At 70.7% G+C, this 110,838-nt stretch carries 110 protein-coding genes and 3 tRNA genes (1 of these 113 only partly in view); 62 read left to right on the forward strand and 51 right to left on the reverse strand.

The window, feature by feature from the left end; translation table 11 throughout:
• Positions 1-178 precede the first annotated feature (178 nt).
• From lhgO to ACIA77_RS35000, 3 genes are all read right to left on the reverse strand, one after another.
• The gene (gene lhgO / locus ACIA77_RS34990; RefSeq protein WP_395890338.1) at positions 179-1,363 is read right to left on the reverse strand and encodes an L-2-hydroxyglutarate oxidase; all 1,185 of its coding nucleotides are present in this window, start codon (positions 1,361-1,363) and stop codon (positions 179-181) included.
• Between the two features lie 138 nt (positions 1,364-1,501).
• On the reverse strand, positions 1,502-3,025 hold the full coding sequence (locus ACIA77_RS34995; protein ID WP_395890339.1) for an MFS transporter: 1,524 nt from the start codon (positions 3,023-3,025) through the stop codon (positions 1,502-1,504).
• Between the two features lie 118 nt (positions 3,026-3,143).
• Positions 3,144-6,257, reverse strand: coding sequence for a BTAD domain-containing putative transcriptional regulator (locus ACIA77_RS35000; protein WP_395890340.1), 3,114 nt, complete (start codon positions 6,255-6,257; stop codon positions 3,144-3,146).
• Between the two features lie 134 nt (positions 6,258-6,391).
• Here ACIA77_RS35000 and ACIA77_RS35005 point away from each other — a divergent pair, with 134 nt between their 5' ends.
• The 7 genes from ACIA77_RS35005 (at position 6,392) to ACIA77_RS35035 (ending at position 12,001) form a co-directional block, all read left to right on the forward strand.
• Entirely contained in the window at positions 6,392-7,525 is a 1,134-nt protein-coding gene (locus tag ACIA77_RS35005; RefSeq protein ID WP_395890341.1) for a DegT/DnrJ/EryC1/StrS family aminotransferase, read from the forward strand.
• Positions 7,526-7,572: 47 nt separating this feature from the next.
• Entirely contained in the window at positions 7,573-8,502 is a 930-nt protein-coding gene (locus ACIA77_RS35010) for an NAD-dependent epimerase/dehydratase family protein (protein ID WP_395890342.1), read from the forward strand.
• A gap of 32 nt (positions 8,503-8,534) precedes the next feature.
• Complete coding sequence (locus tag ACIA77_RS35015) at positions 8,535-9,731, forward strand: glycosyltransferase family 4 protein (protein WP_395890343.1); 1,197 nt, start codon at positions 8,535-8,537, stop codon at positions 9,729-9,731.
• Positions 9,718-10,332: an acyltransferase gene (locus ACIA77_RS35020; RefSeq protein WP_395890344.1), complete on the forward strand. Its 615-nt coding sequence runs from the start codon at positions 9,718-9,720 to the stop codon at positions 10,330-10,332. The genes ACIA77_RS35015 and ACIA77_RS35020 overlap by 14 nt, the downstream gene beginning before the upstream one ends.
• An 84-nt stretch (positions 10,333-10,416) precedes the next feature.
• Positions 10,417-10,686, forward strand: coding sequence for a hypothetical protein (locus ACIA77_RS35025; RefSeq protein WP_395890345.1), 270 nt, complete (start codon positions 10,417-10,419; stop codon positions 10,684-10,686).
• A 59-nt stretch (positions 10,687-10,745) separates the two neighbouring features.
• Positions 10,746-11,255 carry a SigE family RNA polymerase sigma factor gene (locus ACIA77_RS35030; protein ID WP_395890346.1) on the forward strand — a complete coding sequence of 170 codons (510 nt, stop codon included), beginning with the start codon at positions 10,746-10,748 and terminating at the stop codon, positions 11,253-11,255.
• Positions 11,252-12,001 carry a hypothetical protein gene (locus ACIA77_RS35035; protein WP_395890347.1) on the forward strand — a complete coding sequence of 250 codons (750 nt, stop codon included), beginning with the start codon at positions 11,252-11,254 and terminating at the stop codon, positions 11,999-12,001. Before ACIA77_RS35030 ends, ACIA77_RS35035 begins: the two co-directional genes overlap by 4 nt.
• On the opposite strand, the gene ACIA77_RS35040 is transcribed toward ACIA77_RS35035, so the two are convergent.
• Positions 12,002-12,958, reverse strand: a complete 957-nt coding sequence (locus ACIA77_RS35040) for a Gfo/Idh/MocA family protein (protein WP_395890348.1) — start codon at positions 12,956-12,958, stop codon at positions 12,002-12,004.
• On the reverse strand, positions 12,955-14,061 hold the full coding sequence (locus ACIA77_RS35045) for a DegT/DnrJ/EryC1/StrS family aminotransferase (RefSeq protein WP_395890349.1): 1,107 nt from the start codon (positions 14,059-14,061) through the stop codon (positions 12,955-12,957). Before ACIA77_RS35045 ends, ACIA77_RS35040 begins: the two co-directional genes overlap by 4 nt.
• A gap of 172 nt (positions 14,062-14,233) precedes the next feature.
• Here ACIA77_RS35045 and ACIA77_RS35050 point away from each other — a divergent pair, with 172 nt between their 5' ends.
• The 7 genes from ACIA77_RS35050 to ACIA77_RS35080 are packed head-to-tail and all read left to right on the forward strand — an operon-like array spanning position 14,234 to position 20,673.
• Positions 14,234-14,965, forward strand: coding sequence for a UDP-N-acetylglucosamine acyltransferase (locus ACIA77_RS35050; protein WP_395890350.1), 732 nt, complete (start codon positions 14,234-14,236; stop codon positions 14,963-14,965).
• Between the two features lie 10 nt (positions 14,966-14,975).
• Positions 14,976-15,221 carry an acyl carrier protein gene (locus tag ACIA77_RS35055; RefSeq protein WP_395890351.1) on the forward strand — a complete coding sequence of 82 codons (246 nt, stop codon included), beginning with the start codon at positions 14,976-14,978 and terminating at the stop codon, positions 15,219-15,221.
• Entirely contained in the window at positions 15,214-15,945 is a 732-nt protein-coding gene (locus ACIA77_RS35060) for an SDR family NAD(P)-dependent oxidoreductase (protein ID WP_395890352.1), read from the forward strand. Before ACIA77_RS35055 ends, ACIA77_RS35060 begins: the two co-directional genes overlap by 8 nt.
• A complete protein-coding gene (locus ACIA77_RS35065; protein WP_395890353.1) occupies positions 15,942-17,351 on the forward strand; it encodes an AMP-binding protein in 1,410 nt (469 codons plus the stop codon). The genes ACIA77_RS35060 and ACIA77_RS35065 overlap by 4 nt, the downstream gene beginning before the upstream one ends.
• Complete coding sequence (locus ACIA77_RS35070) at positions 17,348-18,400, forward strand: acyl-protein synthetase (RefSeq protein ID WP_395890354.1); 1,053 nt, start codon at positions 17,348-17,350, stop codon at positions 18,398-18,400. The genes ACIA77_RS35065 and ACIA77_RS35070 overlap by 4 nt, the downstream gene beginning before the upstream one ends.
• Positions 18,397-19,638, forward strand: coding sequence for an acyl-CoA reductase (locus tag ACIA77_RS35075; RefSeq protein WP_395890355.1), 1,242 nt, complete (start codon positions 18,397-18,399; stop codon positions 19,636-19,638). The genes ACIA77_RS35070 and ACIA77_RS35075 overlap by 4 nt, the downstream gene beginning before the upstream one ends.
• 39 nt (positions 19,639-19,677) lie before the next feature.
• Complete coding sequence (locus ACIA77_RS35080; protein ID WP_395890356.1) at positions 19,678-20,673, forward strand: YbhN family protein; 996 nt, start codon at positions 19,678-19,680, stop codon at positions 20,671-20,673.
• Positions 20,674-20,691: 18 nt separating this feature from the next.
• On the opposite strand, the gene ACIA77_RS35085 is transcribed toward ACIA77_RS35080, so the two are convergent.
• Positions 20,692-21,126, reverse strand: a complete 435-nt coding sequence (locus ACIA77_RS35085) for a MarR family winged helix-turn-helix transcriptional regulator (RefSeq protein ID WP_395890357.1) — start codon at positions 21,124-21,126, stop codon at positions 20,692-20,694.
• A 63-nt stretch (positions 21,127-21,189) separates the two neighbouring features.
• Between ACIA77_RS35085 and ACIA77_RS35090 the strand changes: the two genes are divergently transcribed.
• On the forward strand, positions 21,190-21,714 hold the full coding sequence (locus ACIA77_RS35090; RefSeq protein WP_395890358.1) for a hypothetical protein: 525 nt from the start codon (positions 21,190-21,192) through the stop codon (positions 21,712-21,714).
• Here ACIA77_RS35090 and ACIA77_RS35095 read toward each other — a convergent pair whose 3' ends face one another.
• Positions 21,715-23,646, reverse strand: a complete 1,932-nt coding sequence (locus ACIA77_RS35095; protein ID WP_395890359.1) for a DUF6541 family protein — start codon at positions 23,644-23,646, stop codon at positions 21,715-21,717. It abuts the gene before it with no gap.
• A gap of 250 nt (positions 23,647-23,896) precedes the next feature.
• Between ACIA77_RS35095 and ACIA77_RS35100 the strand changes: the two genes are divergently transcribed.
• Positions 23,897-25,438 (forward strand): hypothetical protein, encoded by a 1,542-nt coding sequence (locus tag ACIA77_RS35100; RefSeq protein WP_395890360.1) that lies wholly within the window; start codon positions 23,897-23,899, stop codon positions 25,436-25,438.
• Positions 25,435-26,892, forward strand: a complete 1,458-nt coding sequence (locus tag ACIA77_RS35105; RefSeq protein WP_395890361.1) for a hypothetical protein — start codon at positions 25,435-25,437, stop codon at positions 26,890-26,892. Before ACIA77_RS35100 ends, ACIA77_RS35105 begins: the two co-directional genes overlap by 4 nt.
• Here the strand turns inward: ACIA77_RS35105 and ACIA77_RS35110 are convergent.
• Positions 26,786-27,079, reverse strand: coding sequence for a hypothetical protein (locus tag ACIA77_RS35110; protein WP_395890362.1), 294 nt, complete (start codon positions 27,077-27,079; stop codon positions 26,786-26,788). The two genes, ACIA77_RS35105 and ACIA77_RS35110, sit on opposite strands and share 107 nt — an antisense overlap.
• A gap of 280 nt (positions 27,080-27,359) precedes the next feature.
• Positions 27,360-28,160 (reverse strand): HAD family hydrolase, encoded by an 801-nt coding sequence (locus ACIA77_RS35115; protein WP_395890363.1) that lies wholly within the window; start codon positions 28,158-28,160, stop codon positions 27,360-27,362.
• 78 nt (positions 28,161-28,238) lie between these two features.
• Here ACIA77_RS35115 and ACIA77_RS35120 point away from each other — a divergent pair, with 78 nt between their 5' ends.
• Positions 28,239-29,126, forward strand: coding sequence for an LLM class flavin-dependent oxidoreductase (locus ACIA77_RS35120; protein ID WP_395890364.1), 888 nt, complete (start codon positions 28,239-28,241; stop codon positions 29,124-29,126).
• A gap of 218 nt (positions 29,127-29,344) precedes the next feature.
• Here the strand turns inward: ACIA77_RS35120 and ACIA77_RS35125 are convergent, their stop codons facing one another.
• Positions 29,345-31,357, reverse strand: a complete 2,013-nt coding sequence (locus tag ACIA77_RS35125) for a DUF6541 family protein (protein ID WP_395890365.1) — start codon at positions 31,355-31,357, stop codon at positions 29,345-29,347.
• A gap of 88 nt (positions 31,358-31,445) precedes the next feature.
• Here ACIA77_RS35125 and glf point away from each other — a divergent pair, with 88 nt between their 5' ends.
• The 6 genes from glf to ACIA77_RS35155 all read left to right on the forward strand — a co-directional run bounded on the left by glf (position 31,446) and on the right by ACIA77_RS35155 (position 36,620).
• Positions 31,446-32,669 carry a UDP-galactopyranose mutase gene (glf, locus tag ACIA77_RS35130; protein WP_395890366.1) on the forward strand — a complete coding sequence of 408 codons (1,224 nt, stop codon included), beginning with the start codon at positions 31,446-31,448 and terminating at the stop codon, positions 32,667-32,669.
• Positions 32,662-33,222: a phosphatase PAP2 family protein gene (locus ACIA77_RS35135; RefSeq protein ID WP_395890367.1), complete on the forward strand. Its 561-nt coding sequence runs from the start codon at positions 32,662-32,664 to the stop codon at positions 33,220-33,222. Before glf ends, ACIA77_RS35135 begins: the two co-directional genes overlap by 8 nt.
• Positions 33,219-34,301, forward strand: a complete 1,083-nt coding sequence (locus ACIA77_RS35140) for a decaprenyl-phosphate phosphoribosyltransferase (RefSeq protein ID WP_395890368.1) — start codon at positions 33,219-33,221, stop codon at positions 34,299-34,301. The genes ACIA77_RS35135 and ACIA77_RS35140 overlap by 4 nt, the downstream gene beginning before the upstream one ends.
• Positions 34,302-34,435: 134 nt before the next feature.
• Positions 34,436-35,122 (forward strand): hypothetical protein, encoded by a 687-nt coding sequence (locus ACIA77_RS35145; RefSeq protein WP_395890369.1) that lies wholly within the window; start codon positions 34,436-34,438, stop codon positions 35,120-35,122.
• 62 nt (positions 35,123-35,184) lie between these two features.
• Positions 35,185-35,787: a hypothetical protein gene (locus ACIA77_RS35150; protein ID WP_395890370.1), complete on the forward strand. Its 603-nt coding sequence runs from the start codon at positions 35,185-35,187 to the stop codon at positions 35,785-35,787.
• On the forward strand, positions 35,688-36,620 hold the full coding sequence (locus tag ACIA77_RS35155; RefSeq protein ID WP_395890371.1) for a hypothetical protein: 933 nt from the start codon (positions 35,688-35,690) through the stop codon (positions 36,618-36,620). The genes ACIA77_RS35150 and ACIA77_RS35155 overlap by 100 nt, the downstream gene beginning before the upstream one ends.
• Here the strand turns inward: ACIA77_RS35155 and ACIA77_RS35160 are convergent.
• From ACIA77_RS35160 to ACIA77_RS35190, 7 genes are all read right to left on the reverse strand, one after another.
• Positions 36,599-37,237 (reverse strand): VC0807 family protein, encoded by a 639-nt coding sequence (locus tag ACIA77_RS35160; RefSeq protein WP_395890372.1) that lies wholly within the window; start codon positions 37,235-37,237, stop codon positions 36,599-36,601. The two genes, ACIA77_RS35155 and ACIA77_RS35160, sit on opposite strands and share 22 nt — an antisense overlap.
• Positions 37,238-37,319: 82 nt before the next feature.
• Positions 37,320-37,916: a hypothetical protein gene (locus ACIA77_RS35165; RefSeq protein ID WP_395890373.1), complete on the reverse strand. Its 597-nt coding sequence runs from the start codon at positions 37,914-37,916 to the stop codon at positions 37,320-37,322.
• The gene (locus ACIA77_RS35170; RefSeq protein ID WP_395890374.1) at positions 37,916-38,626 is read right to left on the reverse strand and encodes a hypothetical protein; all 711 of its coding nucleotides are present in this window, start codon (positions 38,624-38,626) and stop codon (positions 37,916-37,918) included. The genes ACIA77_RS35165 and ACIA77_RS35170 overlap by 1 nt, the downstream gene beginning before the upstream one ends.
• A complete protein-coding gene (locus ACIA77_RS35175; RefSeq protein ID WP_395890375.1) occupies positions 38,623-40,113 on the reverse strand; it encodes a WXG100 family type VII secretion target in 1,491 nt (496 codons plus the stop codon). The genes ACIA77_RS35170 and ACIA77_RS35175 overlap by 4 nt, the downstream gene beginning before the upstream one ends.
• 2 nt (positions 40,114-40,115) lie before the next feature.
• Positions 40,116-40,619, reverse strand: coding sequence for a YbaB/EbfC family nucleoid-associated protein (locus ACIA77_RS35180; RefSeq protein WP_395890376.1), 504 nt, complete (start codon positions 40,617-40,619; stop codon positions 40,116-40,118).
• Positions 40,620-40,692: 73 nt separating this feature from the next.
• Positions 40,693-41,448, reverse strand: a complete 756-nt coding sequence (locus tag ACIA77_RS35185; protein WP_395890377.1) for a decaprenylphospho-beta-D-erythro-pentofuranosid-2-ulose 2-reductase — start codon at positions 41,446-41,448, stop codon at positions 40,693-40,695.
• Positions 41,445-42,818 (reverse strand): FAD-binding protein, encoded by a 1,374-nt coding sequence (locus ACIA77_RS35190; RefSeq protein ID WP_395890378.1) that lies wholly within the window; start codon positions 42,816-42,818, stop codon positions 41,445-41,447. The genes ACIA77_RS35185 and ACIA77_RS35190 overlap by 4 nt, the downstream gene beginning before the upstream one ends.
• 167 nt (positions 42,819-42,985) lie before the next feature.
• Between ACIA77_RS35190 and ACIA77_RS35195 the strand changes: the two genes are divergently transcribed.
• From ACIA77_RS35195 to ACIA77_RS35205, 3 genes are all read left to right on the forward strand, one after another.
• On the forward strand, positions 42,986-43,453 hold the full coding sequence (locus ACIA77_RS35195) for a GtrA family protein (protein ID WP_204092145.1): 468 nt from the start codon (positions 42,986-42,988) through the stop codon (positions 43,451-43,453).
• 5 nt (positions 43,454-43,458) lie between these two features.
• On the forward strand, positions 43,459-45,369 hold the full coding sequence (locus tag ACIA77_RS35200) for a glycosyltransferase (protein WP_395890379.1): 1,911 nt from the start codon (positions 43,459-43,461) through the stop codon (positions 45,367-45,369).
• Positions 45,370-45,458: 89 nt separating this feature from the next.
• Positions 45,459-46,472: an acyl-CoA dehydrogenase family protein gene (locus ACIA77_RS35205; RefSeq protein ID WP_395890380.1), complete on the forward strand. Its 1,014-nt coding sequence runs from the start codon at positions 45,459-45,461 to the stop codon at positions 46,470-46,472.
• On the opposite strand, the gene ACIA77_RS35210 is transcribed toward ACIA77_RS35205, so the two are convergent.
• Entirely contained in the window at positions 46,469-46,711 is a 243-nt protein-coding gene (locus ACIA77_RS35210; protein ID WP_395890381.1) for a hypothetical protein, read from the reverse strand. The genes ACIA77_RS35205 and ACIA77_RS35210 overlap by 4 nt on opposite strands.
• Positions 46,712-46,933: 222 nt before the next feature.
• Between ACIA77_RS35210 and ACIA77_RS35215 the strand changes: the two genes are divergently transcribed.
• From ACIA77_RS35215 to ACIA77_RS35225, 3 genes are read left to right on the forward strand one after another with little or no spacing between them, the layout of a single operon-like run.
• On the forward strand, positions 46,934-47,662 hold the full coding sequence (locus ACIA77_RS35215; RefSeq protein ID WP_395890382.1) for an ESX secretion-associated protein EspG: 729 nt from the start codon (positions 46,934-46,936) through the stop codon (positions 47,660-47,662).
• A gap of 32 nt (positions 47,663-47,694) precedes the next feature.
• Complete coding sequence (locus ACIA77_RS35220; RefSeq protein WP_395890383.1) at positions 47,695-48,123, forward strand: hypothetical protein; 429 nt, start codon at positions 47,695-47,697, stop codon at positions 48,121-48,123.
• Positions 48,120-49,232 (forward strand): hypothetical protein, encoded by a 1,113-nt coding sequence (locus ACIA77_RS35225; protein WP_395890384.1) that lies wholly within the window; start codon positions 48,120-48,122, stop codon positions 49,230-49,232. Before ACIA77_RS35220 ends, ACIA77_RS35225 begins: the two co-directional genes overlap by 4 nt.
• Positions 49,233-49,292: 60 nt before the next feature.
• Here the strand turns inward: ACIA77_RS35225 and ACIA77_RS35230 are convergent, their stop codons facing one another.
• Genes ACIA77_RS35230 through ACIA77_RS35240 form a run of 3 tightly spaced genes read right to left on the reverse strand, consistent with a single transcriptional unit; the run spans position 49,293 to position 51,973 of the window.
• Positions 49,293-50,201 (reverse strand): glycosyltransferase, encoded by a 909-nt coding sequence (locus ACIA77_RS35230; protein ID WP_204092139.1) that lies wholly within the window; start codon positions 50,199-50,201, stop codon positions 49,293-49,295.
• Positions 50,201-51,016: an ABC transporter ATP-binding protein gene (locus ACIA77_RS35235; protein WP_395890385.1), complete on the reverse strand. Its 816-nt coding sequence runs from the start codon at positions 51,014-51,016 to the stop codon at positions 50,201-50,203. The genes ACIA77_RS35230 and ACIA77_RS35235 overlap by 1 nt, the downstream gene beginning before the upstream one ends.
• A gap of 3 nt (positions 51,017-51,019) precedes the next feature.
• Positions 51,020-51,973 carry an ABC transporter permease gene (locus ACIA77_RS35240; RefSeq protein WP_395890386.1) on the reverse strand — a complete coding sequence of 318 codons (954 nt, stop codon included), beginning with the start codon at positions 51,971-51,973 and terminating at the stop codon, positions 51,020-51,022.
• Positions 51,974-52,117: 144 nt separating this feature from the next.
• On the opposite strand from ACIA77_RS35240, the gene ACIA77_RS35245 reads away from it, so the two are divergent.
• From ACIA77_RS35245 to ACIA77_RS35270, 6 genes are all read left to right on the forward strand, one after another.
• Positions 52,118-52,747 (forward strand): hypothetical protein, encoded by a 630-nt coding sequence (locus tag ACIA77_RS35245; RefSeq protein ID WP_395890477.1) that lies wholly within the window; start codon positions 52,118-52,120, stop codon positions 52,745-52,747.
• A gap of 37 nt (positions 52,748-52,784) precedes the next feature.
• Positions 52,785-53,231, forward strand: a complete 447-nt coding sequence (locus tag ACIA77_RS35250) for a hypothetical protein (protein WP_395890387.1) — start codon at positions 52,785-52,787, stop codon at positions 53,229-53,231.
• Complete coding sequence (locus ACIA77_RS35255) at positions 53,228-53,689, forward strand: GNAT family N-acetyltransferase (protein ID WP_395890388.1); 462 nt, start codon at positions 53,228-53,230, stop codon at positions 53,687-53,689. Before ACIA77_RS35250 ends, ACIA77_RS35255 begins: the two co-directional genes overlap by 4 nt.
• A gap of 32 nt (positions 53,690-53,721) precedes the next feature.
• Entirely contained in the window at positions 53,722-54,771 is a 1,050-nt protein-coding gene (gene pseI, locus ACIA77_RS35260) for a pseudaminic acid synthase (RefSeq protein WP_395890389.1), read from the forward strand.
• A gap of 10 nt (positions 54,772-54,781) precedes the next feature.
• The gene (locus ACIA77_RS35265; RefSeq protein WP_395890390.1) at positions 54,782-55,204 is read left to right on the forward strand and encodes a DUF4345 domain-containing protein; all 423 of its coding nucleotides are present in this window, start codon (positions 54,782-54,784) and stop codon (positions 55,202-55,204) included.
• Positions 55,205-55,343: 139 nt separating this feature from the next.
• On the forward strand, positions 55,344-55,514 hold the full coding sequence (locus ACIA77_RS35270; protein WP_395890391.1) for a hypothetical protein: 171 nt from the start codon (positions 55,344-55,346) through the stop codon (positions 55,512-55,514).
• 44 nt (positions 55,515-55,558) lie between these two features.
• On the opposite strand, the gene ACIA77_RS35275 is transcribed toward ACIA77_RS35270, so the two are convergent.
• Positions 55,559-56,725 carry a DegT/DnrJ/EryC1/StrS family aminotransferase gene (locus tag ACIA77_RS35275; protein WP_395890392.1) on the reverse strand — a complete coding sequence of 389 codons (1,167 nt, stop codon included), beginning with the start codon at positions 56,723-56,725 and terminating at the stop codon, positions 55,559-55,561.
• Entirely contained in the window at positions 56,718-57,701 is a 984-nt protein-coding gene (gene pseB, locus ACIA77_RS35280; protein WP_395890393.1) for a UDP-N-acetylglucosamine 4,6-dehydratase (inverting), read from the reverse strand. The genes ACIA77_RS35275 and pseB overlap by 8 nt, the downstream gene beginning before the upstream one ends.
• A 62-nt stretch (positions 57,702-57,763) precedes the next feature.
• Here pseB and ACIA77_RS35285 point away from each other — a divergent pair, with 62 nt between their 5' ends.
• The 3 genes from ACIA77_RS35285 to ACIA77_RS35295 are packed head-to-tail and all read left to right on the forward strand — an operon-like array spanning position 57,764 to position 60,667.
• Complete coding sequence (locus ACIA77_RS35285) at positions 57,764-58,501, forward strand: cytidylyltransferase domain-containing protein (RefSeq protein ID WP_395890394.1); 738 nt, start codon at positions 57,764-57,766, stop codon at positions 58,499-58,501.
• The gene (locus ACIA77_RS35290) at positions 58,498-59,469 is read left to right on the forward strand and encodes a spore coat protein (RefSeq protein WP_395890395.1); all 972 of its coding nucleotides are present in this window, start codon (positions 58,498-58,500) and stop codon (positions 59,467-59,469) included. The genes ACIA77_RS35285 and ACIA77_RS35290 overlap by 4 nt, the downstream gene beginning before the upstream one ends.
• A 55-nt stretch (positions 59,470-59,524) precedes the next feature.
• Positions 59,525-60,667, forward strand: coding sequence for an epoxide hydrolase family protein (locus tag ACIA77_RS35295; protein ID WP_395890396.1), 1,143 nt, complete (start codon positions 59,525-59,527; stop codon positions 60,665-60,667).
• Positions 60,668-62,054: 1,387 nt separating this feature from the next.
• Here ACIA77_RS35295 and ACIA77_RS35300 read toward each other — a convergent pair.
• The gene (locus ACIA77_RS35300) at positions 62,055-62,624 is read right to left on the reverse strand and encodes a bacterial proteasome activator family protein (protein ID WP_395890478.1); all 570 of its coding nucleotides are present in this window, start codon (positions 62,622-62,624) and stop codon (positions 62,055-62,057) included.
• A gap of 105 nt (positions 62,625-62,729) precedes the next feature.
• Between ACIA77_RS35300 and ACIA77_RS35305 the strand changes: the two genes are divergently transcribed.
• Positions 62,730-63,929, forward strand: coding sequence for a cysteine desulfurase-like protein (locus ACIA77_RS35305; RefSeq protein WP_395890397.1), 1,200 nt, complete (start codon positions 62,730-62,732; stop codon positions 63,927-63,929).
• Here ACIA77_RS35305 and ACIA77_RS35310 read toward each other — a convergent pair.
• Positions 63,926-64,903, reverse strand: coding sequence for an NAD(P)H-quinone oxidoreductase (locus ACIA77_RS35310; RefSeq protein ID WP_395890398.1), 978 nt, complete (start codon positions 64,901-64,903; stop codon positions 63,926-63,928). The two genes, ACIA77_RS35305 and ACIA77_RS35310, sit on opposite strands and share 4 nt — an antisense overlap.
• 82 nt (positions 64,904-64,985) lie before the next feature.
• On the opposite strand from ACIA77_RS35310, the gene ACIA77_RS35315 reads away from it, so the two are divergent.
• Positions 64,986-66,476, forward strand: a complete 1,491-nt coding sequence (locus ACIA77_RS35315) for a M28 family metallopeptidase (protein ID WP_395890400.1) — start codon at positions 64,986-64,988, stop codon at positions 66,474-66,476.
• 53 nt (positions 66,477-66,529) lie between these two features.
• Here the strand turns inward: ACIA77_RS35315 and ACIA77_RS35320 are convergent, their stop codons facing one another.
• Positions 66,530-67,462 carry a neutral zinc metallopeptidase gene (locus tag ACIA77_RS35320; protein ID WP_395890401.1) on the reverse strand — a complete coding sequence of 311 codons (933 nt, stop codon included), beginning with the start codon at positions 67,460-67,462 and terminating at the stop codon, positions 66,530-66,532.
• 571 nt (positions 67,463-68,033) lie between these two features.
• Here ACIA77_RS35320 and ACIA77_RS35325 point away from each other — a divergent pair.
• The gene (locus ACIA77_RS35325; protein WP_395890402.1) at positions 68,034-68,564 is read left to right on the forward strand and encodes a MarR family winged helix-turn-helix transcriptional regulator; all 531 of its coding nucleotides are present in this window, start codon (positions 68,034-68,036) and stop codon (positions 68,562-68,564) included.
• Positions 68,528-68,614, forward strand: a tRNA-Ser gene (locus tag ACIA77_RS35330). The genes ACIA77_RS35325 and ACIA77_RS35330 overlap by 37 nt, the downstream gene beginning before the upstream one ends.
• A 49-nt stretch (positions 68,615-68,663) precedes the next feature.
• Here ACIA77_RS35330 and ACIA77_RS35335 read toward each other — a convergent pair.
• Positions 68,664-68,936 carry a DUF2277 domain-containing protein gene (locus ACIA77_RS35335; protein ID WP_395890403.1) on the reverse strand — a complete coding sequence of 91 codons (273 nt, stop codon included), beginning with the start codon at positions 68,934-68,936 and terminating at the stop codon, positions 68,664-68,666.
• Positions 68,937-69,028: 92 nt separating this feature from the next.
• Between ACIA77_RS35335 and ACIA77_RS35340 the strand changes: the two genes are divergently transcribed.
• Positions 69,029-69,967 carry an Ldh family oxidoreductase gene (locus tag ACIA77_RS35340; RefSeq protein WP_395890404.1) on the forward strand — a complete coding sequence of 313 codons (939 nt, stop codon included), beginning with the start codon at positions 69,029-69,031 and terminating at the stop codon, positions 69,965-69,967.
• Here the strand turns inward: ACIA77_RS35340 and ACIA77_RS35345 are convergent.
• Both ACIA77_RS35345 and ACIA77_RS35350 read right to left on the reverse strand, forming a co-directional pair.
• Positions 69,964-70,191 (reverse strand): RNA-binding S4 domain-containing protein, encoded by a 228-nt coding sequence (locus ACIA77_RS35345; RefSeq protein ID WP_395890405.1) that lies wholly within the window; start codon positions 70,189-70,191, stop codon positions 69,964-69,966. The genes ACIA77_RS35340 and ACIA77_RS35345 overlap by 4 nt on opposite strands.
• A 25-nt stretch (positions 70,192-70,216) precedes the next feature.
• Positions 70,217-70,963: a trypsin-like serine peptidase gene (locus ACIA77_RS35350; protein WP_395890406.1), complete on the reverse strand. Its 747-nt coding sequence runs from the start codon at positions 70,961-70,963 to the stop codon at positions 70,217-70,219.
• Between the two features lie 68 nt (positions 70,964-71,031).
• Between ACIA77_RS35350 and ACIA77_RS35355 the strand changes: the two genes are divergently transcribed.
• Both ACIA77_RS35355 and ACIA77_RS35360 read left to right on the forward strand, forming a co-directional pair.
• Entirely contained in the window at positions 71,032-71,865 is an 834-nt protein-coding gene (locus ACIA77_RS35355) for an SDR family NAD(P)-dependent oxidoreductase (RefSeq protein ID WP_395890407.1), read from the forward strand.
• Between the two features lie 114 nt (positions 71,866-71,979).
• Positions 71,980-72,657: a hypothetical protein gene (locus tag ACIA77_RS35360; protein WP_395890408.1), complete on the forward strand. Its 678-nt coding sequence runs from the start codon at positions 71,980-71,982 to the stop codon at positions 72,655-72,657.
• 10 nt (positions 72,658-72,667) lie between these two features.
• Here the strand turns inward: ACIA77_RS35360 and ACIA77_RS35365 are convergent, their stop codons facing one another.
• Both ACIA77_RS35365 and ACIA77_RS35370 read right to left on the reverse strand, forming a co-directional pair.
• Entirely contained in the window at positions 72,668-73,324 is a 657-nt protein-coding gene (locus tag ACIA77_RS35365; protein WP_395890409.1) for a response regulator, read from the reverse strand.
• Complete coding sequence (locus ACIA77_RS35370) at positions 73,321-74,901, reverse strand: ATP-binding protein (protein ID WP_395890479.1); 1,581 nt, start codon at positions 74,899-74,901, stop codon at positions 73,321-73,323. Before ACIA77_RS35370 ends, ACIA77_RS35365 begins: the two co-directional genes overlap by 4 nt.
• Before the next feature lie 181 nt (positions 74,902-75,082).
• Here ACIA77_RS35370 and ACIA77_RS35375 point away from each other — a divergent pair, with 181 nt between their 5' ends.
• The 4 genes from ACIA77_RS35375 (at position 75,083) to ACIA77_RS35390 (ending at position 78,787) form a co-directional block, all read left to right on the forward strand.
• The gene (locus ACIA77_RS35375; RefSeq protein ID WP_395890410.1) at positions 75,083-75,889 is read left to right on the forward strand and encodes an ABC transporter ATP-binding protein; all 807 of its coding nucleotides are present in this window, start codon (positions 75,083-75,085) and stop codon (positions 75,887-75,889) included.
• A gap of 52 nt (positions 75,890-75,941) precedes the next feature.
• The gene (locus tag ACIA77_RS35380) at positions 75,942-76,763 is read left to right on the forward strand and encodes an ABC transporter permease (RefSeq protein WP_395890480.1); all 822 of its coding nucleotides are present in this window, start codon (positions 75,942-75,944) and stop codon (positions 76,761-76,763) included.
• The gene (locus tag ACIA77_RS35385) at positions 76,763-77,818 is read left to right on the forward strand and encodes an ABC transporter substrate-binding protein (protein ID WP_395890411.1); all 1,056 of its coding nucleotides are present in this window, start codon (positions 76,763-76,765) and stop codon (positions 77,816-77,818) included. The genes ACIA77_RS35380 and ACIA77_RS35385 overlap by 1 nt, the downstream gene beginning before the upstream one ends.
• Before the next feature lie 246 nt (positions 77,819-78,064).
• Positions 78,065-78,787: a G1 family glutamic endopeptidase gene (locus tag ACIA77_RS35390; protein ID WP_395890413.1), complete on the forward strand. Its 723-nt coding sequence runs from the start codon at positions 78,065-78,067 to the stop codon at positions 78,785-78,787.
• Here ACIA77_RS35390 and ACIA77_RS35395 read toward each other — a convergent pair.
• The 4 genes from ACIA77_RS35395 to ACIA77_RS35410 all read right to left on the reverse strand — a co-directional run bounded on the left by ACIA77_RS35395 (position 78,768) and on the right by ACIA77_RS35410 (position 84,692).
• Positions 78,768-79,142, reverse strand: a complete 375-nt coding sequence (locus tag ACIA77_RS35395; protein WP_395890414.1) for an antibiotic biosynthesis monooxygenase family protein — start codon at positions 79,140-79,142, stop codon at positions 78,768-78,770. The genes ACIA77_RS35390 and ACIA77_RS35395 overlap by 20 nt on opposite strands.
• 42 nt (positions 79,143-79,184) lie before the next feature.
• Positions 79,185-79,853, reverse strand: coding sequence for a hypothetical protein (locus tag ACIA77_RS35400; RefSeq protein WP_395890415.1), 669 nt, complete (start codon positions 79,851-79,853; stop codon positions 79,185-79,187).
• Positions 79,854-79,858: 5 nt separating this feature from the next.
• A complete protein-coding gene (locus tag ACIA77_RS35405; RefSeq protein WP_395890416.1) occupies positions 79,859-80,380 on the reverse strand; it encodes an O-acetyl-ADP-ribose deacetylase in 522 nt (173 codons plus the stop codon).
• A 1,423-nt stretch (positions 80,381-81,803) separates the two neighbouring features.
• Positions 81,804-84,692, reverse strand: coding sequence for an ATP-binding protein (locus ACIA77_RS35410; protein WP_395890417.1), 2,889 nt, complete (start codon positions 84,690-84,692; stop codon positions 81,804-81,806).
• Positions 84,693-85,139: 447 nt separating this feature from the next.
• Between ACIA77_RS35410 and ACIA77_RS35415 the strand changes: the two genes are divergently transcribed.
• A complete protein-coding gene (locus ACIA77_RS35415) occupies positions 85,140-86,243 on the forward strand; it encodes a S1 family peptidase (RefSeq protein WP_395890418.1) in 1,104 nt (367 codons plus the stop codon).
• Positions 86,244-86,341: 98 nt separating this feature from the next.
• Here the strand turns inward: ACIA77_RS35415 and ACIA77_RS35420 are convergent, their stop codons facing one another.
• Both ACIA77_RS35420 and ACIA77_RS35425 read right to left on the reverse strand, forming a co-directional pair.
• A complete protein-coding gene (locus ACIA77_RS35420) occupies positions 86,342-86,746 on the reverse strand; it encodes an SsgA family sporulation/cell division regulator (protein WP_395890419.1) in 405 nt (134 codons plus the stop codon).
• Positions 86,747-88,533: 1,787 nt separating this feature from the next.
• Complete coding sequence (locus tag ACIA77_RS35425; protein ID WP_395890420.1) at positions 88,534-89,004, reverse strand: Lrp/AsnC family transcriptional regulator; 471 nt, start codon at positions 89,002-89,004, stop codon at positions 88,534-88,536.
• Between the two features lie 216 nt (positions 89,005-89,220).
• Between ACIA77_RS35425 and ACIA77_RS35430 the strand changes: the two genes are divergently transcribed.
• Positions 89,221-90,198: a beta-ketoacyl-ACP synthase III gene (locus ACIA77_RS35430; protein WP_395890421.1), complete on the forward strand. Its 978-nt coding sequence runs from the start codon at positions 89,221-89,223 to the stop codon at positions 90,196-90,198.
• Here the strand turns inward: ACIA77_RS35430 and ACIA77_RS35435 are convergent.
• A complete protein-coding gene (locus ACIA77_RS35435; protein ID WP_395890422.1) occupies positions 90,195-91,673 on the reverse strand; it encodes an adenylate/guanylate cyclase domain-containing protein in 1,479 nt (492 codons plus the stop codon). The two genes, ACIA77_RS35430 and ACIA77_RS35435, sit on opposite strands and share 4 nt — an antisense overlap.
• A gap of 82 nt (positions 91,674-91,755) precedes the next feature.
• Between ACIA77_RS35435 and ACIA77_RS35440 the strand changes: the two genes are divergently transcribed.
• A complete protein-coding gene (locus ACIA77_RS35440; protein ID WP_395890423.1) occupies positions 91,756-92,244 on the forward strand; it encodes an FBP domain-containing protein in 489 nt (162 codons plus the stop codon).
• Here ACIA77_RS35440 and ACIA77_RS35445 read toward each other — a convergent pair.
• A complete protein-coding gene (locus ACIA77_RS35445) occupies positions 92,241-93,047 on the reverse strand; it encodes a class I SAM-dependent methyltransferase (RefSeq protein ID WP_395890424.1) in 807 nt (268 codons plus the stop codon). The two genes, ACIA77_RS35440 and ACIA77_RS35445, sit on opposite strands and share 4 nt — an antisense overlap.
• A 44-nt stretch (positions 93,048-93,091) precedes the next feature.
• The gene (locus tag ACIA77_RS35450) at positions 93,092-93,790 is read right to left on the reverse strand and encodes a FadR/GntR family transcriptional regulator (protein WP_395890425.1); all 699 of its coding nucleotides are present in this window, start codon (positions 93,788-93,790) and stop codon (positions 93,092-93,094) included.
• A gap of 65 nt (positions 93,791-93,855) precedes the next feature.
• On the opposite strand from ACIA77_RS35450, the gene ACIA77_RS35455 reads away from it, so the two are divergent.
• On the forward strand, positions 93,856-94,206 hold the full coding sequence (locus ACIA77_RS35455; RefSeq protein WP_395890426.1) for a VOC family protein: 351 nt from the start codon (positions 93,856-93,858) through the stop codon (positions 94,204-94,206).
• 222 nt (positions 94,207-94,428) lie between these two features.
• On the opposite strand, the gene ACIA77_RS35460 is transcribed toward ACIA77_RS35455, so the two are convergent.
• Positions 94,429-95,295, reverse strand: a complete 867-nt coding sequence (locus ACIA77_RS35460) for an SDR family NAD(P)-dependent oxidoreductase (protein ID WP_395890427.1) — start codon at positions 95,293-95,295, stop codon at positions 94,429-94,431.
• A gap of 108 nt (positions 95,296-95,403) precedes the next feature.
• Here ACIA77_RS35460 and ACIA77_RS35465 point away from each other — a divergent pair, with 108 nt between their 5' ends.
• Entirely contained in the window at positions 95,404-96,060 is a 657-nt protein-coding gene (locus ACIA77_RS35465; RefSeq protein WP_395890428.1) for a TetR family transcriptional regulator, read from the forward strand.
• Here the strand turns inward: ACIA77_RS35465 and ACIA77_RS35470 are convergent.
• From ACIA77_RS35470 to ACIA77_RS35490, 5 genes are read right to left on the reverse strand one after another with little or no spacing between them, the layout of a single operon-like run.
• Entirely contained in the window at positions 96,035-96,802 is a 768-nt protein-coding gene (locus ACIA77_RS35470) for an ESX secretion-associated protein EspG (RefSeq protein ID WP_395890429.1), read from the reverse strand. The genes ACIA77_RS35465 and ACIA77_RS35470 overlap by 26 nt on opposite strands.
• 7 nt (positions 96,803-96,809) lie before the next feature.
• On the reverse strand, positions 96,810-98,207 hold the full coding sequence (locus tag ACIA77_RS35475; protein ID WP_395890430.1) for a WXG100 family type VII secretion target: 1,398 nt from the start codon (positions 98,205-98,207) through the stop codon (positions 96,810-96,812).
• Positions 98,207-98,830 (reverse strand): DUF3558 domain-containing protein, encoded by a 624-nt coding sequence (locus ACIA77_RS35480; protein ID WP_395890431.1) that lies wholly within the window; start codon positions 98,828-98,830, stop codon positions 98,207-98,209. The genes ACIA77_RS35475 and ACIA77_RS35480 overlap by 1 nt, the downstream gene beginning before the upstream one ends.
• Positions 98,831-98,888: 58 nt before the next feature.
• Positions 98,889-99,488 (reverse strand): DUF3558 domain-containing protein, encoded by a 600-nt coding sequence (locus ACIA77_RS35485; RefSeq protein ID WP_395890432.1) that lies wholly within the window; start codon positions 99,486-99,488, stop codon positions 98,889-98,891.
• A gap of 14 nt (positions 99,489-99,502) precedes the next feature.
• On the reverse strand, positions 99,503-99,970 hold the full coding sequence (locus ACIA77_RS35490; RefSeq protein WP_395890433.1) for a hypothetical protein: 468 nt from the start codon (positions 99,968-99,970) through the stop codon (positions 99,503-99,505).
• Positions 99,971-100,212: 242 nt separating this feature from the next.
• Here ACIA77_RS35490 and ACIA77_RS35495 point away from each other — a divergent pair, with 242 nt between their 5' ends.
• Entirely contained in the window at positions 100,213-100,974 is a 762-nt protein-coding gene (locus ACIA77_RS35495; RefSeq protein WP_395890434.1) for a sulfite exporter TauE/SafE family protein, read from the forward strand.
• A 124-nt stretch (positions 100,975-101,098) separates the two neighbouring features.
• On the opposite strand, the gene hisC is transcribed toward ACIA77_RS35495, so the two are convergent.
• Positions 101,099-102,154: a histidinol-phosphate transaminase gene (hisC, locus tag ACIA77_RS35500; RefSeq protein ID WP_395890435.1), complete on the reverse strand. Its 1,056-nt coding sequence runs from the start codon at positions 102,152-102,154 to the stop codon at positions 101,099-101,101.
• A gap of 104 nt (positions 102,155-102,258) precedes the next feature.
• Here hisC and ACIA77_RS35505 point away from each other — a divergent pair, with 104 nt between their 5' ends.
• The 5 genes from ACIA77_RS35505 to ACIA77_RS35525 all read left to right on the forward strand — a co-directional run bounded on the left by ACIA77_RS35505 (position 102,259) and on the right by ACIA77_RS35525 (position 106,950).
• Positions 102,259-102,891: a dienelactone hydrolase family protein gene (locus ACIA77_RS35505; protein ID WP_395890436.1), complete on the forward strand. Its 633-nt coding sequence runs from the start codon at positions 102,259-102,261 to the stop codon at positions 102,889-102,891.
• 41 nt (positions 102,892-102,932) lie between these two features.
• Positions 102,933-104,915 carry an acetoacetate--CoA ligase gene (locus tag ACIA77_RS35510; RefSeq protein ID WP_395890437.1) on the forward strand — a complete coding sequence of 661 codons (1,983 nt, stop codon included), beginning with the start codon at positions 102,933-102,935 and terminating at the stop codon, positions 104,913-104,915.
• A 42-nt stretch (positions 104,916-104,957) separates the two neighbouring features.
• Positions 104,958-106,667, forward strand: a complete 1,710-nt coding sequence (locus ACIA77_RS35515) for a phosphatidylglycerol lysyltransferase domain-containing protein (RefSeq protein ID WP_395890438.1) — start codon at positions 104,958-104,960, stop codon at positions 106,665-106,667.
• A gap of 77 nt (positions 106,668-106,744) precedes the next feature.
• Positions 106,745-106,834, forward strand: a tRNA-Ser gene (locus ACIA77_RS35520).
• Between the two features lie 42 nt (positions 106,835-106,876).
• Positions 106,877-106,950: transfer RNA gene (locus ACIA77_RS35525), tRNA-Arg, on the forward strand.
• Positions 106,951-107,070: 120 nt separating this feature from the next.
• Here the strand turns inward: ACIA77_RS35525 and ACIA77_RS35530 are convergent.
• The 4 genes from ACIA77_RS35530 to hxlA all read right to left on the reverse strand — a co-directional run bounded on the left by ACIA77_RS35530 (position 107,071) and on the right by hxlA (position 109,665).
• Complete coding sequence (locus tag ACIA77_RS35530) at positions 107,071-107,337, reverse strand: hypothetical protein (protein WP_395890439.1); 267 nt, start codon at positions 107,335-107,337, stop codon at positions 107,071-107,073.
• A 332-nt stretch (positions 107,338-107,669) separates the two neighbouring features.
• Complete coding sequence (locus ACIA77_RS35535) at positions 107,670-108,290, reverse strand: GPR1/FUN34/YaaH family transporter (RefSeq protein ID WP_395890440.1); 621 nt, start codon at positions 108,288-108,290, stop codon at positions 107,670-107,672.
• A gap of 355 nt (positions 108,291-108,645) precedes the next feature.
• A complete protein-coding gene (locus ACIA77_RS35540; RefSeq protein ID WP_395890441.1) occupies positions 108,646-108,873 on the reverse strand; it encodes a hypothetical protein in 228 nt (75 codons plus the stop codon).
• Positions 108,874-109,014: 141 nt separating this feature from the next.
• A complete protein-coding gene (gene hxlA, locus ACIA77_RS35545) occupies positions 109,015-109,665 on the reverse strand; it encodes a 3-hexulose-6-phosphate synthase (protein ID WP_395890442.1) in 651 nt (216 codons plus the stop codon).
• A 615-nt stretch (positions 109,666-110,280) separates the two neighbouring features.
• On the opposite strand from hxlA, the gene pqqB reads away from it, so the two are divergent.
• A protein-coding gene (gene pqqB / locus ACIA77_RS35550) for a pyrroloquinoline quinone biosynthesis protein PqqB (protein WP_395890443.1) crosses the window boundary here: on the forward strand, positions 110,281-110,838 show its 5' portion. The gene runs 414 nt beyond the window's last position; only the first 558 of its 972 coding nucleotides appear in the window; it begins with the start codon at positions 110,281-110,283; its stop codon lies off the right edge, out of view.

Below are 110,838 nucleotides of genomic sequence, written 5' to 3' on the forward strand. Positions count from 1 at the left end.
CCCGCCGCGCGGCAGTCGCCCCCCCCCCCCCGCCCCCCCGGGGACCGCGCGCCGGGCGCGCCGGGGGGGGGGGGGGGGGCGGGCCCGCCCCCCCCGCGCGCGGGCCCCCCCCCCCCCCCCCCCCCCCCCCCCCCCCACGGCCGGACGGTTCACCGGATCCCGGAGAATTTTCCGGGGGTTACGCGGCCACCTGATCGGCGATGTGCTTCGCGATCTCCAGCGCGCTCGTCGCCGCCGGGCTGGGGGCGTTGAGCACGTGGACCTGGTTGCGGGCGGTCTCGATGAGGAAGTCGTCGACCAGCGAGCCGTCGGGACGCAGGGCCTGGGCGCGGACGCCCGAACCGTGGCGCACGATGTCGTTCTCGGTCACCGCGGGCACGAGGCGCGCGAGGCTCGTCGCGAAGCGCTTCTTCGAGAACGACCGCAGCACCTCCTCCAGCCCGGTCGGGTACGCGTACTTGCGCGCGAGCCGCCACGCGCCGGGGAACCGGGCGACGTCGGCGAGGTCCTTGGCGGACACGTCGGCCCAGCGGTAGCCCTCGCGCCGCAGCGCGAGCACCGCGTTGGGGCCGGCGTGGACGCTGCCGTCGAGCATGCGCGTGAGGTGAACGCCCAGGAACGGCAGCGTCGGGTCCGGCACCGGGTAGATCAGGCCGCGCACGAGGTGGCGCGCTTCGGGGGTGAGCTCGTAGTACTCGCCGCGAAAGGGGACGATGCGCGCGCTCGGCTTCAGCCCCGCCAGCTCGGCGACGCGGTCGGATTGCAGGCCCGCGCAGTTGACGAGCGCGTCGGCGTGCAGGACCTCCGTGCCGGTGGCCACCTCGACGCCGCCGCCCCGCGCGGCGCGGATGCCGAGCACGGGGGTGTTGAGCCGCAAGTCGGCGTCGGCTTCGTCCAGAAGGCGCACCAGCGCGGCGCAAACGGCGGGGAAGTCGATGATGCCCGTCGACTCCACGCGCAGCGCGGCGACGCACGACACCTCCGGCTCGTACTCGCGCGCTTCGGCCGGCGTCACCTTCTTGGCCGGCACGCCGTTGGCCTCCGCGCGCTCGGCGAGCGTGTTCAGCGCCGGCAGTTCCGACTCCCGCGTGGCCACGACGAGCTTCCCGCACACTTCCACGGGTACGCCGTACTGTCGTGCGAAATCCACAATGGACCGGTTGCCGGCCACCGACATCCGCGCTTTGAAGGAGCCCGGCTTGTAGTAAAGGCCGGCGTGGACCACGTTCGAGTTGTGCCCGGTCTGGTGTGCCGCCCAGCGGCTCTCCTTCTCGAGCACCGTGACGTCCTGCCCCCGCTGGGACAGCTCCCAGGCCACGGCCAGTCCGACGATTCCCCCACCGATCACCACGACGTTGCGCACGAGGGGAAAGGTTACGCGCCTCGGCGCAGCAGTGTGTAGTCCATGTGGCCTGAACTGCAGTTTCCCGAACCGGTGACCCGTTGGCGAAGCCCGGTCCGAAGTGGACGCCTGCCCACTCCCGACCGGGCTGCCGAGGCCCTACTCCGCGTCCTCCAGCACCTTCGGCACCCCGCGCAGGGCGAACCAGGCCACCGCCGCCACCAGCAGCATCAGGCCCGCCGCGCCGAGCATCGTCACCTGGAGGCCGTCGATGAAGGCTTGCTTGGCGGTGGTCAGCAGCTGCGCACCGCCCGGGACCTGCGCGGACACCTCCACCGCGCCGGCCAGCGTCTCGCGAGCGGGGTCGGGCACGGTCAGGCCGTCGAAGCCGTGGCGGTAGAGCGAACCGAGCACGCTGCCGAGCACCGCGATACCGAGCGCGCCGCCGAGCTCCGTGGCTGTCTCGGAGATGGCCGACGCGGCTCCGGCGCGCTGCTTCGGGACGACGCCGAGCACGGTGTCCGTCGCGACGGTGAGGATCAGCGCGAGCCCGATGCCGAAGACCACCATCGTCACCACGAGGTACGGGTAGGCGGTGCCGACGTCCGTCCGGCTGTAGAGCGCGAAGCCGGCGGCCGAGGACAGGCAGCCGAGCGTCACCGTGCCGGCGCGCCCGAGCGCCTTGATCAGCAGGGCGCCGAGCGTGCCGCCGATCAGCGCGCCGCCCATGCCCGGCAGGCCCGCCAGTCCCGACTTCAGGGGCGACCACCCGTGGACGAGCTGGAAGTACTGGGTGGAGATCACGCTCACCGCCAGCTGCGCGAACATGGCGAGCACGGTCGTGACGATCGTCGCGGAGAACGCGCGGTTGCGGAACAGGGCCAGGTCCATCAGCGGCTCACGCAACCGCGGCTGGCGCAGCACGAACACGAGCAGGCAGCCGACGCCGACAACCGCCGCCGCGTACACGTCCCAGTGGTCCAGGCCTTTGTACGCGATCTCCTTGATGGTATAGACCACGCCGAGAATGCCGACGAGTGAGAGCACGACGCTGACGCCGTCGAGCCGTCCGGGCTCGGGGTTGCGCGATTCCGGCAGCACGAACAGGCCGACGCCGATCAGCACCGCGACCACCGGCACGTTGACCAGGAACACCGAACCCCACCAGAAGTGGCTCAGCAGCGCGCCGCCGATGAGCGGCCCGAGGCCGAAACCGAGGATCGTCAACCCGCTGGACACGCCGATCGCGGCTGTGCGCTCCTTGCCGGTGAAGGTGTTGCGCAGGATCGACAGCGTCGACGGCATGAGCGTCGCCGCGCTCGCCCCGAGCACGATCCGCAGCACGATGAGCGTCCCGGCGTTCGGCGCGTACGCCGTCGCCACCGAGACGAGCCCGAACACCGCCGCCCCGGCCAGCAGCAGCTTCTTCCGCCCGATCCGGTCACCGACGTTGCCCGCCGTGATGAGCAGCCCGGCCAGCGCGAAGCCGTACCCGTCGGCGATCCACAGCGCCTGCGTGGTGCTCGGCTTGAGCGCCTCCGACAACGCCGGGATCGCCAGGTGCAGCACGGTCAGGTCGACCGCGGTGAGGATCTGCACCAGCACGCACACGCCGATGATGGCGGCTTTGCGCCCGGGGCTGAATCTCGCCGTGTTCGCGGCTGGGTTCGCGCTGATCGTCATGGTCGCCTCCGTGGGTCACGTTGGCGACGACCCTGGTCCGCCCCGCTGACGAACCACGCACGAACCACGCACGGTGGCTGACAGTGCAGGTCACGGTAGGTCAGGGCAGGGCAGCGGACTACGGCGCGATCCCCGCCGCGGTCAGGGCCTTCTGCACCGTCAGCTCCCGGCCCGTGGTGTAGCAGCGGTCGAAGCCCGCGCCGAGGGCCGTACGGGCGCGGGCGGCGACGTCGGCGACGTCCGGTTGGCCCGCGACCTCCGTGCCGCGCGCCGCGGCCGCCGCGCCCAGCAGGAGAGCGGCTTCCTCCGGGTGGGACTCCAGCAGCGCGGCCCCGGCGACACACTCCAGCGCAGACGCCAGCACGGTGCTGTCCTGCCACTGCGTCGCCGTTTCCACGGCCTGGCGCAGCAGCGCCCGCGCCTCCACGGGTGAGCCCGACGCAACGGCGACCCAGCCGAGCCCGATGGTCGCCGAGGCGCGGACGACGGCGGCCGAGAACGAGCCGCCGGTGCATTCCGTCAGTGCGCGGGCGGCGAGCGCGCGGGCGCCGGCGAGGTCGCCGTCGCGACGGGCCAGCGCGGCGAGGCCCACGTAGCCGGACGCGCGGGTTTCCGGCATGCCCGAGCGGCGCGCCAGTGCGATCACGCGCGAATAGTCCGAGCGCGCGCCCGCGAGGTCGCCGCGCAGGGCGCGGGAGTCGGCGCGGCGGCAGAGGAGGTCGGCGTAGTCGTCGGCGGCGCCGAGTTGCTGCATGAGGTCCATGGACTCCGTCATGGCCGCCAGTGCTTCGTCGTGCCGGCCGCGCCAGGTCAGGAGCTGCGACAGGTGGTCGAGCGACATGGACAGGCCCCAGCGTTCGCCCAGTGCGCGGTAGCGCGATTCCCCTTCGCGCAGGCCGGTTTCGGCCTCGTCGAGGTCCCCCGTCAGCATCGCGCGCAGGCCCGTGCCCATCGGCACCAGTGCGCTGGTCCACGGATCGCCGTGGGCCATCAGGCGGCTGCGCGTGAACAGCGTCTCCTCGTCGGCGGGCGGGCCGATCACCACGCCCAGCAACAGGTTCAGCGTCGGGTGCCGGGGCGCCCACGACACGTCGCGCGTGTACTGCTCCACAGTGGACTGGTACGGCAGCGTCGATTCGTGCCCGGGCGCGCCGGACATCGCGTTGAGCACGCACATCAGGAACTGCTCTTCGTACCCGGCGGGCGCGACCGGGCCGCAGTGCTTCACGACCTCCAGCGACAGCATCGCGCCCTCGTACCGCCGCCCGCGCATCCACCAGTACGTCGCCAGCGCGGCCGTCAGCCGCAACGCGGTGGGCAGGTCCGCGGTCGCCGACCACCGCAGCGCGGCGACGAGGTTGTCGTACTCCGCGTCGAGGCGGTCGAGCCAGCGCAGCTGGTCGGCGGTGCGCAGCTGGGGATCCGCTTCTTCGGCCAGGCGCAGGAATTCAACGGCGTGCGCCTGGTGCAGTGAGTGCGTTTCCCCGGCGCCCTCGAGCTTCTCCGCGCAGAACGCCCGGATCGTCTCGAGCATGCGGTACCGGTCGCCCGTGGTCTCGACCAACGATTTGTCCGCCAGGCCCGGCAGGAGGTCCACGGCGTCGGGCACGTCGCACACGCGCTCGGCGAGCGCCAGCGTCGCCCCGCCGGGGAACACCGTCAGCCGGCGCGCGAGGCGGCGTTCGTCGTCGTCCAGCAGTTCCCAGCTCCACTCGACGACGCCGCGCAGCGACCGGTGCCGCGTCTCCGCCGTGCGGCTGCCGCGCGCGAGCAGGTGGAACCGGTCCTCGAGGCGGGCGGCGATCTCGCCGACGGGCAACGTCCGCACGCGCGCGGCCGCCAGCTCCAGCGCGAGCGGCAAACCGTCGAGGGCGGCGCAGATGTGCTGGACGTCGCCGATGGTGGCGTCGTCCACGCGGAACGCCGGGTCGCTCGCGGCCGCGCGGTCGGCGAACAGCCGCACGGCGGGGAAACCCACCGCATCGGCCGCCGGCGTGCCCGGCGGCGGCACCGCGAGCCGCGGGACGGGCGCCAGCTGCTCGCCCGTGATCCCCAGCGGTTCGCGGCTCGTCGCCAGCACGCGCAGCCCGGGGCACGCGGGCAGCAGCCGCGCGAGCAGCCGGGCCGCCGCGTCGATCACGTGCTCGCAGTTGTCCAGCACCAGCAGCGTCGCCTGGTCGCGCAGCGCCGACACCAGCCGCTCGACGGGGTCCTGCCCGCCGGTGCCGCGCAGCGGCGAAGCACCCTCCCGCAGTCCCAGCGCGCTCAGCACGGCCTGCCCGACGTCGTCCGCGACGTGCGGCGCCAGCTCCACGAACGCCGCCGGCCCCGCCTTCGCCGACGCCACTTCCACGGCCAGCCGCGTCTTGCCCGTGCCGCCCGGCCCCAGCAGCGTCACGAGCCGCGCGTGCCGCAGGAGCTCCGTGACCTGGCGCAGCTCGCCGTCGCGGCCGACGAAACTCGTCAGCTGCGCGGGCAACGGCGAAGCCGCGGCCGCCGGCTCGCTGCGCAACGCGGCCAGGTGCGCTTCTGCGAGGTCCGGACCAGGGTCCGCGCCCAGTTCGTCGGCCAGCGTGCGCCGCGCGTCCTCGAACGCCGCCAGCGCCTCCGCCGACCGGCCCGCCGCGGTCAGGGCGCGCACGAGCTGCGCACGCGACCGTTCGCGCAGCGGCGAAGCGACGACGGCCGCCCGCAGCTCGTCGAGCACCTCGGCCGCCCGGCCCAGCGTGATCTCGGCATCGGCCCGGTCGCTCGCCGCGTCGGCGCGCAGCTCCTCGAGCCGGATCGCCTGCGTCGCGGCGAACGGCGCTTCGGTCACGTCGGCGAACGCCGGACCGCGCCACAGCGCCAGTGCTTCGGTGAGCAGGTCGCTCGCGCGCGTCGCGTCGCCCGCCGCGAGTTCGCGCCGCCCGTCGCCGGCGAGGCGTTCGAAGCGGTGCACGTCGACGTCGTCTGGTTCAACCACCAGCCGGTAACCCGCCGCCGTGAACTCGACCGGCGCCACGTTTTTCAACGCGCCGCGCAGCCGGGACACCTGCGATTGCAGTGCGTTGGCCGCGCCGTCCGGCGGCTGCTCGCCGTACAGGCCGTCGATCAGCCGCTCCGCCGGCACGAACCGGCCCGCCTCCAGCGCGAGCTGCGCCAACAGCGCCCGCACCCGGGGCCCGCCGACGGCCACGGCCCCGCCCGCCGCGTCCCACGCCGCGACCGCCCCCAGCACCCCGATCCGCATGCGGTCAGCCTAAGCGCTCGACCGGCGCGTCACCGGCACGTTTCGTCCCCGAACCCGGCTCGGCGGAACGCGTATATACACTTCGGCGCGACCCTGCGCAACGCGTCGTGGTCCGAGGAACAACAGGAGTGGGGATGACTGAACAACCGGTGCTGCTCGGCCGGCCGACGGTCGGCGAGGAGGAACTGGCAGCGGTCGCGGAGGTGTTCCGATCCGGCTGGCTGGCCGGGGCCGGCCCCGCGTGCCGCCGGTTCGAAGAGCGGTTCGCACAGGTCACGGGCACGGCGCACGCCCTGACGACGAGCAGTTGCGGCGCCGCGCTGTTCCTCGGGCTCAAGGTCCTCGGGGTCAAGCCGGGTGACGAGGTCATCGTCGGCGACTACACGTTCCCGGCCACCGGCCACGCCGTGCTGCAGGCCGGCGCGAAGCCCGTGTTCGCCGACATCCGCCCCGACGTCTTCAGCGCCGACCCGGCCGCGGTCGAAGCGCTCATCACGCCGCGCACGGTGGGCATCCTCGCCGTCGACGTGGCCGGCCTGCCCGGCGACTTCGACGAGTACCGCGCGATCGCCGACAAGCACGGCCTGTGGCTGTTCGAGGACGCCGCCTGCTCGGCCGGCGCCACGTACAAGACGCGCCCCGCCGGCAGCCTCGCGGACCTCGCCGCGTTCTCCTTCCACGGCCGCAAGGGCATCACCGCGGGCGAGGGCGGCGCGCTCGTGTCGAACCGCGAAGACCTCATCGCCCACGCGCGCAAGCTGCACACCTACGGCATCGAGCCCGCCATCAGCCGCGAGGGCTCGGGCACCTTGCCGATCCCCGAGTTCCACGAGCTGGGCTGGAACTTCCGCTTGTCGGACATCCAGGCCGCGATCATGGGCGTGCAGCTCGACCGGCTGCCCGACCTGCTCGCCGCCCGTCGCGCGGTCGCCAAGCGCTACCACGAGGCGTTCGTCGACGTCGACGAGCTGACCGCGCCCGTCGAGCTGCCCGACCGCGAGCACCCGTGGCAGGCCTACCTGCTCACGGTCGCGCCGGAGGTCAGCCGCGACGCGCTGGCGCTGCGCATCCGCGAGCAGGGTGTGCAGTGCAACTTCGGCACGTACGCCTCGCACCTGCAGCCGGTGTACGGCGAGCAGCCGCCGCTGCCCGTGTCCGCCGACGCGTTCCGCCGCCAGCTGGCGATCCCGATGCACGCCGAGCTCACCGACGCCGAGGTCGACCGGGTGGTCACGACGGTGACCGGCGCCGTGCGAACCTTGAGCTGACCGACCCGAGCAGACCGAAGACACCGCCGACCGAGGAGAGAGTGATCATGTCCGAGAAGAAGGTGTTCTTCACCGGTGGCGGTGGGTTCATCGCGGCCCACGTCATCCCGCTGCTGCTCGAGGGCGGCTACACCGTCCGCATCTTCGACAACATGACCCGCGGCGACCGCCAGCGCGTGAACGACTTCGTGGCCACCGGCAAGGTCGAGCTGGTCGAAAAGGACGTGCGCTACGGCGGCGCGGTCCGCGAGGCCATCCGCGGCTGCTCGCACGTGATCCACTTCGCCACGGTCTCGATCAACAAGTCGATCGCCGACCCGCACGAGTCGATCGACATCAACATGTCCGGCAACCACAACGTGTTCGCCGCGGCGGCCGACGAAGGCGTCGAGCGCCTGGTGTTCGCGTCCACCGCGTCGGTGTACGGCGAGCCGAAGCGCCTGCCGATGCACGAGGACGACGAGCTGCGCCCGCTCACGCCGTACTGCATCTCCAAGCGCGCGGGCGAGGACCTGCTGGGCTTCTACGAGCGCACCAAGGGTCTGTCCTGGAACGCGCTGCGCTTCTTCAACGTGTACGGCCCGGGCCAGAAGATCGAGGCCTACTACACCTCGGTGATCAACCACTTCATCCAGCGCCTGCGCGCCGGCCAGCCGCCGATCATCGACGGCCGCGGCGACCAGTCGATGGACTTCGTGCACGTGTCCGACCTCGCGCGGTCGGTCGTCGCCGCGCTGGAGTCGGAGCAGGCCAACCTGCCGATCAACATCGGCACCGGCATCGACACGTCCGTCGCGGCGCTCGCCAAGATCCTCATCGAAGCCGTGGGCGTCGACGTGCAGCCGCAGTTCAACAACCGCGACGTGCTCGTGTCGCGCCGGGCGGCGGACATCACGCGCGCTCGTGAGGTGCTCGGCTGGGAGCCGACGATCACCGTCGAAGAAGGCATGCGGGCTTTGGTGCGGGACAGCGAGTGAGTGCCACGGCGGGGCCGGCTCGAGGACGCGCCATGCGCATCGCTGTGGTGAACAACTTCTTCCCGCCCCGCGTGGGCGGGAGCGCCCACATGTCGGCCTCGCTCGCGGCCGAGTACGCCGCGGCGGGGCACGAGGTCCTCGCCATCACGGCGGCCTACGGCGACGCCCCCGCGGTGGAGGAGCGCGACGGCTACCGCGTCGTGCGCCTGCCCGCCGCGAAGATGCCGCAGCTGGGCCTGTCGATCGACTTCGACATGAGCTTCGCGTCGCTGAAGCCGGGCAACTGGCGGCGGCTGCGCAAGCTGCTCGACGAGTTCAAGCCCGACGCGGTGCACCTGCACGGCCAGTTCTTCGACCTGTCGTGGCTCGCGGGCTTCTACGCGCGGCGGCGCAAGCTGCCCGTGCTGCTGACCATCCACACACTCCTGATCAGCGAGAACGAGCTGTACTCGCGCGTGTTCCGGGTCCTCGACTCGCTACTGGTCAAGCCGGTGCTGAACTACATCCGGCCGCGCTACGTCATCCTCGACAAGCTCGGCGTGGACTACTGCGTGGAGCGCTACGGCACGAGCGACGCGAACTCCGAGTACTTCCCGATCGCCGTGGACACGGGCAACTTCGCGAAGCCCGTGACGAAGGACGTGCGCGCCGAGCTGGAGCTGGGCGACGGGCCGCTGATCGTGTCGCTCGGCCACGTGATCCCGTTGCGCAACCGGCTGCCGCTGGTCGAGGCGCTGCCGCCGATCCTGAAGCGGCACCCGGACGTGCGCGTGGTCGTGGTCGGCCGCGTGTACCACGACGCGTTCCTCAAGCGAGCCGAAGAACTCGGCGTCGCCCACGCGCTGACCGTGACGGGCGCGGTGCCGAAGCAGGACGTGCCGGCGTACTTCGCGGCGGCCGACATCGTGACCCACGACCTCAACGGCGGCTGCGGCACCGCGTCGCTCGAGGCGATGCTGTCGGGCACGGCCACGATCGCGTCGGTCACCGAGGACAACTACCCCGGCATCGAGCTGCGCAACGGCGAGAACATCCTGCTCGTGCGGCCCGACGACGCCGAGGCGGTGGCGGAGACCGTGCTGTCGCTGCTGGACGACCCGGAGCTGCGCGAGCGGATCGCGCAGCGGGAGAGCGCCATGGTCCGGGCCAACTTCGGCCTCGACGTCGTGGCCGAGGAGCACCTGCGCGTGTTCACGAAACTGGTGGCGGACAACGATGTTCTTCGATGACGACCGCAGCAACCGCCTGCGGCCGATGATCCTGAACGACCTCGTCTCGCAGTACCTCAACGACGCCGAGCGGGCCAAGTTCTACGGCCTGCCCGAGTCGTGCCGCGTGCGTGAGCGCGTGAAGATCATCAGCCCCGAGAACCTCACCATGGGCGAGCACTGCTGGATCGGCGAAGGCGCGGCGCTCGACGCGAGCGGCGGCCTGGAGATCGGCGAGCACACCAGCATCGGGCTCAACACGCTCGTGTTCACGCATTCGAGCTGGCTCGCGAACATGGCGCTGCAGAACCACTCGGGCAGCGACCTCATCGAACGCAAACCCGTGAAGATCGGCAAGGGCTGCTTCATCGGCGGCCTGGTGGTCGTCATGCCCGGCGTCACGATCGGCGATTTCGCGACCGTGCAGCCGAACTCGGTGGTCGCCAAGGACGTCCCACCGCGCACCCTCGTGGCCGGCAACCCCGCGCGCGTGTTCCAGCGCTACGACGAGGAGTACATCCAGTCCGAAGTGGAGCGCGTCCGGGCCGAGAACGCCCGCCGCCGCGCCCAGTCGGACGACGCCAGCGGCTGGGGCTCCCCGCCGGGAGACTTCAGCGGGTAACTGAGGTGGCCGGTGAACGCGGACGGTAGTACTGGAGACTGTTCCGGTCACTGAAAGTGAAGGGTTTTCGATGAGTGCCCGCGAGTGGCCTCACCACCTCCTGACCCTCGACGACTGGGCGGAACTTCCGGAGACCTCGGAGTTCCCAAGCACTTCGCATACGCCGACGCCGGCATCGAGCAGTACTGGATCGTCGATCTCGACGCGCCGGTCAGCATGATCACCTATCGTCTTGTCGACGGCGACTACGAGAACTTCGGCGAGCACTCCGGCAACGTCGAACTCGAAGTCGCGGGCACGTCGGTCGTGCTCGACCTGGACGCGCTCGCCGGGGACGGCGTGCAAAAGCTCTAGCGGCGGCAACCTCGCGTGCGCCCAGCCGTCCCGTAGACGTGGAGATCGGGGGTACGCGGGTGGCACGCAGCGACGATGAGTTCGTCGAGTTCGTCGAAGCCTCGTCCCACCGCCTCACGCACGCCGCGTACCTGCTCACAGGTGATCGTCACCAGGCTGAGGACGCCGCGCAGACCGCGTTCGCACGCACGTACGCCGCGTGGGGGCGGGTGCGGCGCAAGGACGCCTACGCATACGCGCGCACCGTCCTCGTGAACCACGTGATCGACGCCTGGCGCCGCCCCGTGCGGGAGTACGCGGCCGAGGAGCTGCCCGAGCGACCTTCGGGCCAGGACGTCGCCCACGCCGTGTCGCAGCGCGAGTGGCTGTCGGCGGCGCTGGCGCGCCTGACCGGGCGCGAGCGCACCGTCGTGGTGCTGCGGCACTTCTTCGACCTGCCGGAACAGGAAGTCGCCGACGAGCTCGGGGTGTCGGTGGGTACCGTCAAGAGCACGAACTCGCGGGCGCTCGCGAAGCTGCGCGTGGACGCCGGGCCGGAAGACGCGCTGATCGGAGGGGGTGGGCGGTGACCGACCTCGACAAGCTGCGGGCCGCGCTGCGCGAACCGCCCGCCCAGCCCTTCGCCGCGCCCGACCTGGGCCGCATCATCGCCGACGGCAAGCGCATCCGCCGCCGGCGCCGCCTCGCCACGGGTGCGGGCGCGACCGCCGCGGTCGCCGCCGTCGTGGGGATCGTGTTCGGAGCGGCCTTCCTGCGCACCACGGGCGAGCCGGCCCCGACGCGGCTGCCGGCCGCCGCGGCCCCCAGCGCGTCCGCGAGCGCCGCCCCCAGCTCCACTCCGACGTCGACCTACCTGCCGCCGCCGAAGGTCCTGACCCAGCCGGAAGGCGACGTCATCACCACCGGCACCAAGACGCGCGAGGGCGAGCTCGTGTTCTACGCCTACCACTTCGCCGAGCCGTCCCTGCCCGACGTCCACTTCGGCATCATGGCCGCGACCCGGAGCGGCAAGACCCTGCGGCCGCTGTACGCGAGCAACGAGGTCCGCGGCTCCGACCGCTCGTTCGGCTTCCACACCACCGCCGGCGGCCTGACGATCAACGACGCCTTCGTACCCGTGTTCGGCTACTTCTCCGGCCCGGCCGCCCGCATCACCAGCACCGTCCGCGGCAAGCCGGTCGACGCGCACGTCGCCAGGTGGAGCCAGGACCCGTCCGTGGTCGTCTTCTGGTTCGACCAATCGACAGTGCCGTCCGCGGCGCAGCTGACGCCCCTGGTCGCCTACGCCGCGAACGGCGGCCGACTCACGAAGTGATCAGGCCGCGGCCTGCGTGAGCACCTGCGCCACCACGTGGTGCGACGGCAGGATCAGGTCCCGTTCCACGGCCGCGTCGATCTTGCCCTCCAGGAGGTCCAGGAAGCGGTCCAGCTGGGTGGCCAGCGGTTCGCGCGCCGTGACCAGTTCGGGGATCTCGATCACGGTCTGCTGGCGGTAGCCGAGGCCGTCCGGGGTGACCGAGTCGTGGGAGACGTGGCGGTAGATGGTGACGTCGCGGCGCAGGAGGTCGATCTCGATGAGCCGGTCCAATTCGGACACGACGAGCGAGCGGACCTTGCGCTGGCCCAGCCGGGAAGCCGACACGGTGGCCAGGCCGCTCGGGAACGAGAGCACGGTCTCGATGGTGTCCTCCGCGCCCTCCACCGACTGCGGGTGGAAGTAGCCCGCCCCGGAGGTGACGCGTGCGGGCGTGGCGCCGCCGAAGAACTGGATGGCCAGGTCGACGTCGTGCACCAGCAGGTCCCACGCGACGCCCGTCTTGATGCGCGGCGCGTACGGGCCGTGGCGGCGCGCCATGAGGTGCACCGGTTCGTTGACCAGCGCCCGCGCCGTCATCACGGCGGGGTTGTAGCGCTCGAGCAGGCCGCACATCAGCGGCACGTCCTTCTGCTCCGAGAGCGCCACGATCTCCTGCGACAGCTCGAGGCTGTTGCACACCGGCTTCTCGACGAGCATCGCCTTGCCCTGGCCCAGGATCTCCTGCGCCAGGTCGTAGTGCGCCTCCGTGGCCGACGCCAGCACCACGGCGTCCACATCGGACAGTGAGCCGATCTCCGGCGTCCAAGCGGTTTCGTAGCGCTCGGCGACGGCGCGGCCGGCCTCCTCGCGCGGGTCGACGACGCGCACCAGGTCCACGCGTTCGTTGGCCGCCAGCACGCGCGCGTGCAGCGAGCCCATGTTGCCCGTGCCGATGAGTGCGATGCGGTGGCTCATGCGCCCAGCACCTCGCGCACCGTCGCGATGACCTGCTCGACCTGCGCGTCGGTGAGGTGCGGGTGCACCGGCAGCGACAGCGCCTGGTCCGCGACGGCCGAGGCCACGGGGAAGTCCGCCTTGTCGGCGCCCGGGATCAGCGGGTGGCCGCGGTAGCAGTCGTAGTCGAACACGACCTTGGGGTAGTAGATCCCGTTGCCGATGCCGCGTTCGGTGAGCTGGGCGGCCAGTTCGTCGCGCGAGAGCATCGCGTGCGGGCCGACCAGCACGGTGTACTGGTGCCACACGTGCTCGCGGCCGGGCAGCACCTGCGGCACGTCGAGGCCCGGCGTGCCGGCCAGCCCCTCCGAGAGCCGCTTCGCGTTGGCCTGGCGGGCCGCGGTGAGCTGGTCGAGCTTCTCCAGCTGCGGGATGCCGACGGCCGCGTGCAGGTCGGTCATGCGGTAGTTGTGGCCCGCCAGCTCGTACTGGTAGCGGGCGCGCATGCCCTGGTTGCGCAGCACGCGCAGCTTGTCGGCCAGCGCGTCGTCGTCGGTGGTGATCACGCCGCCCTCGGCGGTGGTCACGTTCTTCGTGGCGTACAGCGAGAAGCAGCCGATGCCGTACGAGCCGGCGGCGCGGCCCTCGAACGACGCGCCGACCGCCTGGGCCGAGTCCTCGATGATGCGCAGGCCGTGCTCGGCGGCGAACGGGGCGAGCTTGCCCATGTCCGCCGTCTGGCCGTAGAGGTGCACCGGCATGAGCACCTTGGTGCGGTCGGTGACCGCGGCGGCGACGGCGTCGGGGTCGATCGCGAAGTCGTCTCGCCGGATGTCGGCGAAGCGCACGGTGGCACCGGCCTCAAGGATGGCGTTCAGCGTCGCGACGAACGTGAACGGCGAGGTGATCACCTCGTCACCCGGCTCCAGGTCCAGCGCCTGCAGTGAGGCGACCAACGCGGTGGTGCCGTTGTTCACGGCGATGGCGTGCTTCGTGCCCGCGACGTGCGCGAAGGCGTCCTCGAAGCGCTTGACCATCGGCCCCTGTGCGATGGCGCCGGATCGCAGCACCTCGACTACGAGGTCCTCCGCGTCACGGACGTCGACCACGGTAATGGGGATCATCGGCAGTCTCTCTCGGCAGGCGATTTCGATGCGTCCGGTACAGTGAGCCGCCGGTTCTGCGCCCGGCCGCCCTGCGTGAACGCGGGCCACACGTTACCGGGCGCCGCCGCCTGCCCCTGACCCCAGGCCGCTCGTGACCGACAGCGGCTGTGAGCTGAACGGATCACGACCAGTGGCAAACCGGATCCACCCCACGGCAGTGCTCGGAGAAGGCGTCGAGCTCGGTGATGACAACGTGATCGGACCGTACACGGTGATCGTCGGCCCGACCAGGATCGGCTCCGGCAACTGGATCGGTCCCCACGTCACCATCGGCACACCGGGCGAGGACCGCGGCCGTGAACACCCGGCCGCGTGGGAGACCGCGCCGACCGGCGACCCGGACCACGACGGCCACGGCGTGGTGCTCGGCGACCGCAACCGCATCCGCGAGTACGCCACCGTCCACCAGGGCACCTGGCGCACCACCACGCTCGGCAGCGACGGCTACTACCTGCGCGGCTCCCACATCGCCCACGACTGCCTCGTCGGCTCGGGCGTCACCATCGCGTCCAACGTGCTCACCGGCGGCCACTGCCACATCTGGGACGGCGCGAACCTCGGCATGGGCGCGATCCTGCACCAGAAGGTCGTGGTCGGTCCCGGTGCGATGGTCGGCATGGCCTCGGCCGTGCGCCGCGAGGTGGGCGCGTTCACGATCGCCGTGGGCAACCCCGCGCGCGTGACCGGCGTCAACGTCGTGGGCCTGTCGCGCCGCGGCCTGGACGAGGCCACGATCGAAGCGCTGGGTCCGTGGCTCAAGGGCAAGGCGGGCCTCCCGGAGGATGGGCTGGCCGACCGGCTGCCCGGCGACCTCTCTACCTTGGTCAAGGCGTGGGACGCCCGCCCGCGCGACGAGCACTAGGAGCGGTGAAATGTCGGAAGTGGCCCCCAAGCTGCGCGAAGTCTTCGTCGAAGCGCTCGACCTCGACGGCGACGTGGACGTCGAGAACCTGAAGTACCGCGACATCGAGGCGTGGGACTCCGTCGGTCACATGGCGCTGGTCGCGGCCATCGAGGACGAGTTCGACGTCGAGTTCGACACCGACCAGGTCATCGACATGTCGAGCTTCAAGGTCGCCGTGGACATGGTCAGCGAGCTGAAGTCGAAGCATGACTGACCTGACCGGCCGCGTCGCGCTGGTGACCGGTGGCACGCGCGGGATCGGCCTGGCCACCGCGCGCGCACTGGCCGAGGCCGGCGCGACGGTGGTCTTGACCGGCCGCGACGAGTCCCGCGCGAAGGAAGCCGCGGCCGCCGCGGGCGCCGCGGCCGGGCTCGCGCTCGACGTCACCGACGCGAAGGCCGTGGCCACCCTGGTCCGCGGGGTCGCGAAGGAGCACGGTGCGCTCGACGTCGTGGTCGCCAACGCCGGGATCATGGAGGACGCGCTCCTCGGCATGATCCGCGAGGAACTGGTCGACACCACGCTGGCCACCAACGTCGCCGGCACGCTGCACACCGTGCAGGCGGCCGCCCGGGCGATGATGCGCAAGAAAACCGGCGCGATCGTGGTGCTCGCTTCCGTGGTGGGGCAGTACGGCAGCGCCGGGCAGACCGTGTACGCGGCGTCGAAGGCGGCGGTGGCCAACATCGCGCGCTCGGCCGCGAAGGAGCTCGGCCGCTCGGGCATCCGCGTGAACGCGGTGGCGCCGGGCGTGATCGAGACGGACTTGACCGCGAGCCTGTCCGAAGACGCGAAGGCGGACAACGTCGCGAAGACGCCCCTGGGGCGGCTCGGGACGGCCGAGGACGTGGCGAAGGCGATCCGCTTCCTGGTGAGCGACGACGCCGCGTTCATCACCGGGCAGGTGCTGGGAATCGACGGAGGCTTGGTGCTGTGACGCTGTGGGGTGCGGGAGCTCGGCTGATCGATGTGGCCGGGGGCCGCACGCTGGCGGGCGACGAGCTGGACGCGGAGGTCGCGCGAGCGACGACTGCGCTCGACGACCTGCCGCCGGGAGTGCTGTTCGCGCGGATGTCCGTGGACCTGGCGAGCGTGCTGCGCTACCTCGGCGCGTTCGAGGCGCACCGCCCGGTCGCGCTGATCGACCCGGCGCTCGACGCCGACGTGCTGGCGGGGCTCATCACGCGCTTCCGCCCGGCCGCGGTGCTGGCGTCGCCCGAAGCGCCGGCTCCTGCCGGGTATGCGGCCGCGAACGGCGACTGGGTGCGCACCTCCGCCGACGGCGTCGAACCGCACCCTGACCTCGCCGTGCTGCTGCCCACCAGCGGCTCGACCGGCAACCCCAAGCTCGTGCGGCTCTCCCGGACATCGCTGCTGGCCAACGCCGAAGCGATCGCCGAGGTGCTGCACATCGACGGCGACGAGGTCGCGCCGACGTGCCTGCCGCTGCACTACAGCTACGGCCTTTCGGTGCTGAATTCGCACCTGGTGCGCGGCGCGACCGTGGTGGTCGAACCGTCCGGCGTGCTCGGCCGCGGGTTCTGGGACGCGGTGAAGGAGCACGGGATCACGTCGCTCTCGGGCGTGCCGTACCACTACGAGATGTTGCGGCGCTTGAAGTTCGACCCCGCGAAGTACCCGACGCTGCGCACGCTCACGCAGGCGGGCGGCAAGCTGCGCGACGAGCTCGTGACCGAGTTCAACGACAAGATGCTCGCGGTCGGTGGCCGCATGTACGTGATGTACGGCCAGACGGAAGCGGCGCCGCGGATGACCACCGTGCCGGCCGAGCGACTGGCCGAGAAGATCGGTTCCGCCGGGCCCGCGCTGCCGGGCGGCGCGTTCGCCATCCGCCGCGACGACGGGGCCGAGACCACGCACCCCAAGATCGTCGGTGAGGTCGTCTACCGCGGTCCCAACGTGATGATGGGCTACGCCGAAGACGAGAAGGGCCTGGCCGCGGGCGACGAATGCGGTGGCCTGCTCGCCACCGGTGACCTCGGGTACCTCGACGAAGAGGGCTTCCTGTTCATCACGGGCCGGCTCAAGCGCATCGGCAAGGTGTTCGGCAACCGCGTGAGCCTCGACGACCTGGAGCAGGCCGTGCGCCAGGCGGCGGTGGGCATCGACGTGGTGGCCGCCGTGGCGGCGGGCGACAAGGTCGTGCTGTTCGCCGAGCTGCCCGAGGGCGACGGCGCCAAGGCGATCTGCAAGGACGCGGCCCGCGCGCTGTCCGACCGGCTGCACCTGCACACCAGCGGGTTCGACGTGCGGCCGATCGACACCGTGCCGCTGCTGGCCAGCGGCAAGATCGACTACCGGTCGTTGGAGGGACGGGTATGAGTGTGTTCACGCGCTCGCAGGCCGAGCGGGAAGCCCTGCTGCTCCCCGAGCTCGCGCAGCTGACCGCGCACCACCGCGAGAACTCCGAGGGCTACGCCCGGATCCTGGCTTCGCTCGGCATCGCGCCGGACGCGTCGTTCGGCGCGATCGCCGACCTGCCGTGGCTGCCGGTGCGCATGTTCAAGACCCACGACCTCAAGTCGATCCCGGACTCCGAGGTGTTCAAGACGCTCACGTCTTCGGGCACCACGGGCGCCGGCGCGTCGCGCATCTACCTGGACAAGGACGCGGCGGGCGCGCAGACCAAGCAGCTCGGCGCGACGCTGCAGGAGGTCCTCGGCGGCGAGCGGCTGCCGATGCTGATGGTCGACACCATCGGCATCATCAAGAACCGCCGCTCGTTCTCCGCGCGCGGCGCGGGTGTGCTGGGCATGGCGAACTTCGGCCGCAAGCACACCTACGTGCTGGACGAGAACGACAAGCCCGACGTCGAGGCCGTGAAGAAGTTCCTCGCCGAGTACGGCGACAAGCCGTTCCTCATCTTCGGGTTCACCTTCATGGTGTGGCTCTACCTGTACGAGGTGGCGCGCGAGCACGGGCTCGACCTCTCCAACGGCATCCTCATCCACTCCGGCGGCTGGAAGAAGCTCATCGACCGGGCCGTGGACAACACCGAGTTCCGCCGCCGGTTCAAAGAGGACACCGGTCTCACGCGGATCCACAACTACTACGGGATGATCGAGCAGATCGGCACCGTGTTCCTCGAGGGTCCGTCCGGGAACTCCTTGTACTGCCCCGATTTCGCCGACGTCGTGATCCGCGACCCGGAGACGTGGCGCGAACAGCCGGTGGGTGAGCCCGGCGTGATCGAGGTCGTCTCGACGCTGCCGCGCTCGTACCCGGGCCACGTGCTGCTGACCGAGGACCTCGGTGTGTGCAACGGCATCGACGACGGCGACTGGCCCGGCAAGCACTTCTCCGTGCTGGGCCGGCTACCGAAGGCCGAGGCGCGCGGGTGCTCGGACACGTTTTCGGGGGCCGCGGCGTGAATCTGGAGCAGAGGTTTCCCCAGGGCGCGCCGGTCGAGGTCGGCGCGCTGGTCGACGAGCTGCGGACGGAGCCGCCGGGCGGGCGCCTGACCGTCGGTGATCCGCGGGTCGTCGAGTTCGTCACGAAGTTCGCGCGCAAGCTGCTGGCGCCCGCACTGGCGCGGCGCTTCCCGGAGCTCGCGTCGCTGGGGTTCTTCCTGCGCAAGGGCGAGCTCGCCAAGGCACTGTCCACTTTGGAAACCACCGGCGACGCGCTGCGGTTCCCGCGCGGCCTGGTGTTCCACGTGCCGCCGGCGAACGTCGACACGATCTTCGTGTACTCGTGGGCGCTTTCGGCACTGGCGGGCAACACGAACGTCGTGCGCGTGTCGTCGCGGTCGGCCGGCGCGGCCGAGGCCGTGCTGGAAGCGCTGAACGCGGCGCTCGGCGACGTGTCGCCGGAGGCGGCGCAGACCATCCGCGCGACCCAGCGCATGGTCACCTACGACCGCAGCGACGAGATCAGCGGCGCGCTGTCGCTGGCCGCCGACCTGCGCGTGATCTGGGGTGGCGACGCGTCCGTGGCGGCGCTGCGCAAGTACCCGCTGGCGCCGCACGCGCGTGACCTGACGTTCCCGGACCGGTCGTCGTTCGCCGTCGCGTCCGTGCGCGGCTGGCAGGAGGCGACGCCGGAGCAGCGCCGCACCGCGGCCGAAGGGTTCTACAACGACTCGTACTGGTTCGACCAGGCCGCGTGCTCGTCGCCGCGGGCGGTGTTCTGGGTGGGCGACACCGACGGCGCGCGCGCCGCGGGCGCGGAGTTCCGCGCGTTGCTGGCGGCGGTGCTCGAGGCCAAGCAGCACGTGACCGAGCCGGCGATGGCCGTGCAGAAGCGCGTGTCGGCCTACGGCGCGGCCGTCGACGGCCTCGTCTCCGGGATCTCTTTCGAGGGAAATTCCCTGGCCACTTTGGAACTCACCGACGCGACCGTGATGCCGCGCGAGTGGCTCGGCGCGGGGACGTTCGCCAACGCCCGGGTCGCGTCGCTGGCCGAGCTCGTGCCGATCGTGCTGCGCAAGGACCAGACCGTCAGCCAGTTCGGGTTCACCCGTGAAGAACTGGTGTCCTTCGTGAACCAGCTCGCCGGGCGAGGTGTGGACCGGGTGGTGCCGTTCGGCTCGGCCCTGACCTTCGCGGGCGTCTGGGACGGTTACGATCTGCTTGCCGAATTCAGCCGCTTGGTCTCGGTGCAGGCGTGACCAGCGGCGATGTGCCGCCGTTGATGAGGAGACTGGTCAGTGACGACCGTTCGCACGTCTGAGGACGACTTGCCGGCGCCTGCCCCGCCGCCGAAACCGGCCAAGTCGCGCAAGGCGAAGATCCTCGACGCCGTCCGCTGGCTCGCGATCCTCCTGGTGGTCGCCTTCGCGGCCAAGGCGCTCACCGACAACTGGAACGAGTTCTGGCACACGCTGTCCGACGTCGCGTGGCAGTCGTCCGTGCTGAGCCTCGCCGCGCTCGTGGTGTCCATCATGGTCTCGACCTGGGGCTGGCAGGTTCTGGTCGACGACCTCGGCAAGCCCATCGGCTACATCCGCGGCGCCCAGATCTGCCTGGTCGGCTCGCTCGGCAAGTACGTGCCGGGCTCGGTGTGGGCGTACCTGCTGCAGATGGAACTCGGCCGCAAGGCCGGCCTCGCCCGCGCCCGCATTTTCACCGGTTCGCTGATCCAGCTGGGCGTCGGCGTGGTGTCGGCGCTGGTCGTGTCGCTGCTGGCCGCGCCGGCCGTGTTCAGCAACAGCCCGCGGGCGATGTGGCTGTTCGTGCTGATCCCCGTCGGCCTGGCGCTGCTGCACCCGCGCGTGCTGACCTGGGGCACGTCGCTGATCCTGAAGATCCTGCGCCGCCCGCCCCTCGAACGTCCCCTGACCTGGGGCGTTGTCCTCAAGACCTTCGGTGCCTCGACGGCGGCGTGGGTCCTGCAAGGTGTGCACCTGTGGCTCCTGGCCAACTCCGTCGGGGCGCCGGGTTTCAGTGGTTTCATCCTGTGCGTCGGCGCCATGGCCGTCGCGATGACCGTCGGCACCTTCGCCTTCATCCTCCCGAGCGGCCTCGGGGTGCGTGAGGTCGCGCAGGTCGCGGTCCTGACGGCCAGCGGGCTCACCGTCGGCCAGGCGACGGCGTTCGCCGTGGCCTCGCGCGTGATGTTCACGGTCGCCGACCTGATCACGGCCGGCGGTGCCGCCGGAACGGCCTGGCTGGCCAAGCGCCGTCAGGTCGCCCTCGCCGCCTGAGGTTCTGCTTGTGGGTGCTCAGTCCCGTGGGTTCGCGCGCCTGAGGAGCGCAGCCGCCTCGGTGAGGTGCCGTTCGAGCGTTCGGCGTTCGTCGTCCGTCAGCCCCGGCGTACTGGTCGAGACCGCTTCGGTGATGGTGTTGTTCGCCCGGTCGACGATGGCCTCTCGCGTGGCCGCGGTCAGCGCGATGCGCACCCTCCTCCGGTCCGCCTGATCGGGTTCGATCTTGAGCGCGCCGGCGTCGGCCATCGCGTGCGTGATCCGCGAGACGAGGCTCTGGGCGAGCCCGGTCCGCTCGGTGATGTCGCGAATCGTCGAGTCCGGGTGCTCGGCGATGTCTTCGAGCACCGCCAGTTCACCCGCGTTGACCCGGTCGGCGCCGACGTTCTCCGTCGCCAGCAGTGCGATCTCGCGAAGCGTTCGGGCGAGGCGGTGGAGGTCGGCGGCACGCATGGGCCAATTCAATCACAAGTGATACATTTGCAGATGCATTACAAGTGATGGAGTTGGAGGGCCATGTCCTGGCACTGGAGCGAGCTCGAGCCCATCGCCGACGACGTGCTGATCGCGGCCGGGCTCGTCGTCCTCGTCGTGCGGCAGTTCCTCTGGCGGGTCGCGGAACTGCGGCGGATGCTGCGCCTGCCGGCGATCATCGTCGCGGCCGGTCTCGGTTACCTCGTCCTCGAACTCAGAGCGGGCTTCCGGTGGGTTCCGGGCGACTGGATCGTGGCCGGCGACCTCGCTCTCGTCGCGTTGACCGGCACGGCGATGGGCTGCGTCACGACGTTCCGCACCGCCGGGGGCCGGCTGCAGTACCGGCTCACGACCGCCGGTCTCGGCCTGTGGCTGGTGTTCGTCGCGATCCGGGTCGGGTCGTTCGCCCTGGCGGCCGCGGTGGGGGCGAACCTCGCGGACGCCACCGGGCTCGTCCTGCTGTCGTTCGGGCTGAACCGCCTCGCCGCGATCACGGTCGTCAGGCGCCGCGCGCAGCGGATCCTCGACACCGCGCGCGGTGATCTGCCGGAGCGCTCGAAGTCCTGATCAGCCCGTGAACCGGTAGATCACCGCGTCCGGATTGCGGTACACCTGCTGCAGGAACGGCAACCCGGCCAGCCCGACCAGCCCGGGGGACGAGTACTGCGGGTGCGGCGGCGCCGCCGGCCGCCCCAGGATGACCCAGTGGATGTTCAGGCGCTTGACCGCGGCGCGGACCTGCGGGTCCGTCTCGTACTCCTTGAAGTGGCGCGCCAGCAGCAGCGCGTCCGACGGGGGAGCGGTGCCGTCGTCGTGGGCGGCGACCGTGCGCACGCCCGTCAGGGCATACGTCCAGACCGTTCCGTCCAGCCGGTCGTTCATGGCCCATTCGCCGGGTTTCGCCAGGTGTCCCAGCTCGACCATCGCGGCTTCTTCGTCGGGCGTGATGTTCTGGTCGTGCGGGTTGGCCGACCGGTAGCCGGGCGCGACGCGATCGCCGTTCGTCCCGGCGTAGAGGCCCTTCGTGACGCCCGCGAAGCCCAGCAGCACGATCGCCGCCAGGGCGACCGCGGGCGCGCGCGGCGGCAGGTGCTCGCTGAGCCACGCCTGCAGTGACGCGATCCCGTGGCCCGCGATGAACGCCAGCGGCACGATCGCCATCGAGATGAACCGGAACGGGTCGTCCCACCACGGCCGCGAGAACGCCATCACCAGCGGGGAGTTGGACGACGCGACGGCGGCGTACGCGAGGCCGGTGATCAGTGCCGTCAGGCCGATCCACCGCAGGTCGCCGAGCCGGCGGAAGAAGATGAACCCCAGCAGCAGCGCGGCGGCCAACCAGAGCTGCGGCTGCGGCTCGAAGTGCTGGAACCCGAGCAGCGCGCCGATGGCCGCTGTCGCGCGGTACTCGATCGGCCAGCCGAGGTAGGGCAGGTTCCCGCTGGCCAGCCCGAGCGCGCCGAACAGCTGCAGCCACGCGACCAGCACGGACACCACCGCGATCGGCAGCAGTGCGAGCAGGTCGTGGCCGAAGCGCCGCCAGCGCCGGCCCGGTGAGAACCACCGCTGCACCAGCAGCGGCCCGGCGAACAGGATCGCGCCGAACAGCGTCGACGAGTGGATGCACAGCAGCCCGACGGCGCTCACGACCAGCAGGAACCCGGTGTCCGGCGCGACGCGGTCGAGGTAGCGGCGCAGCACCACGGCGGCCAGCGGCGTGAAGGCCAGCCCGAGCAGGAACGGGTACAGCGGCCCGCGGCTCATCGACTCGTACGTGCTCATCACCGGAGCCGCCGACGCCAGCGCCACCGCGCCGGCCAGCACCGCGCGGCCGCGGAACTCGCGGACCAGCACGACCAGCGACAGCGCGAGCAGACCGGGCAGCAGCGCGGTGTTCACGTCGAGCGTCAGCGGGATCGACGTTTCGCCGGTCAGGGAGTACTGGATCGCCGCGAGCAGGTGGTAGGCGTTGGGGTAGAAGGGCGGCTTCCCGTCGCCGTACCAGTTCAGCGTGCCCATCCCGAACAGGCTGCCGTCGCCGGTGGTGGCGATGTAGCGCACGCCGTTGGCCGCGTACGGCGCGTCGCCGCCCTGCGCGATCGCGCCGAGGTGGCCCATCCCGTGCACGGCCGCGTAGAACCCGAGCGCGGTCGCCAGCAGCAGGCACGCGGCGACGACCCAGTGCCCGCGCGCCGACCACGCGCGCGGTTCGGCGGCGGGCGGCCAGCGGCGCAGTGTGAGCCGCCGCAGTCCGAACGCGACAGCCACGAAGACCACAGTGGTCACGGCGTACGTCAGGGCGTTGAACGGCAGACCCATCGCCGCGGTCCACGGCCCGGCGAGGCCGCCGATCGCGTAGCTCAGCAGCGGGGTGAGCCCGGCGAGCCGCCAGCCCCGCAGGCCCGCGGCGAGGCCCGTGACCAATCCGGGCAGGCCGAGCACGAGCAGGCAGACGGCCAGACTCGCCACCTCGGACAGCAGCGTGGGTTCGCTCGGCAACAGACATCCTCGGCTGTGACGGATCCGCTCGGTGCCCCCGGGTGGCGGATCGGAATCGGGAGCACAGATTAGCGGGCTCCACATACACCCGAACGGCTTATGTCCGGGAAGCGTAGTGAAGCGATTGACTGGGGGCTGTGAAGTGATGGCCGACATTCCGGCGAATCACTCACCCGAAAGCGAGAAATCGTCGCGAGGATTCACCGCGACGCCCGGTGGGGACCGGCGGGGGCTGGAGGCGGGGGGTCGCGTGGTCTACGCGGTCGTGGGGGGCTGGCTGGTGCTCGGCGCACTGGTGGTCGCGACCTGGCAGAAGATCGCGGCCGAGCGCGCCTGGCGCACCTTCGCCGTGGTGCTCGTGCTCGCGTTTTCGCCGGTGCACCAGCTGTTGTTCGCCACGGCGACCGAAGACGCGCTCGTCACTTTCCACTACGCGCAGAACATCGCCGACGGCGCCGGCCCGGTGTTCAACCCCGGTGACCGGAACGAGGGTTACGCGAACTTCCTCTGGCTCGTGGTGATCGCCCTGCCACGCGCTGCGTTCGGCGCGGACGTCCAGACCTCCGCGGTGGTGCTCGGCGTCGCCGCGACGCTGGGCTGCGTGCTGCTCGCGTACTTCCTGGCCAACCGGATCACCCGGCTCGCGCTGCCCGACGGCGCCGAGCCGCAGCCCGCGGTGGGCGTCGCGGCGGCCGTGCTGACCGCGGGCGCGAGCGGGCTGGCCGTGTACGGGCCTTCGGGCACCGAGCTGCCGATGTTCGTGCTGCTGGTGCTGGCCGTGGTCTACGCGTACGTCGCGCGCCGCGCCGTGGTGGCGGGGGTGCTCGTGGCCGCCGCGGTGATGACGCGGCCCGAGGGGCTCGTGCTCGCCGTGGTCGTGGGTGCGTGGCTGGTCGTGGCGGCCGCGCGCGGGCGCCACAACTGGTGGGCGCCGGCGGGCTACGCGCTCGGCGCGCTGGTGTTCCTGGTGCCGTGGACGGCTTGGCGCGTCACCTACTACCACCACTTCCTGCCCGACTCGGCCGTGCGCGTGCTGGGTCCCGACTGGCGGTACCTCGCGGGCTTTTCCTTGGCCCACCTGGGTTTCCTCGCGCTCGGCGTGGCCGCGGCGGTGACGTTGCTCGTGGTCCGGACACCCGGGCGCGCCGTGCACTCGCGGTCGGCGCTGTGGCTGCTGTTCACGCTTGCCTTGTGCTTCACCGTTTTCGTCGCCGTGCTCGACGGCGACACCGGCCCGTCGTGGCGGCTGCTCGTGCCCTTGCCGCCGCTGCTGGCCGTGGCTTCTGCCGGTGCGTACGGCGTGCTGATCGCCGCCAATCCCTCGCCGAAGCCGCGCACGGTGTCGCGGCTCGTGCCCGTGGTGGCGGCCGTGTTCACGGGCTTCGCGGTGCTCGTGTCGGTGGTGAGCCCGGACTTCCTGACGAGGGTGCGGGCGTGGCAGCAGGACAGCGCGCAGCTCGCGGAGGTCGGCGAGTGGCTGGCCACGTACCTGCCGCCGGGTTCCGTCGTGAGCGCCGCGGCGCCGGGGGCCATCGCGAGCCGCGCGGGTTCGCGGTTGCTGGTGTTCGGCACCGACCTGCGCCGCGCGACGCTCACCGTGCCCGAGGACGACGGCTACGCCAGGACCCAGGACTGCGGCGGCGACCACCTGGCGTGGTACGCCGTCGCGACGTTCAGGCGCATCGGAACCCCGTTCTGGATCGCGGTGTACCCGCGGGCCGACGAAGCGCGAGTGCTCATCGATTACCTCGATCGGGCACCGGATTTCCAGTACGTATCGTGCCCGGGATGAGACGGTCGCCGGCTGTCGGGGCCGGCGTTTTCGGTGTGGCGCTGACCTTGCTGCTGGTGCGGTTCCTCGTGCCGCGGCCCGTTTCGATGTCCGACAACGGCGACGGCTTCCGCGTCCTGTGCGGCGCGGGGATCACGTGGACCAGCAAACCGTTGCCCCACACGCAACTGCTGTACGCGGCCACGCCGCAGGGGTGCTCGCCGACGTACCAGCTGAGCCAGAGCTGGCTCGCCCGCGCGGCGGTGTGGCTCGGCGACGCGTTCGGGCTGCACTCCGCGCTCAGCCTGGTGGTGCTGGGGGTTCTCGCGTGCGTCATCGCGGCTGCGGCTGTCGCGCTGGTCGTCGTGGGGCTGCCGTACGGGTTCCGCGTCCGCGCGCTGGTGGGCGCGGGTCTGCTGCTGGTGGTCGCCGATTCGGCGTTCTTCGGCTACTTCTCGTCGATCCTCGGTGAGGGCACGGCTTTCCTGGGCCTGCTGCTGTGCGTGGGCGGTCTGTTGCTCATCGCCCGCCCGGGCCGGTGGTGTTACGCGGGTTTGGCGGTGACCGCCGTCGGCGGCTTGCTGGCGGTGAACGCCAAGGTCCAGACCTTGATGATCTTGCCGTTGCTGATCATCGCGGCGCTGCTCGTGCGCCCCGGTGTGCGGGCGCGGTGGCTGCCCGGCCTGTGCCTCGCCGTGGTCCTGGCCGGCGGTACCTGGTGGGCCCAGACGTCCGTCGCCCCCGCCGTCGCCCCGGACGGCACGATCTCGGCCCGTCCCGGCGACGACTCCCGCGAGATCAACGTGGTGAACACGGTGTTCCTGAACATCGTCGACGGACGGCACGACTCCGCGGCGGACCTGGCGTCGCTGGGCCTCCCGGCGTCCTTCGCCCAGTACGCGGGCAACGGCTGGTGGCACCCGCACCCCGTCACCGTGGACCCGGCCTACGCGCAGTACCGCCCCCGGCTGAGCCGCCGCGCCGTGGCCACCTGGTTCGCCACCCACCCGGACCGGACGCTCGCGATCCTCCACCGCGCCGCCGGCGACCTGCTCACGGCCCGGCCCGACTACCTCGCCTCGTTCGACGCCGCTTCCGGCCGGCCGGACGGCGCGCAGGAGTACCGCGTGCCCGTCTGGTCGACCCTGACGCGGCTGCTGGCGCCGCTGGGGCTGTTCGCCCTGGGCCCGGTGTGGCTGTTCCTCGGGTGGCGCTCCTGGCGCCACCGGCGGACGGCCGTCGGCGTGGTGCTCGCGCTGCTCCTGACGACCGCACTGGGCCAGTTCGTCCTGGCAGCACTGGGAGACGGGATCGAAAACGTGAAGCACCAGGTCATCGCGCTGTTCTGCACACTGGTGGCGCTGGTGCTCAGTTGCTGTCCGCGGCCGAAACCGGGAGCAGGGGGATCCCCGCGGTCCGCGCGCCACTCGGAGCCGGCCGACGCGCCGCCGCGGGCCACCTCGGCGGGAACGTGAGCAGCGCGAACACCACCAATGCGCCCGCGTCGAGCGCGAACGACGTCGGCAACGGCACCCAGCGGAAGTTGATCGCCAAGCACAGGAACGCGAGCACGCTCACCCACACGCGGGCCGCTTCGCTGCGGTGCCGGTCGCGCACCACGGCGAACCCGCCCAGCACCAGTGGCGCCGGCATCACGAACACGCGCGTGGTGTCCGCTCGGTGCCGTCGTGCGACGACGGCGAGAACCGGATGTTGTCCAGCAGACTCCCGTTCTCGCCGCCGAAACCTCAGGCGCCGCCGATGAAAAGCTGCGCCCGCAGGCGGTACCCGCAATACGCACCCACGACGGCCGTCGCGACGACGCGCGTCTTCCGGCCGGCTTCACCTCCGCCCGCAACGGCAAGTCGCCACGGTCGCTGGCAAGCGCCACCCAACGACTAGAACCCGTTCCGAGGGCGAGACGGCGTGGATGCTCGCGCGCCTAGAACCAGCGCTCCAGAACCTGCGCCACCCCGTCCTCCGCCGCCGGTCCGGCCACTTCGTCCGCGATCGCCAGCACGGCCTTGTGGCCGTTCGCCATCGCGACGCCGTGGCCGGCCCACTGGAGCATCTCCACGTCGTTCGGCATGTCGCCGAAGGCGATGACGCGGTCGGCGGGCACGGTGAAGCGCGCGGCGACGTCGGCGAGGCCCGTCGCTTTCGTGATGCCGTGCGCGGACAGCTCGATCAGCCCGCCGGAGGACGAGTAGGTGATGTCCACCGCGCCGTCCAGTACGGCGCGCGCGGCCTGCGCCATCTCCTCCGAGTTCATGCCGCGGTGGCTGATCAGCAGCTTGATCGCGGAGTGGCCGAGCACCTCGGCGCGCGAAACGGTGCGGCCTTCGCCGTCGCCCCAGGGGTTGCGGTAGTCCGGTTCGATGACGAACGCGCGGACGTCCGCGGTGATGCGCTCGGCGGCCACCCGGCAGCCCGGCAGCGCCTTGTCGAGCGCCCCCACCAGGTCGTGCAGCAGTTCGGGCGAAAGCGACCCGTGCACGGCCACCACTTCTTCGGACGCGACGTCGAGCAGCACGGCGCCGTTCGCGCAGACCGCGTAGCCGCTCAGGCCCAGTGGCCGGGCGATCGGCGGGATCCAGCGCGGCGGCCGGCCGGTGCACAGGACGAACGGGACGCCGGCGGCGCGCACCCGGCGCACGACTTCGATCGTGCGTTCGGAGGGGATCTCGGAGGGGCCGAGCAGGGTGCCGTCGACGTCCGAGGCGATCAAGCGGGGTTTTTCCACGTCGCCATTGTCCCCGAAGGGGGCACGGGCACCGCCCGTTCGAGCGAATGTCCGTGGTTGGCGATAGCGTCCACCTTCGTGCGAGCAGGCATCGTGATCCTTCCGGAAGATCGTTGGTGGGCGGCCGAACCCAAGTGGCGGGCCGCCGAGGAGTACGGGTTCGACCACGCGTGGACCTACGACCACCTGGGCTGGAAGTCCCTGGTCGACGGCCCGTGGTTCTCCGCCGTGCCCACCCTCACGGCGGCGGCGATGGTCACGTCGAGAATCCGGCTGGGCACGTTCGTCGCCTCGCCGGTGGCGCGCCACCCCGTGCCGTTCGCGCGTGAGCTGATCACCCTCGACGACGTGTCCGACGGCCGCTTCGTCCTCGGCGTCGGCGCGGGCGTCGACGCGAAGAACTACGACGTCCAGGTCCTCGGCGCCGCCGACCTCACGCCCCGGCAGCGCGCCGACCGTTTCGCCGAGTTCGTCGAGGCCCTCGACGGCCTGCTGATGACCGACCGCTTCGACTTCGCCGGCGAGCACTACCAGGCCCACGGCGCCCGCAACCTGCCTGGCACCGTCCAGCGGCCGCGCCTGCCGTTCGTCGTCGCCGCCAACGGCCCGCGCACCATGACGCTGGCCGCCCGCTTCGGCGCCGGCTGGGCCACCACCGGCCGGGGCGGCGCCACGAAGGACGAGTGGTGGTCCGGCGTCGCCGCACTGGCTCGCACCTTCGACGAACGCCTCGCCGACGCCGGCCGCGACCCCGCCACCGTCCACCGCTACCTCAGCCTCGACGCGGCGCCGGTCTTCTCCCTCAGCAGCGTCGACGCCTTCCGCGAGGCCGTGGACCGCTCGCGCGAGCTCGGGTTCACCGACGTCGTCGCGCACTGGCCCCGCTCCAGCGGCCCGTACGAGGGCCACGAATCCGTGCTGGAACAGGTCGTGGAGCAGGTGCTGCCGACCTTGAAGGACGACTAGCGCTTAGGCCGATCAGGTGACATCACCCCCGTGGGGAAACCGTTTTCCCGATCCGGGCGTCAAGCCAGGTGAGAAGAGGGGGAGACGGCCCGCGGAAGCTGGCCGCTCTTCTCAGCCGGAGTGAAGCACCCCGGGGGTGCTGGGGGACGGGAGGTCCTCGTGGCCGCGGCAGGGGCAGTCGCGGCCACGAGGTTCCGGCTGCGTCACTTCACCGAACGTCACTTCACGATCGTGTAGATCGCCGCGCCGGGGTTGCGGTAGTCGAGGCGCAGGAAGTCCAGGCCGTCGAGCCGCTGCAGGCCTGGGGCGATGGGCGTGTCCTTGCGGATGGTCCCGCTGCCGATCAGCACGTGGTGCACGTCCAGCCGGCGCACGGCGGCGCGGACCTCGGGATCCGTGTCGTAGTCCCGGAAGTGCAGCGCGAGGTACACCGCGTCCGGGTCGACGCGGCCACCGCCGTCGTAGTGGCCGGCGACCGGGTGCACGCCGGCGATGGCGTACATCCACGCGGTGCCGTCCATCCGGTCGTTCAGCACCTTCTCCTGAGCCGGGATCCCCATCGTCCCGAGGCGCTCCATCGCGGTGATCTCGTCGGCGCTCACCGGCGGCGTCACCTCGCCCTCGGGGCCGTTGTAGTACAGGTACGACACCGCCGTCGCGTTCGCGTTGCGGTAGAAGCCGCCCGTCAGCACGGCCATCGCGGCGACCACGACCACGGCCGTCACGACCCCCAGCCGCGCCAGCACGCCCGGGCGGGAACGGACCCACGAGCCGTTCTGCGCGAGCCGCGCGATCCAGCGCTGCAGCTCCGCCATGCCGTGGCCCGCGAGCAGGCACAGCGGGATCGCGGCCAGCGCCATCAGCCGGTAGCGGTCGTTCCACCACGGCCGCGACAGCGACACCACCCACGGCAGGTAGCCGTAGCAGGTCACCAGCACGAAGAACCCCGACAGCCCGATCGCCGACAGCAGCACCCAGCGCATCCGCTTGAGGCTGAAGAACATCAGCGTGCCCAGCGCGAGCAGCACCGTCAGCCAGAGCTGTGGCCGGCTCAGCACCTGCTGGAACGTCACGAGCAGCTTCACCGCCAGCGTGATCGGCAGGTTCGAGTTCCACGAGTAGTACGGGTAGGACCCCGACGTGAACCCGATCGCGCCGAGGATCTGCGGCGCGGCCAGCACCCCGCTGACCACGACCACCGGCAGCATCCGCAGCACGTCGCCCACGAGCACGCGCCACGCGGGCGTGCCGTCGGCGACGCCGTCGACCCGCTTGCGCCGCAGCGACCGGTACCAGCGCTGCACCACCAGTGGCAGCGCGAACAGCACCGCCCCGAACAGCGCGCTCGAGTGCGCCGCCAGCAGCCCGTCGGCCGTCAGCGCCAGGACCAGACCGGTGTCGAACCCGGGCCGGACGAGGAAGCGCTGCAGCGCCACCGCGGCCAGCGGCGTCAGGACGATGCCCAGCGCGTACGGGAGCAGGCCGCTCGACACCGATTCGTACGCGCCCGTCGTGGCGGCTGCCGCGACCAGCGCCGTGCAGCCCGCGTACACGGAGCGCCCGCCGAGCTGGCGGATCAGCGCCACCATCGACAGCGCGAAGATGCCCGCGACCGGCATCGTGATGGCGTTGAGCGTGACCGGGACGCTCGTGCCGGAGATCTCGTACACGAGCGCGCCGACCAGGTGGTACGCGTTGGGGTAGAAGGAGCCGTCCGGGTACCAGTTGATGGTGCCCATGCCCGTGAGGGACCCGTCGCCCGTGTCGGCGATGTAGCGGATGCCGTTCGCGTGGAACACCGTGTCCCAGCGCTGGAACACGGCTGTCGTGCCGCCGCGCGCGGACAGGACCACCGCGATCGACAGCCCGACGGCCACCACCACGCACCCGGCGACGGCCCAGTGCGCCCGCTCGCTCCACTCGACCGGGGGCTCCTCCGCGCCCGGCGTGAGCCACCCGCGGGCCACCAGCAGCCGCCGGACGCCGGCCACGACGGCGGCGAACACGACCGTGCACACGGCCGTTGAAAAAACGTTGTACGGGAGCCCGGCGTCCCCCAGCCACGGCCCGGCGAGCCCCGCCACGGCGTAGCTGAGCAGGGGCGCGAGACCCGCCAGCGCCCAGCCGCGCACGCCCGCGGCCAGGCCCACGAGGCCGCCCGGTACCGCCAGCACGGCCAGGTAGGTGACGACCGCGCCCAAGTAGCTCCCAAAGTCTTCCGGTGCAGGCATGCTTCTCACGTAGGTCGGAGGCGGTACGTCCGGCGGTTGCCGAGGTCGGTTCGGGCAGCGGCCGTGAGACTGCGTACCCTGGGCGCCCGTGAGCGAGCACACGAACCCCGCCAAGATTACTGAACACGAGTTCGCCGGTTACGACCTCGTCATCGTCGGGTCCGGTTTCTTCGGGCTGACCGTCGCCGAGCGGGCCGCGGCCGAGCTCGGCAAGAAGGTTCTGGTGCTCGAGCGCCGGAGCCACATCGGTGGCAACGCCTACTCCGAGCCCGAACCCGAGACCGGCATCGAGGTGCACAAGTACGGCGCGCACCTGTTCCACACCTCGAACAAGCGCGTGTGGGAGTACGTCAACCGCTTCACCGAGTTCACCGGCTACCAGCACCGGGTGTTCGCGAAGGTGAAGGACCAGGTCTACTCGTTCCCGATGAACCTGGGCCTGATCAACCAGTTCTTCGGCAAGTCGCACACCCCGGACGAGGCTCGCGAGCTCATCGCCAAGCAGGCGTCGGAGTTCGAGACCGACGCCGCGCAGAACCTCGAGGAGAAGGCGATCTCGCTGATCGGCCGTCCCCTGTACGAGGCGTTCATCCGCGGGTACACCGCGAAGCAGTGGGAGAACGACCCCAAGAACCTCGGCGCCAACATCATCACGCGCCTGCCGGTCCGCTACACGTTCGACAACCGGTATTTCAACGACACCTACGAGGGCCTGCCCGTCAACGGGTACACCGCGTGGCTCGAAAAGATGGCCGAGCACGAGAACATCGAGATCCGGCTGAACGTCGACTACTTCGACGTGCGCGAGCACATCCCCGCGGGCACCCCGACCGTCTACACCGGTCCGCTCGACCGCTACTTCGACTACTCGGCGGGCAAGTTCACCTGGCGCACCGTCGACTTCGAGTCCGAAGTCGCCCCGACCGGTGACTTCCAGGGCACCTCGGTCGTCAACTACAACGACCAGGAAGTGCCCTACACCCGCATCATCGAGTTCCGCCACTTCCACCCGGAGCGGGACTACCCGAAGGACAAGACGGTCATCTTCCGCGAGTTCTCCCGCTTCGCCAAGGAGAACGACGAGCCGTACTACCCGATCAACACGCCGGAGAACCGCGAGAAGCTCGAGGCCTACCGCGAGCTGGCCAAGGCCGAGGCGCGCGACAAGAACGTGCTGTTCGGCGGCCGCCTCGGCACGTACAAGTACCTCGACATGCACATGGCGATCGGGTCGGCGCTGTCGGTGTTCGACAACAAGATCGCGCCGCACTTCACCGAGGGCAAGCCCCTCGACGGGTCGATCGATGCTTGAGCAGCGCGCGGTCGCGGCCGAGGGTGAAACTCCCGTGGTGCCGCCCGCGACCGACCCGAGTGGTGAGGTCGCGGTCCTGTCGAAGGCCCAGGGCTTCCTGAAGAAGCCGGGCGCGGTGCAGGTGGCTCGCGGGATGTCGCTGTTCGGCGAGCACAGCGCGGGCTGGTTCGCGCTGGGCCTGCTCGGTGCCGCGGTGGACAAGCCGCGGCGCAAGGACTGGCTCGTCGCGTCGGCCGGCGTGGTCGGCGCGCACGCCGCCTCGATCGCGGTGAAACGCGTGGTCAGGCGGCGTCGTCCGGACCACCCGAGCGTCGAGGTCCTGGTGGGCACCCCGAGCAAGCTGAGCTTCCCGTCTTCGCACGCGACGTCCACGACGGCGGCGGCGGTGCTCTACTCCGGATTGACCGGGCGTAACCTGGTTCCCGCCCTCGTACCGCCGATGCTGGCCTCGCGGCTGCTGCTCGGCGTCCACTATCCGACCGACGTACTGGCCGGTGCGGCCCTGGGAGGCCTCGTCGGTGGTCTGATCCGACGGAAGCTGAAGAGGCGATGAGCGAAACGACCGACGAGCGCACCGAGAAGGCGACCGACGACGCTTCGTCCGCAGCCGCGGACGAAGCGTCGCAAGCCAAAGCCGAATCGGCCGCGGCCGATTCGGCCTCGGCCGAGGCGACGGCTGCCGACCCGGCGGAGAAGGCGGAGGCGCCGGCCGACAAGGCCGAGCCCGCCGCCCCGGCCGCCGGCGGCCCGAGCCCGGTCGCCTTGCTGCTGGGCGTGGTCAAGACCGCCCGCCCGAAGCAGTGGGTGAAGAACGTGCTGGTGTTCGCCGCACCGTTCTTCGCGTTCTCGAAGGCGACGAACCGCACGGAGCTGGTCCTCGACGCGGTGATCGCGTTCGTGGCGTTCTCGCTCACGGCCTCGTCGGTCTACCTCATCAACGACGCCGTCGACGTCGAAGCCGACCGGGCTCACCCGACCAAGCGCAACCGGCCCATCGCGGCCGGCATCGTGCCGGTCCCGGTCGCCTACGGCGCCGCGGTGGTGTTCTTCCTCGCCGGGCTCGCCGTGTCGTTCACGGCGAACTGGCACCTGGCCGTGGTGCTCGCCGTGTACGAAGCGGTGCAGCTCGGCTACTGCTTCGGCCTGAAGCACCAGCCGGTGGTGGACCTCGCGATCGTCGGCTCGGGCTTCCTGATGCGCTCGATCGCCGGTGGCGTCGCGGGCGGCATCGCGATGTCGCAGTGGTTCCTGCTGGTCACGGCGTTCGGCTCGCTGTTCATGGTGGCGGGCAAGCGCTACGCGGAGATCATGCTGTTCGAACGCACGGGCGCGAAGATCCGCTCGTCGCTGAAGAAGTACTCGGCGAGCTACCTGCGCTTCGTGTGGGCGACGTCGGCGGCGATCCTGATCATGTCGTACTGCCTGTGGGCGTTCGAGATCCGCCAGGCCGAGCACGATTCGCTGTGGGCCGTGGTCTCGATGGTGCCGTTCGTGATCGCCGTGCTGCGCTACGCCGTCGACGTCGACGGCGGCAACGCGGGCGCTCCGGACGAGATCGCCCTGCGCGACCGCGTGCTGCAGGTCCTCGGACTCACCTGGGTCGTGACGCTGTTCCTGTCGTTCTACCTGTGAATCCTGTGAGTCCCGCACCTGTGAACGCGGCGCGGATTTAGACAGCTGCGTATCAGGCTGCGCACAGAAACCGGCGTCATCCTCGGACGTGGGGGGCGGGCAGGCCGTCCGTTCCCGGCACTGAGGAGCACACCATGAGTGACCAGGTCCCACCGGAGCAACGACCCGGTGCCACCCCGGAGCGGCCCGCTCCGGGCGGACAGGACGGGCCAGCGCCGCAGCCGGGTGCGGCCGGCGGGCCGGCCCCGGCGCCCGGGGCCGAGCAACCGACCGCCCAGCAGCCCGCGGTACCAGCCGGTGGCGCCCAGCAGCCCGCTTCCCCAGCCGGGGGCGCGCAGCCGGCCGGACAGCAGCCCGTTCCGCAAGCCGGTGCCGAGCAGCCGGCGACCCCGCAGCCGCCCGCGCAGGATGCCGCGTTCCAGCAGCCCAGCGCCCCGCAGGCGGGCGCCCAGCACGCTCCCGGCCCCCACCAGCGGCCCGGAATGCCACCCCAGCCGCCGTACGCGCAGCAGCCGCCGCCCGGAGGGTGGGGCACGCCGCAGCCCCCACGTCAGCGCGGTGGGTTCCGGCGCTTCGTCGGCAACCGCGTGACGCAGCTGGTCGCCGTGGGTGTGCTCGGCCTGCTCGTCGGTGGGGGCATCGTCGGCGGCGTCATGGCCGCCACGTACCACGACGGCCGGCCCGGTATTTCGCACTACCGCGACGGCGGGGGCGGCGGCTACCGCGACTTCCGTGGCGGCCCCGGGTTCGGCCAGGGCGGACCGAGCGGCTCCGGCGGCACGAGCGATGGCACCGGAGCCGGAACCGGTTCCGGAATTTGAACCACGGCCCACGACCCACCAGGTAACGAAACGATCACGGCCGTTGTGTACGGTGGGCCGTGATGCGATGCGATCTCGCCGTGCTCCCCGCCGCCGTGCGGCGGGTGTGGGGAGCGCCGGCGGGGGTCGCAGCCGTCTCGACGGTGGCGTTCGTGCTGGTCAGCACCCACCTGACCGACGACGCGTACGCCACGCTGTCCTACGCCCGCAACCTCGCCTTCCACGCCCACTGGGGCCTCGTCGAGCAGAGCACGGCCACCTCGCCGCTGCACGTGCTCGTCCTGGCGGCCGTGACGGTCGTCGTCCGCAACGCCGTGGTGGCTGCCGGTGTCGTGTACGTCGGCAGCCAAGTGGCGCTGGTGCTCGGGCTCAAGCGGCTGGCCGCCCGCACCGGGGCGCCGCGGCCGTTCGCGGCGCTCGCGTTCGCCGCGTTGCTGGTCAACCCGCTGCTGGTGTCGGCCGTCGGCCTCGAGGTCGCGCTCGGGGCGGCCATCGCCGTCTGGGTGCTGGTGTTCGCGGCCGAACGGCGGCCGTGCTCGGGTTCGCCGCGGGAGCGCTCACGCTCGTGCGCGTCGACCTGCTGGTGGTCGCGCTCGTCGTGTTCGCGGCGCGGCGCGAGTTCTGGACCGGCGTCTGGCGCACCGCGTTCGCCGCCCTCGCGGTGACCGGGCCGTGGTTCGCGTTCAGCTGGGTGGTGCTCGGCTCGGCCGTCCCGGACACCGTGGTCATCGACGGGCCCGCCAGCCCGCTGCGGCTCTGGCGCGACTTCCCCGCCGCGTCGGCCGTTTCCCTGCTGGCGCTGCCGATCGCCGTCGTCGCCGGTCTCTTGTGGACGGTCCACCTGCGCCGGGGATCGGACGTGGCGGGGAAACTCACGCCGTTCGCGGCACTCGCCGCCGCCGGGCTGGCGCACTTCGTGCTCAGCGGTGCCACGGCCTACCCGTGGTCGTACGCGCCGGGCATCGTCGGCAGCACGGTGTTCCTCGCCGCGTGCGTGTGCGTTGTCCCGAAACACCTTGTCGCGCACCGCGTCGCCGCCGCGACGGCAGCCGGCCTCGCGCTCGCGGCGGCCGTCGCCGTGTACGCGGAACCCGGTCTGCCGCGCCGCTTCGCCCCCGTCACGGGCAATTTCGCGGCGTCGGACGCGTACGAGGAGATCGGCCGGCAGGTCGCCGAGCTCGCGAAGGGCCGCGCCGTCGAAAGCCCCGCCGACGGGGGCGCGCTGGCGTACGCGTGCGCCTGCCACGTGGTCGACGAATTCTCCGACCGCGGCGCCGTCGACCCGGCCATCACCGAGACGAAGGAGCGCAGCAGTGAACTCGGCCGCGCCCTGCTCGAGGCCAACTTCCACAACTTCGACCACGCCGTGACCCCGACGCAGCCCGACTTCGTGCTGGCCACCACCCGCGGAGCCCCGCCGGCGACGGCGCTGGCCGCGTGGACCGTCGACTCGCCCCTCGCCGGTACCCAGCACCTCTACCTCGCGCCGGCCCGCTGACGCCGCCACAGCGTGCCCATCGTGCCCTCGCGCACGAGCAGCACTTGCGTCACCACCTGCAGCAGCACGAAGAACCCGATCGACACCACCGTGTCCAGCGCGGGCACGTCGTCGACCGGCAGCGTGTACGCCATCCCGATGCTCACGCCGCTGTGCGCGAGCCCGCCGACGCCCCACACGACGGCCAGCACGCGCCACACGCGGCGGAACGCCGGCCGTTCCTCCCAAGCCTCGTCGAGCTGCGCGCCCTTGCCCGGCAGCAGCGCGCGGGCCGCTTCGTACGTCACCGGGCGCCGGGCGATGAACAGGCTCGCCAGCAGCCAGAAGCCGGCGAGGGTGCTGAACCACGCGTTGCGCACGAGCAGCAGCCGCGCGTCGCCGGTGAGCAGCGTGGTCACCACGCTCACGGCGACGATGGCCAGCACGAACAGGCCCATCCCGTCGACCCGGCGCCGCCGCAGCGCCGTGTAGAGCACGCGCAGCGCGGGCGGCAGGCCGCTCAGCAGCAGCGCCCACACCGGCACCACGCCGAACGCCCGCAGCAGGTAGTAGCCGCCGACCGGCGCCCCGACGTCGACCAGCAGCGCGAACACCGAAGCGCGGAAGTCCTTCCCCATGGCTCCGAGTCTCGAAGAGCGCCGTGGCGGCAACCATCGTCGATCCGGCCACCCGGCATCCACCGATCGGTGGATGCGGGCGTCAGCGGCGCGAGAGGGCCCTTCGCACCTTCATCGGGGCCAGCAGGTCGCGCTGGGTCAGCGTGGAGCCGTCGGTGAAGGTGAAGCGCAGCCCCGGTTCGGGTGGGAAGCTGCGGCCGGGGGTCGAGACGTCGAGCCGCGCGACGACGTCCGGCGGGAACTGTTCGTCGGTCACGAAGAAGTCCTTCGTCGCGGCGTCCGCGACGAACCGCGTCGGGTAGAGGAGGGCGAGCCGCTTGTTCGTCCAGGTCAGCCGGGCGGCGCCGGCCGAGAACGCCAGGTGGTCGGCGATCCGCGCGGCCACGTCGGCCGGCGAAGCCGCGGTGACGCGGTAGGCGAGCGACGGGTCGTCGGTCCAGTCGTCGTCCGGCAGGCCGGCGGGGGTCGGCCAGCGGCCCGGCGCCGTCGTGACCTTCACCGGCTCACGCTCCGGCCGGTAGGGCAGCCGCAGCTCGCCGCCGATCCACGCGACGACGTGGCCGTGCGCGGGCGGGCAGCCCAGCAGCAGTTTTTCACCGCGCCGCAGCCACGCTTTCGCGTAGTCGCGCTCGATGATCGCGTCGACTTCGCCCGCTTGCTTCAGCTCCTGCGCGCGCATCACGCGGCTCCGTTCGTGCGGGCGAGCAGCCACTCGAAGGCCTCGGGCTCGTCGGCGCCGAAGCGCAGGTCGAAGCCCGAACCGTCCACAAGGGACATCCGCAGGCCCGGTTTCCGGTCGCGCTGCGCCACCGCGAACCCGGTGATCCGCGCGCGCGGCAGCTCCGCTGCGACCTCGAAGTCCTTGCGCGCCACGGGTTCACCCTCGTGGTTGTCGCCGTAGGTCTTGCGCCGGTCCGTGACGATCTCGGCCACGTCCTTGCCGAACCTCGCCACGCCGCGGCCGAACCCGATCGCCTTGCCCAGCAACGACTTCTCGGGTTCCTCCACCGGTTCCGGCGCCACCACGACGCGCAGCAGCACCAGCCGCGCCGTCGTCAGCGCCCACAACGAGGCCCCGGACCCCCGCACCAGGCTTTCGGCGAGCAGTCCCGGCCGGTCGCCGAACACGACCACGGCCGGCGGCCCCTGCGCCGTCCCGCTGCTGCCGCTGTCCTCGTCGGACAGGGCCGCGTCGACGACCCCGCCCGCGAAGTCCGCCAGCCCCGAACCCACCTTGCGCAGCAAGCCCTTCGCGGGGTTGCCGAACTCGTCGAGCCCGCGCACGTCGTAGCCGAGGACGCTGCCGTACGCGGCCCAGAGCACCGTTTCGTCAGGACGCAGGTGCGGCCGGGCCTGGGTGGCCGCACCGAGCGGATCGGCGAGATTCATCCTTCGAGTGAGAACCCTCGGTCGGTCGCCTCGCGGCGCTCTTCTTCGCTGTCGGTCTGCGACTGCTGGTAACCGTACTTCACGCCCTGCTCGAGGCCCTGTTCGGCGAGGTTGCCCGCGCTCCCGCGCCACGCCGCCTTGCCGACGCTCGACGTGCCGCTCAGGCCCGCGAGCCGCAGGCCCGTCTCGGTGAGGTTCGTGGTGAGCGCGTCCGCGCCGTTCTCCCCGACACCCAGCGCGTTCGCGAACCGGTTGCCCGTACGCGAGGCACCCGTCGCGGCGTCGGCCTTCGTGAGGATCTTCGCGAGCGGGTTCTTGTCGATCAGGTCGGCCACGCGCTTCTCCAGGAAGTTGCCGTTGCGCAGGCCTTCCGCGCGTTCCACGACCTTCTTCAGCGGTCCGGTGCGCAGCTTCTGGAGGATCTTCTCGAGCTCCTCGATGAGCGGCTTGAGCTTGCCGAGCAGCTGCTTGACCTTCAGCCCGAGCCGTCCGCCGGTCACCGCGACCTCACCCGTGGTCGCCGCACCCGCGGCGCCCACGGACGCACCCGCCGTGATCCACGACGCCGCCAGCGCCGCGAGCCACTCGATGATCAAGCCCATCACGAGCTCTTGCAGGATGTCGATCACGATCTCCACGAACGCGTCGAACAGGTCCGCAGCCAGCTCCAGGATCTGCTGCAGCCCGCGCACCTCGTCGGCGAACGCCGAGGCACCTTCGGAGAACTCGCCCATTTGCCCGCGGAACGCGTCGCCGCCCTCGCCCTCCCAGGGCTCTTTCGTGAGGTCCGCGCGCTTCTGCTCGTGCTCGCTCACGCCGTCGAGCCACTGCGCCACCTGCGCCCAGCCCTGGGCGGTGCTGCGCATCTGCTCCGGATCGCCGATCGCCGGCTCGAGGACGAACTCCACCAGCGGGCTGATCACGATGCCGATGAGGAACCCGAGTCCGTTGTCCAGCAACGACTGCCCGGGACTCGTGACGAGCTGGATCTGCTCCATGCGCGTGTGCACGGCCGCGATCGCGACGTCGGGCGGGCTGCTCGCCTGCGAAACCTCGGTCGACGTCGACAGCCACGAGCTGCCGTACCCGCCGTTCTGCTCGAGGTAGCTCTTGCGGCCCGCGTCGCCCGCGTGGTTGACGTCCGACAGCGTGCCGACGCCGCCTCCGCCGTCGGAGAGCTCCTTGCCCAGCGACGACACGGCGCCGGCGGTGCCCGTGTCCTGGCCCTCGTAGACCTTCGCGGCCGTCGTGGTCTTGTCCGCGATCTGCTCCAGGAACGACTTCGCCTGGTTGGCGAGGTCCTGGCACTCCTGCAGGGAGTCGAAGTACTGGTAGGCCATCAGCTCGCCCAGCGGGCCGAAGCAGTCGTCGCTCACGCGCGCCTGCGCCAGCAGCTGGGAGAGACTGCCGAAGTGCCCGGCCGCCTCGCGGGAACCGTTCGCGTGCGCGTTGAGCGCCGCCGGTTCGATCTTGAATCCGCTGGTCACGATCACTCCCGCCGAAGAATGGGGCCCCCGAAGTCGTCGTCTTCGACGGCGGGCGGGCGGGTCCGGTTCCGCGGGTTCTGCGCTGGTTGTGGCATTTGCGGCGGCTGCTGAGGCTGGCCGGGCGCGGGCATCGAACTCGCCGGCGGCGGCGCGCTCGGCCCGATCGGCTCGACGTGCGCGTTGAACGCCTCGCGGAACTGCCCGGCGCGCTCACCCAGCACCGGCTCCACGGTCTGGTCCAGCGCCGCCGCGGCCTGCTGCGTCGCCGACCGGATGGCGCCGAGGATCTCCTGCTGCAACGCCGTGTGCGAACGCCGCATCGCCTGCGGGCTCAGCTGCAGGCCGAGCACGGCGCCGGACGGGGCGACGGTGACCGTCACCGAGCCGTCGGCGTTGCGGGCGTGCCCGCGCAGGTTCGCGATCTGCTCCTTGAGCTCGGCGGCGCGAGCCGCCTGCTCCTGGAACCGCTCGAGAACGGCGTCCAGCCGCGCTGCCGGGTCCGGCATCGGGGCACCCCCAGAAAAGTGAAAGACCTTCGTCCACCATATGCGACGAAGGTCTTTCCCCGGGCGTTCCCTCTCAGATCGGGAGTTTCCGGAAAATCGGGCGCGGCACGTGGCGCAGCACCGACATCACGAACCGGAACTGGCCCGGCGCCCAGACGAGCTCCTTGCCGGTGCGGGCGGCGTCGACGGCGATCGTGGCCACCTGCTCGGCGGTCTGGGCCAGCGGGGCGTCCTTCAGCCCGGCCGTCATCTTCGTCTTCACGTGGCCAGGGCGGACCACGGTCACCTTGACGCCGTGCGGCGCGAGCGCCTCGCCGAGGCCCAGGTAGAAGCCGTCGAACCCGGCCTTGGTCGAGCCGTACACGAAGTTCGAGCGCCGCACGCGCTCCCCGGCCACCGACGACAGCGCGATGATCGTGCCGTGGCCCTGGACCTTGAGCTTCTCCGACAGCGCCACGCCCACCGACACCGCGGCCGCGTAGTTCACCGTGGCGAGCTCCACGGCCTTGGCGTGGTCCTGCCACACCTCCTCCGGGTCGCCGAGCAGACCGAACGCGACCACGGCCACGTCGATGTCGCCGCCGGTGAACGCGCGCGCCAGCACGGCAGGGTGCGACGCCGTGTCCTTCGCGTCGAAGTCCACGGTGGACACTTCGGCACCGAGGTCCTTCAGGCGCTGGGCCGCGGCGTCGAGCCGCGGCGACGGACGAGCGGCCAGCACCACCCGCAGCGGCTTCTCCGCCAGGTACTTCTCGGCGATCGCCAGCGCGATGTCGGACGTGCCGCCGAGCAGCAGCAGGGACTGGGGGTTGCCAACGGCGTCGATCACAGTGCGAGCCTCCGGCTCATGTCAGAGGCGAAAACGCCTTCGGGGTCAACGGCGGCGCGGACCTTGCGCCACTCCTCGAGCCGCGGGTACATCTTCGCGAAGGTCTCCGCCGTCGTCCGCGAGTCCTTCGCGGTGTAGAGGCGGCCGTGCGCGTCGAGCACGGCGGCGTCGAGCTCGAGGCAGAAGCGGCTCAGGCCCGGCTTGATCGGGAAGTCCACGCTCAGCATCCAGCCGGGCGACGGCCACGACATGGGTGCCGGGTTCGCGTCGCCCATGCGCTTGAACACGTTGAGGAACGAGTAGTGCCCCGACGTGGCGATCTGCCGGCAGATGGCCTTGAGCTGGTCCTCCGCGCCGAAGGGCACCGAGAACTGGTACTGCAGGAAACCCTTGGACCCGTACGCGCGGTTCCACTCGCTGAGCATGTCCAGCGGGTGGTAGAACTGCGTCAGGTTCTGGATCTTGCCGCGCACGCCCTTCTTGGGCACGGTCTTCTGCCACAGCTCGTTGATCAGCCCGAAGGTGAGCTTGTTGCCGAGCCCGTTGGGGAACACGTCGGGCAGTGTCGCGAGCTTCGGCGCGTCGAACTTCAGCGGCTCGCTGCGCAGCTTCGGCGGCAGCTGGTCCAGCGTGGCGAGCGAACCGCGCGAGAACGTGGCCCGGCCCAGCTTCGCGTCCGACGAGATCAGGTCCGGGACCGACATCGAGTAGTCGTAGTTCAGGTCCGAACCGTCGGTGAACAGCGCGAGCGTCTCGTCGAGGTTCGCCGTGCGATCGGCATCCACGGCGAAATACGCGGACTCCGTCTTTTTCATCCGGACCGTGGCGCGCGTGATGATGCCGGTGAGGCCGATGCCGGCCACCGTCGCCCAGAACAGCTCCGCCTCGGGGCCTTCCGGCGTGAGCTTGCGGACCTGGCCGTCGGCCGTGAGCAGGTCCATCGACACCACGTGGTTGCCGAAGCTGCCCGCCGAGTGGTGGTTCTTGCCGTGGATGTCGTTGGCGATCGCGCCGCCGATGGTGACCTGGCGGGTGCCGGGCAGCACCGGCACCCACAGCCCGTGCGGCAGCGCCTCGCGCATCAGCTTGTCGAGGCTCACGCCGGCGTCGAGGTCGACCAGCCCGGAGTCGGGGTCGATCGAGTGGATGCGGTCCAGCGCGGTCACGTCGACCACGAGGCCGCCCGCGTTCTGCGCCGGGTCGCCGTAGGAGCGGCCTAGGCCGCGAGCGATGACCCCGCGGGGCCCGGCCGATGTGACCGCCTTGGCGATGGCTTCGACGTCGGGCGTGCTCAGGACGTCGGCGACCGTCCCGGCGGTGCGGCCCCAACCGGTGAGCGTGCGTCGCTGTGTCTCGGGTGAATGGGTCACTCGACCAGAGTAGACACGCGCAAGGACGCCCGGAACGTGGCCCTGAAGTGACCGCTTCTACACTTTGCGCATCAAGGCACAAGCGTCCGCGCGTCAAAGTCGACACGGACTAGACATGTCTGCATGTATCCAGAGACGACGACGCATCGAGCCGAGAAGGTATTCCAGTGGTGGCTGCAGAACCGCAGAGTGAGACGACGGTGACCGCACCGGCGGGCCCCGGTCTGGTCGGCCAGCTCATCCGGTTCGTCCTGATCGGTGGCTTCTGCGCGCTCCTGGACCTGGGTACGTACTCGCTGCTCAGGGCACTCGGGATGGACGCCGTGCCGTGGGTCGACATCGCCAGGGCCATCAGTTTCGTCGTGGGGACGACCACGGCGTTCTTCCTGAACCGCCGGTTCACCTTCGCCGGCGGCCGTCGCGATGGCGGCACGCAGGTCGGGAGCTTCATCCTGCTGTACGCCGTGACGTTCTTCGTCGCCGTCGGTGTGAACCAGTGGATGCTCCACCTGCTCCCGGAGTCGGCGTGGAAAGCCACGCTCGGCTGGGTCGTGTCCCAGGCGACGGCGACCGTGATCAATTTCGTCATGCTCAAGTGGGTCGTGTTTCGTGAGCGGCCGGTAAAGGAGAACTGAGTTCGATGCCCGGTAAAGCAGCCCCGGTCGCCGAGGCGGCCCCCGAAGGCGAGACCCGGTTCGCGGAGCACGTGCCCGAAGGCAGGCTCACCGCTCAGCGAGGGCTGTACGCCGGCCCGGCCCCCATCGTCAGCAAGGACCTCTACGCGGAGATCGAGTGGGGTTCCGCGGTGCGCGACCGCGACTCCATCACGCTCGAACCGTCGGGCAAGGTCACGAGCAACACCTACTTCGGCCGGTTCCCGGCGAGCTACTGGCAGCGCTGGACCACGGTGACCGAGGTCGCCGTGGAGGCCGTGGTGACCGGTGACGGCCTGCTCTCGGTCGGCGCGTCCGACCTGGCGGGCGACGCGCGCGTGGTCAACGCCGAGCACGTGTCCGGCGCCAAGGCGAAGAAGGTCAAGCTCACCGCGAAGCTCGACAAGTTCCACGACGGCGGCGCGCTGTGGCTCGACCTCGAGACCGAGGGCGGCCAGACGCTGCGCGTGGAGCAGGTCCGCTGGAGCGTCGAGGCGCCGGAGAAGATCCGCCCGACGGCCGTGACCATCTGCACGATGAACCGCGCCGACGACTGCCTGAAAAACCTGCAGGCGCTCGCGGCCGACGTGTCGTCGCTGCACACGCTGGACGCCATCTACGTGGCCGACCAGGGCACCGACCTCGTCGAATCGCGCGACGGCTTCGAGCAGGTCGCGAAGGACCTCGGCGAGAAGCTGCACTACATCAAGCAGCCGAACCTCGGTGGCGCCGGCGGTTTCACCCGCGGCCTGTACGAGGTGGCCGGCCACACCGCCACCGAGCACGCCAACGTGCTGTTCATGGACGACGACGTGCTGCTCGAGCCGGACCTCGTCGTGCGCATGACGGCGTTCTCCAACCGCGCGGCCAACCCGATCATCGTCGGTGGCCAGATGCTGAACCTGCTGCACCCGAACCAGCTGCACGTGGGCGCCGAGTACGCGCGCCTGAACACGCTGGAGCCGGGCCAGCCGGTCACGCACTCGCTGTCCACGGCCGACCTGCTGGGCGTCGACGAGGAGACCCTCAAGCCCAACCGCCAGGAGCGCCGCCTCGACGCCGGGTACAACGGCTGGTGGTCGTGCCTGATCCCGTACGAGGTCGTGAAGGCCATCGGCTACCCGATGCCGTTCTTCTTCCAGTGGGACGACGCCGAGTACTCCTACCGGGCCCGCGAGTACGGCTTCCCGACCGTGACGCTGCCGGGCGCCGGCGTGTGGCACGCGGACTTCCACTGGAAGGACTGGGACGAGTGGCACCGGTACTTCAACCTGCGCAACTCGATCATCACGGCCGCGCTGCACTCGCCGTTCAACCTGAACCTGCTCTCGCGCGTGCTGATGGCGCAGCTGGTGCGCTACCTGCTGGGCATGCAGTACGGCCTGTCGGCCACGCTGATCAAGGCCGTCGAGGACTTCCTCGAGGGGCCTGAGGTCCTGCACGACGGCGGGGTCGCGGCGATGAAGGAGATCCGCCGGATCCGCGAGCAGTACCCGGAGACCAAGCGCCACAAGGCCACCGACGTCCCGGGCATCGCGTCCAACGACATCGGCATCATCAACAGCGCGCCGCGGCCCAGCATGCAGCGCCTGGTGCTGATCAAGCGCATCCTCGACCGCGTGCTCGGCCGCAGCCGGTTCGGCCTCGGCGCCGTGCCGACCGACGAGGCGCACTGGTGGCACATCGCCCTGTTCGACACCGCGGTCGTCACCGACGCGTCGCAGGAGGGGGTGCGCGTGCGCACCTACGACAAGGTGAAGATGTTCGACCTCGCCAAGCGCGGCGTGAAGGTGATCCAGCGCCTGCGCAAGGAGGGCACGGAGGTGCAGGAGCAGTACAAGCGCGCCATGCCGGAACTCACCTCGCGCGAGAACTGGAAGCGGCTCTACGAGCTCTGATCTCGGCCGGTCAGGAGGCCGCCACGGGTACGCCCGTGGCGGCTTTCTGCGTTCACCGGCTACCGCGTGAACTCAGTAGCCTCGATTCTGTGCCGAACCTCGTCGCCCGAGCGCGGGCCCTCGCCGATGACGTGCTGTTCCCCGCCGCGGCGGAGGTCGACCTGCGGGGTGAGGTTCCGCGGTCGCACTTCGACGCGCTGGCCGAGGCCGGGTTCTACGGCCTCGCCGCACCCGTCGAGGCCGGCGGCGCCGGCGCCGACCTGGGTCAGCTCGTCGGCGTCGTCGAAGCACTGGCCGGCGGCTGCCTGAGCACGGCGTTCACCTGGCTCCAGCACCACGCGCTCGTCGTGGCGCTGGTGGGCTCGGCTGACTCGGCGCTGCGCGACGAGTACCTGGCTGACCTGGTCAAAGGCACGGTCCGGGCGGGAGTCGCCTACGCGGGGGTGCTCCCGACGCCCCCGCGCACCCGGGCCCGCCGGGTGACCGGCGGCTTCCGCTTCGACGGCGAGGCGCCCTTCGTGAGCGGCTGGGGGTCGACGGACGTGCTCATGCTCTCGGGCCGCACCCCCGACGACACCGTGGTCAGCACCGTCGTGGCCCCCGTCGCCGGCCACGGCCTCGACGTCACCCCGCTGCACCTCATCGCCGCGCAGGGCACGGCGACCGTCCGCCTCGGTCTGGACGACTACTTCGTGCCCGGCGCTCGCGTGCTGTCCGAGGTCCCGCACGCCGACTTCGTGGCCGCCCGGACGTTCGCGATCCGGCTGAGCGGGTGCGCACCGCTCGGTCTCGCGGAACGCTGCGCGCGGCTGCTCGACGACCTCGGCCAACCCGCCACTGCCACCTCGCTGCGCGCCGAGCAGGCCCAGATCCGCATCCGCCTCGACGCCGGCCTCACCGATCCGCCGTCGCTGCCCGCCGCCCGCGCCGCGGCGGGCGAACTCGCGTACCGCAGCGCCGGCGCGCTGGTCGCGGCCACGGGCAGCCGCGCGGTCCTCGCGGGCGAGCCCGCCGGCCGCCTCGTCCGCGAAGCCACGTTCCTGCTGGTCGCCGCGAGCCGCCTCGAGATCCGCGACGGCTTGCTGGCGCTGGCGCGTCGCTAGGCCGACAACCCGAACTTCCCCTTGCGGCTCAGGTCGTCGACGTACGCGGCGGCGACGTGCGCGAAGTTCACCGTCAGGGTGTAACCGTCACGGGTCTGTACAGAGTGGACACCGCCGTGCTTGAGCAGATCGGGGATCTTCTCCTGCACGCCGGCGGTTTCCTCGGGCGCGAGCGGGAACAGCAGCGGTTCGCCGCCGGTGGCGAGGTGGAGCACGAGTGCGGGTTTCGGTTCAGCCATGGCTCCATGGCACCAGCGGCCGATCACCGGCGGCAAGCGAGTTCGCGCACAGCGGAGCGTCCAGGAGGCACCGCGGAGCGTCAAGAGGACACAGCGGAGCGTCCCCAAGGCAACACAGAGCGGAAAACCAGGCAACGCAGGAGGCCGATCACCGGTCGGGCTGCGGGGCCCGCGCACCGTCGGCTAGCGTTTCGACGCGGAGACCCGACCTAGGGATGGCCGATGCCGTACTCGTTCACGCTGTCACCCGCGGCGGTGGACCTGTTGCTCGAGCAGCAGGGCCTCGGCCGGCCGCCGGTTCCGTTCGTGGTGCCGCACATCGGCATCACGGGCGGGGAGCGCCGCCGGATCCGCGAAGCGGTCACCCGGGACCTCGAAGGCCGCGGCCTGGTGAGCCGCCGCGGGTACCTCGACGACGACCTGGAACAGGCGCTGACGACGTTCGCCCGCGGCCGGCTGGCGGTGACGTCCACGGCCCAGCTGGAAGCCGGGCAGCTCTTCGCCCGGGTGACCTCCACCGGCGACCACGCCGTGCTCGCCAAGCACGACGACGGCATGTTCGTCTTCGAGCAGGTCCGGCCCACGGGCCTGGTCCCGGCGATCGTCGACCTGCTCCCGCCCGGCACACCCGGGCCCGGCACGTCCGTCACGATCACGCGGCCGCCGAGGCAGCCGCGCCGCGGCGACGCGTACGACCCGTTCGCGCGCGCCAGCGCGCCGCGGGACCCGCAGGCCAGGGCCGTCGAGCGGATCTTCGAGAAGCCGCGGTTGCGCGTCGGGCAGTTCACCGTGGGCGGCCAGCAGCCGCTCGTGTGGTTCGACACGGAAGCCGGCCGGTACCTGCTGAGCACGCGCGTCGCCGACGACGGGCAGCGCTGGCTCACCTACGCGCCGGCGGACAACAGCCGCCTGGCCCAGCAGCTGTCCGCACAGGTCGAGGCAAACGCCTGACCGCGGCGCTGTCCGTCGCTAGACTGCGGATCATGACCACGCCAGACCCGGGACAGGTGGCCGGCCTGGACCCGAAGGCCATCGCTGCCGCCACGGCCGAGACGACGAAACTCGTGAACGCCGCCAAATCGGGCCGTTTCAGCATCTCCGGTGAGGCGCTCGAGCAGCTGCGCAAGGCGTTGTCGGACATGGTGACGCGCGTCGACGGGCTCACCGGGTCCACCGCCGCGCTGGACCAGGCGCCGCAGCTCGGCAGCCACCCGTACGGCCACGCCGTGGCGTACCACGACCTCAGGGCCGCGTCGGAGTCGACCGGGTCCCTCCGCTCGGTGCTGGGCCAGTTCCGCGACCTGCTCGCGCAGGCCGACGAAGCGCTCGCCCACGCCGGTGGCGCCTACCGCGGCGCCGAGAGCGCGGCCGTCGACCTGCACAGCGTGCGCCGGGCGGGAGACCTCGCATGACGACCTCGCACGAAGCGACGCGCGCCATCGAGCCGTCCGACGCCGACTACCTGGGCCACAGCCACGAGCAGCTGCAGCAGTTCGTGACCACGAACCTCGACCCCAAGCAGGTCGCCGACGTCGCCGCGGCGTACAGCGACGTCCAGAAGGCCTTCGAGGAGTTCGCGACGCAGCTCACCGAGGCCGTGAACAAGTCCGCGGGCGCGTGGGAGGGTGACGCCGCCACGAACGCGCACGCGTACTTCGAAACGCTCGGCAAGTGGGCCGACGCCACGGCGCAGAACGCGAAGGCCGCCGCGCAGAGCGTCGACGAGCAGTCCGCGGCCGCCCAGACGGCCCGCAACTCGATGACCGAACCGATCCCGTTCGACTGGAACGACGAGTTCAAGCACTGGACCGACGCCGGGCCGTTCGACCTCGGCGACGCGGTCGACAAGTCGCTGCGCAAGCAGCAGGACAGCCAGGCGGCCCACGAGCAGGCCGCGCAGACGATGGCCACGTACGACCAGTCGCTCCACGCGGCGGCGTCGCAGCAGCCGACGTTCGCCGACCCGCCGAAGTTCGCCTCGGCCTCGGGTAGCCCGGCTTCGACCGTCTTGCCGTCGGCCTCGGTGGACCACCACGGCGGCGGCGCGAGCGGCGGGTCGAGCACGGGGAGCCACGACGTGTCGGGCGCGAGCCAGATCACCGGCTCCGGGCACTTGCCGGCCGGCCCGAACTCCGCGACCACGTCCGCGAGCGTCACCCCGGCGGCCGCCCAGCAGCAGCCGGGCGGCGGGAACGCGCCGGCCGGGGGTGCCATGCCCATGGGCGGCATGCCGATGGGCGGCGCCGGCATGGGCGGCGGCTTCGGCGCCGACGAGGAGCACCAGTCCAAGTTCGGCCGCGGCGGCGGCTTCGGCCCGGGCGAAGGCGTTTCGGCCGGGCTGGGCTCCGCCGACACCGGCATGGGCCGCGGCCTGTCCGGCGCCCCCGCCCGCATGGGCATGGGCGGCGCCGCTCGCTACGAAGAGGACGAGGACGACGGGTCCCGCTTCTTCGCCCACGTCGACGAAGACTCCGAGTACGGCGCCGACCTGCGGGCCGCGCCACCGGTCATCGGCGAGTAGGCACGCGAAAGGGCCCTCGAGGAAGCGTTCCTCGAGGGCCCTTTCCGCGGCTGCGAAACGTCAGTAGCGGTAGAACTTCTCCGCCCGGCCCTGCCGCACGAGCTTCAGCCACTGCAGGAACGCCTTCGGGTCGCGCTTCACGCCGACGAAGTACAGGCCGAAGCGGATCACCTCGAGCGCGCCGATCTTGCGCATGCCCGGCTGCGACAGCAGGTACCCGCGGTTGCGGTAGGTGTAGTAGCGCTTGACCTCGTTCTCGGGGTCCTGCGCGTGGAACTTCCCGCCCAGCATCGGCTTGAACTCGTCCGAACCGTCGGGGTGCAGGTAGGTCGTGCGCAGGGACGTGCCGAACGGCAGCCCCGAGCGCACGAGCCGGCGGTGCAGCTCCACCTCGTCGCCGCGGAAGAACAGGCGCAGGTCCGGCACGCCGGTGACGTCCAAAGTGGACGCGCGGAACAGCGCGCCGTTCATGAGCGACGCGATGCCCGGCAGGAAGTCCGTGCCCAGCTCGGCCGACGAACGCTTCCACGTGAGGCCGCGCCGCAGGGGGAACGCGAGCTTGGCCGGCGCGTTGATGTTCGCCACCACGGGCGAAATCTCCGCGAGGCCGCGCTTTTCGGCTTCCTCCAAGAGGATCTGCAGCACGTTCTCGTCGGCGGGGCGGCCGTCGTCGTCGGCGAGCCACACCCAGTCGGCGCCGAGCGACAGCGCGTGGAGCATGCCGAGCGCGAACCCACCCGCACCGCCGAGGTTCCGGTGCGAGGGCAGGTACGTGCACGGGAGCGGGTAGCTCTCCACGACGTCGCGCGCGGACTGGTCGGGTCCGTTGTCCACCACCACGAGGTGGTCGACGGGTCGCGTCTGGGCGGCGATGATCTTCAGCGAGTCCGCGAGCAGCTCACGACGGTGGCGCGTGACCACCACGCCGACGACGGCGCCCTCGGGCAGCTGCCGGGTCTCGCTGGTCATCATTCCCCGCCGTTCTTCGTCGTCACGGGCTCGATGCCGAGCCGCTCGAGGCCTTCCTGGCTCATGTTCTCGAACGGGTCGCGGCCCTTGTAGGCCGTGAGGACATCGCGCAGTGAACCCTGCTGCTTCAGGTGGCCCTCGTCCATCCAGATGGCCGAGTTGCACAGCTCGAAGAGGAACTCGTCGGAGTGGCTCGCGAACACCAGGATGCCGGAGCGCTTGACGAGGTCCTTGAGCCGATCGCGGGCCTTGTTGAGGAACGCCGCGTCGACGGCGCCGATGCCCTCGTCGAGGATCAGGATCTCGGGATCGATCGACGTGACGACACCCAGCGCGAGCCGCACGCGCATACCGGTCGAGTACGTCCGCAGCGGCATCTGCAGGTAGTCGCCGAGTTCGGTGAACTCGGCGATGTCGTCCACCCGCTTCTCCATCTCCTTGGCCGTCATGCCGAGGAAGAGACCGCGGATGATGATGTTCTCGACGCCGGAGATCTCCGGGTCCATGCCGATGCCGAGGTCGAAGACCGGCGCGATCTTGCCGACGATCCGCGCGGCACCACGGGTGGGCTCGTAGATGCCGGCCAGCAGGCGCAGCAAAGTGGACTTGCCGGCACCGTTGTGGCCGACCAGCCCGACGCGGTCGCCCTCGTTCAGCTTGAGCGTGACGTCGTGCAGCGCCTCGATGATCGGCACCTTCTGCTCGGTGCCGATCTTGCCGCCGACCTTGCCGAGCACGCGCTTCTTCATCGACCGCGTCTTCGCGTCGAAGATCGGGAAGTCCACGAACGCGTTGTGGACGTCAATGCTGACCATGTGTCACACCCAATACGAGACGCGAGAGCGGTAGTTGCGCATGGCGACGAGTGCGAGCGCCCAGCCGATGATCGTGAGCGCGCCGACCACGACCCAGCTGGTCCAGCTCACGGCCTGGCCGAGCAGCGGGGCCCTGGTCACCTGCATGTAGTGGTAGAGCGGGTTCGCCTTGATGAACGGCAGCGCCCAGGACACGGCGTCGCGGGTGCCCCCGGCCTCCAGCTGGTCGACCGGCCAGACGATCGGCGTGCCGTAGAACATCAGCTGGATCAGGGAGTTGATCACCTGCGGGATGTCGCGGAAGCGCGTCGAGATGATCCCGAGCAGCAGCGCGGCCCAGCACGCGGTGAGGCCCAGCAGCAGGAAGCCCGGGATGGCGAGGAAGATGTTCCAGCTCAGGCCCGGGTGGCAGAACTTGTCCGGCACGCAGGCGCCGTCCTTGGTGCCGAGCGAGTACTTGTCGTCGAGCGCGGTGAAGAAGATGATCAGCAACACGACGTACACGATCATGTTGTGCGCGAGCAGCAACGTCTGGCGCCAGACGGTGCGGAGCACGTAGACGCTCAGCGGCGCGGGGAGCTGCTTGATCATCCCCTCGTTCGCGATGAACGTCTCCATGCCCTCCGAAAGGCAGCCCTGGATGAAGCCCCAGATGATGAACCCGGTGGAGATGTAGGGCAGGAACACCTGGATGGGCAGGTTGAACAGCTGCGAGTACAGCAAGCCCAGTCCGAGCGCGATGACCGCCTGGCTGATCGTGATCCAGAAGGGACCGATCACCGACCGGCGGTAGCGCTGCTTGATGTCCTGCCAGCCCAGGTGGGTCCACAACTCGCGGGCGGCGAGACCGTCCTTGATGTCGGCGATCGCCCTGGAGAACGTCTTGCGGTCCGACGCAGGTGGCACCGGCATCGAGACCTCGGGTTCGGCTACGTGAACCGTGCTGGTGGCATGCACGTGGACGAGGGTACCGACCGGGCGTCCCGTCTTCGGGACGCCCCGGCCCAGCCGTTGCGCCGCCTGGTCGATACCGCACCGGACACGAGCTGTGTCCTGGTAGTTTCTTGCGTCATGACTGCTGCTCTCGGTGCGGCGAGCCTGATGGTCGATCTCCTCGCGGCGTACGCCGAGCGTTCCGACCCGCGTTCCGTCGCGGTCGTCGGGAACCAGCCGCTGCCGCCGGACCCCGCCCGGGCCAAGGCCGTGGACGACTGTGACCTGGTGATCCGCGTCAACGGTTTCGTCCTCGACGAGCCCGACGGCCCCGAGACGACCGGCAGCAAGGTCCACGCCGTGGTGTTCAACCGCGCCGTGCGGGCCACTCGCCACGTTTTCCGCGATTACCGCCGTCGCCTGTACCTGCTGGTGGAGCCGGGCCGGCTGCACTGGGAGCCGGAGGCGCTGCCGGGCTGGTGGCCCGCCGACCTCGGGTTCGTCCCGGTGTCGAACCGCGACGTCGTGCTGCCCCTGTCCGACGCGCTCGGCCTGCCGACGCGCACCGAGTCGACCTGGTCGACCACCGGCACGCTCGCGGCGTGGATCGCGCGCACTTCGTTCCCCGAAGCGCAGCTGGTCCTGACCGGGTTCTCGTTCATCGACAACCCGAACCAGACTTCGTGGGAGCACGCCGCCGGAGATTCGTGCATCGTGGGTCCTGAGCACCAGATCGCCGCCGAGGGCAGGCTGCTCGACTCGTGGACCCGCGCCGGCGACACGGTCCTCCTGCGCTGACCCCAAGTTTTCCCAGAATCCCGAAGGAACCCTTTCCATGGCAGTTCAGAAGATCCGCTCCGGTTTGGTCAGCCGGATCGCCAGGCTCATCGATTTCCGCATCGAAGAGCGGATGCGCGACACCATCCGCGACCTGACCAACCGCGTCAACGACCTGGAACACGCGACCGCCGACCACCGGCGCCGGCTCGACGCGGCCGAGTCCGGTCTGGAGCACGCCCGGGGCGACCTGCTGTGGACGCGCGCCGAGCTCGACCGGATCATCCCGCACGTCGCCGCGCAGGAGGCGCAGCTCGAGACGCTGCGGGAGTCGATGGTGATGGTGCCGCGCGCCGACACGAAGCAGGTCGCCGAGGCGCGGTCGCTCATCGAGGAGATCCAGCGCCAGCACGCGCAGATCCGCGTCCGCCTCGCCGGCATCGCCCGGTACGAGGACCGGCTGCGCCGCCTCGAGGACAACCGCCTGGCGCCGTCGGCCCAGTGAGCCCGCTCGCGGCTCGCGAGGCCGTGGCGGCCGACGCCGAGTTGCTGCTCGCGTGGCGCAACGACCCGCGCACGCGGGAGGCGTCGCGGTCGACGGGCGTGATCGCGCTCGCCGACCACCTGCGCTGGCTGCGCGGCGTGCTGGCCTCGCCCGACCGGCTGCTGCTGGTGGTTTCCGACGGTGAGCAGCCGGTCGGCACCGTGCGGTTCGACCGCGAAGCGCCGGGGGAGTGGGAAGTGAGCATCACGCTGGCGCCCGAGAGCCGCGGCCGCGGGTTGTCCCGCGCGGTGCTCGCCGTGGGTGAGCAAGCGCTTTCCGAGCGTCATGAGGTGCGGGTGGTCCTGGCCGCGGTGCACGAGGACAACGCGGCGTCGGCGGCGCTGTTCGAGCGCGCGGGCTACGTCGAGTCGGCGCCCGCCGAGGACGGCTTCCGGTGGCTGCGCAAGACTCGGGGGTGACCCGCACGCGCACCACCGGGAGGACACCACCCATGTCCGAAGTCCGCATCGGCGCCCACACGCTCGGCCCCGACCGGCCGCCGTTCGTCATCGCCGAGATGTCCGGCAACCACAACGGTGACCTCGACCGCGCGCTCGCGATCGTCGACGCGATCGCCGACGCCGGCGCGCAGGCGGTGAAGCTGCAGACCTACCGCCCCGACACGATCACGATCGACGCCGACGGCCCGGCGTTCCGCATCGGCGACGGACATTCGTTGTGGGGCGGGGAAAACCTGTACAAGCTGTACGAAAAGGCCCACACACCGTGGGAGTGGCACGAGCCGATCTTCGAGCGTGCGCGCTCGCGTGGTCTGGAGGTGTTCTCCAGCCCGTTCGACCCGACGGCCGTGGAGCTGCTGGAGTCGCTCGGCGCGCCCGCGTACAAGATCGCGTCGTCGGAGATCGTCGACCTGCCGCTCGTCGAGCTGTGCGCCCGCACCGGCAAGCCGCTCGTCATCTCGACGGGCATGGCCAGCGTCGCGGAGATCGACGCGGCCGTCCGCACGGCCCGCGACGTCGGCAACGACCAGCTCGTGGTCCTCGGCTGCACGGCCAGCTACCCGGCCTCGCCCGCCGAGAGCAACCTGCGCGGCCTACCCGTGCTCGCCGGCGTGACCGGCACGCTCGTGGGGCTCTCGGACCACACGCCGGGCATCGGCGCGCCGCTGGCCGCCGTGGCCCTCGGCGCGGTCGCGATCGAGAAGCACGTGACCCTCGCCCGCGCCGACGGCGGCGTCGACTCGGAGTTCTCGCTGGAGCCCGCCGAGCTGGCCGCTCTCGTGGTGGAGAGCCACCGCGCGTGGGAGGCGCTCGGCCGTCCGGTCATCGGCCCGCGCGAGAGCGAAAAGGAAGGCCTGCGCCTGCGCCGCTCGCTGTACGTCGTGGCGGACGTCCGCGCCGGCGACGAGGTGACACCCGCGAACGTCCGCTCCATCCGCCCCGCCGGCGGTTTGGCGCCGGCCGAGATCACGAACGTGCTGGGCCGGACGTTCCGCGTGGCTGCGGCGAAAGGCACCGCCCTGACGTGGGACCTGATCTAGGCTCGGCCGCATGGCAGGCGCGAAGTCCCGCAAGGCGTTGCTGACCGTCCTCGGTGTCCTCGGCGCGATCCCCGTGGCCAGCGGCCTGACCGGCATCCTCGGCGGCCCGGACCGCGCCCCGGGCGGCGCCCCGACCACCCCGAGCGTCGACAGCGAGTACCGGTTCGTGAACACGTTCTGGACCGCCGCCGGCCTGGCGCTCTGGTGGTCGCTCCGCCGCCCGGAGAAACGCGCCGCCACCACGCGGCTCGTCCTCGCCACCGCCGCCGCGGGCGGCGTGCCCCGCCTGATCTCCGCGCGCCGCACGGGCGCCCCCCACCCCGTCTTCCGCGCCGCGACGGTCCTGGAGCTGCTCGTGGTACCCCTGGTGCTGCTGTGGCACGCGCTCGTCGTGCGGAGTGGCGATCAGGAGCCGAAGAAGCCCGGCGCCTAGCTCCGTCCGGCGTCGGCGCGGGTGAGCCGTACGCGGCTGCCCGTCGGGGGCTTGCCACGAAGCCCACTCCGTCGTCGAGAGTCCGTGACAGAAGGAACGGCGACGGGCTCCGCGTTGACGAGAAGGCGGCCCTTGGGCCGTGCGAGACAGCGAGGGACGCCTGAGGAATCCGGGCAGCTACGGCAAGCCGCACGTAGCCACGGGCGCGCCGATCCGCCTGCCGGTCGCCGGAACCCCGCACGTTCGGCAACCGGTCATCGATCAGCACGGCCTCGTCAAGGACCTCGGCGGCTACGTCGAACCGGACTAGCGCGTTGCGGGGACCAGCCGAAGCCCGTGCCGGCCGACTCGCGATCAGGAGCCGAAGAAGCTCCGCACCCCCGAGACGACGCGGTCCACATCGGAGTCCGTCAGGGACGGGAAGAGCGGCAGCGAAAGTTCCTGCTCGTAGTACGCCTCGGCGTTGGGGCACAGGCCGCGGCGGTAGCCGAGGTCTTCGAACACCGGGTGCCAGTACGCGGGGATGTAGTTGACCTGCACGCCGATGCCGAGCCCGCGCAGGTGGTCGAACAGCGCGCGCCGGCGGCCGTCGAGGACGCGGAGCGGGTAGAGGTGCCACACGGGGTCCGCGCCGGGGCGTGCCGGCGGGGTGAGCACGCCCGGGACGTCGGCCAGGGAAGCGTTGTAGCGCGCGTGGATCTCGGCGCGGCGCTTCTTGAACTCGGCCAGCCGCGTGAGCTGGCTGCTGCCCAGCGCGCACAGCACGTCGGGGAGGCGGTAGTTCAGGCCGAACTCGTGCACCTCCTGGTGCCAGGCGCCTTCGTCCGGGTAGCGCTGCCGCGTCTTGTCGCGCACCAGGCCGTGGTTGCGGAACGCCTGGGCGCGGCTCAACAGTTCCGGCGAAGCCGTGACGACGGCGCCGCCCTCGGCTGTGGTGAGGTTCTTCGTGGGGAAGAACGAGAACGTCGTCAGGTCGGCGAGGGAGCCGACGGGGCGGCCCTGCCAGCTGCCGCCGACGGAGTGCGCCGCGTCTTCCAGCAGCAGGGCGCCCGCGTTGTGCGCGACTTCGGCCAGCGCGTCCAACTCGGCGGGGTGCCCGGCGTAGTCGACGGCCGCGACGACCTTCGTGCGGCCGGTGACCGCGGCGGCCGCGGCGTCGACGGAAAGGTTTCCGGTGTCGGGTTCGACGTCGGCGAACACCACTTTCGTGCCGTGCAACGCGGCGGTGGACGCGGTGGCGACGAACGTCATCGGCGAGGTCACCACCTCGTCGCCCGGCCCCACCGCGGCGGCGGCGTAGGCGACGTGCAGCGCGGCCGTCCCCGACGTCACGGCGACGGCCGGGACCCCGCCCGTGTGCTCGGCGAGGTCGGCCTCGAAGCGCGTGACGGCGGGACCGGTCGTGAGCCAGTTGCCGCGCAGGACGTCGGTGACCGCGGCGATGTCCTCATCGGTGACGGACTGGCGGCCGTACGGGAGGAACGCGTTCTTTCCCGCGTCGGCGGCAGGGGACTCAGGCATACTGCTCGACCAGCTCGCGCAGTTCGGCGGCTTCGAGCCACAGGTCGTTGGTGTCCGAGCGGTACGCGAACCCCTCGGGCACCGGCTTGCCGTCGGCGGGCGGCTCGTAGCCCCAGCCCGCGAGGTACGGCTGGACGACGTAGCGGTCGGGCAGCTGCACCGTCCGGCGGGCGTCGTCGGGCGCGATCATCTCCTCGTGCAGCTTCTCGCCGGGCCGCACGCCGACCTCGTGCATCGGCGACCCCGGCGCGATGGCCTGCGCGAGGTCGACGAGCCGCATGCTCGGGATCCGCGGCACGTACAGCTCGCCGCCGTGCATCTGGTCGAACGAGTCGACCACGAACTGCACGGCCTGCGGCAGCGTGATCCAGAACCGCGTCATGTCCTTGTGCGTGATCGGCAGCGATTCGCCCTGCGCGGCGAGCTTGCGGAAGAACGGGATGACGCTGCCGCGCGAGCCCATGACGTTGCCGTAGCGCACCACGGAGAACCGCGTGGGGTGCGTGGCCGCGTAGTGGTTGCCGCTGATGAACATCCGGTCGGCGCACAGCTTGGTGGCGCCGTAGAGGTTGATCGGGCTCGACGCCTTGTCGGTCGACAGCGCGACGACCTTCTTCACGCCGGTGTCGATCGCGGCCTCGATCACGTTCTGGGAGCCCATCACATTGGTCTGGACGAACTCGAACGGGTTGTACTCACCCGTGTCCACCTGCTTGAGCGCCGCGGCGTGCACGACGTAGTCGACGCCGTGCATGGCGCGCTCGAGGCGGCGGCGGTCGCGGACGTCGCCGATGAACCAGCGCAGCCGTGGGTCGTCGTCGAACAGCTGGCGGGCTTCGTACTGCTTCAGCTCGTCGCGGGAGAGCACGACCAGCCGGCTGGGGTTCAGCTCGGCGAGGGCGTGGGTGATGAACGCCTTGCCGAACGAGCCGGTCCCGCCGGTGAGCAGGATGCTGGAGCCGTCCAGCTCGGACATCGATGACCTCCGCGGTTGGGGTACTGGGTCCTGGCGCGTTGCCGCAGGCCATCATGTCACCCATGCGTGATGGCCTCGGCGTCAACGCCGTGATCCAGGCCCGGTCCTCGTCCACGCGGCTCCCGGGCAAGGTGCTGCGACCGCTCGCCGGGCGCAGCGTGCTCGGCTGGGTCGTGCGCGCCGCGGCCGCCGCACCCGGCGTCGACCGGGTCGTGGTGGCCACTTCGGACGCGGCCGACGACGACGCCGTCGCCGCGGAGGCTTCGCGGTGCGGCGCGCTGGTCGCGCGTGGCCCGCTCGACGACGTCGTGGCGCGCTTCGGCGTCGCGCTGGAGCAGCACCCGGCCGACGCGGTGATCCGGCTCACCGCCGACTGCCCGCTGCTCGACCCCGCGCTGATCGGCCGCCTGGCCGCGGTGTGGCGCGCGGAGCCCGCGCTCGACTACGTGAGCACCACGCTGGTGCGGACGCTGCCGCGCGGCTTCGACGCGGAGCTGGTGCGGGCGGCCGTGCTGGCCGAGCAGGTCGCGGAGGCCGAGGGGCCGGACCGCGAGCACGTGACGTCGGGGATCTACCGGCAGCCGCTGCGGTACGCGTGCACCGGTGTGGTGGTCACGCCGCCGGCCGACGACCTGCGCGTCACCCTCGACACCCCGGAGGACTGGGAGCTGATCGCTGCCGTCGTCGACGCGCTGGGGGATCGGCCGGCGTCGTGGCAGGCGGTGGTGGCGCTACTGCGGTCGCGGTCGGACCTGGTCGCGCTGAACGCGCACGTCGAGCAGAAGAAGCTCGGCCAGTGAAGCTGCTGCTGCGCGCCGACGCGTCGCCGACGATCGGCGCGGGCCACCTCTCGCGGGTTGTCGCGTACGCGGAGCGCGCGGTCGCCCGGGGGTGGGACGTCTGCTTCGCCGGCCGGACGGACAACGCCGAGTGGCTGGCTTCGCGCCTCGACGAACTGTCGGTTGCGCGGCGGCCGGTTTCGCCGTGGGAGTCGCTGGCCTCCGGGTTCGACGCGGTGCTGGTGGACCACTACTCGGCGGGCGACGTGCGCGGCGAGGTCAACGCCGCGGGCGCCCTGCTCGTGTCCATCGAGGACGACACGTTCGGCCGCCGCCCCGCCGACGTCGTCGTCGACTCCGGGCTCACGCCCGGGCCGCGCCCCGCGGACGGGTCAGGTGTGCTGCTGCGCGGTGTTTCGTACACCGCTCTGCGGGACGTGGTCCTGCGGGCGCGCGCTCGCCGCTCGGGCCGCGGCTTCGGCGCGCCGCCGCACGTGACCGTCGTCCTGGGCGGCGCGGACTGGGCCGCGACGGTGGGGCTGCTGCTGCGCGCCCTGGCGGACACCGGGTTGCCGTTCGTCGCCGACGCTGTGGTCCGTGGTGAGCCGGTGGTGCCCGAGTTGTCCGAAGGCCAGGTGGTTCGCGTCGCCGCGCCGCACCCCGGCCTGCTCGACCTGCTGGCCACGACGGATGTCGCCGTGAGCGCTTCGGGCGTGACCTTCCTCGAACTCTGCTGCCTCGGCGTCCCGACCGCCGCGCTGCAGCTGGTGGCGAACCAGGCGCCGGGCTACCGGGCGGCGCTGGACCTCGGGCTGGCGGCCGGCCTGGGTGATGCGGCCACGCTGGCGGAGCGGCTCCCTTCGGTGGTTTCCGCACTGCTGGAGCTGCTGACGGACGCCGGGTTGCGGTCCTCTTTGTCCGGTGCCGCGGCGTCCACTGTGGACGGACTCGGGGCCGACCGCGTGCTCGACGTGCTGGCGGCGTACTGAACTCGGTGGCGATCGAGGACCCTTGCTGTCCTCGATGGTTCGTAGCGTTGCGGGTATGAAGTTCACTCCGTTTCGCGTAGCCGTCCCGCAGGAAGACCTCGACGACCTCCACACGCGGCTCGCCCGGACGCGGTGGCCCGACCAGCCCGACGGCGTCGGCTGGGAGCTGGGGATTCCCGTGGACGAGGTGCGTGACCTCGCCGAGCACTGGCGCCTCCGGTTCGACTGGCGGGCGGCCGAGGAGCGGCTCAACGGGTTCCCGCAGTTCACGACGGAGATCGACGGCACGCGGGTGCACTTCCTGCACGTCCGCTCGCCCGAGGAGGACGCCACGCCGTTGCTCCTGACGCACGGCTGGCCGGGCTCGGTGGTGGAGTTCCTGGACGTGATCGGACCGCTCGCGGACCCCCGCGCGTACGGCGGGGACCCGCGCACCGCGTTCCACCTCGTGGTCCCCTCGATCCCCGGCTTCGGCTTCTCCGGCCCGACCCGCGACCGCGGCTGGGGGCCGGCGCGCGGGGCGCGCGCGTGGGCCGAGCTGATGACCGGGCTGGGCTACCCGCGGTTCGGGACGCACGGCGGCGACTGGGGGGCGCTGATCTCGCGGGAATTGGGGGTGCAGTTCCCGGCGCGGGTGCTGGGGGTGCACGTGACGATGCTGCCCACCGCGGTCGCGCGCTCGTCGGCGGATCTCGACGGCCTGACCGGCGCTTCATTGGCGGTGGCCGAGCGTTCGCTGGAGAAGTCGCGCGCCTTCCAGGTCACGGGGACCGGCTACGCGATGATCCAGGCCACGAAGCCGCAAACGCTTGCGTACGGCCTGACTGATTCGCCGGCGGGCCAGCTGGCGTGGATCGCGGAGAAGTTCCGCTCCTTCTCCAACACCACCCACGACCTCATCGACCGCGACGACCTGCTCACCGACGTCTCCATCTACTGGTTCACCGGCACCGCCAACTCGTCGGCCCGCATCTACGCCGCCCTCGAGGCCCCGTGGGGCGCCCCGGTCCCACCGAACACCGCGCCCACGGGCGTCGCCGTCTTCCCCGACGACATCGGCCTGCCGGTCCGCGCCCTCGCCGAACGGGAGAACACCATCGTCCACTGGTCCACCTTCCCCACCGGCGGCCACTTCCCGGCCCTCGAACAACCGGACGCACTGATCGGCGACATCCGGAAGTTCTTCAGCGCCTTGTGACACCCGGCACCACGGGACCGTTCGCGACGACGTGAGGCACGAACGGACCGTTCGCGATCAGCGAGGCTGGCGAGCGGTCCTTTCCAGCCTCGCGGTGTGCGAGGGGACCGTTCGCGCCGGATCAGCGGTGCGCACGGACCCCCGCCCCTCGCCGCAGCGCGAAGAGACCGCCGCGCGAAGGGACCTTTCGTACCTGCCGCTACCGCGCGACTGGACCCCTCACCTGCGCGACTGGAGCCCTCGCGCACCACCGCCCGCGTGACTGGACCTCTCGCGAACGCCGCAGCGCGAAGTGACCGTTCGCGCCTGCCGATACCGCCCCAAAGGGACCTTTCGCGCCCAGCCGCCGGCGCGACCTGACCGTCGCGCACCAGCCCGAGGGCGCGACTGGACCGTTCGCGACTACGCGAGGTGCGGGTGGACTTCTCGCGCACCAGCCCGGGGGTGCGACTGGACCGCTCGCGCAACAGCCCGAAGGTGAGAGTGGACCGCTCGTGCCCAGCCCGGGGGTGCGACTGGTCCGCTCGCGACTACGCGAGGCGCGGGTGGACTTCTCGCGCACCAGTCCGAAGGTGCGACTGGATCTCTCGTGCCGAGCCGGAGGGTGAGAGTGGACCTCTCGCGCACCAGCCCGAAGGTGCGGCTGGACCGCTCGCGCACCAGCCCGAGGGTGCGACTGGATCTCTCGCGACTACGCGAGGCGCGGGTGGACCTCTCGTGCTCGCCGCCGCTGCGCGAGGGGACCGTTCGTGCCCGCGTCTACCGCGCGAAGGGACCGTTCGCGCTCGTCGGCGGTGCGACTGGACTTCTCGCGCATGGCCTGGCGGTGCGAAGTGACCGCTCGCGCAAGGCGCGACGGGGACCGTTGGCTACCGGCACGGCGAGCGAGCGGACCGCTGGTGAGAGACCCCGCCGGGCGCGGGCTGCTGCCGCGCCGCGCGAAGGGACCGTTCACGGCCGCGCGCGAGGTGCGAACGGACCGTTCGTGATCAGGGAGGCGGGCGACCGGTCCTTTTCAGCCTTGCGGCGAGTGCGACTGGACTCTTCGCGCCGGATCGGTGGCGTAACGGGAACAGTCGCGGCCAGCCGATCGCGCGTACGGACGGTTCGCGAAGGACCGGCGGCGGGAAGGGACCATTCGCGCCGGATCAATGGCGTGAGGGGACCGTTCGCGCCGGATTGGTGGCGTGGTGGGACCGTTCGCGGCTGGGCGACAGCGCGAGTGGACCAGTCGCGGTCGACCGGAAGTACGAAAGGGACCCCCGGCACACCCACCCACAAACGGCGTGAGGGGACCCATTCGCCCAGCGAACGGTCCCCTCGCGCCAAAAACTCAGACAGCCAACCTCAGACAGCCAACCTCAGAGATCGGAGATCCCAACCGCCCTCAGAGATACTGCCCAGTCCCACTGATCCCCGGCACATGACCATCCGCCCCTGGCCGCCCGGGCATTCCCGACGGGCCGGCCGGCAGCCCGCGCCGCATCTGTTCCAGCTGGACGCGGGCGGCCATCTGCTGGGCGAACAGCGCCGTCTGGATCCCGTGGAACAGCCCCTCCAGCCAGCCGACCAGCTGTGCCTGCGCGATCCGCAGTTCGGCGTCCGACGGAGTCGTGTCCTCCGTGAACGGGTGGACCAGGCGTTCCAGCTCCTCGCGCAGTTCGGGTGCCAGCGCTTCCTGCAGCTCGCGCACCGAGGTTTCGTGGATCTCGCGCACCCGGTTCCGGCTGGCGTCGTCCAGCGGGGCGACGCGGACCTCCTCCAGGAGCTGCTTGATCATCGTCCCGATGCGCATCACCTTGGCCGGTTCTTCGACCAGGTCACCGACGCCTTCTTCGGGGGCCTCGGCGTTCACTGGGGCGGTGCCGACCGGGACTCCGTCGGGGCCGACGACCACCACGTGGGGCGTCTCGGCGTCGGAAGGTTCGCGGCGGTTCGGCTCGCTCATGTGCTCCATCCCCGTCAACAGGTCTCGTACGTGCGCCCCCGAGGGTAGTCCCTCCGCGGCCCCGGACCCGAACCCCGCGGTAACCGCTAAACCGCACGTCCGTACGGTGTCACCATGGCGTTCGACGTCGCTCGTATCCGTGGGTTGTTCCCCGCGCTGGGTGACGGCTGGATTCACTTCGACGGCGCCGCCGGAATGCTCGTCCCGGAACAGGTCGCCTCGGCCGTTTCCACGGCGATGCGTGCCCCGGTGTCGGGTCCGGGCGGAGCGTTTCCGGCCTCACAGCGTGCGGAGAGCATTGTCACCGCAGCCCGCCGGGCCGTGGCCGACCTGGTCGGCGCGGACCCGGCCGCCGTCGTGCTCGGGCCGAGCGCGCCGGTGATGCTGCGCCGCCTCGTCGACGCGCTCGCCGAGCGCTGGACGATAGGCGACGAGGTCGTCGTGTCCCGGCTCGACGAGGAGGCGAACCTCGCGCCGTGGCAGCGCGCCGCGAAGCGCGTGGGCGCCGTGGTGCGCTGGGGCGAGATCGACATCGAGACGTGCGAGCTGCCGGCGTGGCAGTACGAGAACCTCGTGTCCGCGCGCACCAAGGCCGTCGCGGTCACGCTGGCGTCGGGTTCGGTCGGCACGCGCCCCGACGTCCCGACGGTCATCGAATTCGCCAAGCGGGTCGGCGCGCTGGTGGTGGTCGACGCGACGTACGCGGCGCCGTTCGTGCCGCTGGACCTGCAGGAGCTGGGCGCCGACGTGATGGTGGTGTCCGCGCAGGCGTGGGGCGGGCCGTCGGTCGGCGCGCTCGTGTTCCGCGATCCCGAGCTCCTCGAACGCATCCCGTCCGTCTCGCTCGACCCGGCCGCCCGCGGCGCCGCGCGCCTCGAACTCGGGCCGCACGCCCACCCGCTGCTCGCGGGCGTCGTCGCGTCCATCGACTACCTCGCCGGCCTCGACGACGCCGCGTCGGGCTCGCGCCGCGAACGGCTCGTGACGTCGCTCGGCTCTGCCAAGTCGTACCACGCGGGCCTGCTCGCCCAGCTGTCCACGGAGCTGCGCTCGCTGCGCCACGTGATGGTGATCGGCGACGCGATGCGCCGCATCCCCGCGCTCGCCTTCGCCGTGCAGGGCAAGAAGGCGCCGGAGGTCGCGGAGTTCCTCGCTTCGCAAGGCCTGTGCGCCTTCGCCGACGACGGGTCCGCCGGCGTCTTCGCGTCGCTCGGCGTGGGCGAAGTCGGTGGAGCAGTGCGCATCGGGCTCGCGCACTACTCCAACGTCTTCGAGATCAACCAGCTCGTGCGGGTGCTGGAAGAGCTGCGTTAGGACCGCGCCGCCAGCAGCACCTTGCCGAACACCTCACCGGCGTCGAGCATGCGGTGCGCCTCGGCCGCCTCGGCCATCGGCACGACCTGGCCGATGATCGGCTTCACAGAGCCGTCTTCGACCAGCGGCCACAGTCCTTCGCGCACGGACGAGACGATGGCGGCCTTCTGCTCCAGCGGCCGGAACCGCAAGCCCGCCGCGAAAACGCTGGCGCGCTTGCCGAGCAGTTTGCCGATGTTCAGCTCGCCCTTGATCCCGCCCTGCATGCCGATGATCACGAGCCTGCCGTCGGCGGCCAGCGCTTCGACGTTGCGGTTGAGGTACTTCGCGCCCATGTTGTCGAGGATGACGTCGGCGCCGCGGCCTTCGGCGCGCAGCACCTCGACGAAGTCCTGCTCCTTGTAGTTGATCGTGAGGTCCGCGCCGAGCTGGCGGCAGCGCTCGAGCCGCTCCGGCGAACCGGCGGTGACGGCGACCGTCGCGCCGAGCGCCTTGCCCACCTGGATCGCGTGGGTGCCGATGCCGCCCGCGCCGCCGTGCACGAGCAGCAGCTCGCCCTCCGCCAGCCCGGCGTGCATCACGACGTTGGCCCACACCGTGCACGCGACCTCCGGCAGCCCGGCCGCCGCGAGCGTTTCGACCTCGGCCGGCACCGGCAGCAGCTGACCGGCGGGGACCGCCACGCGCTGCGCGTAGCCGCCGCCGGCGAGCAGGGCGCACACCTCGTCGCCGACCTGCCAGCCTTCGACGCCCTCGCCGAGCTCCGCGATCGTGCCCGAGCACTCGAGCCCGATGATCTCGCTCGACCCGGGCGGCGGCGGGTAATTGCCTTGGCGTTGCAGCAGATCAGCGCGGTTCACCGCGCTGGCGGCCACGTCGAGCAGGACCTCGCCGGGGCCGGGGCTGGGATCGGGGACCTCGGTCCACTCGAGCACGTCTGGACCACCGGGTTCGCGGATCGTGATCGCGTACATGGGTCGACTGTATCCCGCCGCGCGCGACCTCCGCCGAATGCCGCATTGACCTTTCGAGCCGGGCGAACAAAGGTGAGCAACCATGCAAATCACCCGAAAGAGACGCATCTTGCCGGTGGCTCTGGCCGCCTGCGCAACCCTGGCGCTGGCTTCCGCACCGGCCGCGGCCGCGAAAAGCGACGACCTCGCCCTGGCCAAGCAGCTCACGAAGAAGGTGACGCTCGACGGTGTCAACCGGCACCTGATCGCGTTGCAGCGCATCGCCGACGCCAACGGCGGCACCCGCGCGGCCAGCACCGAGGGGCACAAGAAGTCGGCCGAGTACGTCGCGACGAAGCTCGAAGCCGCGGGCTTCACGGTGACGCGGCAGGAGTTTCCCTTCACCTACAACGAAACCCTCGCCGAGAAGCTCGCCGTCGACGGCACCGACGTGCCCGTGATCGCGATGGAGTACACCCCGTCGACGCCGGTCGGCGGCGTCACCGCGCAGCTGGCCGTCGTCCCGGGCGACGCCACCCCGGGCTGCGAAGCGAGCGACTACAGCGGCATCACCGGCAAGATCGTGCTGGTTTCGCGCGGCGCGTGCCCGTTCGCGCAGAAGCAGCAGGCCGCGGCCGACGCGGGCGCGATCGGCGCCCTCATCTACAACAACGAACCCGGCCCGCTCAACGGAACACTCGGCGACCCGGCCGGCGCTCGCATCCCCACGGGTGGTCTGTCCCAGTCCGACGGCCAGGCGCTCACGGCGAAGGACGGCGCGACCGTGACGCTGGAGCTGCGCACCTTCCAGGAAGCGCGCACCAGCTACAACGTGATCGCCGAGACGAAGACGGGCCGCAAGGACAACGTCGTGATGCTCGGCTCGCACCTCGACAGCGTGCCCGCGGGTCCGGGCATCAACGACAACGGCTCGGGTTCGGCGGCGCTGCTCGAGACCGCGCTGCAGCTGGGGTCGCAGCCGAAGGTGAACAACGCTGTGCGGTTCGGCTTCTGGAGCTCGGAGGAGTTCGGGCTCATCGGGTCCACCTACTACGTCGATTCGCTGAGCTTCGAGCAGCAGCTGGACCTCGCGCTGTACCTGAACTTCGACATGATCGGCTCGCCGAACGCCGGCTACTTCGCCTACGACGGCGACGACTCCGACCACGTCGGCGCCGGTCCCGGCCCGTACGGTTCGGCGCAGATCGAGAAGACGTTCGTCGACTACCTGACCGGCCGCGGCGTGCCCGTCGAGGGCACGGACTTCACCGGCCGCTCGGACTACGGCGAGTTCATCGCCGCCGGCATCCCGGCCGGCGGGCTGGACACGGGCGCCGAGGTGCTCAAGACGTCGGGCCAGGCCGCGAAGTGGGGCGGCACGGCGGGCGTCGCGTTCGACCCGTGTTACCACCAGGCGTGCGACAACCTGGGCAACGTCGACCGCGTCGCGCTCGACCGCAACTCCGACGGGCTCGCGTGGGCTCTCGGCGTGTACGCGACGAGCACGGAGAGCGTGAACGGCGTGGCACCGGGCAAGCCCGGCAAGGCGGCCAAGCACAAGGCCGCGCACCGGGCTGCGATCGCCGCTGCCTGACACAGCGAAGGGCGCCCCTGCCGGTCCGGAGGGGCGCCCTTTTCGCGCGGGGTTCAGCCCAGGTTGTTGGTGCTGAACGTGTTGCAGCGCGCGGGCTGGCCACTGGTGAAGCCCGTGGTGAACCACTTCTCGCGCTGGGCCGACGTGCCGTGCGTGAAGCTCGACGAGTCGACGCTGCCGCTGCCCAGCTTCGACTGGATGTAGTCGTCGCCGATGCGCGAGGCGGTGTCGAGGGCGCTGGCGACGTCGTCCTGCGTGATGTTCTGGACCAGTGGTTTGCCCGATTCCGTCGGCGTGGTCGACGCGTGGTTGGCCCAGACGCCGGCGTAGCAGTCGGCCTGCAGTTCAAGGCGCACGGAGCCGGACGTCGGGCCGGTGCCCGTGCCGCGCTTGGACGTGCCGGTGAGGTTCTGCACGTGGTGGCCGTACTCGTGGGCGAGCACGTACGCCTCCGTGAACAGCCCGCCCTGCGCGCCGAAGCGGGTCTTCAGCTCGTCGAAGAACGACAGGTCGATGTACACGTCGGAGTCGGCGGGGCAGTAGAACGGCCCGGTGTCCGAAGTCGCGCTGCCGCACCCGGTGCGCACGCCGCCGGTGAAGAACCGCGTCGGCGCCTTCCGGTAGGTCTCACCCGAGCGCGCGAACTCCTGCGACCAGTAGTCCTGGACGGAGTTGATGATCGCGACGATCGCGCAGTCGTGATCCCGGTTCGCGTCGGCGCCCGTGTGGCACTTCTGCGCGAGCGTGGTGCTCTCCAGTTGCTGGCCCGAGCCCACGTTGCCGAGCCCGAGGCCGCTCGAAGCGCTGCTCGACCCGAGGCTCGCGCCGCCGAACTGGGAGATCAGGAAGTAGATGACCAGGCCGACCAGCCCGATCCCGCCTCCGCCGAGGGCCACGCGGCCGCCGATGCCGCCGCCACCGCCGCCACTGCCCCGCAGGTCCTGGACCTCGGAAGCGTCCAGCCCAGCGTCGTCGTCGAATTGCACAGCGGAAGCGTAACGGGCGAGCCGGGCGGCCATCCGGGCGTGGGCCGCGGGCTCCGGACACGAGCCTGGGTGCGGCTCATGCGCTGCGAGCCGCACCCAGGTACTACCGAGGTTCTTCTGTTGATGGCGGTTGCCCACCGGCCGGGCCGGCGTCCGGCGGTGCCGTCGCGGTGCCGAGGCCGCGATGAGATAACAGCGCCGATTCGACGCCGGATGCGCGAGAGAATTGCCGAGCGCACCGTAGATGCCCACTCGTGCTGTTCACAGTCGCGACCGATCCGGTACGTGGTCCGTGCCGGCCGCGGGGACACAGCGGGTGGTCAACCGCTGGGACTACCTGCCATGCCACCACCTGGCCTTCCCGGTCGGGAGGTCGGTCTCGGCGTGACCCTTGCGGCCCGCCTGATACCCGATCAGCCCATCCGCTGACAAGAAGGATGCGCTTCTTCGCGCCGAAGCTCAACCTTTTCGTAATCCTCCTTCGGGGGAAGTTTCACCGGGTTTTTCATCGCGACCCGCGACTGCGGTCCCGGACTGCGTGCAGGTCGGGTGCGCCTTCTACGCTGCACGGATGAGCGACGAGCAGGCCGTACGCTGGCTGACCGGCGTCGAGCGGGACGCGTGGCAGGCCTACATCGTCGCGTCGCTGCGCCTGCGGCAGCGGTTGCACCGGGAGCTGACCGACGGCCACGGGGTGTCGCTCGCCGACTACGAGGTGCTCGTCTGCCTGAACCTCAGCCCGGACAAGCGCGTGCGGATGTCCGAGCTCGCCTACCAGCTGGGCTCCACGAAGAGCCGGCTCTCCCACCAGGTCAGCAAGCTGGAGCTCGCCGGGCTCGTGCACCGCTGCGCCGACCCCGACGACAAGCGCGGCGTCATCACCGAGCTCACGAAGGCTGGCCAGGACCTGCTCGACGAGGCCGCGCCCACGCACCTGCGCGGCGCGCGCGAACACCTCATCGACCTGCTGTCCCCCGAGGAGCAGGCCGTGGTCGGCGCCGCGTTCGGCCGTGTCCTCGAACACCTGGACGACCTGGACAACCGGCGCGATACCCTGACCGACAGGGAAGCGTGGCAGAGCGGCCGAATGCAGACGCCTTGAAAGCGTCCGTAGGGTGAAACCTACCGGGGGTTCAAATCCCTCCGCTTCCGCGCGTGCGTGGCCCCGGCCGTCGAGCCGGGGCCATGATTTTTTCAGGGGTCAGGCCTTCTTCAGCGCCATCCGCGCCCGCACCTCCGGCCGGCGCAGCGGCGGCACCGTCGCCGGCGGCTGGCGCCGGTCGGGGAGCTCGCCGAGCAGCCGCGTGGTGATCTCCGCGATCTCGGCGACGGCCGCTTCGAACGGTTCGCGCGTGGCGTCGGAAAGCGACTGCACGCCGGTCACCTTGCGCACGTACTGGCGCGCCGCCGCTTCGATCTCTTCCGCTGTGGCGGCGGGCTGGAGGCCGCGCAGCGTCGTGATGTTTCGGCACATGCCGTTCAGGGTACGTGTCTGCGGCGGACCTCATCACACTGTCGGGCCATGTTCGTTGACGTCGTCCGAACCCCTTGGGCAGTCTCGATGAAGTGCCCCTCAGACCACGTTCGCTGCGTCCCGCCCGCACCGCCGCCACCACCGAAGTCCCTGACGACACACCGATTCCCGAACAGGTCTGGCAACGAGTACCGGCCGACGAACTGGTCACCCTGGTTTCCCTGATCCTGGTGGCCCACGACTTCCCCGACCACCGGGCCCGCGCGGCCGCGGAAGCCTTGTGCCACGGCGATCTCACGGGCTCCCCCGACACCGGCGTCGCCGAGTTGACGCGGATCCACCTGCCCAGCTTGGAAAACGGCGAAGTCGCGCCGCGCGCCGAACCGCTGCTGATCGCCGACCGCGGGGCCGCCGCGCTGGTGGACTACCGCCGTGGTCCGGGGCTGTGGGCCGTCGGCGACGCGATGGACCGCGCTGTCGTGCGCGCCGGGCGCTTCGGCGTCGGGCTGATCTCGCTGCGGGGCGTCGGGCCGTTCGGGCGCGTCGGGCACCACGCGGCGCGCGCGTTGCCCCACGGCATGATCGGCCTGGTCATGGCTGCCGGCGCCGCCCCCGGGCACCCGCTCGGCATGGCCGCGCCCGCCGGCGCGTACCCGGAGTTCGTGCTCGACGTCGACCTGGCCGACGCCGCGCGCAGTCCGCAGTTCGCCGGCTTCGCACTGCTCGTCGACGTGCTCGCGGGCGTGCTGTCCGGCGTGGCCGACCACGACAACGACACGGGCCTGCTCGTGCTCGCCATCGCCCCCACCACGCTGCGCAGCGCCGACGGCTTCTACCGCGCGGCCAGCGCGCTCTTCGGCAGCATGCTCGGCTGGGAGAGCGGCTCGCCGATCCGCTACCCGGGCTGGCGGGAGGCGCAGTACCTGGAGCAGTGCCGCGCGCTGGGCGTGCCCCTCCGGGCGGCCGTGCGGCGGCGGCTGGACTCGCTGGCGCTGCGGCTCGGGCTGCCGCCGTTGACGAGCGTCGACTAGCGCGCCAGCGCCACGCGCCCGCGGTCACCGCCGACGGCGACGACATCGCCGTCGGAGAGCTGGCGGCCGCGGCGCGTCTCGACCTCGCCGTTGACCTTGACCTCACCGGATTCGATGAGGTCCTTCGCGTCGCCGCCGTCCTCGGCGAGGCCGGCCAGCTTGAGGAACTGGCCGAGCCGGATCGGTTCGCCGGTGATGGGCACGTCGCGCAGGGGCTCGCTCATACGCCGCATCATCCGCCATCACCCGTCACGGACGCGAGGTGGCTTGCCGGTACAGCGCGGTGACGTCGTCGTCGAAGTAGCTCGAGTACGACACGTCGTCGGTGTCGCCGCCGGTCTGGAAACCGCCGATCACGCCGACGACGGTGCCGAGCTTCGTGCGCGGGTCCGCCTGCGTCACCCACGGCCCGCCGCTGGTCCCGGTCGCGAAGCCGGGGCAGTCGACGCGCAGCTGGTAGGTGTCCTGCCGCGCCGTCGTCGTGGCGCAGACGGCGGGCGTGTCCGAGCCGTCCGGGTAGCCGGTCACGGTCACGGGCCGCGCGAACGGCCCGTTCGTGGCCAGCCGGTTCGCCCCCGTCACGTCCTCGATCCGGGCCGTGCCCTGGTGGGCGGTGGCGAAGCCGACGTCGAGGTCGGGGTCGGAGTCGTCGGCCCAGCCAGGAGCCACGAGCTCGTCGCCGACAGCCCAGAACCCGAACGGCGCGACGCCGTCGTGGAAGCCGGGCGCGAAGGTGACGCCCGTGAGGTAGGCGCCGCCCGAGCCGTCGTGGAGGCAGTGCGCGGCCGTGAGCAGCTCGTCGCCGCGGGCGCTGTCGACGACGCTCGCGGTGCAGTAGTGGGAACCGTTGAGGAACAGCGCGCCGACGGCCGCCTCGTCAGGCGGGCCGGTCTTGGGCGCTGGTGCCGCCCGGTGCCCGGCGACGGCCACGACGGTCCCGGTCGCGCCCAGCAGCACGACCGCGCCCACCACGGCCACCACCCGCGCCCGCCGCATCCGTCCTCCCGAAGATCGCCCGCGCCACTAGTATCCAAAACCTGGCGCACGCGAGGAGGGGAGCGGCGATGAAGGAGTTCACCGACAAGGTCGCGGTCATCACCGGAGCGGGCTCGGGCATCGGCCGCGCGCTCGCGCTCGGGCTGGCCGCCCGCGGTGCGCGGCTCGCACTGTCCGATGTGGACGAAGACGGCCTCGCCGGCACGGTCGAGAGCGCCGAGGCGCTGGGCGTCGACGTGCGCGGCTACGCCCTCGACGTCGCCGACCGGGCGGCCGTGCTCGCTCACGCCGACGTCGTGGCGGAGACCTTCGGGCGGGTGAACGTCGTGGTCAACAACGCCGGCGTCGCGCTGGGCGCCACCGTCGAGGACATGACGTTCGAGGACTACGACTGGCTGATGGGCGTCAACCTCGGCGGCGTGGTCAACGGCACCAAGGCGTTCCTGCCGCACCTCATCGGCTCGGGCGACGGGCACCTGGTGAACATTTCGAGCGTGTTCGGATTCGTCGGCGTGCCCACTCAGAGCGCGTACAACGCGGCGAAGTTCGCCGTTCGCGGATTCACCGAGGCGTTGCGGGAAGAAATGCTCGCCGCCCGGCATCCGGTCGCCGTGAGCTGCGTGCACCCGGGCGGGATCAAGACCAACATCGCCCGCCACGCGCGCGGCGGCAGCGGCGGCGACCAGGAGGCCGCGGCGGCCGGCTTCGAGAAAATTGCCATGACCACACCGAAGAAGGCCGCCGAAACGATCATCCGCGGCATCGAACGGCGGTCGGCCCGGATCCTCATCGGACCCGACGCGTACGTCATCGACGCCATCCCGCGCGTGCTCGGCTCCGCGTATCAGCGTCCGCTCGCGACTTTGACCCGGCTGGGCTTCAAACGGATGGGCAAGAACTGAACGGGTAGCCGAAAGTCATCTTCACCCAATGGAGTTGCCTTTCTTACGAATCCCTCGGAAATGCACCAGAATGCTCACGTCCATCCGTGTGCCCGTACCCCGGAGGTTCCCCCGATGCTTCGCACCGCCGAGCGACGTGCGACTACGCCCGCTGATGACCTGCTCGACCGCACGGGCATCATCGCGGCGAGCCTGCCTCGCGGGCGGCGCAGTCCGGAGGACACGCAGCCGATCCCGGTGGTGCCGGCGCTGATCCCGATCGCGGGCGACGGGGCGAGCGCCGCCGTCCTCGCGCCGGTCGACACGCGGCCCCGCGCCGTCGTGACCCGCCGCCGCACGCGCGCGTGGGTCGGCGGCACCGGCGCCCTCGCGCTGCTGGCCCTCGGCTGGCTCGCCGGCGGCCTCTTCTCGGGCCGCCTGCTCGGCAAGTCCTCCGACGACGTCGCCGCGCCGAACGACCAGCGCGTCGCCCTCGTCGCTCCGCAGCAGCCGGCTGCTCCCGCCCCTGCCCCGTCGCCCGCTCCGGCGCCGCCGGCGGCCCCGGTGACCGTGTACGTGCCCGTGCCGGACCACCACCAGACCACGGTCAAATCGCACGACACCACGCAGGCCACCACCCCGCGTTCGGCCGCGACGACCCACAAATCCACCTCGGACGGAACCGACGACGAAGCCCGCGCGGACACCAAGCCCGCGGCCTCGGCGAAGTCCCAGGCCGCGACGGAGTTCGACCAGTACCTGGCGCAGTGGAAGCCGTGGATCGACCTGGCGAACCGCATGTCCCGCCGCTGACCGGCGGGTTTCAGCCGAGCCAGAGATACTCGTGCTCCGGCCGCCCCGTCGCGCCGTAGCGCAGGCGCATCTCCACCGCGCCGGATTCGGCCAGTGCGGTCAGGTACCGCTGCGCCGTCGCGCGCGCCATGCCGAGTTCGCCGGCGATCTCCGCGGCCGACAGCGGTGCGCCTGAGCTGCGCAGCTGCTCCGAAACGAGCCGGGCCGTCGCGCTCGACTGGCCCTTCGGCGACGTCGTGCGGTCCTGGTCGTGGAGAGCGCGGTAGGCGCGGTCGACGTCGTCCTGGGTGAACGGCCGTTCCGTGGTGACCTGGCCGCGGTAGCGGGCGTACGCGGTGAGCCGTTCGGCCAGCTGACGCGTCGTGAAGGGTTTGATCAGGTAGTTCAGCGCGCCGGCGCGGATGGCGGACGTGATGGAGGCCGCGTCGGTCGCGGCGGAGAGCACGATGGTGTCCGTCTGGAGTTCGGGCAGCAGCGACAGCCCGGGCTCGTCCGGCAGGTACACGTCGAGCAGCACGAGATCGGGCGCCAGCTCGCGCACCCGGGCGCGGGCCTCGGCGGCGGTGTGCGCGATCCCGGCGACGGTGAACCCGGGTGTCTCCGCCACGAACCCCGCGTGCACCCCCGCCACGCGGAAGTCGTCGTCGACGATGAGCGTGCGGATCACGAGTCGGCCTCCACGAGCAGATCAGGCAGTTTTGCGACGAACAATGCTCCCGACGAGTCTTCTCCGGGATCGGCGAGCCACACGTCTCCGCCGCGCGCGCGAGCGGCCTGGCGGGCGAGCGCCAGGCCCAGCCCGTGCCCGGGCGACAGCTTCGTCGACACCCCCTCGTCGAACAGGTTCAGCCGCACCGGTGCGGGCACGCCCGGCCCACTGTCCACAACGGACACGTGCAGCGCCGTCCCGTCCGCGAACAGCCCGACCTCCACCGTCGCCGGCCGGCGCGGACCCATGCGGGCGGCGTGCAGCGCGTTGTCCACGAGGTTGCCGATCACGGTCCCCGCGGCGACGGGATCGGTCACCGAACCGCGCACGAACGAGTCGTCGGCCAGCTTCAGCTCCACGCCTTTTTCCAGCCCCTGCTCGGATTTCGCCACCAGCAACGCCTGCAGGTACGGGTCCGTCACCGCGTCCCCGCGCAGCGGCAACGACCGCGCGGACGTCGTTTCCGTGAGCGTCTGCAGGTACTCCTCCGCCTCCGCGTGGTGGCCGAGCTGCAGCAGCCCGGACAGCGTGTGCAGCCGGTTGGCGAATTCGTGGCGCTGCGCGCGCAGCCCGTCGGACAGCGAGCGGATGCCGTCGAGCTCGCGGCTGAGCGTGTCGAGGTCGGTGCGGTCGCGAAACGTCAGCACCGTCCCGAGCGCGCGATCGTCGCGCCGGACCGCGCGCGAGTTCACCACCAGCACGCGGTTTCCCGCCACCGCGAGGAGGTTGTCCACCGGTTGGCCTTCCTCGACCGCCTTGCGCACGCGCGGCGACAGGTCCAGCTCCTCCACTTGGGCACCCACCGGCAGGTTGATCCCGAGCAGCCGCTCGGCTTCGCCGTTGCGCACGGACACGCGCTGGGTCCCGTCCACCGCCAGCACGCCTTCGCTGATCCCGTGCAGCACGGCTTCGCGTTCGTAGAGGAGCTCGGTCAGCTCGTGGGGTTCGAGCCCGTGCGTCACGCGCCGCAGCCGCCGGTTGAGCAGCGCCGACGCGCCGGCGCCGAGCAGCAGCGCGCCCGCCGCGAACGCCAGCGTGATCAGCAGCAGCCGGTTCAAGTCCCCCGTCAGAGTCGCGACTTCGAACCCGACGCTCACCTCGCCGACGACCCGTTCGCCTTGCCAGATCGGTGTTTTGCTGCGCACCGAAAGACCCAGCGTGCCGCTTTGCACCGCGCTGACCACGTCCTGACCGGACAGCGCTTCCGCGGGGGTGCTGACCTTCCGGCCCACCTCGCTCGGAGTCGGGTGCGCCAGCCGGATCTCGTGGTCGTCGGTGATCACCACGAACAACGCGTCGTTCGCCTTCGTCACCGCCTGGACGCGTTCCTCCAGCGCGCCACCCTGCCGTCGTGCCGCCGCCCCTTCGACGACCACGGGATCGGCCGCCACCGACTTCGCGATCGCCAGCGCACGCAACCCGTACTGCTCCGTCAGCGTCGAGCGCAGCAGCAAGCTCACGAGCAAGACGCCGAGGCCCACCACGAGCACCACCACACCGATCTGCAGCAGCAGGACCTGGCGGGTGAACCGCATGCGTTCGAACAACGCCCACTTCGGCATGCCAGGCAACATACCCCCAGCTCAGAGCCGTGCGCTAAACGAGCAAAACGTGGAGAACGAGCAGAGCGCACGCGAAACGTCGACAAGCTTCCCGCCGTCTTGATGCGCTCTTAACCTGCGTCGCAGTCCCCACCGTGACGAAGGAGTCACCACGATGGCCCCACCCCTGATCGAGCTCGAACGCGCGACCAAGAGGTTCCCCAGCGGCTCCGGATCCGTGCACACCGCGGTCCGCGACCTGACCATGACCGTGCGGCCGGGCGAGTTCGTCGCCGTCGTCGGCCCGACGGGCTGCGGTAAGTCGACCACGCTCTCACTCGTCTCCGGCCTGCAGCCCGCTTCGGCCGGCAGCGTGCGCGTGAACGGGACCGAAGTGCGGTCCATCCCGGACGGCGTCGGCTACGTGTTCCAGACCGACGCCGTGATGCCGTGGCGCTCGGTGCTCGACAACGTCGCCTCGGGCCCGCGCTTCCGCGGCGTGTCCAAAGAGGACGCCCGAACGAAGGCCCGCGACTGGATCGGCCGCGTGGGGCTCGAAGGCTTCGAGAAGTACTACCCGCACCAGCTTTCCGGCGGGATGCGCAAGCGCGTCGCCCTCGCGCAGACGCTGGTCACGGAACCGAAGATCCTGCTCATGGACGAGCCGTTCTCCGCGCTCGACGTGCAGACCCGCGCGTTGATGCAGGACGAGCTGCTGCGCCTGTGGTCCGGTTCCGGCGCGGCCGTCATCTTCGTGACCCACGACCTCGACGAGGCCATCGCGCTCGCCGACAAGGTCGTCGTGCTGACCACGAGCCCGGCGACGGTGAAGGACGTCTTCGAGATCCCGCTGGAGCGCCCGCGCAAGGTCGAGGACCTGCGGCTGACCGAGGAGTTCCGCTCGATCTACTCCGACATCTGGGAATCGCTGCGCGGTGAGGTCGACAAGGCCCGCCAGAAGGGAGCGACCGGTGTCGCTTGACCTGATCGTCCCGCCGTCCAACCCGAACCCGCGCATCGAGGACGAAGCGAGCATCATCGCCCGGCAGAAGCTGAAGTCCCAGGCCCGCCGGCGCAACATCTGGTTGCTGCGGCTGGCGATCGTGGTCGTGTGGCTGGGCAGCTGGGAACTCGCCGGCCGCTTCTGGATCGACCCGTTCTTCTACTCGATGCCGTCGAAGATCTGGGCCCGGCTCGTCGAGTGGTTCACCGTCGGCACCGACTTCGGCTCCATCTGGTACCAGATCCTGACCACGGTGGAAGAAGCCGTGCTCGGGTTCGTGCTCGGCGCGATCCTCGGCGTCCTGTTCGGGGTCGTGCTCGGCCGCAGCCAGTACCTCGCCGACGTGCTGGCGCCGTTCATCAAGGCTGCCAACGCTCTCCCGCGCATTGTGCTCGCCGCGCTGTTCGTGATCTGGTTCGGCCTCGGCATGTCGTCGAAGGTCGCGACGGTCGTGGTGCTCGTCTTCTTCGCGGTGTTCTTCAACGCCTTCACCGGCGCTCGTGAGGTGGACCGCAACCTGATCGACAACGCGCGCATCCTCGGTGCTTCGCGCTGGGCCGTGCTGCGGTCGATCGTGCTGCCGAGCGCGACGTCGTGGATCTTGTCTTCGCTGCACGTGGCGTTCGGGTTCGCGCTGATCGGCGCGGTCGTCGGCGAGTACACCGGTGCCAAGGCGGGGATGGGCTTCATCATCGCCAACGCGCAGGGCACGTTCGACACGGCCGGCGTCTACGCGGGCATGCTCATCGTCACCGTCGTGGCGCTGCTGGCGGAGTGGGGCATCAGCACCGCCGAGTCGCGGCTGCTGCGCTGGCGTCCGCAGATGACGGCCCAGGCCGGCGCGGTGATCTGATGCGTCTCAAGAGGACGGTTGCTGTCGCGGCCGCGCTGCTGGTGACCCTCGCCGGGGTCACGGCGTGCCGCGATTCGCGCTACATCGACCTGGGCAGCGGCGGGACCCCGCACATCAAGATCATGATCGGCGGCATCTCGAAGGTCATCTACCTGCCCGGGCAGCTCGCGCAGCAGCTGGGTGAGTACAAGAAGCAGGGGCTCGACGTCGAGCTGTTCGACCAGCCCTCGGGTGCGAACGCCGAGACGTCGCTGCTGGCCGGCGAGGTGCAGGGCGTGGTCGGGTTCTACGACCACACCATCGACCTGCAGGCCAAGGAGCAGTGCATCACGAGCGTCGTGCAGTTCTCGAACGTCCCGGGTGAGGCAGAGATGGTCGCCACCGCGAAGGCGGGCGAACTCCGTTCCGGCCAGGACTTCCGCGGCAAGAACCTCGGCGTGACGTCGCTGGGTTCGTCCACGGACTTCCTCACCAAGGCGCTCGCGAGCCGTGGTGGGGTGGACAGCAAGGACTACACGCCGGTGAAGGTCGGGGCCGGGCAGACGTTCATCTCCGCGCTGCAGCAGGGGTCCATCGACGCCGGCATGACCACCGACCCGACGATCGCGCAGCTCACCAACACCGGCCAGGCCAAGATCCTCTACGACATGCGCACGGTCGAGGGCACGCGCGCGGCGCTCGGCGGGCTGTACCCGGCCAGCTCGCTGTACATGAGCTGCGAGATCGTGAAGCGCTACCCGGACGTCGTGCAGAAGCTGGCCAACGCGTACGTGGATTCGTTGCGGTGGCTCAAGAACCACACGCCGGAGCAGGTCGCCGACGTGATGCCGCCGTCGTTCGCGGGCGGGGACAAGGCGTTGTACGTCAAGTCGCTGCGCGACAGCCTGCCGATGTTCACCGCCGACGGCCGCATGGACCCGGCCGGCGCGCGGAACGTGCTGAACGTGCTCGGCGCGTCGTCGAGCAACGTGAAGCCCAGGAAGGACCGGGTCGACCTCTCGCAGACCTACACCACCAGGTTCGTGGACACCGCGCTCACGCGCTCGGCGCGGTGACCCACGCGGGTCCGTCCTTCCGCGCGGAGGACGGGCCCAGCCGTGACGGCCGCTCTGCCTTCCCAGGGCGGCCGTCACGGACTTCCGTGCACACAAGGGAAAATTGGGACAATCTGGTGAACGGTTCCCGAGATGTGAAGACCCTTCGAAAGTAGCTACCCGCCTGGTCACGCGGATCCAACACTGTTACCGGTGCGCACCGCCTGTAACACCCCGAGTCCCCATCGGTGATCAGATTGGATTCGCATGAACTCGCCTCTCTCCTCACGGACCGCGCGGGTCCTGGCCGTCACGGCTGCTGCCGCGGCGAGCCTGGCGGCCGCGGCCGGCGTCGCCACGGTCAGCACGCCGTCGTTCGGCTCGTTCCACGGCCAGAACTTCTCGGGCGGTAACTGGGGCGGCTACGTGAGCTTCGGGAGCTTCACGACCGCGACCGCGAGCTGGACGGAACCGTCGGTGACCTGCCGGTCCAGCAACGACTTGTTCGCGCCGTGGGTCGGCATCGACGGCGACGGATCGTCCACTGTGGAGCAGACCGGCGTCGCCACCGACTGCTCCAGCGGCCGGCCCGTCTACCAGGCCTGGTACGAGATGTACCCGGCCGCGCCGGTGTACTACTCGTCCTCGTCCGCCCCGGTCAGCGCGGGCGACCACATCTCGGCGACGGTCACGCGCACCGGGACGAACACCTACCGGCTGGACATCAGCGACACCACCAAGGGCTGGTCGAAGACGATCAGCAAGTCGTTGACCTCCAAGCACTCCTCGGCCGAAGCCATCATCGAGTCGCCCACCGACTCCTACCCGACGATCTCCGGCGGCATCTCGTTCACCGGCGTGAAGTTCAACGGCCAGAACCTCGCCTCGACCAGTCCCGAAGGCCTCGACGCCGACGACCGCGGCACCGGCACGTTCAGCCCGAGCGCCATCGGCTCCGACGGCCAGAGCTTCACGATGACGCGGCACTGACCCCGTTCGGGGGCTCCTCTTCCGGGGGAGCCCCCTCGCCGCGGCTGAACGCGTAGGAGCGTTCGACGCGGGCGACGCGCACGTCGTACTCCTCGTACCAATCCCGGCGGCCCTGTCGTCGGGATTCGGTGTGCTCGACGTTCTTGCGCCACCCGGCGATGGCAGCTTCGTTGCGCCAGTAGGAGACGGTGATGCCCAGCCCGGACGGGTCGCGCACCGACGTCTCGCCCAGGTAGCCGTCCTGCCGGGCGGCGAGTTCCGACATCATCGCGGCGCGCTCGCCGTACCCGTTGTCGCCTTCGGTGCGGCGGGACGTGAAGATCACTGCGTAGTAGGGCGGTTCTGGTCTGTGCATGCTTGGTGTATACCTGGCTTCGGGCGGCTTGGCCAGGCGTTTTCAGCCCTGCAACGCCCCGACCGCCCACGCGAAGACCAGCACCGCGAGCAGCAGCGACACCGCGGCTTGCGCCATCATCGTCAGCTTCGCCCAGATCCGCAGCGGCATCACGTCGGTGGGGCTGAACGCCGTGGAGTTGGTGAAGGAGAGGTACAGGTAGTCGGCGTAGCGGGGCTCCCAGTCCCGGCGCGCGAGCTCGGGGCTGTCCATCTGCGGGAACAGCAGGTCCGGGAACTCGGCCCGGCCGAGCGCCCGCCGCGCCGGGCCGCCGCGGTCGAACTCCCAGTACCACAACGAGAAGACGACGACGTTCGTCCAGTACACGATGGCGCCGCTCACCAGCACCTGCGCCGCGTGCCCGCCGAACGTCCCCTGCACGATCCCCAGCACCAGCCGCACCGCCGACGCGGCCGTGGTCACGCTGACCAGCGCCAGTAAGACCAAGGACACGATCCGCTCGACCTTGCTGAACTCACCCATCCGCCCGGGGTTGATGAGCAGCAGCGCGACGATCAGCAGCCCGGACAGCGTCGGCAGCAACCACCCGGGCAACAGCTGGTGGGGCAACACCACCTGCAACGCCAGCGTCCCCACCACCACGCCGGCCGCCGGCCACCTCGTCTCGCCCGCCGTGCTCCGCCGCCACGCGGGCAGCTCCGCTGAACTCATGCCGCTCACGGTAAGGCGTCGCGGAACGCGTCGTACGCCCTCTCGTCGAACAACACGAACCGCACAACGCTGAACCGGCTGGTGTCAGCGTCGTTGACCGCCCCGATCGCGATCCGCGCCGCATCCTCCACCGGCCACCGGTAGACCCCCGTCGAAATCGCCGGGAACGCGATCGTCGCCGCCCCCAGCTCCGCCGCCACGGCCAGCGAATTCCGATGACAATCCGCCAGCACCCCCGACCGGTCTTCGGTCTGAGACCACACCGGCCCCACCGTGTGCACGACCCACCGCGCGGGCAACCGCCCCGCCGTCGTCGCCACGGCCTGCCCGGCCTTCAACCCCTTGCCGTAGTGCCCGGCCCGCAACTTCCGGCACTCCGCCAGAATCTCGGGCCCACCCTTCCGGTGAATCGCGCCATCCACCCCACCCCCACCGAGCAACGACGAATTCGCCGCGTTGACCACCACGTCGACTTCCTGTGCGGTGATGTCGCCCCGCACCAACTCGATGTCCACCATGGCGCCCATTGTCGCCCCGCCGCCCCCTCACCGCCGCGGCGATTTTTCCGCACCGGCCAGATAGCCCCCGCCCTCCCCACGGATGTCCGGCAAAGGTGTTGTGTTGTTCGGGGGTGAGCGCCTAGGTGGGGTTGCCGGTCATCTTGCGTAGTCCGGCGGCGATGGTGGACCGGCCCAGCCGGTGCGGCGCAGAGCGCTGGTGTCGAGGTTTCGCAGGCCGGTCCAGGTGCGGACGCGGGAGGAAAATCCGGGTTAGGCGATACTGCGGATGACGTGTCCGATGTGTGCAGGGGCCCAGCATGTGGGGGTGCCGGCGGTGATCAGATCCATCGTGTCGAGTAGCAGCTCGAACCGGGAGACCTCACCGCTTCCGAAGGGGATCTGGCGTTACCCGGCCACGACGGCGTCTTCGTGGTTATCGCTACGAGCAGGTGCGTTCGGCGCCGCCCGTGTTGACGAGTGCCGCACAGCGTTTAGCCGACCAGATTTGCCAGGACATGCTGCGAGAATCAGCGGCCCATTCCCCGACCGAGGTGAAGGACCGCGACCCGGCGGCACCGCGACCGCGGCCAGCGTCGGGGTCGAACCCGCCGACAATCACGTGATCAACGAGAGTCGTGCCCGCCCGGCAACAAGGCCGAAAGTCTTTGCAGACACCCCCGCCCTCCCAAGGGGGGCGTCCCATGCCCAGTCTACCGGGGGGATACGACAGAACCCCCGAACCGGCCCACCACACCGCCCAGTTGTCCACAACTCGGCCGCCGTGTGGACAACTGCGACACCACGGTTGCGGCGCCGGTATCGCCGCAACACACTGAAAACGTCAGAACCGACCGACAAAGGACGGCTTGAATGAAAAACCGCGCAGCCCATGCGATCCACACTTCGCGACTGGGTCCCGAAACGACGCCGCCGGCGACCGCAGGTTCGGCAAGCGCCAGCACGACCCAGATGCCGCATGCTCCGCCCGGCACGGGCCATGGGTAGCGTGGCGATCTCCGTGCAGCGGCGCGCGGAGCCGATGCCACATGCCTGCCAGGTGCAAGTCACCAGTAGTGCGGCGGTCTTCTTGCAGCGCTGCGCAAAACTGTTGCCGCGTTGTCGGCAAAGGTACGAGTCACCAGTCACCGCAGCGGCCGCGGAGCTGTGCCCCCAACCAAGTTCGAGTCATCGGTACCACCGCGATCTCCATGCAACGCCGCGCGGAGCCGACGCCACATGCTCCGCCAGGTACTAGCCGACTACCACACCGATCTCCGAGCACGGAACAGCCTGCACCAACCGCGGGCGCGAGCCACGAGCTGACACACCGATCCCCACCAGCTGCCACACGCCCCACCACGCCCCGACAACCAGCCGCTCTCCGCATCACCTACCCACAGCACCCCGAAAACGTCGGGCCCTACCTCTTCCAACAACCCAACCAAACACATCAACTCACCGCAGCAGCACCATCAGCCGAAAGACGCCGCGCCACATCCGTCCGCGCCCGTGCCCCCAGTTTCCGCAACACCTTCGCCACGTGCTGCTCCACCGTGCGCGGCGAGAGGAACAACCCGTCCGCGATCTCGCGGTTCGTCCGGCCCTCCGCGAGCATCCGGGCGACCTCCCGTTCCCGCGGCGACAACTCCCGTCCGTACCCGCGCCGCCCGCGTTGCGAAGGCGCCCAAGCCCCGTGTGAACGCAAGAGATGATGACAACGCCCCGCATCCCGTGTAGCCCCGAGCTGCTCGAACGCAGCAGCCGCCGAAGCCAGCGCGTCCACCGCCGGACGCTGACCCGCCAGCAGTCGCAGGCAAGCAGCCCGTTCGGCCATCGACGTGGCCAAGTACGGCATCGGCAAAGCCGCGTAAGCAGCAGCCGCCGAATCGAAAACCGCTGCAGCCGCGAGGTGTTTGCCCCGCGCGGCGGTCAGGACGGCGCGGCCCGCGCGCAGCGAAGCGACCGCCAGCGGCGAATCCCGCCCGGCCACGCCTCGCGCGAACTCCTCCACGAAAGCGTCCGCGTCGGACCACCGGCCTGCGCGCGTGTACGCATCCGCAGCCGCGGGCACCAACGACGCCGCCCACACCCAGCCGCCCTTGCGGCGCGCGGCGTCCACGGCGACGTCCGCGACCGAGCACGCGCCCGCCACGTCGTCACCCGCCAGGAGCACCCCGATCAGCACCGACGCGGCGCAGAGCACCACCGGGATCGGCCCGTCACCCGGCGAGTGCACCGAAGCCCGTGCCAAATGTTGTTGCGCCACAGCGAATTCGCCCCGCACCGCGGCCAGCCCGCCGAGCACGAGCGACGTTTCCATCACGATCGGCCCCAGTTCGGGGTACCGCGAGCGCACGTCCTCGGCCGTTTCCACGAGGCCGTCCCACTCGCCGCGGAACCACGCCAGCCGCGCCTGCGTGCCCTGGACGAGGCCGATCGCGTACAGCGCGCCGGCGTCCGTCGCGCGTCGCGAGCCCTCCTCGGCGAGCCGCGTGGCGCGGTCGAGGTGCCCGGCCCAAGACTGAGCGTCGGACAGGTTGCACCACAACCGCGCGAGCTGCACACGCTCGGCCACGCTCTCCCCGGTGTCCGGCAGCGCCTCGAACTCCGCCCACGCCGTGCCGTCGCCGAGGTGCGAGGCGCTCGCGATCCGGTCGACGGTCAGCGCCAGCCGCAGCTCGGGGTCCGTCAGTCCGGAGTGGACTTCCCGCGCGCGCCGCGTCCAGCGCTCGTGCCAGGAAAGCGGAGTCAGGCCGTCGATCGGCTGTGCCAGCAGGGTGATCCCGCGCGCGGCCACCTCCGGCCGGTCCACGAGCTCGGCGACGGCGCGGGCCACCTCCTCGCGCCCGCGTTCGAGCCGGCCGATCGTCCGCACCAGCAGCATGCCCAGCGAAAGCCGGATCGTTCCGCGCACGGCCGGCGGCAGCGGCCGGTCTTCCAGCACGCCCTCCAGCGTTTCGATCACGTCCGGCCGGAAGCCGCGCAGCGCGACCTCGCTGAGCTTCGTCGCGAGCCGGCCGACGTCGTCCGCCGCCGGCAGTGCCGCCTGCAGCAGGTCGATGGCCCGCGACGTTTCGCCGTGCGCGATCGCTTCGTCGGCCGCCGCTTCGGCATAGCAAAGCCACTTCTGCGTCCGCCCGGCCGCGTGCGCGTGCTGCGCGAGCAGCAACGACGGTGGCGACGGGAGCGCGTCGAGCACCCTCATCGCCTCGGTGTGCAGCAGCGTTCGCTCGGGGCCGCTCACCGCGTCGTACACGGCCTTGCGCGCGAGCGGGTGCCGGAAGCCGTACCGGTTTTCGCCCAGCTCGGCCAGCAAGCCGCCGCCCAGCGCGGCGAGCAGCGCCGCCCGCAGCGACTCCGCGCCGAGGCCCGCGACGTCACCCAGCGTCGCTGGTTCGGCGGGCACCGCCAGCACCGCGGCCGCTCGCGTCAGCTGCGCCGCCTGTTCCGGCAACGCGGCCAGCCGTTCGGTCACGGACTCACGCAGCGGAGCGGGCACCTCGAGGTTTTCCAGCAGCCGGTCGGAGAGCCCTTCGCCCGCGGGCAGCGGCGCGCTCCGCAGCGCGCGCACCGTTTCCTCGACCACGAACGGAATGCCACCCGTGCACTCGTGCAGTTTCACCGCGAACTCATCGCTGATCCGCGGCAGTTCCAGCACGTCGGCGGCCATCGCGCGCACCGCCGCAACGTCGAGCGGCCCGAGCGCGACGCGGGCCGTGTGGACCGTCGGCGCCGCCCGCACCGGTGCGCCCAGCGGGCCGGGCCACGGCTCGGGCCCGCTGCGGTACGCGGCCACCACGGCCAGCTCCGGCGGCAGGTCGGCGGCGAGGAACCGCATCAGGTCACCCGTGCCCTCGTCGGCCCACTGCAGGTCGTCGACCAGCATGATCGTCGGACCACACGCGACGAGCAGCTCCCGCACGGCGCGGAACACGCGGTGCCGCTGCGCACCCGGGTCGTCCAGCGGTTCGGGCGAGGGCGGCAGCTGGTCGGCCAGCTCCGGCAGCAACGGCCGCAGCACGCCGGCGACGGGGCTCAGCGGCCCGAGCGGCTGGTCGCCCGCTGCCCGCAACGCCTCCAGCACGGGTCCGTACGGGAACGGTTCGCGCAACGGCTGGCAGGTCCCGCGCAGCACCCGTCCGCCGGCGAACTCGCGCCGCCGCGCCAGCTCGGCGAGCACCCGGCTGCGGCCCATCCCCGGCTCGCCCTCCACGAGCGCGGCGGCGGGCCGGTGCCCCAGCACCTCGACCATGGTCGTGAGCTCGTGGTCGCGCCCTGAAAAAGCCGTCGGCCCGGTGCGCACGGTGACCGAAGTCGGGCGGGGGACGGCCTGCCACATCGTCGACCTCCCTGCGCGCTTGTCCGTTTCGCCGGGAGCCTAAGCAGCGTTTCCGCACCCGTAAACCAGCCGACGACCTGCACCTGGGCACCCCGCTCACACGTCTGCGTACGCACCGTCACCGGTTGGCAGACGGATCTTCGGTGCGGGATCACCATGCGTACGAAACCTCGGTTCGCCAATCGTTCCCGGGACGTATAACACGTTCCGGATGCGATAATCGCTACGCAAAGTAGTTGCCGGAATCCCTACTTATGGACGGTCCCCGGACCTTGGATCGGGCCGTTACGGCGTCTGGAGCAGGGCGTTCGGCCAGGGGGATTGGGTATACCTATCCGCCCTGCGCCCTTATTGCAGCGGGTTGGAGCGCCCTGCACGCTCTCACCCCGGGGGAGGGATGCGCCGCGTGGCCGCACCGGAGCCGCGCGTAATCAGCGAGGGAGAAGCATGAAGATCATCAGATTCCTCGGTGTCGCCGCAGTCGCTGCCGCGACGGCGGGCACGATGGCCGCGGTCACGAGCCCGGCTGCGGGTGCCGCACCGTTGAACCCCGACATGGTGCCGGCGATGCAACGCGACCTCGGCCTCACGCACAGCCAGGCCCTGGCCCGGCTCGCGGCCGAGGACTCCGCGACGAAGGTGGGCCAGGCGCTGCAGCAGTCGCTCGGCGACAAGTTCGGCGGCCTCAGCTTCGACGCGGCGACGGGCAAGGCGCGAGTGGCCGTGACCGACGCGGCGTTGGTGGACAAGGTGCGTGCGGCGGGCGCGGAGGCGCAGGTCGTGCGATTCAGCGAGCGGCAGCTCGACTCGAACGTCGCCAAGCTGAACGCGGGCGAGAAGTCCGCTCCGCAGGCCGTGACGTCCTGGGGCGTGGACCCGGCGAACAACCGCGTGACGATCACCGTCCTCAAGGGACAGGCCGCGGCGGCTCAGTCGTACGCGAAGCAGTCCGGTGTGGACGTTTCCTCGGTCGAGGTCACGGAGACCGCGACCGCGCCCCGGCTGCACTACAACGTGCTCGGCGGCGACGCGTACTACATCGGCAGCTCGTCGCGCTGCTCCGTCGGCTTCTCGGTGAATGGCGGCTTCCTCACCGCCGGCCACTGCGCGGCCCTGACGGGCGCCGGCCCGCTGAGCGGCTACAACCGCGTGGCGATGGGCTCGTTCTCCAGCTACCGTTTCCCGGGCAGTGACTACGCGTACGCCCGCGTGAACAGCAACTGGACCCCCGTCGGGCAGATCAACAACGGCACCCGCGTGAGCGGTTCCACGGCCGCTGCCGTGGGCGCCTCCGTCTGCAAGTCGGGCTCCACCACGGGCTGGACGTGCGGCACGATCCGCGCCAAGAACCAGACCGTGCGCTACCCCGAGGGCACGGTGACCGGCATGGTGCTCACCAATGCCCGCTCCGACTCAGGCGACTCGGGCGGCTCGTTCATCTCCGGCAACCAGGCGCAGGGCCTGCTGTCGGGTGGTGACACCGTGAACACGTACTACTTCCCGGTCACCACCGCGCTGTCGGCGACGGGCACCACGCTCGTCCGCGGCTGATTTTCCTCGCGCAACGAAGAAGGGCGGATCGAGTGCCTCCAGAGCACTCGATCCGCCCTTCTCCTTCTTGCGTGCCGCGGGATCGGCAGGCTTGTTCCTCACACGTTGCTGATCTCCTCGATCAGCCCCTCGATGTCGAACTTCTCGCTTTCGGCGCCCAGCGGCACGAGTTCGTAGGACGACTCCAGGAACGTCTCGAGGTCCTCGCGCTCCAGCTCGAACGACGCGTACCCGTCGGGTGACTCGATCTCCAGCGTCACCATCGCCGGGTCCTCCGACAGGTCCGGCCGGATCCGCACGTCGCCCAGCCCGGCCGGCTCCTCGAGCCCGGTCACGAGCAGATCACGCGCGAACGTCCACTCGATCCAGCGCCCCCGCTCGGTCCGGAACGCCACGGTGACCGCGAACGGCTCCGCGGCTTGGTAGGACAGGCGGGACAGCACCGGCGTGGTGCTCTCGTTCAGCAACACGAACTGGGTCTGGTGTACGGCGTCGGTCTGCACGGCTGCTCCTGGTGTGTCCTCCGTCGTTCGCGCCCTGCGAACTGGTCGGCAAGGAGATGATCAGCCCGGGACCTCGTGACGCCGGTTTCCCGCCATTCACGCGATCGGCTGCATCCGTCCTCTGTGGCGTAACACGGACCACATACCCCTTGCGTTCACCTCGGCACGGTTCGTTATGGAATCTCGCCCTGGTGTGCAGGGGCCGGAGGACTTTCGCGCAGGTCTGCGGGGTTTCGACCCGGGTTTGGCTTGGATCACGTTCGGGACTCGGCCGCGTGGCCGCTCGCGCGATCTGCGTGCCCTGTGCGCTCGGCCACGCCCTTCTGCTGACGCCGGCCGATTGCAGGTTGCAGTTGTGCAGACACCCGCCCGATGATCTGCCCCGCGGCTCAGCCTTCTGTGCTCGCACTCCCAGCTACTCGCTGTGCCGCGCTCCTCACGCCGTCTACCGCACTTCCTCGGGCGACTCGCCTGCCTTCGGTTGCCGCGTTCGTCACCCCGCCTCTTCGGCTCGCCCGCCTCTCGTGGGCGTCCGCTCCACCGCGACCGAACGTCCGATGTGGACCAGTCCGAAGTGGATCCCCGCCCGCTGGTGAGGTACAGGAATCCCCCACCACTCCCTGGGGGGACTGCCCTGCTCCATTCTACTGGCCCCCACCGACAAAATCGGCTCGTTGAGCGAGTTGTCCACACTGGGAACAAGTTGTGGACAACTGCGCCGCGGCACCATGTCCGGGAGGGAACCGACGGCGTGATGAGGCGGCGAGTCGGAGGGTCAGGGGTCGGTCGCTCGCGAGGGCGGCCCTTGGTGAATGGTGAGCCAGGAACTTCGGCGGGCCGCGGAAGGTGAATCGTTGAGGCGATCAGGAATCGCTGCGGAGACGGCTGATCATCGCGCGCCACGGGTCGCGCCGACCCGGGGAGAACGCTCCCGAGGATGGCCATGTGGGGAGACAAGCTGTCCCGGCCGCAGAACTCCTCGACTTCGCGGGTGCACGTTGCTCAGATCTGCTGCAGGCCTTGACCAGACCAGTCGTACCTCACGCAGATCGGTAGCGCGGCCCCGTCAGGTCGGCCGCATACCGCTCAGGCTTCCTGGCGTTGACCAGCTCGGCGCCGCGCTGCTCGGATCGACAGGTGGTCTCGACCAGGCGCCACACTTGGCAGCTCGCCTGAATCAGGCCAGCCGCACGCTGCTGCTCAATTTGGCTTCGATCAGCTGGGCGTACGTCGTGTAGGTCGGTGGCTCGGTTTGATCAGACCAGTTTCACGTCGGAAAGCTCCGCACTGCGGCTTGATCAGGCAGGCCGGGCCCGCGCAGATCGGTAGCGCAGTTCGATCAGGTGGACCGCGCTTCCTGGGGTCGATCAGCCGGCCGTTGGTCGCATTGGACGGCAACTCGGTTTGATCAGACCAAAGCCGGGCAGCTCCGCACTGCGGCTCGATCAGGCCGGCCGGACCCGCGCAGATCGGTAGCGCAGCTCGATCAGGCCGACCGCACGTCGCTCGGCTCGGCTTCCTGGCGTCGATCAGCCAGCCGCATGTCGCGTACATCGGCAACTCGGTTTGACCAGACCAGCCTCACGCCGCCCAGCTTCGCAGCGCGGCTCGATCAAGCCGGCGCGCGCAGATCGGCACTGTGGCTCGACCATGACACCTGCACGCTGCTCAGATCCGCTGCCTGGCCTCGACCAGGCCATCCGCGCCCCCCGCACATCGGCAGCGATCCGACCACAGATCACCCAGATCCCTTGTCCATCCCGAAGAAGCTCGAGAGCGAACCACGCTCAGTCCAACGGCAACGTCAACCCGACCTTCACCCGATCCATCGCCACACTCGTCGTGAAGTGGCGGACGTTCGGGTTGTCGAAGAAGGTGCGGCGGGTGAAGACCTCGAAGGCGGCCATGTCGGGGCAGGTCACGATCAACACGAAGTCCGCGGTGCCCGTGACGTAGTAACACTGCTGCACGCAGTCGTCCGCGAGGACTTGGCGGCGGAAGGAGTCCAGGACCGTCAGGTTTTCGCGCTCCATCTCGACCATCACCACGAACGTCATGGACAGCCCGAGGGCCGCGGGGGAGAGGACGGCGACCTCCTTCTCGATCACGCCCGTCTCGCGCAGGCGCTTGATGCGGCGCTGCACCGCGGCGGCGGAAAGCCCCACCTTCGCGCCGATGACCTCGGCGATCGTGCGTGAGTCGGACTGCAGGCAGGCGAGGATGGCGAGGTCGAGCCGGTCGAGGTCTCCACTGAGCACGCCCCAGGCTAACCGGGGACACCGACCCGACGCCTCGTCTTTACCGAGGCTCACCCGGCGATCAAGAACGACTTTGCCTAATACCTCCTATCGAGCGAACGTGAAAGAGGAGCGAGAGTGACGTGCACCACAACTGACCGGTCTACCCAGGGGTAGCCCATAGAAGTGGACGGAGCCGGCGGAACCGCCGCCCGCCGGAATGGGGAGGGAGAAGTCGTGTCTCGTGCTGCTGTCGTCACCGCGCTGGGCCGCGCGCTACCCGAACGGGTCGTGACCAACGACGAGATCGCCCAGCGCCTCGACACCTCCGACGAGTGGATCCGCACCCGCACGGGCATTCGCGAGCGCCGCATGGTCGCACCGGGCCAGTCCACAGTGGATCTTGCCGTCGAGGCAGGCCGGGAAGCCCTGCAGGACGGGCCCGCGGACGCGGTCGTGCTCGCCACCTCCACCGCCGACCAGCTGTGCCCCGCCAGCGCGCCCCAGGTCGCCGCGCGGCTCGGGCTCGGCACGGCCGCCGCGTTCGACGTGAACGCCGTGTGCAGCGGCTTCGTCTACGCGCTGGCCACCGCACAGGGCTTCATCGCCGGCGGCATCGCCCAGCGCGTGCTCGTGATCGGCGCCGACGTCTTCACCTCGCTCGTCCACCCCGGCGACCGCACGACCGTCCCGATCTTCGGCGACGGCGCGGGCGCCGTCCTCCTGCGCGCGGGCGAACCCGGCGAGCCCGGCGCGATCGGCCCGTTCGACCTGCACAGCGAGGGCGAGCTCGCCGAACTGCTGTGGGTCGAGGCCGGCGGATCGAAGCACCGCTTCTCCGAGGACGAGCGCGACCACCACCTCGTCATGCAGGGCACGGCCGTCTTCCGCCACGCGTGCGCGCGCATGGCCGAGTCGTCGCGCGCGGTGCTGGAGCAGGCCGGCTGGATGGTCGGCGACGTCGACCGGTTCGTCGGCCACCAGGCCAACATCCGGATCCTGCAGGCCACCGCGAAGCACCTCGGGCTGCCCGCGGACGCCGTGGTCGCCAACATCGACCGCGTCGGCAACACCAGCGCCGCGTCGATCCCGCTCGCGCTGGCCGACGCCGTCGCCGACGGGACGATCGTGCCGGGTCACCGCGTGCTGCTCACCGCGTTCGGCGCCGGCCTCACCTGGGGTTCGACGCTGCTGACCTGGCCCGAGCTGGGCTAGGTCGTCCAGGCGGTCGTCGTCTGCGGTCGCCCGCGCAGCAGCAGTTCGCCGTGCGCCGTCCAGAACTCGCGCTCGCCGCCGAGCGCGCTCTTGACGGCGGCCTCACTCGCGAGGATGCGCCCGGGCACGCCCTTCGCGTGCTCGGTCAGCCGCGCGGCCTCGTTCACGGCGTCGCCGATCACGGTGTACTCCAGCCGGCTCGACGCGCCGAGCTGACCTGCGAAAACCTGCCCGCACGCGACGCCGATGCCCAGGTCGAGCTCGCCGTCCGACAGCACGGCGTCGCGGATCGCGCGAGCGGCGGCGAGCGCCATCGTCGGGGCGTCCGAAAGCCGCGTCGGCGCGCCGAAGATGCACAGCGCGGCGTCGCCCTGGAACTTGTTGACCAGCCCGCCCCGCGCGTCGACGGCCAAGACGACGCTGGCGAAGAACCGGTTCAGCTTCGCCACCAGCTCCCGCGGCGGTGTGCGCGACGCCAGCGCCGTCGAGTCGACGACGTCCACGAACAGCGCCGTCACCTCGCGGACGTCGCCGGACAACGAGGCGCCGTACTCGAGCGCGTGGCGCGCGACGTCCGTGCCGACGTGCCGGCCGAACAGGTCCCGCATCCGCTCCCGTTCGCGCAGGCCGCCGGCCAGGTCGTTGACGGACGTCTGCAGCAGGCCGATCTCGCTGGAGTCGTCGACGTCCACGGTCACGTCGGTGCTGCCGCGGGCGATCTGATCGAGCGCCACGCGCAGCCGGTGCAGCGGAGCCGCGACGGCCCGCGCGAGCAGCGCCGTGCCGATCGCGCCCGTCACCAGGCCGATCACGGACAGCGTGATCAGGCTGGCGGTGGGGTTCGCGCGGCCGACCTCGGGCGGCGTCACGACCAGCAGCACGCCGACGAACGGCACGCCGCTGGCCAGCGCCCACACGACGATCAGCCGCGTCAGGACCGTCACCGGCAGCCGGCCGTAGGGCGGCGCGACGGCCAGCGCCATCGTCATCACGGGCCGCGCCACCCACTCCGCGGCGACGTACATCAGGCCGACGGTCGTCAGCCCGCCGAGTCCGATCGTGAGCGCCATGCCGGCGGAGTCTTCGGCCGAGCCCAGCACGCCGGCCAGCGTGCCGAGCGTGAGCGCGCCGATGAGCCACAGCGTGCCGCTGACCACGGCCATGTCGACGGGCAGCCGCAGCGCGCGCTTGGCCTCGTCCTCCGTCGGCGGGCGGCCGATCGTGAACCACACCACGGTGCGGCGCTGCAGGTAGGCCGTCCAGAACGTGCCGACGAGCAGGCTCACGGCCACGATCCCACCGGCGGTCAGCCCGAGGATCCAGCCGCGGTCACCGACGTCGGCGGGCAGACCCTGCAGGAACAGCAGCAACGCGACCACGGCCGACCCGGCGACGCTCGAGCCGATGCCGAGCGCGGCGAAGCCCAGGCTGGTGCGCAGAACCAGCCGGAACCGTCCCGCCGTTTTCCTGCGCACGCCGCCGATCGTATGGGCTCGGGGCGGGCTCGGCGAGAAAAGGCGTGGCAGGTCTCGCGAGCCGGTGGATACCGTGCTGGGCATGCAACCCCTCGACGCCGATCAAATCCGCGCGTCCTTCGTGAACTGTTCCCGCGGTGAGGCCAAGTCGGTCACGATCCCGGCCGGCGTCCCGTGGGCCACCCGCGACTTCCTCGGCTGGCGCGACCCGAAGGCGCCCGCCCGCGCGTACCTCGTGGTGCCCTACGAGGACGAGATCGTGGGACTGTCCTTGCGCGCGGCGCCCCCGCCGTCTTCGCGCTTGCGCAGCAACATGTGCGGCTTCTGCTCGACCACCCACGCGCTGTCCGACGTCACCCTGTTCACCGGCCGCCGCGCCGGGAAGCTCGGCCGCGAAGGCAACACGCTGGGGACGTACGTGTGCTCGAACCTGGCTTGCAGCGCGTACGTGCGCGGTGAACTGAAGCCGGACGTCCCGCAGCCCAAGGAAACCCTCTCGGTCGAAGACCGCGTCGCGCGGCTCGAGGACAAGGTGCAGCGGTTCGTGGCGCGGATCCTCGAGTCGCGCTAGAAGTCCCACTCGGCGATGCGGCCCATCCGGCGGATGGCCGGCACCAGCGCGGTGACCTGCAGCGCGAGCCGGGAGCCGAGGGGCAGGAGCCGCACGGTTTCGGGCGTGGCCCAGTGCGAAGCGTCCGAAGAGGACACCAGGCGCAGGCCGAAGCGCTCGAGTTCGTGCGGGTCGTCGATGCCCCAGTGCACGGTCGCGCCCGCGCGGCGCACGACCGGGTTGAGCTTCTGCACCTTGATGCCCAGGCTGCTGAACAGGTCCGACACCACGTGGCCGCTCGGGAACTTGCCGACGAGGCGGCGCACGAGCTCGGCGCCGTCGGCCGGCTGGAGGTACATGATCAGGCCCTCGGCGACGATCAGGGCGGGCGCGTCGTCCGGGACCTGGTCGAGCCAGGCGAAGTCGGTGACGGACGAGCCGATCGTCGTGTAGCCCGGGCGCTCCGGGTAGATCTCACGCCGCAGCTCGACGACGTCGGGGTAGTCGACGTCGAACCACCGGACGGTCTCCGGCGGATCCAGCCGGTAGACGCGCGTGTCCATGCCGCAGCCGAGGTGCAGCACGATCGCTTCGGGGTGCCGTGCGAGCCAGGCCGCGGCGCGATCGTCGATCGCCTTCGCGCGGATGGCGACGGACGCCGCGGAGTCGCTGTTGACGCCCATTTTCGAGAAATCCGCGTCGATGCGCTTGACGGCTTCGTCGGCGGCCGTGTCGCCCAGCAGCGGGTGTTCGCGGCGGGCGTCGAGCGCGCGGGCGTAGAGGGTGGCCAGCATGGTGGCCTTCTCCTCGGTGAAGTGGACCATCGCATCCCCAGAACTGTCATAAGTTTCAGAAACTTGTGAACAGTCTACGCCTCCGCGTCGGTGCCCGCTGCGTAATCGTGGGCGTACGTCTTCGCGTCGAGCAGGTGTTTGAGCGTGGTCTCGCGCGCGGCGGGTCCGTCGGAGCGGCGGATGGCCTCCAGGATCGCGCGGTGCTCGTCCACGGCCTTGCGGATCTGGCCGGGCAGCCGCAAGGCGGCGCGGCGCTCTTCGCCCACCAGGGCGAGCACGGAACGCAGCAGGTCGGCGACGTCGTCGCTGCCGGCGTTGCCCGCGATGACGCGGTGGAACTCCGCGTCGGTCGCGATGACGCGCAGCATGTCGCCCATCTCGGCGGCCGCGCCCATCTCGGCGACGTTGTCCTCCAGCGTCTGGACCGTGCGGGGTGAGTGGCTGTGGGCCAGCCGCTCGGCCAGCGTCGGCTCGACGGTGGCGCGCAGGTCGAACAGCTTCTCGACGAGCTGTTCGTGCTCGGAGAACCAGCTGCTCAGCGGTGCTTCGGTCGGTTCGCGAACGTACGTGCCGGAGCCCGCGCGGATCTGGACGTAGCCGATGGAGTCCAGCACCCGGAGCGCTTGCCGGAGCGACCCGCGGCTGATGCCCAGCTGCTCGCAGAGGGCGCGTTCGGCGGGCAGGCGCGAGCCGGGGGCGAGCTCGCCGGAGTCGATCATCGCGCGCAGGTGGTCGACCGTGGCGCTCCAGACCTGTTCGGATTCGTGGGCCACCCGTCCATCCTGGCAGCTGGGTCCGGTCGCCGGAAAATGTCGGTGGTCCGTGCCACTGTGTGCGGGTGGCTGGGAAGTTCAAGGATCTGTGCCTCGACGCGAGGGATCACCAGGCGGTGGCGGACTGGTGGTGCGCCGCGATGGGGTATGTGCGGCGGGATGCGGTGCGGGGCGAGGAGCGGCTGGTGGAGTGGCCGGTGCCGATCGTGGATCCGGCGGGGGAAGGGCCGTTGATCTGGGTCAATCCGGTGCCGGAGGGGAAAGTGGTGAAGAACCGGCTGCACCTGGATGTGTGGGGTGATCCGGCAGAGTTCGAGGCGTTGGGGGCGCGGATGGTGCGGGAAAAGGGTGGGGATGTCGAGTGGTGGGTGATGGAAGATGTGGAGGGGAATGAGTTTTGTGTGTTTGATTTGTGAGGGGTGAGGATTCGGCTCGATGCGCTGGCGCGCATCGTTGCGCTGGGGGAGTTGTTGCGGTGGGCACCCCGATTTTTGATCGTCACTACGGTCTGGACTTCTTGTCAAGGCGGGAAAGAGTACCTTGACAAGAAGTCCAGACCGCGTGGAAGGCGGGGATCGTGGTGCTGGGAGGGGGCTGGGTGCGCACGGTTTTTCGTAGAGGTGGTGCGATTTTAGTGATTAGTTGGTGACGCTTGGGAGGCTGTTTCCGCGTTGGGATTGCCAGGTGTCGCCGGATTGTGGGTGGTCGGTGGAGCGGCTGAGGGATTCCCATTTCTCGTCCGTGGTGACGCGGGCGCGCCAGACTTCGCGGCCGTATTCGTAGGCGTCGCTGCCGGCGAGGAGGCGTAGGGGCGGGTCGGGGAGGGCGGCTACCTGGAGGACCAGGTCGGCGACTCGGGCGGGATCGCTGTTCGCGGTCTGGTCGAAGTTCGCCATGGCGCGGGCTGAGGCGCCGACGGTGGGCTCGTAGGGCGCGGAGATGGGCGGGGTGGTCATCGAGCTGCCGGCCCAGTCCGTGCGCATGCCGCCCGGTTCCAGGACCGTCACCTTGATGCCGAGCGGACCGACCTCGGCGGCGAGGGCTTCGCTGAAGCCGCCGACGGCCCACTTCGCCGACTGGTACGCCGTCATGCCCGGGCTGCCGATGCGGCCGCCGACGGACGAGATCTGGATGACGCGGCCGCCGCCCTGGCGGCGCAGGACCGGGATCGCGGCCTTGGTGACGTAGACGGTGCCGAGGAAGTTCGTCTCGACCTGGCGGCGGAAGACGTCCAGGGTCGTGTCCTCCAGCGCCGCGCGGTCGCCCTGGCCGGCGTTGTTGACGACGACGTCGATGCGGCCGAACGCGTCCACGGCCGAAGCCACGGCGGCCGACGCGGCGGCTGGGTCGGTCACGTCCAGTGGCACGACGTGGACCTGGTCGCCGAAGCGTTCCTGCAGGTCAGTGAGTGTTTGTGGGTTGCGCGCTGTCGCCACGACCTGGTGACCGGCGGCGAGCGCGCGTTCGACGATCTGGCGGCCCAGGCCGCGGGAAGCGCCTGTCACGAAGAAGACCATCACGTACCTCCGAGGTGTTAACGCAATCTGCTTGCGTTATGTGCACCCTAACGCTGCCGGAGGCTCTAACGCATCCCGCTTGCGTTAAAGTGTGGTGTGCATCGCCGAGCTCGTTCCGAAGAGGCCAAGCAGCAGCGCACCGAAGACCTGCTGACGGCGGCCCGCAAGCTGGCCGTCGACCTGGGTGGGGTCCGGCACGTGACGTTGCAGGCCGTCACGGAGACGGCCGGATTACACCCGTCGGCCGTGCGCCGGTACTTCGCCAGCCGCGAGGAGCTGTTCCTCGAGCTGGCCGAGCGGGGCTGGGAGGAGTGGCGTGACCTCGTCACGGCCCGCCTCGCCGGCCGAAAAGGCCTGCCGCCGGGTGACGTCGCCGAGGCGCTGAGCTCCACGATCGTCACGCTGCCGCTCTTCTGCGACCTGCTGACGCACGTGGTGCTGAGCCTCGAAGGTGACGTGTCCGTCGACCGCGCACGCCAGTACAAGGCGCGGTCCTTCACGGCGTACGACGTGATCGTGGCCGCGCTCGTCCAGGCCGGCACGCTGTCCACGGCCCAGGTCCACGACCTCATCGCCGCCCTGCTGGGCACGACGTCGTACTTCTGGCAGCTCTCCCACCCGACCGCCACGCTCGCCGAGCTCTACCGCCAGGAACCCCAGTGGGGGCACAGCGCGCTCGACTTCGAGCCGCGCCTCACGCGGCTGCTGCGGGCGACCGCCGAAGGGCTCAGCGGGCCAGGGCGTCGAAGGTGAGGTGCAGGGCCTCGACCAGGTGGGCGTGGTGGCCGGGGTGGACCTGGATCTGCAGCTCGCCGCCGGTGGTGTCCAGGAACGTCAGGACCCGGCCGCGGCCGGTGAGGTCCAGCACGGACAGCGGGGCGCTGCGCATCCGCTGGCCGGAGCGGTCGCGCGTGGCCGCGTAGAGCTGGTGGGCGGCGTCGCGGCCGGCGCGCATCAGGTGGCGGAGCTCGTCGGCCTCGTGCGGGAGCTCGGCGAGCAGGTCGTCGGTGTCGTACTCGCGGCCGAGGTCGTCGTAGTGGGCCTTGGGGATGCGCAACGGCGCGATCCGGGCCGGGGCGCGCGACGGGAGCGCGGCCACGAAGTGTTCCGCCGATTCGCGAGCCGGCACGGGGTCGAGCTGGACCGTGCGGTGGTCGGTGATCAGTCGGACTGCGTCGCGGCCGGACTCGGCGACGAGGATCGCGCCGTCGTCGTCGCCGTTGCGGAACGTGCTCCACGAGTACAGCTCGCGGCGGGGGCGCGCGAGCACGTCGAGGGTGGCCCGCCACTGCGGGGTGAGATCGCCGCCGGAGGTGGCCAGCCCCAGGTCGTAGAGCGCTTCGAGCGCGCGGCGGCGCAGCGTCGCTTCGGCTTCTTCGGTGCGGTACTCCTGGTCCGGGTTCACCACGACGGGCAGGTCACCGAGCTCGGCGACCTGCCACGCGGTCAGGAACACGGCCCGGGGCAGCCGCACGGGTCTGTCGATGATGGTCATCGGTCGCTCAGGCTCCGATGGTCGGGGGCGTCGGCGGAAGCCCGGTGTGGGGGTCGACGAGCCGGCCGCCGTCGTCGTCGGTCAGGCTGAAGGCGGAATCGTCGTCGACGCCGTATTTGCGTTGGTGCTCGGCGTCTTCCTCGCCCTTGCCGCGACCGCCGGCGGCGCCCATGCCGCCCATCCCGGCCGCGCCGCGCGTTCCGGCTGCCCCGGTCGCACCTTTGCCGGCCAGCCCGCCGCGCGCGCCTTCTTCGAGGGCGCCGGTGCCGGAGCCCGAGCCGCCGCTGAAGCGGGAGCCGCCCGCTCCGCTGCCGAACCCGCGGCCGGCTCCGCCGCTGATCCCGCGGCCCGCCGCGCCTCCGGCTCCCGCGCCGGCGCCGGTTCCGAACCCACCCGCGAGCCCAGGCGACCACGAGGAACTCCCGTCGCCACCCGGCGAACTCGTCACCGGCGGGGTGAACCCGGGCCACTGCTCGGGTAGCGACGTGGGCAGATCGCTGGACGTGTGCGTGTCGTCGTCCGACGTGTCACCCGGGTGGTCGACGTCGCCCGGCGGCCGGTGCTGCTCGGGCGGACGGCCAAAGAACCCCGGCGGCTCGATGATGCCGATGGGTCGCTCGACGGTGGGCGGCGGCGTCGTCGTGTGCCGATCGTCAACGCCGGGCAGGTTCGTGCGGGAGTCCGTTGTCGTTGTCGTGGTGGTGCCGGTCTTGTCGGTGGTGTTCTTGCCCGTCCCCGTTTCTTCGGTCCGGACGTGCTTCTCCCGCGTGGTTTTCCCCGGCTTCGTGATCGTCACGGTGCCGTCGAACTCGTCCAGCTTCCCGTAGTCGGTCTTCAGCCCTTGGCCGCTGGTCTGGGCCTGCTGCGCGTACCCGTTGTAGCGATCGAGGTTCTGCTGCGCCAACTGGTTGTACTGGTTGATCTTGTCCTCGGTATCCGTGTCCCACGGCGTCGCCACATCGATGAAACCCTTGTGCGGCGGCGTCCCCGGCATGGGCTGCAGCGCGGCCTTCATGTCGTCGAACCCGTGCGCGAGACCCGTGAGGTTCTCACCATTGGTCGTGTACGTCTGCGATGCCGCTGCCGTGGCATCCGAGAACAGCCTGATGCGCTGCTGCGCCGCCTCGGCACCGTCCCCCGTCCACACCGATTCGAGGCCCGTGCTGAGGTTCCGGACGTCCGTGCTGACGGTGTCGTGGTCGTTCGCCAGCTCGGTCGCCTTGCCGGCGCCCTCGTGCCAGCCCGAGGCTCCCGGGCTGGCGAGGATCTTCTGCACGAGCTCGGGCGCGGGCACGGCTTGGGTGCCGACGTTGCCGTGCCACACGTTCTCGGCCCAGTTTTCTGCTTCGTTGAAGCGGTCGTTCAACCACTTGGTGCCGTCGCCGACCATGTCGAAGAAGCCCATCAGGACCCCGCTTTCTGGCGCAGGTTGGTCACGACCATGTCGGCGACCCGCGCGGCGAGATCACACGGATCGGCTTTTCCGACTTTGCCGGCGCTGAGGACCAGCGACGCGTCGAACGAGAGCTCGTCGCTGACACCGACGCTGACCTGGCAGAAGTCATTCGGTGTGTCGTCGCTGTACGTCGAGTGGGCGACGGCGGGAAATCCCTGGATCGGTGGGAGTTCCTTCCACACCCTGGCCTTTGGCCTCGTGTTCGCGTACACGCTGGTAAGGCCTTGGTGCGTCTTCGTGGCGTAGCTGACGCTCACCAAGGCTGCGGCGTTCCAGTCGCACGCTGGGCCGATCCCGGAACTGTCGTCGCGCTTGCCGGTCGGCGCGGTGCCGAGGATCTGCTTGAGTTGGTCGGAGGTGAGTGCGTCGTGGCAGGGATCACCGGAGAGCACCGATGCGGGCAGGGGGTGTTCCACCTTGGGCGCGCCGCTGTGCGGCAATGCTGCTGCGGCGGGTGACTGCGGGGCGCTCGCTGGTGTTGCGGCGCTTCCGTCGGAGCAGCCCGAGACCACCGCGAGTGCTGCGGCTGCGCTGGGCACGGTGAGAACGATCCGATTGGTCGTCACGCGCATCTCGTGTCCTGATCCGTGGCCGACCCAGCGTTGGCAGCGCCTTCATGCCAGAAGCCCATCACGATCCCGCTTTCTGGCGCAGGTTGGTGACGACCATGTCGGCGACCCGCGCGGCCAGGGGACAGGGATCGGCCGTGCCGATCTTCGCGGTGCTCAGTCCCAGCGAGACGTCGAACGTCAAGTCGTCGCGGATACCGACGCTGACCTGGCAGAAGTCCTTGGAGTCGCTGCTGGCGTGTCCGACAGCCGGGTAACCCTGGATCGCCGGCAGCTCCTGCCACAGCTTGACCTGGGGCTTCGTGTTCGCGTAGACGCCGCTCAGACCTTGGTGGGGTTCGGTCACGTAGCTCACGCCAACGGCAGCCCCGCTGTCGCTGTTGTGCCAATCGCAGGCGGGGCCGAGCCCGGTGGTGTCGTCTCGTTTGCCTTGCGGCGAGATGCCGAGAATTTGCTTCAGCTGGTCTGAAGTCAAAGCTTCCTGGCAGGGATCACCACTGAGAACGGAGGCCGGTAGGGGGTGCCCAACCTTCGGCGCCCCGCCGTACGGCAGCGTCTTGGTGGTGGGCGGTGGCGGAGCGCTCGAGGTGACTGGGGCATTTCCGCCCGAGCAGCTTGCCACCAAGGTGAGCGTCGCAGCTGCGCCGCCCACGGCCAGCACCAAGCGATGGTTTGTCACGCGAACCCCTTGTCTTGATTTGCTGAAGCCGCGTTCTTGACGTCGGTCCCGGCTTGGTCCTGGGCCGCCTCGGTGATGCCGAGTGCTTGCTCAAGCCGGATCACGAGTTCGGCAGCGTAGCGGTATTCGCGTTCGACCGCGTCGGTCCCGTGGTTGAACGCCCCGGCGTTCGGGCCTCCGACCAGGACCTTGTTGTAGCCGGTGCTGCCCGGGTCGTCGGCTGGTGGCTGGAGCTGCAAAAGCCCGTTCGCTTTGAATCGCATCTCCCCGAGCTGGTCGCGGACCCGCTTGGCGGTGGTGAGCATGCTCCGCGCCTCGTCGACGCTGAGGCTGAAGCTTCCGCCGCCGCCGCTGCCTGAGTTGGGCATCGCGGCTCCGCCGGAGGCGCCGCCGCCCGGAGCGGGGGCGTCGGTGATCGTGAAGTTGAGGCCGGTCAGCCAGCCCGGCTCAGAGGCAGCAACCACTGCCTTCCCCCTCTGGTGATGCGTCGGCCCGACGCGGGCCGTCCCCTGGGCCCCAAGGGTAATGGAGTGATCACCCTCGGGTGGGCATTTTGCCGAAAACGGTCGGCTCCACTTCGGGGCGCCAGTGGCTACGCACGGTGACGGCCTTCCCGGGAGCATCTGGGGTCGGTTGGACTGTCTGACTTGCCACATCACGTCGCGGGGTGGGCGGGGGGTGCTTAGGGTCCGGGTGTGAGCGCTTTATGACGTGGTGGCACGCTGTGATCATCTTCGTCGCCGGGGTGTGGGCGGGGACGATCAACGCGGTGGTCGGGTCAGGGACGCTGGTGACGTTCCCCGTGCTCGTGGCGCTGGGGTACTCCCCGTTGACCGCGACGACCTCCAACGCCGTCGGGCTGGCGCCCGGGACCATCAGCGGCGCGTATGGCTACCGCGCGGAGCTCGACGGGTACTGGCCGCAGGTCCTGAGGTTCTCCGTGGCGTCGTTCTTCGGGGCCATCGGCGGGACGATCCTGTTGCTGACGCTCCCACCGGACGCGTTCGAGACGATCGTGCCCGTGCTCGTCGGGCTGGCGGTGGTGCTGGTGATCGTGCAGCCGAGGGTGTCGAAGTGGGTGCAGAAGCGCCGCGAGACCAACGGGATCGAGCACAAACCCGGCCCCCTGCTCATGGGGCTGCTCTTCCTCATCGGCATCTACGGCGGCTACTTCACCGCCGCGCAGGGCGTGATGATGATGGCCGTGCTGGGCATGCTGCTGTCGGAGCCCCTGCAACGGCTCAACGGCACCAAAAACGTCCTCGCCGCCGTCGTCAACGTCGTCGCGGGCGCGATCTACGCGGTCATCGCACCGGTGAGCTGGCCGGTCATCGGGCTGCTGGCCGTCGGCTCGACGCTCGGCGGGCAGCTCGGCGCGAAGATCGGCCGCCGCCTGTCGCCGACGGTGCTGCGGGGTGTCATCGTGGTGATCGGGCTTGCGGCAGTGGTGCAGCTGATCCTGAAGTGACGCACTGACGGCTGCTCGTTCCCGCTGTGGCAAGGAGTTTCCTCGACCGAACGCGAAATCGTTGACACGGGGCGCGGCAAGATCAGCGGAACGAATGCCGTTCCGCCGAAGTCTCACCGGCCCGTCACGGCAGGAACTCGCGGGCGGCCGTCAGGAAGAGGTCGTTCTCCTCCGGAGTCCCGATGGTGACGCGCGCGCCGTCGCCCGCGAAGGGGCGCACGATGAGCTTGCGGTCCAGCATGTGTTCCGCGAAGGCAACCGTGCGCTCGCCGAGCGGGAACCACACGAAGTTGGCCTGCGTGGGCGGGATTTCGTAGCCCATCTCGACCAGCGCGGCGCGCACCCGGTCCCGCTCGGAGATGATCTCGCGGCAGCGCGCCATGAGCTCGTCGGCGGCGTCCAGCGAAGCCATGGCGGCGACCTGCGCGATCGCGTTCACCGAGAAGGCCACGTACACCTGGCGCAGCGCCTCGGCGATGGAGGCGCACGCGACGGCGTAACCGACGCGCAGGCCGGCGAGCCCGTAGGCCTTGGAGAAAGTTCGCAGCACGGCCACGTTCTCCCGCGTCCGCGCGAATTCCACACCGTCGGGCACGTCGGGGTCGGTGACGAACTCCTTGTACGCCTCGTCGAGCACCACGAGCACGTGCGGGGGCACGGCGTCGAGGAAGCGCTCGAGTTCGTCGTGCTTCAGCACGGTGCCCGTGGGGTTGTTGGGGTTGCACACGAAGATCAGCTTCGTGCGGTCGGTGATCGCCGCGAGCATCGCGTCGAGGTCCAGGCCGTGGCCCGAAGTCAGCGGCACCTTGACCGACTGGGCGTGCGCCACCTGCGTGACGATCGGGTACGCCTCGAAGGAGCGCCACGCGAACATGGCCTCGTCGCCGGGGCCGCAGACGGCCTGGATGAGTTGCTGGCACAGGGAAACCGAGCCGCAGCCGACGGCGAGGTGGTCGATGGGGACGTCGAGGTCGGCGGCGAGGCGTTCGCGCAGGGCCTGTGAGCCGCTGTCCGGGTAGCGGTTGACGTCGGCCATCGCCGCGGTGATGGCGGCCTGCACGCTGGGGAGCGGGCCGCCCGGCACCTCGTTGCTCGCGAGCTTGACCGCGCCTTGGATCGTCCGGCCGGGGACGTACTTCGGCAACGAATCGAGGTCGGGGCGCGGTGCGAGGGACGGCATCGTCGGTTCTCCTCGGGTCTGGCGGGACGGCACGGCCACCGTATCTCGCGACGACCGATCGACAAAGGTTCCCAATGTTCACCCTGAGGTGATTGCATGAGTCGATGACGTCGACGAGCACCGTGGATTACCAGCGTACCGACGGCCACGCCCTGCGCCTGACCTTCGCGGAACCGGACGGTGCCCTGCGCGGCGGCCTCGTTGTCCTGCACGAAGGCGACGGCGTCACCGACGGCGTGGTCTTCCTCGTCGCGAGCCTCGCCGGGGAGGGCTGGCTCACCGTCACGCCGCACATCGCCAGCGGCGAGAAGCTGACGCAGCAGGACCTCCTCGACGCGACCGACATCACACTCGAATGGCTGGTGGAACGCGGCGTCGACGCGGATCTGCGCGGCGTGGTCGGCTTCGACCTCGGTGGGACGGCGGCGCTCGTCGTCGCGTCGCACCGGAAGCTCGGGGCCGCGGTGAGCGTCGGCGGCCAGGGCGTGACCGAGCTGCCGCGGCTGCTCGACATCGCCGGGCACGTCACGAGCCCGTGGCTCGGCATGTACGGCGACGCGGGCGACGACGCCGGCGGCGCCGAGGTGGAGCAGCTGCGGGAAGCGGCGGCGTCCGCGAAGGTGGCCACGAACGTCGTGCGCTACCCGGGTGCCAACCACCGCTTCGACGCCGACCCCGGCGCGGCCGAAGAGGCCTGGCAGCGCACCCTCGACTGGTTCGACGCCCACCTCCGTTAGGACGCTGGCCGGGGACGTTAGCCGCAGTTAACATCCTCGGGGTGACCCAGAATGCCGATGTTCCCGAAGTGCTCTGGCGACCCGACCCGAGCCGAGTGTCCGACACCCGAATCGAAGCGTTCCGCCGGTGGCTGCGCGAAGAACGCGGCGCGCCCGTCGAGGACGATTACGACTCGCTCTGGCGCTACTCCGTGGAACACGTGCCCGAGTTCTGGGCGGCCGTCGCCGAGTTCTCCGGCGTGCGCTGGCACGAGCAGCCGCGCGAAGTCCTGTCCGGCGAGATGCCGAATGCGAAGTGGTTCGACGGCGGCACGCTGAACTACGCGGAGCACGCGCTGAGCCCCGGTGTCGCGGGCGCGGCGAAGGCGGACGACGAGCTCGCCGTGATCTTCCACCGCGAAGACGGCCTCGCCGCGCAGCTCACGTACGGCGAGCTGCGCGCACAGGTCGCGGCCGCGCGCGCGGCGTTGCGGGCTCTCGGTGTCGAAAAGGGCGACCGCGTGGTGGCGCTCGCGCCGAACTGCCCGCAGACGCTCGTCGCGTTCCTCGCCGCCGCGAGCCTCGGCGCGATCTGGTCGTCGTGCTCGCCGGACTTCGGGGTGCGCGCGATCTCCGACCGCTTCGCGCAGATCGAGCCGAAGGTGCTCGTCGCGGTCAACGGCTACGCCTACAACGGCCGCGAATTCGACGTGCGCCCCACGGTCGAGCGGCTCCGCGGCGAAATCCCGTCGCTGAGCGCGACGATCCTGGTCCAGTACGTGGGCGAGGGGACCGTCGACGGCACCCTCGACTGGACCGAACTGCTCGCCGAGCACGCCGGCGCCGAACTCGCGTACGAGCCGGTGGAGTTCGCCCACCCGCTGTGGGTGCTGTACTCCTCGGGCACCACGGGCCTGCCGAAGGGGATCGTGCAGGGCCACGGCGGCATCGTCGTCGAGCACCTCAAGGCGCTGTCGCTGCAGTCCGACCTCGGGCCCGGCGAACGGTTCTTCTGGTTCACCACCACCGGCTGGATGATGTGGAACTTCCTCATCTCGGGCCTGTTGGTGGGCACCACGATCGTCCTGTTCGACGGCAGCCCCGGCCACCCGGACCTGAACGCGCTGTGGCACCTGGCCGAACAGCACCGCGTGACGTACTTCGGCACGTCGGCGCCGTTCATCCAGAGCTGCCTCAAGGCGGGGCTCGAGCCGGCGAAGCGCTACGACCTGAGTGCGTTGCGCGCGTTGGGTTCCACGGGTGCGCCGCTGTCCGTGGAGGGCTTCCGCTGGATCGCCGAGCAGATCGGCAAGTCGGTGCAGATCTGCTCGGTGTCGGGCGGCACGGACCTGTGCGCGGCGTTCGTCGCGTCGGCACCCGACGTGCCCGTGTGGCTCGGCGAGCTGTCGTGCCGGGCGCTGGGCGCGGCTGTCGCGGCGTACGACGAAGCCGGGAAACCGCTGGTCGACGAGGTCGGTGAGCTGGTGATCACGGAACCGATGCCGTCGATGCCGGTGTTCTTCTGGAACGACCCCGACGGCACGCGGCTGCACGAGGCGTACTTCGACATGTACCCGGGCGTCTGGCGCCACGGCGACTGGATCCGCGTCACCCGGCGCGGCTCCGCCGTGATCTACGGCCGCAGCGACTCGACGCTCAACCGCGGCGGCGTCCGCATGGGCACGGCCGAGTTCTACCGCGTGGTGGAGGGCTTCGACGAGGTCCTCGACTCCCTGGTCGTGGACACCTCCGCGGCCGGCAACGAAGACGGGCAGCTGTTGTGTTTCCTCGTGCTCGCCGCGGGCACCCGGCTGGCAGACGTCGAGCCGAAGCTGCGGAAGGAGCTTCGTAGCGCTCTGTCACCGCGTCACGTTCCGGACCGGTTTGTGGTGGTGAGCGAAATCCCCCGTACCTTGAACGGTAAGAAGTGTGAGGTACCGGTGAAGAAGATACTCTCCGGAGTCGCGCCGGAGAAAGCCGTGAGCAGGGACGCACTGGCCAACCCGGCCGCTCTCGCTCCGTTCACGGAGCTCGCCGGAGGGTGACGAAGCAGGGGGAAGCATGGCTGGGCCGTACGTGTTGCAAGCGTGGTGACGGGGACCCGCGCGCAACACACCTGGCAGGTGGCGGGCGTGACGTCCGTGAAGGCGATCACCTGGGTGACCAGGCTGGCCGGCCTGCTGACTCTCCTGTCGGTGGTGGTGCCCGCCGGCCGTAACCTGCGCGGGCACCTCGCCGAGTGGCTGGAGCTGCCGCAGGAGGCGACCGTCGCGGCGGCGACCGTGGCGATCGTCACGGGCGTGGTCTTGATCATGCTCGCGGCGGGGCTGCGGCGGCGCAAGCGGCGCGCGTGGCAGCTCGCCGTGGGCTTCACCGTGCTGCTGACGCTGGCGCACCTGGGGCTGCGGCACGTCTTCGGCGCGGGCGTGGTGACGGTGATCCTCCTCATCGGACTGATCGCCAACCGGCGCTACTTCATCGCCGAACCCGACCCGGCAACGGGCCGCTGGCGCGCCGTGCGCGTGTTCCTGCAGCTGGTGCTGGCGGGGTTCGTGATCAACGTGGTGCTCCTGTCGGCGGCGTCCGGGCGGATGCTCGACCCGCTGGGCTTCCCGGACCGACTGACGCAATCCGGGCTCGCGCTCGTGGGCGTGAGCGGTCCCGCCGTGTTCCACGGCGCGTGGCTGGAGGACCTGTCGGCGGCCATCGGGCTGCTGTTCAGCATCGCGGCCGTGCTCGTGGCGGCGTACTTCCTGCTGCGCTCGGCGGAGCCGGCACCTCGGCTGTCGGACGACGAGCTGGCGCGGCTGCACGTACTGCTGAAGGACCACGGCGCGCGCGACTCGCTGGGCTACTTCGCGCTGCGGCGCGACAAGTTCGCGGTGTTCTCGAAGACGGGCAAGGCGGCCGTGACGTACCGCGTGATCGCCGGCGTCGCCCTCACGTCCGCCGACCCGCTGGGCGACCACGAGGCGTGGCCGGGTGCGATCGAGGAGTACCTGGAGATCTGCAAGCGCAACGCGTGGGTGCCGGCCGCGATGGGCGCGTCGGAGCTGGGCGCCACGGTGTGGGCGCGCTTCGGCCTGGAGGTGCTGGAGATCGGCGACGAGGCCATCGTCGACACCGCCGGCTTCACCCTCGACGGCCGCATCATGCGCGGCGTACGGCAGGCCGCGTCGCGCACCCGCCGGGCCGGGTACAAGGTGCTGGTTCGGCATGCGGAGGACCTGCGGCCGGGGGAGCTGGCCGAGCTCGTGTCCCTGGCCGCCACCTGGCGCGGCACGGAAACCGAGCGCGGGTTCTCCATGGCACTGGGCCGCATGGGCGACCCCGGCGCCGTCGTCGTGACCGCCGAACAGGGCGGGCGCGTGCGCGGCGTGCTGCAGTTCGTCCCGTGGGGCACGCGCGGGTTGTCCCTCGACGTCATGCGCCGCGACCGCTCGGCCGACAACGGCGTGAACGAGCTGATGATCTCGGAACTCCTGACGTATTCGAAGGAACACGGCATCGACCACGTGTCCCTGAACTTCGCCGCGTTCCGGTCGCTGATGGAACAGGGCCAGCGCATCGGCGCGGGACCGGTCGCGCGCGTCTCGGCGAAGGTCCTGCACTTCTTTTCGCGCTGGATCCAGATCGAAAGCCTGTACCGCTTCAACGCCAAGTTCCAGCCCCGGTGGGTCCCGCGGTACCTCGTGTACCCGGGCGTCCGCGAACTCCCGCGCGTCGGCATCGCGACCTTCGAGGCCGAGGGCCTGGGCGGCCGTTCGCCCTGGTTGCGCCGGTTGCTGCAACGCTGATCTTGGTTAGTGGGGGGTGCCTTCTCGGGGGGTGCGGGGGGTGTGTAACCTATCTGAGCAGTGGTCGTTCCGGCCCAGGAGGCTTCGCCTAGTCTGGTCTATGGCGCCGCACTGCTAATGCGGTTGGGGGTAACCCCCCCTCCCGGGTTCAAATCCCGGAGCCTCCGCTGGTGCCTGTTTCGGCAGGTGCTAGATTGACAACTGAACAAGCGCCCGTAGCTCAGCTGGATAGAGCATCTGACTACGGATCAGAAGGTCAGGGGTTCGAATCCCTTCGGGCGCACGTCTGGTTGAGACAGCGAGGAAGCCCCCTGCTTGCAGGGGGCTTCCTCTTTTTTGTCTGTCCTGCGTGGTCGGTCGGCACGGGGCAGCCGAGGGCGGCCGGCAGCGCGAAAGCCGCGGGTCACCGGGTGCGTCGACTCCTCAGCTCGACCAGCCAATCCCGCACCTGGCTGTCGTCATGCAGGTAATCCCCGCCGGGCCCGTGACGCAGATCGATTCCGAAGAGAAGGTGCAAGGCCCACAGGCTCAGCGCGTCCCATGAGAGACCGTCATCAGTCAGCCAACGACCAGCCCACTGGTCGACAGCATCTCGGCTCATTCGCCCGTCGAGAAGCGCGACGAAATGCGCCTCGATCTCGTCCAAATCCGGCTGTTCACCAGCGATCACGCCTCGACCGTACCTACCCCGCGGCAGCTGACAGCACCACCGAGCACCGGGAAGGTGCCTTGACACGGCCACCTCAGCCTAGGAGCGGTAGGGCTGAGCGAACGACGGACGAGGCCTGTCCACCGTTGCCGCCGTAGTCAGTCGGTTGCCGGTTTATTGCCAGTTTTGCTGACGGGCAACGTCCCGGCGTCGGCCGGCTCGCCGTCCGGGATCCGTTGGCGCGTCGGGCCCTGTGCACAGGGAAGACCCCGCCCCCGGAGGTCGGGTCCGGGGGCGGGGTCTGCTGGGGCTCGGGGGCCAGGCGGGCGGCGCGGCGCCCGCCCGGCGTGGCCTCAGGTCAGGACCGGGCGGCCCAGCGGCAGGCCCTTGCCGCCGGTGGCGGCGGACATGGCGCCGAGGTACAGGTAGACGCCGACCGCGGCGAAGATGAAGCAGACGTAACCGCCGGCGGTGGAGGCGCCCGGGGAGTCGCCGACCGTGCCGTAGAGCACGAGGGCCACGGCGAGGTCGATCAGCACGAACAGAATGGTGAACATGGACGGCAGCCGCAGCGTGCCGAGGGTCAGCAGGACGATCGTGATCAGCCAGGCGATCAGGAAGATGCCCTGCGTGGCGATGGCCGCGTCCGAGGTGATGCCGAACCAGTTGTGGGTCAGGCCGAGCACCAGCGCCGAGTAGCTCCACCAGAACCCGGCGAAGATGCCGAAGATGGAGGCGACGGCGTTCTGGCCCAGCGACAGCGCCCACACCGCGGCGACGAACTGGCCAAGGCCCGTCGCGGGCAGGATGATGGCGATCGAGGCGCCGACGGCACTGGCCGGGACGTACCCGGTCAGAACCAGGCCGAGCGCGATCGTGCCGACGATGAAGGTGGGCAGCCCGATCATGCCGGGGTCGCCTACGGGTGCGGTTTGGGCAGGGGCTTCGACTTCGGTGGCAACATCAGTGGACATCGTGTACTCCTCGTTGAGCTGCGATTGATCCTCGAGTGCGGTCAGGCTGGGCGGCGGCCCCGGATCGGCCGGCCGCAGTGGAAGCGGGAGACGGGCTGGCGCCACCCGCTTTCCGCGCCGAGTCCGGTCACCGGCGCCAGGGCGGAACGGCGGCCGTGGTCGGCGTCGGGAACTTCCCCGAACTGCGGATGAAACGATCAACTGCGACCGAGCGGGCGGCGGCACCGCCGCCGCTGATCGATCGGCTCGGCCACGGTGCCGGGTGCGTTCCCCGCGGGGAGACAGCCACCGCATCAACCCGAGAGCTCGGCCGCGGCCCACCGGCAGGCCTGTGCCCGGTGGGCCCTCCGGCCGCTTATCGGGTCCTGGGCCACATTCCCGACAGCTCAGGATGGTCGTCGTCGATCAGGCGGTGCGCCAAGGCGATCGCCTCTTTCGGGTCGATCTGGTCGAAGTCGGGAGACCCCTTGGCGACGCCCTCGAAGACGTCGGCCAGCTTGCTCGCCGCAGCCGGCGACAGGCTGGTGTCTTGACTACATTGGACGTAGCGCAACCGCAGCACTCCCGCGGCCTGCAGCAGCAAGGAACAGTAGGTGTCGCTTGCGACTGGCGCCCGATCGGATCGAGCACCTGACTCTTGGCCCTTCACGCCGACTCCCTTCTCTGGTCAAGTCTCCCGACGCGGCTCACTGGTGCCTCGCTGCGTGCAGCGGGGCTGGTTTCGTCAGGCGGTGGCGCGCTTTTTGAGTTCCTTGGCGGCGGCGCCGGGGTCGCTGGCGTTGTAGATCGCCCCACCCGCCACGGCGACGGTCGCACCGGCGTCGCGCACCGAGGCGATGGTGTCGATCTTCACGCCACCGGCGATGGAGAACGGCACCCCGGCCTGACGACCGTCCTCGAGCAACTGGTTGATCGAATACCCCGGACGAGCCTGCTCATCCAACCCGGCGTGGATCTCCACGAACGACACACCCAGCTTCGACACCTCACGAATCCGCGCCACACGACCATCCACCACGGTGATCATGTCCGCCACAACCTGCTTGCCGTACTTACGACCCGCCGCGACCGCACCCCGCACCGTGTCATCATCAGCCGCACCCATCACCGTCACCAGATCCGCACCAGCCTCGAACGCCAGCGCCGCCTCCAACTCACCCGCATCCGCCGTCTTCAAATCCACGAACACCAGCTTGTCCGGATGCGCCGCCTTGATCGCCGACACCGCCGCAATCCCCGCCGACTTCACCAACGGCGTCCCCAACTCCAGAATGTCCACATGCTCGGCCACCTGATTCGCCAACGTCAACGCCGCGGGAAGGTCCAGCACATCCAACGCCACCTGCAACTTCACCAGAATCTCCTCACCGGTCACGACAGTGCACCAGCACCCGTCGACCACACCCCGGCTCCGCCGGTAGCGACACCCGCCACCCAGAACACGAAACCCAGGCCACCAACCCCGACAACAATTCCCCACTCACCCGAAACCCAGCAACACCCGACCACATGCAAAAACACAATCCCCCAATGCGCACTACAAATAACCACCCGCCACACCCGGTCGGGTTTGCTAGTTGTCGGCGCGTTGTCCCGGGCCGGTGCGGTCCGACCGGGTCGCCGCTCGTACCGCGTGGCCGCAGCGACGCGGCGACCCCCGTCGACCCGGCCCCTGGACCGCGCCCCCGCGACCGCCGGCCGCTCGCATCGCATAACCGCAGGTCAAGGGCCATAATGGGCACCGTGTTCGGCGGGTGTCGGCAGTCGATGGCGCTGCAGTCCGTTCGTGGCAGCGCGGCCGCCGTTCGTCGATGATTCGGTGCCGGTCGTTCGTGATCGGTTGCCAGCTCAGGCGGCGGCGAAGAAGCTGTGAAAGACACGCCGAGTTCAGAGCGACTATACCCGATAGCCGCCCTGGCTTAATGCTCGGCGGGCAACGGTGCCTGGTCGAATTCGAGGGAGGACGCCATGAGGTGGAAAACGCCTGAATGTGCGGTGTTCGGGGCGTGCTCTGAAGTCACCGGCCGGCTGCGCCGGCGCTGAGGGATTGTTTCGCACTGTGTTCATTCATTGCCTCGGAGCCGCGGCAGGCGGCGGTTATCCCCAGTGGAATTGCGCTTGCGCCGGATGCCGCAAGGCCCGCGACAACCCTGAAGCCGCGACGGCGCACGCCGGGATCGCGGTTTCCGGTGACGGCGAGCAGTGGTTCCTGCTGAACGCGACTCCGGACGTGCACCACCAGATAGCGGCGGATCCCTCGTTGCACCCGGGTCCGGAGATCAGGAAGACGCCGGTCGCCGGGGTGTTGCTGACGGACGCGGAGTTCGATCACACGATCGGCCTGCTGATGCTGCGTGAGGAGTCCTCGCTGACGGTGTACGGGACGTATCCCGTGCTGGAGGCGCTGACGCTGTGGTTCCCGGTCCGGGAGCTGCTGAGCGACTACGCGGACCTCACCTGGTCCCAGGTCGACGTCGGCAAGCCGCTGGATCTGGACGATCGCCTGCGCGTGACCGCGTTCCTGACCGGTTCCAAGGCACCTCGCTAC

It is taken from the genome of Amycolatopsis sp. NPDC051903 (assembly GCF_044452505.1).
Taxonomy (GTDB): domain Bacteria; phylum Actinomycetota; class Actinomycetes; order Mycobacteriales; family Pseudonocardiaceae; genus Amycolatopsis.

What these genes read in the sequence shown, in the direction of transcription:
- ACIA77_RS34995 (WP_395890339.1), bottom strand. Translation starts at nt 3,025, where the DNA reads ATGACGATCAGCGCGAACCCAGCCGCGAACACGGCGAGATTCAGCCCC.
- ACIA77_RS35000 (WP_395890340.1), bottom strand. Translation starts at nt 6,257, where the DNA reads ATGCGGATCGGGGTGCTGGGGGCGGTCGCGGCGTGGGACGCGGCGGGC.
- ACIA77_RS35005 (WP_395890341.1), top strand. Translation starts at nt 6,392, where the DNA reads ATGACTGAACAACCGGTGCTGCTCGGCCGGCCGACGGTCGGCGAGGAG.
- ACIA77_RS35010 (WP_395890342.1), top strand. Translation starts at nt 7,573, where the DNA reads ATGTCCGAGAAGAAGGTGTTCTTCACCGGTGGCGGTGGGTTCATCGCG.
- ACIA77_RS35015 (WP_395890343.1), top strand. Translation starts at nt 8,535, where the DNA reads ATGCGCATCGCTGTGGTGAACAACTTCTTCCCGCCCCGCGTGGGCGGG.
- ACIA77_RS35020 (WP_395890344.1), top strand. Translation starts at nt 9,718, where the DNA reads ATGTTCTTCGATGACGACCGCAGCAACCGCCTGCGGCCGATGATCCTG.
- ACIA77_RS35040 (WP_395890348.1), bottom strand. Translation starts at nt 12,958, where the DNA reads ATGAGCCACCGCATCGCACTCATCGGCACGGGCAACATGGGCTCGCTG.
- ACIA77_RS35045 (WP_395890349.1), bottom strand. Translation starts at nt 14,061, where the DNA reads ATGATCCCCATTACCGTGGTCGACGTCCGTGACGCGGAGGACCTCGTA.
- ACIA77_RS35055 (WP_395890351.1), top strand. Translation starts at nt 14,976, where the DNA reads ATGTCGGAAGTGGCCCCCAAGCTGCGCGAAGTCTTCGTCGAAGCGCTC.
- ACIA77_RS35060 (WP_395890352.1), top strand. Translation starts at nt 15,214, where the DNA reads ATGACTGACCTGACCGGCCGCGTCGCGCTGGTGACCGGTGGCACGCGC.
- ACIA77_RS35070 (WP_395890354.1), top strand. Translation starts at nt 17,348, where the DNA reads ATGAGTGTGTTCACGCGCTCGCAGGCCGAGCGGGAAGCCCTGCTGCTC.
- ACIA77_RS35085 (WP_395890357.1), bottom strand. Translation starts at nt 21,126, where the DNA reads ATGCGTGCCGCCGACCTCCACCGCCTCGCCCGAACGCTTCGCGAGATC.
- ACIA77_RS35090 (WP_395890358.1), top strand. Translation starts at nt 21,190, where the DNA reads ATGTCCTGGCACTGGAGCGAGCTCGAGCCCATCGCCGACGACGTGCTG.
- ACIA77_RS35105 (WP_395890361.1), top strand. Translation starts at nt 25,435, where the DNA reads ATGAGACGGTCGCCGGCTGTCGGGGCCGGCGTTTTCGGTGTGGCGCTG.
- ACIA77_RS35125 (WP_395890365.1), bottom strand. Translation starts at nt 31,357, where the DNA reads ATGCCTGCACCGGAAGACTTTGGGAGCTACTTGGGCGCGGTCGTCACC.
- ACIA77_RS35135 (WP_395890367.1), top strand. Translation starts at nt 32,662, where the DNA reads ATGCTTGAGCAGCGCGCGGTCGCGGCCGAGGGTGAAACTCCCGTGGTG.
- ACIA77_RS35140 (WP_395890368.1), top strand. Translation starts at nt 33,219, where the DNA reads ATGAGCGAAACGACCGACGAGCGCACCGAGAAGGCGACCGACGACGCT.
- ACIA77_RS35145 (WP_395890369.1), top strand. Translation starts at nt 34,436, where the DNA reads ATGAGTGACCAGGTCCCACCGGAGCAACGACCCGGTGCCACCCCGGAG.
- ACIA77_RS35150 (WP_395890370.1), top strand. Translation starts at nt 35,185, where the DNA reads ATGCGATGCGATCTCGCCGTGCTCCCCGCCGCCGTGCGGCGGGTGTGG.
- ACIA77_RS35160 (WP_395890372.1), bottom strand. Translation starts at nt 37,237, where the DNA reads ATGGGGAAGGACTTCCGCGCTTCGGTGTTCGCGCTGCTGGTCGACGTC.
- ACIA77_RS35165 (WP_395890373.1), bottom strand. Translation starts at nt 37,916, where the DNA reads ATGCGCGCGCAGGAGCTGAAGCAAGCGGGCGAAGTCGACGCGATCATC.
- ACIA77_RS35170 (WP_395890374.1), bottom strand. Translation starts at nt 38,626, where the DNA reads ATGAATCTCGCCGATCCGCTCGGTGCGGCCACCCAGGCCCGGCCGCAC.
- ACIA77_RS35180 (WP_395890376.1), bottom strand. Translation starts at nt 40,619, where the DNA reads ATGCCGGACCCGGCAGCGCGGCTGGACGCCGTTCTCGAGCGGTTCCAG.
- ACIA77_RS35200 (WP_395890379.1), top strand. Translation starts at nt 43,459, where the DNA reads ATGCCCGGTAAAGCAGCCCCGGTCGCCGAGGCGGCCCCCGAAGGCGAG.
- ACIA77_RS35210 (WP_395890381.1), bottom strand. Translation starts at nt 46,711, where the DNA reads ATGGCTGAACCGAAACCCGCACTCGTGCTCCACCTCGCCACCGGCGGC.
- ACIA77_RS35215 (WP_395890382.1), top strand. Translation starts at nt 46,934, where the DNA reads ATGCCGTACTCGTTCACGCTGTCACCCGCGGCGGTGGACCTGTTGCTC.
- ACIA77_RS35220 (WP_395890383.1), top strand. Translation starts at nt 47,695, where the DNA reads ATGACCACGCCAGACCCGGGACAGGTGGCCGGCCTGGACCCGAAGGCC.
- ACIA77_RS35225 (WP_395890384.1), top strand. Translation starts at nt 48,120, where the DNA reads ATGACGACCTCGCACGAAGCGACGCGCGCCATCGAGCCGTCCGACGCC.
- ACIA77_RS35230 (WP_204092139.1), bottom strand. Translation starts at nt 50,201, where the DNA reads ATGACCAGCGAGACCCGGCAGCTGCCCGAGGGCGCCGTCGTCGGCGTG.
- ACIA77_RS35235 (WP_395890385.1), bottom strand. Translation starts at nt 51,016, where the DNA reads ATGGTCAGCATTGACGTCCACAACGCGTTCGTGGACTTCCCGATCTTC.
- ACIA77_RS35245 (WP_395890477.1), top strand. Translation starts at nt 52,118, where the DNA reads ATGGTCGATCTCCTCGCGGCGTACGCCGAGCGTTCCGACCCGCGTTCC.
- ACIA77_RS35250 (WP_395890387.1), top strand. Translation starts at nt 52,785, where the DNA reads ATGGCAGTTCAGAAGATCCGCTCCGGTTTGGTCAGCCGGATCGCCAGG.
- pseI (WP_395890389.1), top strand. Translation starts at nt 53,722, where the DNA reads ATGTCCGAAGTCCGCATCGGCGCCCACACGCTCGGCCCCGACCGGCCG.
- ACIA77_RS35265 (WP_395890390.1), top strand. Translation starts at nt 54,782, where the DNA reads ATGGCAGGCGCGAAGTCCCGCAAGGCGTTGCTGACCGTCCTCGGTGTC.
- ACIA77_RS35275 (WP_395890392.1), bottom strand. Translation starts at nt 56,725, where the DNA reads ATGCCTGAGTCCCCTGCCGCCGACGCGGGAAAGAACGCGTTCCTCCCG.
- pseB (WP_395890393.1), bottom strand. Translation starts at nt 57,701, where the DNA reads ATGTCCGAGCTGGACGGCTCCAGCATCCTGCTCACCGGCGGGACCGGC.
- ACIA77_RS35285 (WP_395890394.1), top strand. Translation starts at nt 57,764, where the DNA reads ATGCGTGATGGCCTCGGCGTCAACGCCGTGATCCAGGCCCGGTCCTCG.
- ACIA77_RS35295 (WP_395890396.1), top strand. Translation starts at nt 59,525, where the DNA reads ATGAAGTTCACTCCGTTTCGCGTAGCCGTCCCGCAGGAAGACCTCGAC.
- ACIA77_RS35300 (WP_395890478.1), bottom strand. Translation starts at nt 62,624, where the DNA reads ATGGAGCACATGAGCGAGCCGAACCGCCGCGAACCTTCCGACGCCGAG.
- ACIA77_RS35305 (WP_395890397.1), top strand. Translation starts at nt 62,730, where the DNA reads ATGGCGTTCGACGTCGCTCGTATCCGTGGGTTGTTCCCCGCGCTGGGT.
- ACIA77_RS35310 (WP_395890398.1), bottom strand. Translation starts at nt 64,903, where the DNA reads ATGTACGCGATCACGATCCGCGAACCCGGTGGTCCAGACGTGCTCGAG.
- ACIA77_RS35315 (WP_395890400.1), top strand. Translation starts at nt 64,986, where the DNA reads ATGCAAATCACCCGAAAGAGACGCATCTTGCCGGTGGCTCTGGCCGCC.
- ACIA77_RS35325 (WP_395890402.1), top strand. Translation starts at nt 68,034, where the DNA reads ATGAGCGACGAGCAGGCCGTACGCTGGCTGACCGGCGTCGAGCGGGAC.
- ACIA77_RS35335 (WP_395890403.1), bottom strand. Translation starts at nt 68,936, where the DNA reads ATGTGCCGAAACATCACGACGCTGCGCGGCCTCCAGCCCGCCGCCACA.
- ACIA77_RS35345 (WP_395890405.1), bottom strand. Translation starts at nt 70,191, where the DNA reads ATGAGCGAGCCCCTGCGCGACGTGCCCATCACCGGCGAACCGATCCGG.
- ACIA77_RS35350 (WP_395890406.1), bottom strand. Translation starts at nt 70,963, where the DNA reads ATGCGGCGGGCGCGGGTGGTGGCCGTGGTGGGCGCGGTCGTGCTGCTG.
- ACIA77_RS35355 (WP_395890407.1), top strand. Translation starts at nt 71,032, where the DNA reads ATGAAGGAGTTCACCGACAAGGTCGCGGTCATCACCGGAGCGGGCTCG.
- ACIA77_RS35360 (WP_395890408.1), top strand. Translation starts at nt 71,980, where the DNA reads ATGCTTCGCACCGCCGAGCGACGTGCGACTACGCCCGCTGATGACCTG.
- ACIA77_RS35370 (WP_395890479.1), bottom strand. Translation starts at nt 74,901, where the DNA reads ATGCGGTTCACCCGCCAGGTCCTGCTGCTGCAGATCGGTGTGGTGGTG.
- ACIA77_RS35375 (WP_395890410.1), top strand. Translation starts at nt 75,083, where the DNA reads ATGGCCCCACCCCTGATCGAGCTCGAACGCGCGACCAAGAGGTTCCCC.
- ACIA77_RS35385 (WP_395890411.1), top strand. Translation starts at nt 76,763, where the DNA reads ATGCGTCTCAAGAGGACGGTTGCTGTCGCGGCCGCGCTGCTGGTGACC.
- ACIA77_RS35390 (WP_395890413.1), top strand. Translation starts at nt 78,065, where the DNA reads ATGAACTCGCCTCTCTCCTCACGGACCGCGCGGGTCCTGGCCGTCACG.
- ACIA77_RS35395 (WP_395890414.1), bottom strand. Translation starts at nt 79,142, where the DNA reads ATGCACAGACCAGAACCGCCCTACTACGCAGTGATCTTCACGTCCCGC.
- ACIA77_RS35400 (WP_395890415.1), bottom strand. Translation starts at nt 79,853, where the DNA reads ATGAGTTCAGCGGAGCTGCCCGCGTGGCGGCGGAGCACGGCGGGCGAG.
- ACIA77_RS35405 (WP_395890416.1), bottom strand. Translation starts at nt 80,380, where the DNA reads ATGGGCGCCATGGTGGACATCGAGTTGGTGCGGGGCGACATCACCGCA.
- ACIA77_RS35410 (WP_395890417.1), bottom strand. Translation starts at nt 84,692, where the DNA reads ATGTGGCAGGCCGTCCCCCGCCCGACTTCGGTCACCGTGCGCACCGGG.
- ACIA77_RS35415 (WP_395890418.1), top strand. Translation starts at nt 85,140, where the DNA reads ATGAAGATCATCAGATTCCTCGGTGTCGCCGCAGTCGCTGCCGCGACG.
- ACIA77_RS35440 (WP_395890423.1), top strand. Translation starts at nt 91,756, where the DNA reads ATGCAACCCCTCGACGCCGATCAAATCCGCGCGTCCTTCGTGAACTGT.
- ACIA77_RS35445 (WP_395890424.1), bottom strand. Translation starts at nt 93,047, where the DNA reads ATGGTCCACTTCACCGAGGAGAAGGCCACCATGCTGGCCACCCTCTAC.
- ACIA77_RS35470 (WP_395890429.1), bottom strand. Translation starts at nt 96,802, where the DNA reads ATGACCATCATCGACAGACCCGTGCGGCTGCCCCGGGCCGTGTTCCTG.
- ACIA77_RS35475 (WP_395890430.1), bottom strand. Translation starts at nt 98,207, where the DNA reads ATGGGCTTCTTCGACATGGTCGGCGACGGCACCAAGTGGTTGAACGAC.
- ACIA77_RS35480 (WP_395890431.1), bottom strand. Translation starts at nt 98,830, where the DNA reads ATGCGCGTGACGACCAATCGGATCGTTCTCACCGTGCCCAGCGCAGCC.
- ACIA77_RS35495 (WP_395890434.1), top strand. Translation starts at nt 100,213, where the DNA reads ATGACGTGGTGGCACGCTGTGATCATCTTCGTCGCCGGGGTGTGGGCG.
- hisC (WP_395890435.1), bottom strand. Translation starts at nt 102,154, where the DNA reads ATGCCGTCCCTCGCACCGCGCCCCGACCTCGATTCGTTGCCGAAGTAC.
- ACIA77_RS35505 (WP_395890436.1), top strand. Translation starts at nt 102,259, where the DNA reads ATGACGTCGACGAGCACCGTGGATTACCAGCGTACCGACGGCCACGCC.
- ACIA77_RS35535 (WP_395890440.1), bottom strand. Translation starts at nt 108,290, where the DNA reads ATGTCCACTGATGTTGCCACCGAAGTCGAAGCCCCTGCCCAAACCGCA.